We start from the raw sequence: 115,343 nt of genomic DNA, 5'->3' as shown, positions 1-115,343 counted from the left end.
ATGTAACCAAAGCTTTAGACATGATCGAAGCCGAATTTAAACCAACGGAAATCCGTGATGAAATTGTTGATTTTATCCGTAATTCTAACCGTGGGGTAATGAAGGGCTTTGGGATGGGGAGTTAAGCAGAAAGCTTAAAGACCAAAGCTAAAAGCTAAAATTTTGATTTTTCAATGAGTGAGTTAACGCTAATCAGAACGGATTCAGAAAATGCCGATTTTAGACAATTGGTTGCTTTGCTGGATCAGGATTTAGCCGTTAGAGATGGCGACGATCATGCTTTTTATGCGCAGTTTAATAAGGTTGATGCCATTAAAGAAGTGATTGTTGCCTACCAAGATGATGTACCAGTTGGTTGTGGTGCCATAAAACCTGTCTCTGCAACTGAAGCCGAAGTAAAAAGGATGTACGTTCATCCAGATTACCGGAAACAGGGCATAGCCGCTAAAATTGTAACCGCACTGGAAAACTGGGCAACTGAAATAGGTTTTTCTGCCACAGTGCTCGAAACAGGCAAAAAACAACCCGAAGCCATAGCGCTTTATCAAAAAATAGGTTATCAGATTACGCCAAATTATGGTCAATATATTGGCGTTGACAATAGCGTTTGCATGATTAAACCACTTAATGCCCATAACCAAACGCCAAACGCTTAAGCCAAATGAAGATCTCTTTACAGAAAGTTGGCAGAAGGTTTAACAAGGAATGGATTTTCAGGGATTTAAGCACCGAATTTTCATCAGGCAATAGCTATGCGATATTGGGACCGAATGGATCAGGTAAATCAACATTATTAAGTGTTTTAAACGGTAGCCTATCTCCTTCCGAGGGCGAAATTACATTTTCAGATACAGCAAAAATTCCTGTCGAAAATATCTATAGGCACATTAGTCTTGCTGCGCCTTATCTCGAACTGGTTGAAACCTTTACGCTAAAAGAGATCATTGATTTTCATTTTAAGTTTAAAAATTTTGCTGCTGGCCTCGATGCTAAAAAGCTGATCGGCGTATTGGGTTTAGAAAAAGCAGCAAATAAAGAAATTAAATACTTCTCATCGGGAATGAAGCAAAGAACCAAACTAGCTTTGGCCTGTTGCACCGATACACCAATTTTATTTTTAGACGAACCTACAAGCAATTTAGACGTCCAGGGAATAAATTGGTACCGCGAACTGATCGAAAATTTTGGAAAAGACCGGTTAACCATAATTGGCTCTAACCAAATACAGGAATACGACTTCTGCACAGATCATATACAAATATCAGATTATAAGTAGCTTAACCCCTATTCAGCCTACCATTTTCACACTTGCTTTGTCATACATTTGTACTAAAAATAAATTTTTAAAAAAATATTTTGCAATTAAGAAATAGTTTGTACCTTTGCACCACCAAAAAGAGAAACAATTATTTAATTTATCTCTTCCAGGAAACGATCACATTTTCCGCAGCGCGGAATTAAAAATATAGCCGTAAAAAGCAAAGAGTTTTTCATAGTTTAGTTTGAGGTTTAGGTTGATTATGCCTTTGGAGTGGTTCCCAAAGGCATTTCTTTTATACGGTGGTTTTTGTTGGTTAAGGCTCCATAAAAAAGAGCAAAACAAAAACTGAATTTCTTATCTATGCTTCCAACCAAATGAACTAATGAATCACAGATTTTGCTTTTCAAATCAGTATGCATTTTTTAACTTTGATTTTTAATCCTCAACAAAACAACATTTCATTTTAAAAATGGCAAAAGCATCAGAAATATGGACCGGAAGTGTTCTTCGTATTAACGGAGAGTTGGTATCAGTTGAAGAATACATCCACCGTACCCCAGGAAATTTAAGAGCCTTCTATCAGGCCCGTATGCGTAATATAAAAACAGGTAAGATAGTGGAATACCGGTTCCGCCCGGATGAAGAAGTTACCTTTGCCCGTGTAGAAACCAATGATTATCAATACCTTTATGAGGATGGCGATTATTTAGTGGTGATGGATAACGAAACTTTTGAGCAGCACAATATCCCTAAATTCCTTTTTGGAGATTCGATCAGGTTTTTAAATGAGAGTATGACCTTGACAGTGGCTTTTGAGAGCGACGAACCGATTATTGCCCGCCTGCCAAACAGTGTTGAGCTTATTGTAACCTATTCTGAGCCTGCAGTTAAAGGAGATACGGCCACAAGTGCGCTTAAGCAAGCAACTGTAGAAACCGGCGCCGAAATCAGAGTACCTTTATTTGTTAATGAAGGAGATAAAATCAAAATTGATACCCGTACCGGTGAGTATATGGAAAGGATAAGATAGCATAATTTAAGGTTTAAATTTTCTTAAACCCTAAGCCTTATGCCTTAAACCTTTATAGGTTTTTATTAAAATAATTTTACCTTTGCCGTCACGAAAAACTAAAATAAACCCCCAATTTGGGATAACACAATATGGCAAAAGCATCAGAAATTAAAACAGGCAACATCCTTCGTATCAATAACGAACTGGTTACTGTTGACGAATGGAATCACCGTACGCCAGGAAAAGGTGGCGCATTTTACACGGGTAAATTCCGTAACATTAAATCAGGCAGAATTGTTGAGGCACGTATGAATACCGACGAGGCTGTAGAAATATGCCGTGTAGAAACCAGCGATTACCAATATTTATATGAAGAAGGTGATTATTTGGTAGTAATGGACAATAACAGCTACGAGCAATTTAATGTTGAAAAAGCTTTATTTGGTTCGGCTATTAAATTCTTAAAAGAAGGCATGAACATCATCGTTTCTATGGAAAGCGACGAAGCCATTATGGCCCAGTTGCCTAACTTTGCAGAATTCGAAATTACTTATTCGGAGCCTGCTGTTAAAGGCGATACTTCTACCAATGCATTAAAAGCAGCAACATTAGAAAATGGTGTTGAGGTTAAAGTACCGATGTTCGTAAACCAAGGTGATAAAATTAAAATTGATACCCGTACCGGCGATTATGTTGAGCGTGTAAAATAATTTAAATAAAATATCTGAAGCCCCTAAAATTAATTTTAGGGGCTTTTTTGTTTATAGATTTACATTAAGAGATAAAATAATTTTCTAAGACTTTTATATTGCCATGATATAATTGTTAGAAAATTTGCATGATGAGCTGGTCGGGAACAGCAGTCCCGTTATTTGTTTCAATCTTTTTAAACAACACGCTGTCATGCTGAGGCACGAAGCATCTGCAGCCTATGAAACAGATGCTTCGTGCCTCAGCATGACAACACATTCAGGGTTACTGCAATTAAAAGGTATTTCCACTTCTTTTAAGACCTATAAGGTTTTTGAAACCTTATAGGTTTGTAAAATATTTATCTTTGTTATTATGCTAAAAGCCGCAATCAGAAAGCAAACGCTAAAAGAGAGGTTGTTATTAAACGACTCAACATACCAAGAGTTAAACAAATCGCTTTTAAAACAGTTTAAAACACTCGATTTTAGCCAAATTAAAACCCTGCATATCTTTTTACCCATTACCGAAAAAAAAGAGCCGAATACTTTTTTACTGATCGAATGGCTGAACAAAACCCATTCTGAAATTAAAATCATTGTACCTAAGGCAGATTTCGAAACGGCTTTAATGACCCACCACGAATATCTGGGCGAAGAAGACCTGCAAAAAAACCTCTACAACATTTTGGAGCCACAAAAAGGAAACCTGCACGAAGGCGAAATAGACATGGTCATTATTCCACTGTTAGCCTTTGATGAACAGGGTTACCGCGTAGGTTATGGCAAAGGTTTTTATGATCGTTTTCTCCAGAATATAAATGCTCAGAAAATAGGTTTATCTTTGCATCCTGCAATTGAAAAAATCGATGATGTAAATGAACACGACATCAAATTAGATTTTTGCATAACACCAACAGAAATTATAAAATTTTAAGCTTACCGGCATGCCACAGGAAATCGTTATCAAAACCGAAAAACAATACGAAGACAACATGATTGCGGTATTCGAATTACAGGAGAAAGAAGAGTTAACCCCTGAAGACCTGAAACAGATAGAGTTGATGCTGAAAGCTGGCGAGAAATACGAAGCGGAATATTTGTAAGAGGTTCATTAGTTCAGTGTCCATTGGTTCATTAGTTTGGGTGCTTCATAAAAAAGTCTTATCCATCTACGATTTTTCGACATCTCGACTGGAACGTATTGGATTGGAGAGATCTAAGTCAAATTACGCTCGAGATAGATTTTGCTTCGCAGAGCCTTCGGGTTCTCGGCTACGTTGCACTCCGCTCGAAATGACGACACAAGTAAAATACTCCGTATTTTCCGCGCATCCATGGCTCACTTTAAGAAATGCGCCCCTTCACGAAATCACTCACCAAATAAGCAATTAATTTGGATGTAAGCTTACTCACCCTGCCATCCAGCATCCTTGTGGCACCTTCACAAATGTGCAGGTAAGAAAATTTGTTAGCGTGTGTTAAAATTATTTTTCTTATATCATTAACCGCAAACCCAGACGGCGTTTCGGCACTCGAAAGTACATTTTGTATGCAATCCAGATCGATTTCTAAACCAGCAGTTGGTCCTAAATCCTTAATAAGATCATTATAATCCGCCCCGGTTAAAATATCTTCAAAAAATACAGCCTTTAGTTTGGGGTTGTTTTCAATCTGGGTCAAAATCGCCTCGTTATTGTAATTCTGATGCAGGCCATACATAAAATAATGATCAAGGTAATTTTCTTTCAGGGCATAAGAAAATCCGTTTCCGCTATGCCTGCCTTCTAATTCTCTTAAATCGGCATGTGCATCAATGTTTAACACATCAATCGGGGTTTTATTTGCTAAAGAAGTTCCTTTGATGATTGGATAGGCATTATTGTGCCCACCACCAATTACAATTGGGATTTTGCCTGCAGCTACAACTTTTTCAATGACCGGATAAAGCAATTCATCAATTTCTGCTACTTTATTCCTTAAAGCTTTAATAGAAGAATCTTCAGGTTCAGTAATTTCAAAGTGTCCCAAAACCAGGATTTCTTCGCCATTTAAAAAGCGGTTACTTTGGATATTCAGAAAAGCCGTTAAACTTGTGCGCCATGCCGATGCCGCACCCGCAATACCAGCGTTTGCCCTTACCCCGATATCTTCAGGGATACCCAGCAATACAAATTTTGAATTGTTCGCTTTTAAACCTTCTATCGAGATTGCTTCTTGCTGGTAGGTATTAACCCTTTGGCCAAGCTTGGTTTCGCCATCACGATGGATAATCAAATGCTCAATGTCGCTTTGCGAATATATTTTAAGGTTATCCATGATAAATCTCACCGTTTAAAATCACCGTATCAACCTGGCTTTCGCCAAAACTGTATGGCAAATAGGCTATTGAGGGCATTGGTTTTGTGATAAATAAATTTGCCTTTTTTCCAATGGCAATACTTCCATAATTTTCGCTGATCTCCATTGCTGCCGCACCGTTTAAAGTAGCTGCATTGATGGCCTGCTCTGGAAACATTTTCATTTTAATACAGCCCAGCGACACCACAAAATTCATATTCCCTGAAGGTGTTGATCCCGGATTATAATCGGTAGCCAAAGCCACAGGCAAATTGGCTTTAATAAAGCTTTTAGCATCTGCAAATGGAATACCTAAGTAAAACGAACAAGAAGGTAGTAATGTTACAATGGTATCGGCGTTTCTTAACGTTTCGATGGTTGATTCATTACTTTCTTCTAAATGATCGACAGAAATGGCTTTATTTTTAACCGCCACCTCAATAGCACCCGAAACGGAAAGCTGGTTAGCGTGTATTTTTGGTTTCAACCCATATTTTGCTCCTGCTTTGAGTATCTGATCGGTTTCTTCGACAGAGAAAAATCCTTTTTCGCAGAAAACATCAATATAGTCGGCCAGGTTTTCTGCAGCAACAAGCGGCAACATCTCATTGATAATCAAACTGATATAACCCTGGTGATCATTTTTAAATTCGGTAGGAAAGGCATGGGCAGCCAGAAAAGTCGCCTTTATTGGGATCGGAAACTGATCTTTTAACCTGCGGATTACCCGGAGCATTTTGATTTCACTTTCAATGGTTAAGCCATAACCACTTTTTATTTCAACCGCTCCTGTCCCTTGAAGAATCATCTGTTTTAACCTAATTGAAGCACTTTCAAACAATTCATCTTCTGTTGCTTTTTGAAGTTTATTGGCTGAATTTAAAATCCCCCCACCTGCCGCGGCAATTTCTTCATAACTTTTGCCCTGTATTTTCATGGCAAACTCCTCTTCACGTGAGGCCGCAAAAACAATATGGGTATGGCTGTCGCACCAGGATGGAAAAACATAGCGGCCGTCGGCCGAGATTTGAGATGGGTGATTTGAGATGTGAGAAGGGATTGAACTCATCTCGCCAAAATCTTTGATCAAACCATTTTCTACTAAAAGCCAGGCATTTTCAAGCAAAGGTAAAAGATCGAGTTCGCTGCCGCGTAACACTAACTTATCTTTAGGGTGCAGGCCTACCAGGCCTTTTATATTGGTGATTAGCATTTATTTGGCTGTTTAATTGTTGAAGCTGTATAAATTGGTTAATCGAAAATTGGGCTCAGTTAACCGATTTAAACAATTAACCAGTTAACCTAAAAACTATTCGATTTCTAAAAGAACCGGACAATGATCTGAATGTATGGCATCGGGTAAAATCCTTACATTTTTTAAGCGGCTTTCCATTGGTCTTGTAACCAGGTGGTAATCGATACGCCAACCCAGGTTCTTTCCCCTCGATCCGGCACGGTAGCTCCACCAGGTATAATGATGCGGATCTTTATTAAAATGGCGGAAAGTATCAATGAAACCATTATCCAAAAATAATTGCATCCACTCCCGTTCTTCGGGTAAAAACCCTGATGAATTGGCATTCGATTTTGGATTGTGAATGTCAATAGCGGTGTGGCAGATGTTATAATCGCCACTTACGATCAAATTTGGGATCTCTTTACGCAATTCTCCAATATACGTATCAAAAAATCGCATAAATTCGTACTTTTTCACCTGCCTTTCATCGCCGCTAGATCCGGATGGCATATATAAGCTCATTAAGGAGAAATTATCAAAATCAGCCCTTAAAATCCTTCCCTCTTTATCGATCCATTCTTCACCACAGCCAAATTCTACATGATTGGGTTTAATTTTTGATAAGATGGCTACCCCGCTATATCCTTTTTTCTCTGCCGGGAACCAATAATGGTGATACCCCAACTGCTCAATCAGTGCAATAATTTCAAGGATTTGTGAAGGCAAGGCCTTTACTTCCTGCAAACAGACCATATCAGCATCTGTAGCTTGTAACCAGCCAAAAAAGTTTTTGGTACTTGCCGCCCTAATCCCGTTTACGTTATAGGAAATAATCTTCATCCAGTAAATTTCAATTGTTGTGGGCGGTAAATTTAGAAATTAATTGAATAAATGCTTAGTAATTGAGAATTGCTTTCGTTAAATTTGTTTATGAGCATCGAGGAGTTAAAAATAGAGATTGCAAAAAAAGTGTTCGAAACGGATGATGAAAATCTTTTATCAGAGCTGGACATGCTTTTAAACTACAATGAAAAGGTTGTGTTGGAAGAATTGCCTAAACACGTTCAAGAGGGAATTAAAAGAGGACTACAACAAGCTAAAGAGGGCAAGCTAATTCCTTATGACGAAGTTAAAAAAAGACTTTCTGAAAAATGGCATTAACCGTTTCTTTTTCAGAAGAAGCATACGAAACACTGCTTGGAATTGGGATTTTTATTGAAGAAACCTGGGGATATTACCACGCTGACAAATTTATCCAAACCGTTTATAAAAAAATCGATTTGATTGCCATATTACCCTTTATCTATGAACCCATTTTATTAAATGGCCAGGTAAGAAAAGGTGTAATTTCAAAACATACTTCTTTTTATTATCAGGTCTATCAAGAAGAGATTAGAATTCTTTTCTTTTTCGACAATAGGCAAGAACCTCTGATTACATAACCCTCTTATCTTTTAGTGTAGTCTGCAATAGCTGTTTCTCCATTTTTTTTGCAGCTCTTCTTTTTAGAACGGTAACTTCCATTTTCACATCCTGTTTTGGGCGATTGTTTTTATCGGTTGCCAGAACTGCTATTTTATCTACCATATCCAGGCCAACTACAATTTCGCCGTAAACTGTATAATTTCGATCTAAATGCGGAGCACCTCCTATTGTTTTATAAACCTCACGCTGCCATTCAGGGATTTTAAATTTTAAACGTTTTTCTTCTACACTGTTTAACTGCTGATCGGTAAAAACCTTACCCTGAACCAGGTAAAACTGACTACCGCTTGATGCTTTGGCCGGATTTACATCATCACCTTCGCGTGCAGCCGCTAAAACACCCTTTTTATGAAACAAACTATCATTAAATTCTGCCGGAATGGTATATTTTGGTCCGCCATTACCCAGCAATGAGTCTGGTTTGGCATTTCTTGAATCCGGATCGCCACCCTGGATCATAAAATCTTTAATCACCCGATGAAATAAAAGATCATTGTAATACCCTTTTTTAACCAATTTCAAAAAGTTATCGCGGTGTAGTGGCGTTTGATTGTAAAGTTTAATAATACATTCGCCGAATTCGGTTTTAATGCGGACATATTGATTTTTAGGTTTCGCAGCAAAGGCAGAAAGGACTGAAAAAGCGCACAGGAACAATAATATTTTCTTCATTTAATTGGTGTTTGAGGCTAAAATAAGCTAAAAAATGAAATTCAATAAATAAATCCACGCATTATTCGATAATTTTTGCTTTACCTTTGTATTAATGAAGTTAAAACAAAAAATAGCACTTTCTTTGGCTGTATTCTATGCAGTTAGTGTTATGGGTTTGGCTTTAAGTCTCCATTTTTGTGGAGGCAAACTAGAAAACGTTAAACTTTTTAGCAATGAGGTTTCATGCAAATTCTGCAAAGATATTGCTGCTGAAAAAAAGGATGACGGTTGCTGCAAAAATACTCAGGTAACAGTTAAAGTAAAAGATAGTCACCAAACAGAGGCACAAGTACAAATGCCTAAATTATTTTCTATCCAGCTTTTTCTTCATCCTCCGGTTTTAGAATTTCTAAGCAACATCAGTCCAAAGTTTTTTAGTAAAATTTCGAACAAAGCACCGCCATTGTCCTCGCGGATTGCTTTGCATATTTTCAATTGCATTTTTAGGAATTAGAATTTAAACATCAGCTCGTTAATGCGAATTTCTTGCATTTATACGGGCTCAATGTCACATTTTCTTAAATTCTAATTCAAAAAAATCATGAAAGCAATAAAAATTTTCAGCATCATCATGCTATTCTTTGCCGTTAATGTTTCGGCACAACAAATATCCACTGCAGATTTACAGGTAACAGGTTTAACTTGTTCTATGTGCTCAAACGCAACACAAAAATCTTTAGAAACCCTGGGCTTTATCAGTAGCGTTAAACCTGATTTAAACAAAAACATATTTGTTTTAACCTTTAAAAAAGACGCGAATGTTAATCTTGATCTGGTTCGTAAAAAAGTTCAGGATGCAGGTTTTTCAGTGGGCGGCTTAACTGCAAACTTCAATTTTAATGATGTTAAGGTAGATGATAAAGGCCAGGCTGTTGTTGATGGCAATGTGTACCGTTTTGTAAATGTGAAAGGTAAAACGCTAAGCGGAACTGTTAAGGCCAGCGTAGTGGATAAAGATTTCATATCTGGTTCTGCATTTAAAAAACAGGCTGCAACGGCTAATTCTGATGCTTATGCAAATGGCACAGGGGTTGTAAACGGCAAAAAAACCCGTATTTACCATTTAGTTCTTTCATAAGATGAAGCGGATACTCTTACTGGCGCTGATGATGACCGGCGTTTATACCAGTGTTTCGGCACAAGAACTATATGTATTTACGGAGCCTGCAAGTAACATGCCTAAGAAATCAATTGGTGTAAGGATTACTAACGAAGGAATGTTCAACTATCCGGGTTATGTAAGCCGCACCATTCCGGAAGTGATGATTGGGTTCAACAAAAACCTGATGATGCATGCCCAGGCTTTTTTTTCGGATATGGACGGCAAATACCGGTTAGAAGGTGGAAGTTTATATGCCAAATACCGGTTTTTATCATTTGATGAAGCACATAGCCATTTCAGGGCATCGGCTTTTGGAAGGGTAAGCACCAGCAAACGACCAACATATACCCGTGATATTAACCTCGAAGGAGACAATAGCGGCGTACAGGGTGGATTAATTTTTACGCAATTGCTGCATAAACTGGCACTATCATCAACATTGGGTTATGCACATGCCTTCGAAAACAATGATAGACAAATTGCGGGAATGCCGCAGCCAAAAAACATGCTATCGTATAGCTTATCGTCGGGTTATTTGGTTTTACCGGTGGTTTATAAGGATTACAAACAGCCTAACTTTAATGTATATTTAGAGTTGTTGGGCAAAACTGATCCAAGCAGTGGTCAATCTTATTTGGATATAGCCCCCGCCCTACAGATGGTTTTAAACAGTACAACCCGTATCGATTTTGGCTATCGTTTTCAGGCTACTGGGAATATGGATAACCGCTACACCAAAAACATGTACCTGCTTCGGGCAGAATTTAACTTCTTTAACGTTTTAAAATAAAAAATAATCACATGAAAAAAATATTTGGATTAGTTGCCATCATCACGATCGCAACCACAGCATTCACTTATGCACAAAGCAAAACAGATGTAGCCTTAAATCAGGTATTAACGGCATACTACGATGTAAAAAATGCATTGGCAACCGATAAAAAAGACTTAGCCATTGAAAAAGTGAAAGTTTTATCGGCAAAAGTAAATGCTGTTAACCATAAAGATTTACCAGCCGATCAGCATAAAATATTTATGGAACAGGCTGCTATTATCAAAAGCAAAGCTGCTCAGATTGCGGGTTCGAACGACATCAAAACACAAAGAAAGGCTTTTGAAGGGATTTCTTATGCAATGATCAAAACGTTGAAAGGCCTGAAATTTAACAGTCAAACCGTTTATGTTCAACATTGCCCAATGGCGAAAGCGAGCTGGTTAAACGAAAAAGAAAACATCGAAAATCCATATTATGGAAGCATGATGTTTGATTGTGGCGACGTTTCTGAAACCATAAAATCGAACTAATGAACCTGCATATCAAAAATATGGTATGCAACCGTTGTAAAATGGTGGTTAAGGCCGAGCTGGAAAAGCTTGGCTTTAAACCGCTATTGGTTGAGCTTGGCGAGGTTACCCTGGCTGAGAATATCACTTCAGAAGATAAAGTCAGGATTTCAGATCGCCTTATCCATTTCGGATTCGAATTATTAGAAGATAAGAAAACCCAGGTAGCCGAACAGGTTAAAACGGCTATTGTTAATTTGGTACATTACACCAAAGAGCCCTTAAAAATCAATCTTTCTGCCTACCTCAGCGAGCAGTTAAAACAGGAATATACGAGTTTAAGCAGCATTTTTTCTGAGGTCGAAAATCAGACGATTGAGAAATATTTCATTGCACAGAAAATAGAAAAAGCAAAAGAAATGCTCACTTATGGCGAACTCACACTGAGCGAAATTGCCTATCAACTGAATTACAGCAGTGTAGCTCACCTATCGGCACAGTTTAAAAAAGTGACTGGCATTACGCCTTCGGTTTATAAAGCAGCTTCGGCAGATAGCAGGAAAACACTGGATGAGGTGTGATGGGAGGAAATAGTTAATGGTTAGATAGATCATGGTTGATGGCCAATGGGCCCATCGTCTATGAACTATGAACCAAAAAACCATTAACCATTTAGCTATTCATCAATTAACCAATTTAAACAGTTAACCGATTAACCCCCTTCTCCAATTTCTTATCATACGTTAAGATTGATCTGCTGATACTCAACTACCTTTGTACCAAAATAAAATCACCAGGTATGAAAAAATTATTCTTATTTCTGATCGCTACCTCAATCAGTGTGGCATCATTTGCACAAACCAGCTGGAAAATAGATCCAATGCACTCGTTTGTTAACTTTTCGGTTAAACACATGGGCATTTCTTTTGTTGATGGCTCATTCAAAAAATTCGACGGGACGGTTACCGCTTCTAAGCCAGATTTAACTGATGCTAAAATCGCCTTTACTGTTGATGTAAACAGCATCACTACTGGTGTTGATATGAGAGATGGCCATTTAAAAACAGATGATTTCTTTAATGCAGAGAAATTCCCGACCATGAAATTCGAAAGTACTTCTTTCAAAAAATTAAGCGGAAACAATTATGAATTAAGTGGTAAATTAACCATCCGCGATGTAACCAAAGATGTAAAATTTGCTGTAGTTTATGGGGGCACGGCTAAAGATCAGCAAGGTAATACCAAAGCTGGTTTTGGCGCTACTACAACCATTAACCGTTTAGATTATAATATTAAATATGATCCAACCGGTGCAGGTGTTGCAAAAGATGTTGCCATTAAATTAAATCTGGAATTTGTTCAGGGAAAATAATATAGGATCATTATTTCTTCATATTGATGATCTGGTAAAAATTTAAATAAATCTGTCACATTGAGCTTGTCGAAATGCATGTAGGTGCTTCGACAGGCTCAGCATGACAAACCCGATATTATGTCTGCATTATCCCAATTCAAAAACTTTACTCAACGTTTGCCTCAAACGGATTTAATGCCAACGCTTTTTATTGGCCATGGCTCTCCAATGAACGGGATTGAAAATAATGAGTTTAGTGATAGTTGGGTAGATTTGGCCAAACATATACCTGTTCCAAAAGCAGTTTTGGTGGTATCAGCACACTGGTACACCCACGGCACGTTTGTAACTTCAATGGATTTTCCAGGTACCATCCACGATTTTGGTGGTTTTCCTCAGGCACTTTTTGATGTGCAGTATCCTGCACCCGGCGATCCGAAGCTGGCGGCAGAAATACCTGGCTTAATCCACTCTACCCCTGTTGGTTTAGACCACGATTGGGGTTTGGATCATGGCACCTGGACTGTGGTAAGGCACATGTATCCAAATGCAGATATTCCTGTTTTGCAACTGAGTATCGATTATACCAAATCACCGGCGCAACATTATGAAATTGCTAAAGAAATTTATGCGCTCCGTAAAAAAGGTGTGTTGGTTATCGGCAGTGGCAATATGGTGCATAACCTGCGTATGCTAAGCTGGGAAATGATTAACGGGGGCGGTTATGATTGGGCAATTGAAATGAACGATAAATTCAAAAATTTAATTGCAAACGGCGATTATCAACCTTTAATCAATTACCGCAACCTTGGCAGCGATGCCATGCTGGCCATCCCTACTCCGGAACATTATTTGCCACTTATTTACACCCTCGGAATGAAAAACGATAAGGAAGAGGTTTCGTTTTTTAATGATAAAGCAGTGGGCGGTTCGTTAACCATGACTTCAGTTTTGGTAGGGTAAAAACTACTGTCATGCTAAGGTACGAAGCATCTGCAACCGATGAAAACCCCCTTCTCAAAAATTAAAGATTCTTCATTGCGTTCAGAATGACAGAAAACTAAAATTCTATAAAACTTTATGATTATTCTGTAACGCTTATCGCTCATTGAAGCGGTAAATTTGTAGAAATAATTTAATCATGACACATACCTATCAACTCACAGGCATGACCTGTGGCGGTTGCGAAAATAAAGTGAAAAGTAACCTGCTTGTTTTACCAGATGTAACCTCGGTTGAGGTCTCAAAGGACACGAATACCGCTACCATTAGTATGGATAAGCATATCGGTTTAGATACCTTGCAACAAGCTCTGGGCGGTAACGACAGCAAATATCAAATTGCTGCTGCGCATCACAATGAAACGCTTGAAGAAGCAAAATCGTGGGCCGAAACCTACAAACCCATCCTATTGATATTCGGATATGTTACAGCAATATCGTTATTGGTTTCGTGGCAGAACAATGCGATCAATTTTATGGCGTTTATGCGCATTTTTATGGCGGGTTTCTTCCTAACCTTTTCTTTCTTTAAAATGCTCAACTTAAAAGCCTTTGCCGAAAGTTATGCCATGTACGATATCGTGGCTAAAAAATTTAGCGCATGGGGTTATATCTATGCTTTTATCGAATTAGGTTTAGGCTTATCCTTTGCATTAAACCTATCGCCTGTTATTGTGAATTGGGTCACCCTCATTGTAATGACCATCAGTATCCTTGGTGTTTTGGAAAGCGTTTTAAACAAAAAGAAAATTCAATGTGCTTGCCTGGGGGCGGTGTTTAACTTACCCATGAGTACCGTAACCATTGTTGAAGATGCGATTATGATTGCCATGAGCGCAGCCATGTTGATTTTGATGTAGTTAAATTTTAGTCAAAAGCCCATCAGGTGGAAAAGCTGGGATTTCTGAATCTTTGAAATCTTTAATATTTCTGGTAACAATGTAATCCAGCTTTTCTATCTTATAAGCACAAAGTATTTGCAAGGCATCTTCGAAGTCTTTATGTTTAGATTTTAATCCTTTTTTAATAATATCCTGATCTATTGCAATAACTTTAATATATTCAAGTACATTATAAATAACCTCCCTTAAAGTCCGTTCCTCAAGATATTTTTTTAATAAATAATGCGTTGTCGCTATTGAATGCGAAGAGGTATACAATTGAACCTCTTTACGTTCCGCTTTTTCGAAAAGTTCTATAGCAAATTTGCTGAAAGGTCTTCTATCTGCGATTAAATCAACAATAATATTCGTATCAACAAAAATCCTTTTCATAGATGCTTATTTTCAAAATAATCATGAAGTTCAGCAGCATCATCAAAATCATCTGGGAGTTTCACCGCTCCCACAATACTTCTTAACTTTGACGAAACAGTAGTTACCTCATTAAGCGTAATGGTTTCTAAATACTTTTCAACCAATTCAGATAAGCTACGCCCAGTTTGCTTTGCATAAGATTTTGCTTTTTCAATGGTCGATTTCTGTACAGTCAATGTTAACTTAGTTGTCATAACACGTGTGATTTATTCAAATATACGTATAACAGTTTAAACCAACAAGAAGCAACTTTGTTATAGATCCTATTTATATAAAAATTAGATTATTGCCGCTTATACCTAAATTCCGACTTTCGGCTTTTTTCATTAAGCTCGCCTTCAATCCAGGCGAGCATTTCATTTTTACCCAGGTTCTGGTAAACTATTCTCTGTGGGAAATCGTGTGCCGCATTTTCGAAAATATAAACCTGATCTTTTATGGAAATAAGCTTAAAACATACTTCTTTCCCCTCATTCTGATTGGCAACAGTTGAACAATAGAAAACATCTTTTCCTATTTTTCTGATCTGTAATGTTTCAGTTAGAACGCTATCTCCTTTTGTATTGATGCGATAACTCTTGCCTTTCAGTATTTTATCGGCACCATGGCTCCATTGTTCCACAATTTTACCTTTGGGCGTTTGCATTTCCCATGAGCCTAACACAAAAGAAAAGGTTTTTAATGAATCTTTTTGCGCTTTAACATTGCTGTACGAACCAACAAGAAATAAAATCAAGAAGTATAAATAGATTCTTTTCATTTTGTTCTGGTATTGGTAATGTGTGCCAGGTGATGTTTTCCGTGCCAGGCATACATGCCCAGCATATTTGCTAAAGTGAGTTCTTTATTGTGTGCCGGATGAATGTATTTTCTTTGGTAATCTCCTACTTTTAATGTTTTTAAAAAAACAACCCAACGCTGATGCAAACCAGTTAACAAATCAACAGATAACTTAATATCACCATTTTTTGCTTCTTCGGTTTCTGCCCAGCGTTCCTCATAATATGGCCTGATTACCGGAATGTCTTCAGTAACGGCTTGCTTAAACCGGATATAGGCATTGATATGGCTATCCGGTATATGGTGAACAACCTGCCTTAATGTCCAGCCTCCGGGCCGATAGGTTTGGTTTAGCTCTTCATTTGTCAGATTCTCTGTAGCCGTTTTAATTTGGCCTGGTAAAGCCTCTATTTCAGAAATCCAGGTATCAATCTGTTTTTGATCGAAAATATCAGGCATAGCAAATTGACCAATTGGGTACTTAAGCTGTTCTAAATCCATGGAACCAAAATAAGGAGAATTATTGGAAAAGTTGAAATGTTGGATGTTGGAAGGTTGAAATGTTGTGACTTAACCTTCAAACATTACAACCTTTCAACATTAAAATAACCCAATTACATCAATTTCTTCAACCATTTTAACAAACCCATTTTTTTGCCATAGGGAGGATAAATCATGCTGGTTAAACCTAACTTAGACTGGAAAACAACCGCCCTCTCGTGCGAAAAGGTTTTGAAGCCAAAAACACCGTGGCAACTTCCCATTCCACTGCTGTTAACACCACCAAAAGGCAAATTAGGATTACTGATATGAACCAATACATCATTTATGCAGGTTCCGCCAGCACTGGTTTCGTTGATGATTTTATGCTGATGCTGTTTGTTATCTGAAAAGATATAAAGTGCCAAAGGTTTATTTTTGCTGTTCACTAAATCAATCGCCTCCTGCAAACTTTTAAAGGTAATAACAGGCAAAATGGGACCAAATATTTCCTCTTGCATGATGGCGCTTTTTTCGTTTACCGAAGTTAAAAGCGTGGGCATCAGGGTTAAACTTTTCTCATCTGTTTCGCCACCAAAAGTTAGTACTGCTCCATCGGCAATTGCATCTTCCTTTAATTTATTTAACCGCTTAAACTGTTTATCGTTAATGATTTTGGCATAATCTTTTTTATTAATTCCGGCACCTTCACCGAACATTTTTCCGACCGCGATTTTATAATGTTCGATAAAATCATTCCGCTTATTCTCTTCGATCAGCACATAATCCGGTGCAATACAGGTCTGCCCTGCGTTAACCAATTTGCCCCATGCGATTTTTTCAGCAGCCTTTTTAATATCACAGGTTCCATCTACAATAGCTGGCGATTTTCCACCAAGCTCCAAAGTAACCGAGGTCAGGTTTTTCGCTGCTGCTTCCATCACCACTTTACCAATTGTAGTACTTCCGGTAAAAAAGATATGGTCGAACGGGAGCTTTAATAGTTCGGTAGAAACATCGGCATCACCTTCAAAACAGGCAATTTCTTTCGGATCAAAGGTAGACGCAATTAATTTACTAATTAGTCCAGCTGTTGCTCCGCTTAATTCGGACGGTTTAAGGATCACACAATTCCCTGCCGCTATTGCCGAAACCAATGGACTCATCATCAATTGTAATGGGTAATTCCATGGGGCAATAATCAAACAAACACCCTTGGGTTCATAATAAATTTTATTACCCGCAAAAAAATTACTCATGGTTTTGCCTGCCGACTTGGGTCTCATCCACCCTTTCAACTTTTTGATGGCAAAATCGATTTCAGCGTAGGTAAAATACAGTTCAGTTACCGCACTTTCAAAACGGTTTTTACGCAGATCCTTTTCTAAAGCGGCAAATATTTCCTCTTCGGCCTTTTCTAAAGCCTGCTTAAGTAATTTTAGCTTTCCGATACGGGTTTTAGCATCTGTTCCGCGTAAATCGAATTTATATTTTTGCTGTAAATCGAAAACCGACTTTATCTGTTGTTCCATAATTACCTAATTACTTGCTTTTACACTAATCGATTTTCCTGAAATTACGAGTTAAATTTAGTTAAAATGCGACCTTTTCATTAAAAATTCATTCATTTAAAGCATATTGCAGCAAATTTTAATAATAAAAGATGAAAAGATTGTTTTTTGTTTTCGCATTCATAATTCCCCTGGTTATCCATGCTCAAACCATAAAAACAGATGTACTGGTTATCGGTAACGGCGATGCTGCTTATGCCGCATCTTTTCAGTCTTTTAAATCGGGCGTAAAAACCATCCTGCTTACCCAAAAAGAACAGTTGGATTTAAATAAAATTGCTCAAACTAAAAGGGTACGAATGCCTTTTTACCAAAGTTTTTTAAAGCGGGAAACTGAAAATGCGAAAAGCTTAGAAACCCCAAAACCAAAACCGGATAAAAAAAACCGGGCGAAAGTAATTGTGGTAGATAGCACGCTACTTTTAAACGTCATCAATAATACTGCTTACACAGAAATTAAACGCTCTGGCAGTGGTTGGGAAGCGAAATTGACCAAAGATAAAAGCATTAAAGCCAAAATTCTTGTGCTGGCCGATAACCCTGAAAAATTGCTTGCTGAATTAAAAATCTCTGCTTTAAATCCAGCATCTTCAAGTCCGTTAAACTATAACGAAAATACTTACCGGACAACGGTATCCAGGATTTCTTCAGGAGCCAGCTTTTTATCATTATACAGCTTATTGATCCCAGATCAGGAAAACCTCCTTTATATCTCTAAAGATCAATTTGAAATTGGACAAGCAGCTGGGGCAACCGCAGCTTATGCCGCATTTTTTAACACCAAAACCAGTTTGTCAAATTTAAAAAGAATCCAGGGTGAGTTATTGGCCTACAAACATGCATTAATGCCCTTTGAGGATGTTAAAATAACGGACTCCAACTGGTTAGCGATTCAAAAAGTGGGTATCACAGGGATTATTAAAGCAGAAATCACGCAGGGTAAAGCATATTTCGTGCCTGAAAAAGAAGTTACTTATAAAGAAATTAAAGAACCGATCAAAGCATATTATTACAAAGCGCAGATCTGGTTCGATGATCATCAGAATATTCCTATTAACCTGGAAAATACGATTTCTATGGTTTGTTATGTGGGTAATAAATCAATTGAAGCCACAAAAGATGAACTGCAGAAAAAATGGAATAAAAGTTATAGGTTTAGCAGTAATTACGATCTTAAAAAATTATTGACCAGGCGTGAGTTTGCAGTCATCATAAACGAGTATTTAAAGCCTTTCGATGTGGTGAACGTAGATAAAACCGGCAGGGTGATCCGCTAACCTCACCCTATCAAAGTTAGTTTTTCTACTTCTGTCCATCATTTCCCTCTCCTTGAGGAGAGGGACTGCAGGGCTTTCACGTAACACCTCACACCCCTAATAGGGTGAGGTTGTAACATTTCCATTTCCTTTTAAAATTAGGTAGCACTTTACCTAAATTGCATCCAAACCTAAAATTCATGAAGAAATATTTACTTTTCCTTTTGCTTTGCACAGGCGAATATGCTTTTGCGCAAGAATTGGCCCCTTTAACTGTCGAAAAAATTATGCGCGATCCAAAATGGATGGGTACTTCGCCAACTAATTTCCGCTGGACGGCAGATAGCAAAACCCTATATTTTAACTGGAACCCTGAAAATAAAGCCAAAGAAGAATTATTCAAAGTTTCGGCAACTTCTTCTAAACCTGTTAAAGCAGCAGAAAAGGAAGATGAAAAACTTTTAAGTTTAAATTACACCTACAATGCCGATCGCTCCCTTGGTTTAGTAGAAAAAAGCGGAGATATTTATTTACAGAACTTCAAAACGAATAAGGAAACGCGCTTAACCAGTACACAGGAAAGGGAAAGCAGTCCGGTTTTTTTAACCAATGGTAATGTTGTTTACCAATTGGGCGATAATCTTTTCGTGGTTGATTTAAAATCAGCAGAAACCAAACAGCTTACCAATTTTGTTAAAGGTAAAAAAGCTGGAAGAGCAGAAAGCAAACCGGCTACCGAACAGGATAAATGGTTAAAAGCACAACAAACCGAACTCTTCGATATTATTAAAAAACGAAACGCCGAGGCCAAAAACGGTTCACGCGGGGGAAGAGGCCGCTTTGGGAGTACCGCTGCAGATACAAAACCGTTAAAAGAATTATATACTGAAGATAAGTTTTTGAATGGCGTAATCATTAGCCCGGACGGGCACTTTATTACCTACAAACTCACTACGCCTGCGCAGAATAACCATAATACCTTTGTTCCAAACTATATTACTTCATCAGGTTATACCGAAGATATCCCTGGCAGAACCAAGGTTGGAGAAAACGAAAATACCTCGCAGGGTTTTATTTATGATACGCAACGCGATACCGTTTACGCGATCCAGACTTCGACTATTACGGGTATAAAAGATCTGCCTGATTACCTTAAAGATTATCCAAAAGAACTGGACACGTTAAAAAAGAAAAATGCCGACAGGCCTGTAAATTTATTTGGTCCGCTTTGGAATGATAATGGAAGTTCTGCAATTGTTGTGGCTACTTCTACCGATAATAAAGACCGCTGGATTTTAAAACTAGATGCTTTAACGGGTAAATTTACTTTGATCGACCGCCAGCGCGATGAAGCATGGATCGGCGGTCCCGGCATTAGCGGTTTTTACCAGGGCAACACAGGCTGGATCGATAATAACCGCTTTTATTATCAAAGCGAAGCTACCGGATATTCGCACCTTTATGTGGTAAATTTTGCTACAGGTGATAAAAAACAACTCACTGCCGGCAAATGGGAAGTTCAATCAGTACAGCTCTCAAAAGATAGAAATACGTTTTATATCAAAGCGAATAAGGAACATCCCGGGATTACCAATTTCTTTAAAATTGGGGTAAATGGCGGTGAACTCGTTCAAATTACCACCATGAAAGGTTTGAATGACATTACCCTGTCTCCTGATGAGAAATACCTTGCCATTAATTATTCTTATCTGGATAAACCGGGGGAATTATATCTCCAGCCAAATAAAGCCGGAGCTAAAGCCATAAAGGTTACGCAATCTACTTCTGCCGAATTTAATTCTTACAAATGGCGTCAACCGGATATGGTTACTTTTAAAAACCGTTATGGTGCTGATGTTTATGCAAGAGTTTATAAATCAGAAAATCCACATCCAAACCACCCTGCGGTAGTTTTTGTGCATGGTGCAGGTTATTTACAGAATGTACACTTCGGCTGGAGTACCTACTTCCGCGAATTTATGTTCAATAATTTACTGGCCGACAATGGTTACACAGTAATCGATATCGATTATACCGGGAGTTCTGGTTATGGCCGCGATCACCGTACAGGTATTTATCGCCACATGGGTGGAAAAGATTTAACCGACCAGGCCGATGGTGTTAAGTTTTTGGTAGAGAAATATGGCGTTAATCCGCAGCACGTTGGTTTATACGGCGGCTCTTATGGTGGTTTTATTACGCTGATGGCCATGTTCAACGAGTCGGATGTTTTTGCCAGCGGCGCTGCTTTGCGTTCGGTTACCGATTGGGCACATTATAACCATGGCTATACCTCAAATATTTTAAACGAACCTTATAACGACCCGATTGCCTATAAAAGAAGTTCGCCTATTTATTTCGCCGACAAATTAAAAGGTAACCTTTTAATGGCACATGGCATGGTGGATGTAAATGTGCATTTTCAGGATATTGTGCGCATTACACAGCGTTTTATAGAGCTGGGCAAAAATAATTGGGAACTTGCGGTTTACCCGGTAGAAGACCATGGTTTTATTGAGCCAAGCAGCTGGACCGATGAGTATAAAAGGATATTTAAACTGTATGAGAATACGTTGAAAAAGTAACCTAATCTCTTTCTGATTTTAGCAAAAACGGGTTAATTTGCCGCAACCCTGAATGTACCGTCATACTGAGGCACGAAGCATCTGCAGCCTATGAAACAGATGCTTCGTGCCTCAGCACGACAGCAAAGAACTGAAATAGAACTCCGCTATACTTCATATAAACAATATAGTTTTCATCTATATCGTTATCAATAAATACAATTAACAATTGGTGGCTCGGGGTTGATTGACTCCTCTTTTAGCATTACCTTTGTGCCAACAAAATTAAAGACAAAAAATTATGGCAATAGTAGGTAAAAAATTCCCGAGTGTTAGTATTGATGCAATGTCAGACATGGGTGATGACTTGAAAATCAACGTATTTGAAGAAGCTGTAAACAAAAATAGCAAAGTGTTATTATTCTGGTATCCAAAAGATTTTACTTTCGTTTGCCCTACAGAATTGCACGCTTTCCAAGCGGCTTTACCTGAGTTTGAAAAAAGAAATACAATTGTAATCGGTGCATCTTGCGATACCAACGAAGTTCACTTCGCATGGTTAAATACGCCAAAAGATAACGGCGGTATTGAAGGTGTTACTTACCCAATTTTAGCTGATACCCACAGACAATTATCTGGTATCCTTGATATTTTAGATCAGGAAGTTAACTACGATGAAGAAGGAAACGAATCTTTTTCAGGTTCAAATGTTTCTTTCAGAGCTACTTACCTAATCGACGAAACTGGTAAAGTTTTCCACGAAAGCGTTAACGATATGCCATTAGGTAGAAACGTTAAAGAATATTTACGTTTAATTGATGCTTATGCTCACGTTCAAAAACATGGCGAAGTTTGTCCTGCAAACTGGGAAGAAGGAAAAGAAGCAATGAACGCAAACAGAACTGGCGTAGCTGAATATTTAGCCGCTAACTAATTAAACAAAACGTTATGTTTTTAGAATTAACAGAAGATAATCTTCAACAATATTTAGCCGATAACTCAAAGGTGATGGTTCAGTATGCTGCATCATGGTGCGGAAATTGCAGAATCATGAAACCTAAGTTTAAAAAACTGGCTTCAGAAAATGAAGATGTGGCTTTCTTGATTGTTGATGCCGAAAAACTTCCAAACTCACGCAAATTTGCTAATGTTGATAATTTACCAACTTTTGCAGCTTTTGAAGGCGGTAGCTTGGTAGATCAGGTGCAAACCAACAAAGCAGAAGGTTTAATTGAACTATTTAACAAGATAAAGTAATGAAGATTCCGGTTATAAGACAGTTATTTCAAAACACCACTCCGGCACAACTGGAGACCACTTTGGAGGTTTTAGAGGCTTTCTGCGAGTTTAGAGGCGTTAGTGAGCACGAGGTTGATGTTGCAGGCGAAATGATTACCAATATCTGTGGTGCGTTAGAAGTACACCAGATGGTAAGCGAAGGTGCTGCCGAAAAAGATGCACTAAATGCTTTCGGCCAAAAAGTGATGGGTTCGATTGATCGATAATCGTTTTAAACTTTAATTTCGCTTTTTCGAAATATAAAATCCCCTGAAGATTTACATCTGCAGGGGATTTTTTTTTCGTCATTGCGAGGAGGAACGACGAAGCAATCTTTTATGCTATTATCAATTCTTGTTTTTTTGGAAAGCAAGGTTCCGTTTTCCATCGGTTGCTACAGCCCTGCTTTCCCTCCTGCCGATAGAAAACCTGTGAAACAAGCAAACATGCCATAAGTAAATAAAAACAGATGCTTAAATCGGCATCCGTCCAATCAGGTTTAGATGGCTGGGTTTTGTAATTCTGAACGAACTAAAACCCAATGAAATGAGCATAAGTGTGATTATTAAAATATTTTGATTCCGAAAGCTTAGAAATTTCTTAAGAGTTTAACTTCAACATGTGCTACTATACATGCAGATTCTTTCAGTCTATAATAGCAGATCCAAATAGTAAGGTCGTCATTTCGACTGAAGCACAGCGAAATGGAGAAATCTTTGAACTATGGTTAAAAGATTTCTCCACTACGGTCGAAATGACGACCGTTTGTGAGAACAGGGGAATTAAAAAAGGTCTATGGGGACACAGGACTTGGTACTTAACTTTACATTAAAGAAAATAATTGCCAAAAAGCTAAAGTAAAGCTTAAACAAAATCCAACTGTAGACACGGTTTGAAGTTTATTTCCTTTTCTTGTTTGAACAAAGAATATTCCTGAAATAACTAGGATGGCAATGGCAATACCCGTTAATAACAACGTATTCTGCAAGAAAGCAGGAAACGCCGCTAAGTAATTATTTTTCGCGATTTCAAAGGAGCTATTGCTATCTGAAACACGAAACCACCAAATCATATCTACTATAAAAATGGCCAGTAATAGTGTGGCTATAATAAATTTTGTTTTCAATTTCATTTTTATTACTTCATATCAATTTTAAATATAACTAATAATCAGCACAATATAAAAAACCGAATGCCTATGCAATTATGCCGGAGATTCTTCACTGCGTTCAGAATGACAAATTGGACGTAAAAAAGGTTTGTGGGGACACAGACCTTGGATATGTTTTTTTTAACCCTCGCAGGTTTCGGAAACCTGCGAGGGTTGGCAGAAAGCACTAAGCTAAATTCCTACCGGCATTTACAATACCAAAAACTGTTCTTACCGCAAGCTTTTCTAAAGCATGCTGGTCTTTCTCGTTCTGATCGTGCTGCAATTTCTCTAAAGCAAAATGCTGAATCAATACGAGTGGTAGAATAATTCTCTCACGCGTAGCGATCGATTTTTTATCTACAGGATAATTAGCCATTAGAGTTGGCTGTCCTGAGAGTTTTAAAAGCATCTCTTTGGTTAATTTAAACTCTTCATATAATTGAGTCCAAAAGGCGCCAAACTCTTTGTCGTTGGCTAAATGGGCCGTAATTACAAAGTCCGATTTGCTCATGCTCATCATACAGTTATCTACAATGGTTTTCAGGTAATCAGAATCCTGATAAACCTTAACCACTTTATCCCAATTACCTGCCTTTTCCTGAGTGCTCAAGGCCGTTCCCATCCCATAAAAACCGGGAACATTTTGTTTCAGCATACTCCAGGCCGTTACAAAACTAATGGCCCTCAAATCTTCGAGTTTCATTTCGCCGCCGCCATTTCTTTTCACCGGGCGACTGCTGATATTGGCCTGCGACAACAGTTTTAAAGGAGATAATTTCTCTAAATAACTTACAAATAATGGGTGCTCACGCAAATCCACAAAAGCTTTATAACTTTCTTCTGCCATTTCATCAAGCAGGGCTTTATTTTCAGGATCTAAAAGAATATTATGTTTTTCTTTTAGTCCGGAGGTTAGGCCGGCGTTGATTAATTGCTCAATATTAAATTCAGCACTTTCTACTGAACCATATTGAGAACTAATGGTCTGCCCTTGGACGGTTAGCTGCATGTTTTTATTCGCAATTTCCTTACCCATCGAAGCATAGAAACGGTGTGTTTTACCACCACCACGCGCAGGGGGTCCGCCACGGCCATCGAAAAATGCCAGTTGGATGTTGTGTTTTGCAGAAATAGCGGATAATGACGTTTTACCATTAAAGATAGACCAGTTAGCCATCAAATAGCCACCATCTTTAGTGCTATCAGAATAACCAAGCATAATATCCTGCTTATTGCCACGGCTCGCCAAATGTGCTTTATAAAATGGATTGCTGTACAAGGTATCCATAATGGCAGCAGCGCCTTTTAAATCGTTTACGGTTTCAAAAAGCGGCACAAAATCAATCGTCAATGATTCTTTGCTCCAACCATTCCAAAGGAAAAGTTCGATCAACTGTAAAATATCGCTGGCCTGCTGGCAATTGCTGATAATAAAACGGTGGCAGGCTTTTTCGCCGTTACGTTTCTGAATTCCTTTAATTTCTTTAATTACCTCAATGGTATCCTCAATTAAGGCATCAGGCTCGCTTGCGTAAACAATGGTTGCCTCTTTAAACGAAATCAGGTTTAGTTTTTCAGCTTCTGATAATTTATCGTAATCAACAGGATATAATGAAGAGATCGGTTTATTTTCGCGGCAGTAAGCATGTACGCTTCTCAGCACGCGGCTATCCTGACGGATATCCAAAGAAGCAAAATAGTTACCGTATAGATCTATCTTGCGGATCAGGTCGTTAACCAGGTCAACAAATAAACCTTCGTGTTCTGCCAACAGGGTTTCTTTAATTTTATTCAGGTTGTCCCTTAATTCATCAGAAATATCATGAAGCTCGCAGGTTTGATCGAAGGCATTTTGATAAAGCACATCATGCAGTTTTGCAATATTTTCTTCAACACCTCTAAAGGTAATTCGACGTTTAATTACCCTGAAATCACGGTAGTAACAGCGGAAAAGAATCTGTCGCAACATTTTAGAAACTTCTAAAGTGGTATCCGCATGAATGTTCGGATTTCCGTCCCTATCACCCCCCGGCCAGAAACCGAGCTCTAAAATTTTCTTGGTTTCGAGGTTATACTCATCCAGATTCTGATCTATTTCTTCCTGAATGTTTGCCGCAGCAAAATAAAAAGTATTTTCGAGGAACCAGGCCAGGTTTAAAGCTTCATCAACAGGTGTTGGCGATTTTTTATTAAAAAACGGCGTTTTACCTAACTGCTGTAAAAGGGAATTCATCGAGGTGATGTCGTTATCCCTGATCGCTTTGGTTAAATCGGTAATAATGGCCAAAACACTGCCCGGATAAAACTGGGTGGGGTGCGCGGTTAAAACCAAACGCAGCGAAAGCTCGTCAATCAGTTTTTCAATTTTGGCCAGTACAGGTTTGTTATCGGCATTCTTCTTTAAAATAAACGCCAGTGTACTCTGCTCATCAGTGGTATTTAGCTTCGTAAAAGAAGCATCTTCAACCGCATCGAAAAGCACCACCTGACGCTCGATATATTGTATAAAACGGAAAAGAAGGTCAACAATATCCTTGCGCTCGGTATAGCTGGTGTACTTGGCAAAAAATTCTTCAATAATCTGTGCAGGTTTCTCTCCGTTTGCAATACCTTCTTCACAGCTTTTAAAGAAAAGGGGAAGCAGTGTTCCGGTATCTTTAATTTTGTAAAAAGGCAAGGTGAGAAATAAACTGTTAAAGAGTTCGAATTTTGAGATTACCTCATTATTAAAAATAGATTCACGTTGCGTTGTTAAACGAAGTTTGGGCATAGCTTAGGCAATAGTTTTGTATACCGTAATACTACAAAAAATGCATAAGGTATTAAAATTCTAAGGCTTACAATTTGGAAAATTGTAGAATAAATTTTAATTTTAGAATCTTATTTGGCCACTATGTGGTTAAGTAAGAACATTTGCAATGTTTAAGGGCATTGCATTGATTGTTAATTTTTTGGGTTAAAACAGCCGATGTAATAAAATACACCGGCTGTTTTTGTTTTTTGCCATTATTTATGGCATTTCTTTGCAAATTTTAATGCACATCGGCAGGAATGTTTGCATTTTTCTTAAACTTTTGAAGATAGAGTAATGGGATCGAGAATAACATGATCAACCCGGCTACCCAATACGCATCGTCGTAAGTGAGCAACATGGTCTGTCTGGTTACAATTCCTTCCATTGCTTTTGCCGCCATAATTTTGGCGTCGAACAAAGTTTGTCCTTTCGCCATAAAGCCTTTAATCAAAATATTAAAACGCTCTACAAATGGCTGGTTATAATCATTCACATTCGACAACAAAACGCTTCTGTGGAAACCTGAACGGATATGTATCAAAGTGGTTAAAGCGGCAATACCGAATGAACCGCCCAACTGACGCATCATGTTGTTTAAACCAGAACCCTGACCAATTTCCGGTCCTTTAAGGTCCTGGATAGCCAGTGTAGTTAAAGGCACAAACAATAAGGCCATACCCACACCCCTGATAACCAAAGGCCAGAAGAAATCGCCGGTTCCTGACTGAAGCGTCGAATTGCTCAACATCCAACAGAAAACAAAGAAGGCAAACATCCCGAAAGTGGCCATAATCTGCGCAGGAACACCTTTTTTAAGCATAATACCGATAAAAGGCATCATTACAATGGTACATAAACCACCTGGGAACAAGATTTCTCCTGTTTGCAATGGCGAAAATCCTAACAGATTCTGACAGAATACCGGAAATACGAATACCGAACCGTATAAACCGAAACCTAAAATAAAGGAGGTAAACATACCTACAGAAAAACTTCTGTGCCTCATAATTTTAAAATTCACAATCGGGTGGTCGGTGGTCATCTCCCGCCAGATAAACAACAGCAAGCCAAATACCGAAGCAACGGCCAATGCAGTGATATATGGTGTAGAGAACCAATCTTCGCTTTCTCCTTTTTCTAACAATGTTTGTAAACTACCTACTGCAATAGCCAATAACGCGATACCCCACCAATCGACAGGTTGACCCTGCCCTTCTTTAGGGGTTGCCCGAACAAAGGTATACGTACAGTAGGCCGCGAGTATTCCGACGGGAATATTCACATAAAAGATCCAAGGCCAGGAACTGATTTCCAGGATATATCCACCAATGGTTGGTCCTACTGTTGGTCCAACTACCGCGCCTAAACCAAAAAGGGCTGTTGCGATACCCACATCTTCACGTGGCCAGGTTTCGATAAGGATAGCTTGCGCCGTTGATATTAAACCACCACCGGCCAATCCCTGAATAATCCTGAATAAAATAAGCTCATTTAATGAAGTGGCGTTTCCGCATAAAAAGGAAACGAGTGTAAAAACGATGATGGAGGTAAGAAAATAATTTTTCCTGCCAAACCGGTTACCCAACCAGCCCGACATTGGCAATACGATAACGTTTGCTACCGCATAGCCTGTAGAAAGCCAGGCCACATCCTCCAGGGTGGCGCCCAGGTTTCCCTGTATCTGTGGAATTGCCACGTTTACGATAGTTGTATCAATCAGCTCCAACAAAGAAGCTGTGATTACCGTAAATGTAATAATCCACTTTTTTAAACCTACTTCGGCCATTTTTAATATTATTTAGTAGATACTGAAGCTTTAACGCTCATTCCTGGACGTAATTTAGCCAACAGTTCTTTTGATGGATGGATTTTGATTTTTACCGGAACACGTTGAACAACCTTAACGAAGTTACCAGTAGCATTATCAGGAGGCAATAAAGATCCTTTTGCACCAGTAATCGGAGAGAAATTATATACTTCACCTTCAATTTTTTCGTCTGGATAAGCATCAACTTCGATTTCTACTTTAGAACCTTCTTTAATTTTTTCCAATTGGGTTTCTTTAAAGTTTGCGGTTACATAAATACTTCCGTCGTTCACTACAGAGAATAAAGACTGACCAGCCTGAACCAATTGTCCTTTTTGAACATTCTTTTTAGAAACAATACCAGTTGCCGGCGCTTTGATATCGGTATATGATAATTGAAGTTTAGCAAAATCGATATCACTTTGGCGTTGGCTGATTACATTGCTGCTTACTGCCAATTGCGATTGTGTCGTACCAACCTGTTTAACCGCAGCATTGTACTGATCTTGCGCTGCCTGATATGCTGCCAGAGCAGATTGTCTTGCCGCTTCTGCAGATTCTTTATTAGCCTTTGCCTGATCGAAAGCCTGTTGTGTTATTGAACCGTCTTTAACCAGGTTTTCATAACGGTTATAATCTTTCTGTGCTAAATTTACTTTTACGTTTGCAGCCGCAACATTTGATTTCGCTGCGTCAACGTTTGCTTTTGCAGTACCTGTGTTGGCTTGGGTAGCCGCAATTTGCGATTCTGCCACACCAACACCTGCGCTTGCACCTTTTTGGCCTGATTGCGCTTGTTCTAATTTCACTTTGTAATCGTTGTCATCAAGCTTCACCAAGATCTGTCCTTCAGTTACATGTGTATTTTCTTCAAAATTAATATCCTTAACATAACCACCAACGCGGGCAACAACAGGACTGATATCGCCATCAATCTGAGCATCATCCGTATCTACGTGTTTGCTATAATAACTCCATTCGGTAATCCCGAAGATTATACCGATTACTAGTAAAACACCTAAAATGATGGGTACTACTATGTTCTTTTTTTTCTTTTCAGTTGTCATTGCTGTATTTATTGCGTTATTTTTCCTGTTGATTTTAATAGTGTATAGTAAGCCAAACCTGCGTCTGCCTTTGCTATTTCTAAGTTTATTTTTGCCTGGTATAATAAAGTTTCTGCATCAATCCGATCGGTAACAGAAGCCACATTGTTTTTATATTTAGATGCCAATAACTTATCGTTCTCTGTTGCCTGTGCAATTGAAGTTTCCAAAACCTGGATTTTGTTCATGGCCACCTGATAACTTTGAAAGTTTTTATTGATATCAGTTTTTACCTGATCAGAAAATATATCTTTCTGAATGGTAATTTCGCTCTGCTGAATTTTTGCTTCACTTACTTTGTTTTTGTTTGTCCAAAGGTTCCCGAAATTCCACGAAACCGTTGCACCTAATGTAACTGGCATTAAGTATTGGTTTGTAGGTGGAATAAATTTGCCACTTGGGTTAATGTAGTAAAGGTTTGCACCAACACCAACGGTAGGTAAAGTATTTGCCTTAACAGTTTTGATGTTAAAATCGGCTACTTTGTTCTGTATATCAAACTGTTTCAGCTCCTGGCGGTTAGCAAATGCCTGACCGATATATTCGTTTAACGAACCTGGGGTTTTTAGGCCAAGGGTTGGATCAACAATTTTAACCTCTGTATCTTCAGGTAAGCCCAAAAGGATGTCTAAGTTGTAATTGATTACTTTGCGGTTGCTCTCGATATCCATTTGAGTTAACGTAACGTTTGCCTGTTGCAATTGGAAACGCAACACATCGTTTTTGGTTACAATGCCCTGTTCGAAGAAACGTTGTGCCTGTTTAATTTGCGCAGCAATCGACTCTAAATTCTGATCAACTACTTTTCTGCTCTGTAGAACCTTGTATAAAGAATAATAAGTATTGATTACCGCGTAAGTAATTTCTTCTTTGCTCTTATCGCCATCCAAACGTGCAACCTCGGCCAATAATTTAGTCGATTCTTTTGCATATTTTAATTTACCGCCACCATACACCAACTCCTGTACAGCTGCTGTACCTACAAAAGCATCAGCTCTTTTTGGCAGGTTAAATGATGATTCGCTACCCGGTAACGTAAAAGTAGTGGTAGGAATTTCAGCGTGGTTATACATAAAACTTGCAGTACCGGTAGGTAAAGCGTTGTCTTTAACAACCGCTAGCTGAGCCACAGCCTGATCAATTTTGTTTTGGGAGAGTTTTAAGTTTTTACTATTGGCTATGCCAAGTTCTATTGCCTGATTGATATTTAATTCCTTACTGCTCTGTGCAAATAAAGCCGCCGGAACTAATGATGCCACAAGCATTAATCTAATTGATTTGGGTATCATCTTTTTGTTGTTAAATAAACTGTTGTTAGATCTTGTAAGTGGGCAACCGCCCTGTCTTTAATAATTTTTTTATCCTTCGGATTACTCAGGTCGAAGTTGGAGCATGATATAACCTTGTGGGGGGCAATAACTATATTGGTTATGGTACCCATAATGGTAGCAATTACCATCCGTACGTCTACCTTGTTGAAGCTGCCGTCTTCTATCCCATCGGTAATAATACGATCGATAAGCTGCATGTTATGACTCATGGCATCCTTAATTTTATCATACATTTCGGGCCTTTGGGTTAAAGACAGTTCTCTGTGCATCATTTTATGAAATGCTGTGTTATTCAGAATTCTGTTTACATAACCCTCAATAACCTTATGCAATTTTTCCAATGCCGAGATCTTATCTTCATTGATGATTTTTAACTGAGAAGCAAAACCAGCAATACGCTCATTCATGATCTCTATAAAAACGCCTTCTTTCGAACCGAAATAATAATTTATCATTGCCATATTTGCTCCAGATTCTTTGGCAATCTGGCGGGTAGAAGTTCCCTCATACCCCGTTTCGCAAAACAGCTTTTCAGCTGCGTCGAGAATGGCCTGTTTTTTATCTACTTTTTCTGTTTTCATTTCTTTTTGACAGCACAAAATTAATCAATCGTTTGATTAATTTCCAAATGTTTGTATACTTCTTTTACATTATCTTGATAAAAGATGCCGATTTATTAACTTCTACCGATGAAATTTATCTCCGGCCGTGATGCAGAATTTATTTCTGCATCTTTTTACTATGATAAACCCTGTCCCGAGAAAGAAAATAAGGACAGGCCGACAACTATGGTATACATAAGGAATATTAATTATAAATTAGCCTGAATTGATAATTAATTGGATAATTGGGGTGATTGGCAAATTAAAATTTAAAATAAATATTAACTTTGCCTCCAAATAACAAAAAACATGAGTGTACAAGAAAACAGCAGCAATAATTTCAACTGGTTATATTATGCTTTAGGTTTATTCTTCGGAGTTTTAACTGGAGCAATCATTACGCAAAACTATATTTTCGCTTTATTAGGCGGTGTTTTAGGTTTGTTAACTGCAGGCTTATTTTTAAACGCTATTGTAAAAGGAAGAAAATACTAGTTTCTTTTTGCATTTGCGTCCCTAAAAGGACTATAAAATTTAATTTCAAGGCAATTGAGAACATTGTGCTTTTACCAATATTGTAAAATCATAATTGCATCATCGCTGCAGAAAACAAACTACACCTAAATGAAAAATATCTTCATTGTTGTTTTCGCTCTTATATGCTTTAGCGCAAAGGCTCAACAGGCCAGTACCGCTGAGGTAAAATTCCCTGCTGCAGACCCAAGTCCTGCAGATATTGTTTATTTCCCGCTTAATGCCCCAAAGGTTAAAGCCGGCGATCCGACCAAACCGGTTATCAAGATCATTTATTCACGTCCACAGAAAAAAGGCCGTGATATTTTTGGGGTTTTAGAGCAATATGGAACGGTTTGGCGTTTCGGTGCCAACGAAAGTACAGAAATTCATTTCTTTAAAAAGGTGAACATTGGTGGCAAAAAAATTAAAGCAGGTACTTACAGCTTATTTGCCATCCCGAACAAAGATACCTGGACCATTATTGTAAATGGCGAAACCGATAAATGGGGTGCTTTTACGTATAATCAATCAAAAGATATGGTGCGCGTAAATGTTCCGGTTAAAACATTGGTTAAACCGATAGAATATTTCTCGTTAACCTTTACACCCGCTACGGAAGGTGCGAACCTGATTATAGGCTGGGACAGAACGCAGGTAGAATTACCGATCAGTTTTTAAGAATAGAAATAAAGAAAACAAGAAAATCCCGGTTTATGGCCGGGATTTTCTTGTTTAACGTGAATTTGAAACCAGTTTTCTGGCTTCACTTTCACTGGAAATAAATACTTTATACACCTGGCTGATTTTCCACTCGCCATCTTTATTTTTTTCGATGATGACAAAGTTTTGCTGTGCACCATCAAATAGTTCGTAATTAATATCTATCCGGGCAATTACCAGGGCGTCGCTTTCTGAAACAATAGTAGAACTGATATTGCAATCGCGTTGTACCACACCCTCGTTTTTTTTCATCTCACTCAATACCTCACTTGCTTTATGTTTAATTACCCTTACATCTCTATTTGAGGTAAAAACAGCATCCTCGCTTAAAACAGCTTTCAGCTTCTTGTAATCAGAATTCATATAGCTGTCCATATAATAATTGATCACTGATTTATGGCTTGCGGTTGGCTTTTCGGTAGCCAAAACATGATTGGTGATTGTAATACCTAGTAATAAAATCACTAAAGCTTTTAGTTTCATAACTATTGGTGTTTTTTTCTTAAAGTTCGGTCAGATTACAGCAAAATAATATGCCGATAACACCTTAATGATGAGGTAACTAAAATGTGATGTAAAACAAAAAAGCCCCGCTCAAAATAAATTGAGGGGGCCTGGATTTATTAATTTTTCATGGTATTAATAGCCTGGGTTTTGTTGTGGTTTTAATACCGGATTGGCATCTAATTCTGATTGAGGAATTGGCGAAACCAATCTGTTATCACCAGATGGGAAGTTTACAATTTTCCAGTGTACGGTAGAACCTGTTCTGTTAACGCCTTTTTTGGTACGCAATAAATCAAAAAATTTATGCCCTTCGCCATATAATTCTTTGTTACGCTCTAACAGGATTTCTTCTATCAGTGCATCGCCGGTGTTTGATGAAACAGCGGTTGCTACTCCTGCCCTTTGCTGTACTGCTAAAAGCGCTTGTTTAGCTGCAGGCTCATTGCTAAGCCTTGCTTCTGCCTCCGCTTCGATCAGATACATCTCTGCAGAACGCATTAATACCTGGTTATTGGCCGTTGTGGTAGTAAAATCGAACTTATTAATCAGATAGCCCTCACCTCTTCTTCTGTAAGCACCGGTGCTAGGATCGGCTGTTGTGCTGCTTTTAACCAAAAACTGCTTTTTACGCTCATCGTTTGCAGCAAAAGAGTTAAAAAAGTCGTCAGTAACCCTAAAACTAGAATATCCAGAATCATAAGGGTCATAAAAAGATGATACGGCTAAGAACCCTTGATTATCATCTGTACGAACATTGATGCCATAAATCCATTCGGTGGTAGCCGTATTAAAACCGGTTAACAATGCCGCAGCAGTACTTAATGGTTTTCCTGTACGCGCCAGTTTTGCGTAACGGCTTGCCTCTGCCCAGTTGCCCATGTTTAAATATACCCTGGCCAATGTGCCTTGAATGGCAGCTTTAGTCATCCTGTAAACACTTGTTCTACCAGTAGGCAAATTTGTTTCTGCATATTTTAAATCATCAATAATAAAAGCATAAACATCTTTTACTTTATCCCTGCCTGGTGTAGGATCGTTAGGGCCAAGCGGACCTCTCACAATAGGTACACCCAATGCTTCGGGATTAACGGTATATGGCTGTGCAAACCAACGGATTAACCAAAAATAAGTGTAAGCCCTCAAAGCCCTGGCTTCAGCCAGAAACTCGGTTTTCTGTGCGTCGGTTATCGGCGCAGTAGGGATATTGGCAACAAATTGATTCGCGTTAGCAATCACTTTTCCACTGTATTCCCACCAGGCACCAACATCACCGTTGCTAGAGGTTTCGATAAACTGATATTGTGCTACAAAACGGTTATAATTTGCGGCACCACTTACAATCATTACATCATTCCCTTTTACATCGGCACTTAAAATCATATTGTTAGTGTAGCCGGAGAATGTTGTTAAATCGTAAATACCCGTCATAGCCGCCTGAATTTTAGCCAGCGATGAAAATGCCTCTTTTGAGTTGATTTGTTGGGTAGGGCTTACCTCAAGAAATTCCTTTTTACAAGCAGTTAGATTTACCAATAACAGTAATGTACCGATGTAAATGGTGGTTTTATATATTTTTATATTTTTCATTTTTCTCTAAATTAAAATCCAACATTAAGGCCCAACGTAAACGTTTTAACATTCGGAATATCATTATTGGTTAAGCCGGTAAGTGCCGATTCAGGATCCATACCTTTATGCTTAGCAAGCGTGAAAGGGTTTTCTGCAGTTGCATAAATCCTAAGCGTTGATAAATGAATGGCTTCTAACCAGTTTTTCTTTAATGTATATCCTAAAGCAATGTTTTTTACACGTAAGAAAGACCCATCGTATAGGAAACGGGTAGATGTGCTGTTCCCCAAATCGGTATTGTTGATTACAAAACGAGGTACATCTGTTACGTCACCTGGTTTTTGCCAGCTATTGAAATTATCAACCGATAATTGTTTACCCACATTGGCACCTCCATGCATTAAATTTCCATAAAGGGTATCATAAATTTTTCCACCTGTTGAGAAATAAGTGAATACACTTAAATCGAACTGCTGGTACCTAAAGGTATTGTTAAAACCACCAGTAAATTTAGGCAATGATGAACCGAAATTATTGTACCTGGTAGCTGTTGACCAGTTTTTAGTGGTGATTCTGTTGCCTGTTGATTGACCGTTCACCACTTCATCCATATACCACATTGGTTTCCCATCAGCTGCGTCTACTCCTGCGTACTCGCGTAAATACCAGTCGTATCTGCTACCTCCAACAGTCCATCTTTTGGTCGCATCATCGGCATCAATAACCTCAGCCTGAGTCATTTTTTTGATCTTGTTTTTGTTAGAAGTAATGTTGAATGAAATGTTCCAGTCGAAATCTTTGGTTTTAACCGGATTTGCATTTAATAATACCTCCACACCATAATTATCCATCGAGGCTAAATTGGTGGTTAGCGTACGGAAGCCGGTTAACTGCGAAACGGGCTGGCCAAATAGTAATCCTTTAGAGCCACGTTTATAGTAAGAAACCTCTCCACTTAATTTTCCTTTAAAAATGGCAAATTCTAATCCTAGATCGAAAGTTGAATTTTGCTCCCAGCGTAAATCAGGGTTTGGTAATTGGAAATAATTGATACCTGATTGGCCTTCATAGTTTTTACCCAATGCATATAAGCCCTGTGCAGCATAACGTTCGATCCTGTCGTTACCAGATGTACCATAACTTCCTCTTAATTTCAACTCGTCAAGCCAGCTTACATTTTTAAGGAAATCTTCTCTTCCAATACGCCAGGCACCACCCACAGAGTAAAATGTTCCGTATTTATGGTCATCACCAAAAACAGAAGAACCATCTCTTCTTACGCTTCCAGATAAATAATATTTGGTATCGTAATTATAGGTTAACCTGGAGAAATACGATGCAAATCTTTTCTGGGTATAATAAGATTGGGTAGTATTTGGGGTTGAAGCAGAAATTAACTCATTGGTACCCGGAAAAGGAAAACCTGTAGCCTGGGCATAAATGTAATCCTGTTTGGTGCGGTAAGACTCCTGACCCAATAATACGTTAAAACTGTGCAGATTAAAAGTTTTATCGTAGGTTAAGGTGTTTTGGAAAGTAACCGTAACATCTTCTTTAGTATAACGGTATGCCCTGCCTTTAACACTTACCCCATCGCCATGTTCCATATTATAAAACTGACGTTCGCGGTTATTGATGTAATCAACAGCCACCATGGTTTTAGCTGTAAAATCTTTTAAAAATTTAATTTCGGCATAAGGACTCGTGATCACCCTGTTGGTGATGGTATTGTATTCGTTTAATTTTGATAAGCCAACCGGGTTAAAATCAGGTGTAACCGGATTGATGTAGTTATAAACCGGACTGCCAGTGGCATCATATACCACATTTCCGTTTGCATCCCTTACATATAAAGGATAAATATTTGCGGTTTGATCGGCAAAGTTTACCGGGTTATCAGAACCTGTGCTTCCTGCCGGGGTATTTTGCTCGGTACGGGCCAAACTATTGTTGATCCCTATTTTTAAGAAATCGGTCACATCAGAATTCATGTTAAACTTACCCGAATAACGTTTAAAATCTGAACGGATTACGATACCATTCTGCTCAAAATATCCGCCAGAAACAAAGAATTTAGTTTTCTCGTTACCTCCACTTGCCGATAAGTCGATATTTTTGGTAACACCTCTGCGCAATACTTCATCGCGCCAATTAGTATCGTAAAGCAATGCTGCACCATTGGCCAATACACCGTTTGCGCCATAAGGATTAGCGGTATTATATGGGTTTACAACCAATTTACCATTGGTTAATCCATTTGCGGCTGTAGCTGCAGCAGCTGGCGTTAAACCTGCGGCCAGGCGTTGTGCATAATACACATCCCAATAGGTTTTGTAATATTGGGTGGCATCCATTACCTCTGGTTTATCTACTGCCTGATAAGAGTAACCGGTATAGGCGCTCAGGTTTAATTTGGTCTGCCCCGCTTTACCTTGTTTGGTGGTAATCAATACTACGCCATTTGCTGCCCTTGAACCATAAATGGCTGCTGCTGTTGCATCCTTTAGTACTGTTAACGAAGCAATATCATTCGGATTAAGTGTAGATAATACATCAGAAGTTTGCGCTACGTTACTTAAATCGCCATTGGTAATCGGAATACCATCTACTACATAAAGAGGCGTGCTAGAGGCAGAAAAAGAGCCTACACCGCGAATACGCACAGTAGAGGTTGCTCCTGGCTGACCAGACACACTGGTTACCTGCACACCTGCTGCTGCCCCTTGCAATGCTTTTTCGAAAGAGGTAACCGGACGGTCCTTTAAAACATCGCTATCAACTACTGCTGCCGATCCGGTAAAGTTTTCTTTCTTTATCGTTCCGTAACCAATAATCATTACGTCCTGCAGGTTTTTAGAAGACGAAACCAATCGTACAGTTAGTGTTTCGCCCGTTATTTTTACTTCCTGTTCAGTATAGCCTACGTAACTGAGTACCAAAGTCTGTGCATCTGCAGGTACCGAGATCGAAAATGTTCCCTGCCCTGTAGTTTGGGTTAATTGTGATGTTCCTTTTATTTTTATTGATACACCAGGCAACGGCAAGCCATCGTCTGCATCAACCACTTTTCCGGTGATTGTTTTATTTTGCGCCAGGGCGTTGAAATAAGACAAAACGGTCACCATTAAAATCAATAGTAATTTTTGTTTCATGTTGAGAAATAAATAGTTAGTAATTAGTTTATAGTTTAGTTTTTAGCCGGGGTGCATGAAACCAAATCAATAAGCAATTTAGGGGCTATCAAAATCTCAAAATGTGCGAAAATCACCGTTTTTGATAAAGGGGCCATAAACGCAAAAAAGCAAACTCCAATCCTGGCAGTTTGCTTTTTTAATCATTATTAACCTAAACAGGAAAAAACTTCTACAAATTGTCCTGCAAGAGCTTCAAAAATAGTTTCATCCTGATATACAAAATATGCAGAAATCACTATTTATATTTTAATTCAACCTACTCTTCTTATACTTTAAAGGAGTAATATTGAACGTATTTTTAAATAACCTGATGAATGAGCTTGGGCATTCAAAACCCACTAACCCCACAATTTCATTTAAAGAATAAGTGGTGGTCTGTAATAATCTTTTGGCCCGGTTTAATCTCAGTTGCATCAAAAACTGGTAAGGACTGATCTCGTAAGCCTCTTTAAATGTCCTGAGCAAATGGTTAACCGATAAACAGGCCTGCTCTGCAATAGCCTCCAGAGTGATATTCTGGTTGTAATTACTGCTAATGTATTCTTTGGCTAGTGTTAATCTTTTTAAAACCTCCTCGCGGGTTTTGGTTTTGATAAAGCTGAGTTTATCCAGTTTCTGCACCACTTCGCGATCATAAATTTTATAATAGTTTAAAAGGCAGTGGTGCATATATTCATTGATCAGCATTTCGTCTTTTAAACCCTTATCGAGCTGGTTTTTAAGGTGCTGTACGTTAAAGCGCATATCGCCGGTAAAAGGATATAAAGATTCGATAAATGACGGCCTGCTTTTAGCCTCTTTCCCATCCAGTAAACTTTCGTTGCTGCCGGAGAGGCTATGATGAAAATCAGTAAAAAAATGCTCTCCGAAAGAAACTGAAAATGTATTTACAGGGCTTATCGAATCTATTTTACTGCAAAAGTTCGTTCCGGCGTTTACCACCGCAAAAGTATCAGGGTAAATACTGAATTTTCGTTTATTGATTTCGCAATCTTCGGCGCCGTTAAAAACAAATTTAATGGTATAAGCATCGTTCTGTTGCTCATAAACGGCTTCGCAAGTGCTTTCGCTTACAATTCTGTTTCTGTTGCTCAATTCTTTAACGTACCTCATGCCATTAATCTTCATTATAGTTACGCTGTTCTAAAATGATAAATTCGTTACCATAGGGATCAGAAAATGCAGCACTTAAACCCTCGCTTAAATAAGATGGTGTTTTTTTAAAAACAACTCCTCTCGATTTTAACCTGCAATAATCCTCCAGGCAATCATCACTTTGCAATACAATTTTATTGGTCTGGTTTTGATGCCGATGTTCCGAAAGAAAAATATTAGTTTCGCCGTCTGCCTTAACCAATATTCCTTTTTCCTGGCCGGGAAGCGTGGTTGCTTCCGTAGGCATCCCTAAACAATTGGCATAAAAGGCCCCCGCATCATTTAGTTGCTTCACTTGCACATAAAAGAATTTAGCAGAGGGACTCATTATTCCGTTTAATTGTATGGTGTAAAATTAAAGCGGAATTGAAAAGGAAGGATCACCCAAAAAGGGTGATTTTAGCATTATTTTTTAAAGGCAGATTCTTATAACTTAAATAAAACGCTTTTCTTTTGCGGTTTTAATGGCTTCGGCCTTTGAGTTTACATCGAGTTTGATGTAGATATTTTTTACATGGCTCCTTACCGTTTCCTGGTCGATAAAAAGATCATTGGCAATTTGAGGTTTGGTTTGTCCATTGGCTATCCTGTCCAATATCTCTGTTTCTCTTTTGGTTAATGGAGAGTTCAGGTTCTTTTGAAAAGAATGCATCACAATCCGCGCTACATTAGTGCTCATGGCACCGCCGCCTGTACTTACTTCCCTAACGGCATCGATAATTTTTGCCGCGCTCGAATTTTTGGTGAGGTAACCGCCCGCCCCCATGGTTAAAGCTTCGAATACGAGTTCGGGCGAATCGAATACGGTTAAAATGATGATATGGGCATTTGGCAAAGTTTTTTTGATAAAGGGCAATGCCTGTAAACCATTTGTACCTGGCATCTGGATATCAAGCAGGATTACATCCGGCTGATCGGCATCTAAATGTTTCCTGGCCAAATCGTATGATGCGTAAGAATTTACAACGGTAAAATCTTCTATATCAGTTAATAGCGACTCATAGCCCATTCTTAAAATATCATCGTCTTCTATTAAAACAATTCGTATAGTATGGTTCATTTTGGGTGTGTTTAATGATTAGACGGCTTTTATGCTATTTTGTGACAGGAATCCGGGTAGAAATTGTGGTTGTGGTCCCTTTTCCTTTAATAGAAGAAATCTGGAAAGTAGATTTTATCCTTTTACAACGTGTTTGAATATTGTTTAAACCTCTTCCCCTTTCAACGGATTCGAGATCGAAACCCTGGCCATCATCCGTGGTTAAAATATTGATGGTATGGTGATCCGTTTCGATAACCATAATGAGCACCTGTGTGGCTTTTGCATGTTTTAATACATTATTAAGCATTTCCTTAAAAATAAGCGTCAGGTTGCGGTTAAACTCCATTGATAGGTGCAGCTTTTGGTACTTAGGCAATACCCCTTCCATTTTAAAATCAACGCCTGTATTCTGGAATAAATCAATGCCAAAGTTTTTAATGTGTACCAAAATTTCGAAAAGATTATCACTGTGCGGATCCAGGGCCCAAAGGATATCTTTTGTACCGGTATAAAGCAAGCCTGCATTTTCCCTGATCAAGCGGATCAGTTCTTTCTGGTCTTTCTCCGCCCCATCTACTTTTTTATCTAAAAGCTCCGATAAAACATTAATCCGGGTTAATTTATTGCCGATATCGTCATGAAAATCTTCTGCCGTCTGCTTCCTGATTTTTTCCTGCTCTTTTAATTTTAATTTTTCGAACTGGTATTTTTTCCTTTCACGGGTTTTAAAAATGAGGTAGAAAATAAGCCAGATCAAAAAGATCATCACCAGAAAAGCAATAATCTTGAACAAAACAGTATCGTAATAAGGCGGTACAATGGTAAAACTAAACTGTTCGATATTGGATTGTTGACCGTTTGCAATGGCATATACCTGAAAAGTATAACTTCCTGGCCTGATGGCAGAATATTCAATTTCTGTATTGGGTACAGGTTTACTAAAATCGTTATCTATTCCAACCAGCTTATAACGGTAAAGCACACTTTCGGGGTTTGTGAGGTACACGCCTTTAAAACTGATTGAAATGTGGTTCTGACTATAGTTTAACTTGTAAAAGCTATCGTTTCTGCGGTTTAAATCAATAGAAAGATCTTTCGACCTGTCATTTTTATGAAAAACACTGACCTGCTGAATATGGATAAAAGGGCTTTTTTTGTTCTGGCTTTGGGGTACAATTTTGCATTGGATCAGCCCGTTGATGGTCCCCACCAAAATATTGTTTTTGTAATTGATAATCGCGTTTTGATTACACTCTACAATTAACGCATGATCTCTAAAAACATCGTAGCGTTGCTCCTGTTTATTAAAGGTTAACTTATTGATTCCACGCCCCGTTCCCGCCCATAAATTTCCACCATTATCAGTGGCCAGGCTATAAATATCATTAGAGTTAAGTCCGTTGGCAACTACATAACGTTTAATTTCTTTTGTTTTGAGGTTCCAGGTGATGATGCCATCTCCCAGCGTTGCAAAAATCAGGTTATCACCATGTTTAAGGATGCTTAATATATGTATGTGGCTAAGTGCTTTAATCTGGAATGTACGGTCGATTTTTTTATTTCTGATGAGCGTAACGCCATTAGAGGTTCCCAGCAGCACACTATCTTTACTTAAGGGATAGGGAAAAATGCAGGAGGAATAGCCTTCAAAGCCAGTTATTTTTTCAATTTTCCCATCTTTTAAATAAGTGGATGATTTTAATCCGTTTATCCAGATGCCGCCTTCACTATCCTCTCCAATACAACTGTTATCAAAACGTTCGGGCTTTAGTACCTGCGAAAATTTTTGACCATCGTATTTCCAAACGCCGTTACCATAAGTTGATATCCAGATATTTTTTGCTCTATCAGCATAAACGAAATAGATTTTTTTATCCTTGAAAACCGGATTATCGATCTGTACTACTTTTTTGCCGTCGTACTTAAAAACCCCTTTATTATAGGTGCCAAACCATAGGTTGTCGTTTTTATCTGCAGCAATCCCACTTATGGGGTAAGCTATGTTCTGACCTTTAAATTTATTATAGCGAATAAAAGCATCACCCTCATACTTATAAATCCCATCACTGAAACAAGAAATCCAGACGTTGTTTTCTGCATCGCTAAAAATCTCGTTTACCTGATTATCGCTCAGCCCGTTTTCGGCATTAAAATAAATAAAAGAACCGTTTTTATGGATAAGGTATGCTCCTTTTTCAGAACCTACCCACATGTTGCCTTTATTATCCTGTGCTAAAGCGTAATAGGTATCAATAGCTGGGTTTTTAAAAAAAGGTTTGGTTATTCCGTTTTCGAACACATAAATACCGCTACGGTAGGTTAACAGGTAAACTTTGTTCCTGTTTTTCTGGTCGAAAAGGATTTTTCTGATGGATAGCGCACTAATTTCGGCGGGCAATTCCTGATAAATGACCCATTTGTTATTTTTGAGCTGATAAATCCCTTTTTCTGCAACAACCGCATAAAGATTACCATATTGATCGGCATTAATGGCATTTACATATAATCCTCCTAAAGGATAGAAAGCAAGCTTGCCTTTTTCAATTTTAAAAAGTTTACGTTCGGTTATTCCCCAAATTGTACCCTGCTTATCTTTTAACAGATGGCTTACGTTTTTCCCTGAAAATATGGTGCTTATTTTTCCCTTTTTTAGCACATTGATCCCCACCTCGGTTCCAAAATAAATCTGCCTCTGGTTATCTTCAAGGATGCAGTTTACCGAATTTGAGCTCAAGCCATCGGCTTTGCTGTAAGAAGTAAATACTTTTCCGTCGAAATTGCTTACGCCCCCAAAAGTACCCAACCAGAGCGTTCTGTCTTTTGCCTGGTAAATAACCATTACCTGCGATTGTGGCAGGCCATCTTTTAAACTGTAATTGGTAAAGTTATAGCTTTGGGCCGATAGCTGAAGGCTACAAACCAAAATGAAAGAAATTATGAGATTTATCTTGACTATAGACAGTTTACTGCACATACAATACAAAATAAGTATAATTTCTTTCAAAAGCCATCCCCCTTTTTGGGGGATATTTTATGCGTTACCCATATATGGATCGGTTTGGGTAATTTCTCCGGTTTCTATTTTACCTGCATAACGTTGCTTAAAAACAGTATTGCCTGTTTGTACAATACTGAAATCGTACCAATTGGCATTTTTTGCGAGGTTAAACACGGCACTGGCACTCGATTTCGCCTTTATGCTTACTGTTTTAATACCTGTTTTATATTTGTTATCTATTATTTGCAGGGTAATTAAAACAGCACTTTTGTTCTCTATGGCAAAAACAAGGTTTCCGTTAAGTTTTTTACTTACCAAACCACTTTGTTCTGGATAGGCTTTTATCGAAACAGCAGGATTCTTTTTACTTCCGGAAAAATTCCTGTAGAAACCATTAGGCCCGCTGATGGCAAGGTCGTAAGCTTCGTTATCGAAATCATCTATTTTGATATTGTCTTTCAGCATATCGCCAGCCTTTACTGCATAAGCCCAGGTTTTACCTGCCACCCCTTTAAATTTGGCGATGGTATTCATATTGAACGGTGCGCCAATACTTTCAGTTTCACTGCCGAATAAGGTTTTAGCCGATTGGAAAGTAAGCTCGATTTCGTTGTTCACCACATTTGCATCTACCATTAAGTGGTAAGGCAGTGCGCAGGCATGTTTGGTTCCATTCTCCTGTTTAGGCGCATGGATTGATGTTTCACGTGAAAAGGATTCGAATTTATTGATTTTAGCTACCTCGGTTTTATTCAGGGCCGTTGGACCAACCTGTGCGGGTTTGTTTTTAGCATTTCCGATATTGGTTACCACCACATCGCGTTTTAAGGGCTCAGGAGATTTAATCTCTTCACCGTTGTAGGGTCTGAATACGGAAGTTAAATCGCCGGAAATATTTCTGCGCCAATCGCTGATGTTGTTACTTTTAACAGCTTTCCCTGTTTTTTTGGCCAGCCATTTTTCCATAAACATCAATGAAGAGGTATGGTCGAAAACCTGCGAATTTACAAAACCGCCCTTACTCCATGGCGAGGCAATAACCAAAGGTACACGGTAACCCAAACCAATCGGACTTCCCTTCCTTGCCTCGAAATCTGTTGCATAATTGATTCCGCTTGATACTTTTCCACTGCCCGGATCATCAGGATTCGGAACTACAAAAGGCGGCTGGTGATCGAAATAACCATCATTTTCATCGTAGGTTAAAACGAAGATTGTTTTTTTCCAAACCTCAGGGTTTTTCGTTAGGATATCCAAAGCCTCACTTACATACCACGTTCCATATAATGGCGAACTGGTATGGTCTGAAAAACGCTGTGGAGCCACTAACCAGGAAACGGTTGGCAGTTTTCCGCTGTCTACATCTTTTCTAAACTGGTGGAAAATATCCCCTTTTGGAACATTGATGGTTTCTGATTGGCCCTGATCATTTTTAAAGGTAAAAGGCTCAAGTTCCAGGTAATCTTTTTGAGAAATATTGGTGGTAAAGGCTTTATCAACCAGATTTTTCTCCTTTTGCGACAATTTATCGTATTTCTCCTGAACTTCTTTAGCTGTTAAGGCAGGTTTAACGGTATTATCGCCGTTTTTTCTGAAATAAGCTGATAATTTAACATTGTGTCTGCTGATGTATTCAACAGGATTATCACCGTAATTTCCCAACCAATCGTCTATTTCACCTTCAGGAAGTTTTGATGTCCAAAGTTCGTTTTGGTAAATGCGCCAGTCGATGCCATTATCTTCCAACGTTTCCTGAAAAGTTGGCCAGTCTACAAATACATTGTTCTGCGATTCCGCCTGATCATTGTTCACTACCGCCACACGGTTTGCGCTTTTCTCTCCACGAATGGTTCCGGTGAAAAAGAAGAGGCGGTTTGGTGTTGTTCCGGTTAATGAAGAACAAAAATGCTGATCACATATCGTAAAGGCATCGGCCATGGCATAATAGAAAGGAATATCATTCCGATCATAATAGGCCAAAGTCATCGGTGTTTTTACGGGTAGCCATTTATCATAACGACCGCCATTACGCGCGGCAACCTGATCATTCCACGAGTGTGGCAAACCACCTTGCCAGGTAATTTTCGTTTTGTTAATGTCGACATGAAAAGGTGCATAGGTATAACCCTGACCATCTTTTTGCAGCCAAACTTTGTTACCATCCGGCTGTATGTGCGGATGTGGATCATTAAAGCCACGAACGCCTTTCATTTTACCGAACATATGATCGAACGACCTGTTTTCCTGCATCAAAAAAACAATGTGTTCTGCATCATAAAAGGTGCTGCCTGGCTCTGGGTTAATCGACATGGCTTTTAGCACCGAACTGGGCAAAGTATTGGCCATGCCCGTGGCCCCGGCAAACAAGGCCGCTTTTTTTAAAAATTCTCTACGTGAGTCCATAAATTATACAATATAGCTTAGATACCGCAAGTTATAGTTTTCAGTTAGCATTTTTCAGTTGACAGTTAAATTTATAGTTCAAATTAGTCCGAAGTCCTTAGTCTGGAGCCCAAAGTCGATTAAGCAATCTATCCCAACAATAAAACAATCCAGCAATGAAACATTCCCCTGTTTTCAATTGGAAGTTTGCAATTTTCAGTTAACCTTTTAAACGAACCCACGTTACTTCTGAAACACCCTTACATAATCAACCTTCATGGTTGCCGGGAAAATAGCATCATCAACACCTTTTTTTCCACCCCAGCCGCCACCCACAGCTACATTTAAAATCACGTGGAAATTCTGATCGAAAGGCCAATCGCCCGATCCTTTTTTGGTATTGTTAAAAGTGAGGTATTTTTGATCGTCGATAAAGAAATCAATGCGATCGGCAAACCATTCTATGGCATAAACATGGTACTCGGTATAAGGATTATTAACCTTTAAGGCTTTACCTACCTGAGTTTTGATGACGTGGTTAAATTTTTCGGTATGTACGGTTCCATGCACACTGTCAGGATCGTAGCCCACATGTTCCATAATATCAATTTCGCCGCTTTTTGGCCAGTTACCATATTTCCAATCAGTTGGTAATGCCCAAATTGCAGGCCACAAACCCCTGCCTTTTGGCAACATAGCGCGCACTTCTACTCTGCCGTATTTAAAGTCGAATTTGTTTTTGGTTACCAGCCTGGCCGAGGTATAATGGTTGGCCTCTTTATCAGCCTTTATCGCAGTAATATTCAGGTTTCCTTTTTTTACCACGGCGTTTGCACTATCGGCATCAGTGTAATATTGAAGCTCGTTATTTCCCCAGCCTTTTCCGCCCACGTCATAACTCCAGTTTTTGGCTAAAGGCAATCCGGCATCATCAAATTCATCTGCCCATTTTAATTTCCACCCTTGCACAACCGGCGTTTTTTTAATTTCTTCGAAAAGCAATTCAGGCTCGTTAGTGGTAATATAATCTACTTTATGTGCCAAAAGCCACTGCATCTCCGGTGCCGTATTTACCGTCCAGGCATTTACAGTTAAACCCAGTTTTTGCGCGTTTTCGATCCAGTTATCTTTTTGGTAAACACTATAATGATAATCAACACCCGTTAATTTATCTGCTTTCATCTGCTCGGCACTGATTTCACCTCTTAAATAAGCCACTTTTGCTTTTGGCAATAAAGCTAAAACACGTTTGCAGTAATCGTAATCAAAACTGATGTACTCTACCCAGTCCGTTACTTTTAACTTCTGCACCATTTCTACGGATTTATTGGTGACGTCAATACCGCGTTCTTTACTGATGAGTGATGGTTTGATCTCCAAAATCAGTTTCGTACTTTTCTGTTTTTTTCCTTCGAGCAAATAAGCCTCTAAAGTTGGGATCTTCTCCCCATTGCTCATGGTTTTAGTCAATAACTCATTATAGCTAACTTTTTCGATGGTTAAACCCTGAAATTCCGGATCGTGGTTAATCACCAAAACACCGTCTGCCGTCATCCATACGTCGAACTCTGAGCCATAACAGCCTAGTTTTACAGCTTCATTTAGAGAAGCGATGGAATTTTGAGGGAAATTGTTTTTCTTCCAGGCGCCACGGTGCGCGATTACCTGGTTTTTGTTCCAGTTAAATTTTTGGGCAAAAGAAGCAGTAAAAATGAACAACATCAGTGCAGAAATAAGTACTCGTTTCATGTTTTGGTTTTATTTATGAAGCCATCATAATCAATCATTCTATAGAGATCTTAAAGTCATGCTGGCCTTGTTATGCGGATGAAAATTCAAAAGTAGATTTTTAGCCCGAAAACAAAATAAAGTTAATGTAACCATTATATGAACAAAAACAAAAAGCTTACCCATCCGGATAAGCTACTTTGATCATTAACTATTCAATATTCCACCACTTCTACATGATGTAATTTCTTATTTATTTCGAGCCCATCGGTTCTATCAGTTCTGCTTTCATTTTATACCTGCTGCTATATGTGGCAGCCATTTTTATAAATTTGTTATAACCACCCTCATCGTGCGCTTTTTTATGTATTGCCGCAGCAGTTTTCATAAACTCAAGACCGCTATCTTCTGTAACAATGGCATCAGCCCATTGACAAAAGAGTTTGGTAATTTCTGGTGTAAAACCATTTTTAACCAGTAGCGTACTGTAAAGCGCATTGAAGTGATATTGATATAAAACCGGATTTTTGATTGAGAATTTCAGAAAACATGCAGTATCTTTTTTTATACTCAAAAAGTATTTGTTGCCTAAAGTTTGAAGGCATATTTTCCAGCTTTTATCTGAAAAATATTTTTTCTGGCTTGCCAAAAATCTTTCAAAAGCAAGATCATTCAAATCTGTTTTTAATGTTTTGACCAACTTTTGCGTTAATCCATAATCTATTACAGGCTGCAATACATCCTCGCCATAAAGAGATGCGAAACCATTATAATCAGAAAAAATAGTTGCAATTGCCTTTTCATCAGCCGATCTCGAAACCAAATAAGGCAACAAGGCATTCTCGGCCTTAAAGTTTTTTACCGTATCACTATAAGCAGCCAAAGTACTGCCTGATAGCCCTTTCCTTGTTTTACAGAATTCTATATAAAAGGCCGGGTATTTCTTTTCTTCGTATTTTGTCGAAAAACCAGATAAAAACTGATGTTCGCTTGCCTTCTGGCGTGCGCTGGTAAACAATGCGATTAAATTTCCAGGATCTTTATATCCCGATGATGAGCTGATTAACTTTCCATCTCCATTTAAAATTAAAAAAGTTGGGAAACCATTTAAAATGTGCTGCACTTTTAGGGTATCGCCTAGTTTATCTTTAAAAATATCGACTTTAAGCATCAGGAAATTTTTATCCATTTCTGATTTTACTACAGCATTTGGAAAAACATTTTCATCCATTTGAGCACATGGAATGCATCCTGTGAAGTAACAGTCGACAAAAATGAGTTTGTTCTCTTTCTTGGCTTGCTGCAATACGCTATTTAACGATTGGCTTTGCGCAAAGCAACCAAAAGCAACCAGCCATAAACAAAGTGTATGGAGTAATTTTTTCATCTGTGTAATTATTTTTTGGTTATGGATATATTTTGTTTTTCACCGTTTACGGTATAAGAAATTTTAAATGTTTTACCCGATGGGGCTTCTAAAACCAAAAGCATTTTCTTGCTGTTTTTAAGTAGAACTGATGTGGCAACTCCATCAATATCTTCAATCACCTGTCCCGCTTTTATCGTTTCACCTTCCACCGGAGCCACTATGCTTAATAATTTTAATTTTCCATCCTGATCGAAGCCGAATAAATACGCACCCAAAACAAAATCGTTGGGGAAATTTAAGGTATGGTTCGGTACAAAATGAATTTCCTTTTTCTGCATGTTGATGGTAAAATTATACCTGCCGATGGTGCGTATCCCGATAGAGCCATCAAAACCAGGATTCCAGTTTTCGCTCTGACCACCTCCCGCCATTAGGGTAACCGGGAAATTTGAAAGCTTGGGCATGTTGGCAAAAGAGAATGCCGCCGCTTTTCCACTGTACGTAGGCGTGCTTATGCCCATACTGGTGGTTGTACCATTGTATTCGGGCTTAAAACCGCTTACCAGCAATTTATTTTTTTTGACAAAGGGCCTGAAACAGATGAGGTTGTACGATGCGCCGGTATCAAACACAAATTCTCCGGCATTTGCCTGCCCTGGCATAATGCTTACCTCGCCAGGGATGATAAACAAACCGGCTGGCAAACTAACCGGAACAGAAGTCCCTTGATCATTGTACTGGTAATCGCCGAAATTGTACAGGTAAAGTTCTTTCTTATCGAAATCGACTTTGGTAATGTAGTTTTTGGCAATGCTGTTCCCGATGATACCATCGCTGCCTTTATGCATTTCAGGGAAAATTGCGAAACTCTGGTTTTTCAACACAAAAGTATCGAGCTGAATGGTATTACCTTCTGAAACGGATATCTGCATGTTGCCACCCACCACCGAAGTGCTTTGCTGACGAGTAGCTTTAATTCCTACCGAATCGGCAAGTGATTTTGTAATGGCCATTCCATCGGCACCGGTATCAAAAAGCAACTTTAAAGGCCGTTGGCTGTTATTTACCTTAACGGTTAAAATAATCGATCCATCTTGAACTTCAAAAGGAATTTTAGCCACCAAAAGGGATTTTTTATAGCGGTTCATGCCATAAAGCTGGTCGAATATATCAATGTAACGCAACTTGTAATTAGAATCTACATAAACCCCGCTTTCCTTCCCTGCTTTACCTTTATTGAAAGGTATGATGGTAAGTTGGATTCCGTCAACGGTTTTTGTTTCGTTTTTAAGTTGAACGGAATCGCAGGCATAACGCTGCAAAATGGTTTTTAGCATTCCTTCTGCGGATGGTCTGGTATATGCTGCAATAGAGAAACCGACGCTTAAATCATCTTTTATGGTTTCAGCAGATTTTGTGTGGAAAAGCACATTCAAATGGCTGATAAGTGCTTGGGCATTATTCTGTGCCTGTGCAATTATTGGGCAAAAGAACAGGACCATGATGGTTAGAATTTTAAATTTCATTATTGGGTAGATGGTTAACTGCCTTTTTTTGTATAGGAGATTTTTGCCGAGGGCAGATCCGAAATTTCGCCCCATACCCTGATGTTCTGGTTATTGATGAGCAGCATCAACGTTGATTTAACATTTGCCGAAGAAATATTCAGGTTGGCCGAAATTAACTTTCGCTGTTTAGGAACTTTTAAGGTGAAAAAATCGTTACTGCCATTGGTTTTATAGCTTCGAGAAATGCCACTATCATCCGAAAATGAAATCCATACCGATTTGTTCTTAAGGCCTCTCAATGTCCCGCTGATCTGTATGGTATCTTTTTGCAGGCTTAACTCAGGGATAAAAAGGAACAAAAGCGTTGCCAGCAATAAGTTTTTTATTGTAATCATGGAATAATTGAAAATATATAAAAAAGCCCTGCCACCGGTATTGCGGCAAAGGCTTAAGCACTAATTAGCGAGTGTTTTTTGAAGCAAGGCTTTAAGTTCTGGCTGCGATGGTCGCGGAGAATCGACCGTTACAATTTTGCCCTGTTTATCGAAAACTAAAAAGCGCGGAATGGTATTGATTTTATAATATTTGGAAAACTCATTTCCCGGACCTCCGGCAAAAAGCTGTAAACCACCCAAATTCTCATCTTTGATCATTTTAAGCCATTTTTCTTTGTCTTTTTCGGCATCGGTAGATAAGCTGATGATCTGCACATCTGTGCCTTTCATTTCTTCTTCTAATTTTTTAAGATATGGGATTTCGGCTTTGCAGGGGCCGCACCAGGTTGCCCAGGTATCAACCAACACCACTTTTCCTTTAAAATCTTTCATGCTGTACATTTTACCAGTGTTATCAGCATAAGAAAACTCGTAAGCATCGGTTCCCGGTTTGTAGGTTAACAAAGGGTTCATGATGTTGCTGCTACGCTCTTTTTGTGATTTGGTAATTACATACTTATCGTATTTTTCCATTAAGGTTTGATAATCACCTATTGTTTTATATCCTGCTGCATTATCTAAAGCCAGATCGCCTTTCAATGTATCGTTCGGAACGAACGAAGCAAAAAGATCAACCCCTTCAACGCCTCTTTTATAGGCTTTTCCTTGTTGACGCATGTTTACGCTGATGATTGCAGATAGTGTACGGAATCCCCACGGATAACTATATACCTTATTGGTTGTTTTGGCAAAATCCTCTGCTTTTATCGTGCTATAAAAATTGCTATACTCTTCTACTGAAGGGTGTGCCGAGCGGGGAGTATTTAAAAAATTGGTTGCATAACTTGCCAAATCCCAGGCCATTATAGTCTTGATCTCTTTATCAAACCTGGCATTTCCGGTTGTTTTTCCATTTAAGAAAGTTTTGGTTTTGGCCACAACTTCTTCCTGCTCAGGGAAATAATCTACAAAGGTGCTCTGTACCTTCATAAAGTTGATCGCTTTTTGTTCCAATGGGAAAGTTAGGTCGTGCCATTGCGTTAATACCACATTTTCTTTTGAATTTAGTTTACCCGTTAACACATAACTCGAATCGAGCAGGTTAACCGATAACTGTTCGCCACCCTTAAAGTAAAATTTGTAGTTATCGTTAGGGCCATTCTCATTTCCAGTACCGATTACGTATAAGCCTTCGTACTCGGGATAGAATAAGAAGCCAAACTGACCATTCGCGCTTGGATTGGCATTGGCAATTTCTACTGTCTTACCATCTTTTACTTTAAACAGTTTTACGGCAGAGATCCTTTTTTTCTTGAACAACCCCTTAACTTCAATGGGCAGTTGCGCCATTGCAGCAATGCTTGTGATGCACAAAAGTGCACTTAATAGTGTTTTAATTTTCATTGGTTTAATTATATGTTTTGTTTGAAGAATTGATTAACGCTCTCGGTAGGTTAAGCTTTTGATTTTTCCGAAACCCGTATAATTTTTATAGAGTATCAGATCTCCATTTACCGGCGGCACAGTATAAATGCCTAGGCTTCCATTCTGGCCTTCGGGCAATGCGGCATCGTAAGCACCAACCATTAGTTTGTTCGAATCTTTATATTTCGTGGTATTTTTAAACTCGTAAAACTGTAGGAAAGAGACTTTTTTAGTTCCCAGATCCAACATGAGCTTTGTTGTTTTTAACGACATATCGTACTCATAAACCTTTCCGCCCACGCTGTAGAAAATGTAACCTAAATCAGGACTAACGGCATAAAATTCTGCATTGGCAAAATCTGTTGCCAAAATTTCTGCATAATAAGATTGTGCATTATTACCGCTGTTAAACCTGGCCAGCAATCTTTTTGAAGAGTTGGGATCTTTAAGCACGCTAAAAACTTCCCCTCCGTTAAAGCCTACCCATTGCATGTAAATTAAATCCATGCCAGTGGTAAAACTGAATAGTTTTTGGGCATCAGCTGGATCAGGAATCGTGGAACAGGTAGCCGCACTGCCCGCGTGCTTTACAAACCTGCGGTTGGTGGTATCATAAAATACGGCATGGGCACTGGCAACAATCAGGTGGTTGCCCGCAATAAAAGGTGCCACTTTAAATTCCTTCTGTTCGGAGGCAATGTAATTTATCGGGGCTGAATAGTAAATATTCTGTACCCGCTCATAATAATAGGCATTTCCCTTACCAATCATATAAGATGCCCCACTGGCACGCTGCTTAATTACATCGGCATAAAATGCTTCGGGTACATTTCCGAACATTTCGTAAGTGAGCCCCATGGTTTTTGTCCATTTAAAGGTATTTGGATCGACTTTTTGAGTGCTTTTATCAGTGCCAAAATATAAACCATAACTAATCTGATCCGGGCCAACCAATAAACCCGTGCTATAGGTGTAAGCCAGAACAGGTTTTCCTTCCAGTTTTAATTCAGATCCTGTTGTAGCCAATAAATCTGTTATCAGGTCGAACTCCCCGGCAGTATTGAGCGAAAGCATATCTACTCTTGCTTTGCCCGATACATCACACATCATCATCCAGCCTTCGTTAATTTCATTTACTACTTTTAGCGTAAATGGATACCTGAATTTAATACCCGAATTTTTATCGGTTACCGAATAATAAAACTGGTAAGTTCCGGCAATAACCGTCATTTTTACATCGAGATTTTTCGAGGTGGCCAAAACAAAAAGTTTACTTCCACCTAATCCATTTGGTCCGATGTAAGACCATTCGTAAGTATACCGTGATTCGTCGGCACCGGCATCTTCTGTAAATTTTAAATCGGGTTTTAAAACAAATTGCTTACCATATACAGCAGTTAAATCGGTAGCGATGCCACCAACGGTTGACAGCTCGTTTATTTCGTTGTAATTGTAATTTCCCAGATCCTTTTTGCAGGCACTAAAAATGGCTACAATGCAAAGTGCTGCGATTATCATGTATTTTTTGAAAATCATAATCATTAATTTTAGAGTAGAATTATTGAACCGATACACCCATGATCATTTCCGACCCATCATCTTCATAAATGGTATTTCCTGCGGCCTTTTGCTCATTCAGGTACCTTTGCATAAATTTCCCAAAAGCAGTCATTTCGGCAACTGATATGCTGGTATCGATGTACGATGGCTCCACACCAAGTACCTGAGCGATTAAACTGAGTTTTTTTCGGGTAAAAGTGCCAAAGTAACCATCCAGCCAACGCGCAGGTTTTTTTATGATGTCATTTATAAACCACCTGTATTTAATAAAACTCAGCTTTTGCCCGGTAGTGGTATTAATCACCTTATCCCTCATTTCTGTGGCAAAATTTTCATTTGCTTCCAGATTAAAAAACAGGGTAAAATTCTGAAGCTGCATATCAGCAGTTCGGCGGAACCTGATTTTTACCGTATCCTGAAGTTTATTTTTCTTGATACTGAAAGTTGTTGGAAGGAAATCAAAATGTTTTCCGGCAACAGCTGTTGAAGCAGGATCGATAGCCAATTTATACAACCTGTCCTGGTCTGAAACAGTTCCTGTGGTTTTAATGATCATATTTACTATCGAATCGGTATTTTTTGCTAACGAAAACGACATGATCGTAGAATCTTTGATCGCATCGCCAGAAAAGGCTGGTAATCTGGCTGCATCATTAAAATAGATGTCGTTTTTACCCAGATAGCTTTCTAATTTTTTCTCGCAGGCATTGGCCAATATCATCAGGAGCAAACCTGCTGCATAAAATTTAATTTTTTTCATTGCTTTATTTTTTGAGCTTAACGATATTGACTTTCTGATAATGGTAGCGGCACAACCGGGATGATGGTAATATTTCCACTGCCGGTACCATTTCCTACCGAGCTTACATTTCTGCGTTTGTAGTAATAAAAAAGCTGCCCCTCGCCAAAAAATTCTTTTTGATATTCTTTCTGTAATTCGGTGTTTACATTTACCGTTACAGCCAGGTTGGTAAGACCACGGTTAAAACGGACGACATTTAACTGATTAATCCCATCGGCTGCAAGGGGCTCGCATTCGGCAGCGATGTAATACATTTCGCTGATTTTTAACAATGGAATGGTAAACCTGAAGTTTTTGGTTTTATCTACTATATCAGCATATTTATAAAAAGTGCGATAGCTCTTTATTCCTGTAGCCGGAATCTGCCAGTTTAAATTGTACCTGTAATCACTTTCGTTTGACTCAAAAACGGCGGTTAATCTTGCTGCAGCTGGCGCCAGAATATTTGCATCGCTAACGGCCGGATCAAATATGCTAAGGTAATTGTTGTACAATTGGGTATTCATAATGCCAAAAATCATTTCGGTAGAAAATACCCTGTCAGGGTTAACTTTCTCACTTAAGGCATTGGTGGTGGTGGTCCATTTAAATTTATCAGACTGCTGAATAACCAATTTGGCTGCTGCAAGCGCCGAAACCTTATCTCCCTTGTACAGATATGTTCTGGCCTCGAGGCCTTTAACTGCATAATAATTTAGGCGATAGTTTCTGCTGTTTTTCACAAAGTCTATATCTGCGTTTGCAGCAGGCAGGTTTACACCAGATGTGATAATGGGATCATCTTTAAGCAGTATTTCGGCACGCAAAAGATCGTTCAATATTTTCTGCATGACCTGGTTTGCAGGTAAAAGTGGATTAATCTTCGTTTGACTATTTTCGTAATAAGGGATCGATTGTTTGGTGGAGTCGGCAGAAGAGTATTTTGGCCCAAAAAGGCGAAGAAGGTCCAGATGTAATAAGGCCCTCATTGCCATGGCTTCACCCTTAAATTGGGCCTCTGTTTTAGTATCCAGCACGCCACTGTATTTCTCCATGTTCTCTAAAAATGTATTAACGTTTAGAATATTGGAATAAGCCTGTGTCCAGATGGCATCGAATGCTGTTGTTGCAGGTGCATCAGTATAGGCGTAAGATGCAATTTTATATAAGCGATGTGTAGAAGGCACATTATAGCGCTGTGCCAATATATCAACGGTTGATAAAGTAAGGTTTTCTCCATAAAGATCGGCTTTTGCCAAATTAATGTACAAACCATTTAATGCCGTTTGAATCCCCGTTTTACTGGTAAAAACCTGATTTTCCAAAACCTTATCTTCAGGTTGAACATCAAGGAATTTCTTGCAGGAGCTGAACAACATCATAGTCGTGACTCCGAATGCTAATATTTTTTTATAATTCTTTTTCATTTATATAGTGGTTAAAATGAAGCCCTGAAACTAAATGCTACTGTTTTAGCGTACGGATAATCTATTCCGCGCTCACGCCTTACCGTTGATGCCGTGAAAATATCATTGGCTAATGCGTTGATATTAAATGACCTTAAACCCAGTTTTTTAAGCCATATCTTGCCATCGAAGGTGTATCCAATGTTAATCGACTCGCCCGTTATGGTATTTTCTTTTTGTACAAAGCGCGATGAAATGGGTGTGGTAGAAGTTTGTGAAATGGATTTGAACTGTGCCACATCACCCGGTTTTTGCCACCTGTCGTAAAGGGCTCTTTTATCCTGATTGAGGGTAATGCTCGAAAAACTGATATTTTCTACTTTATCGAATAAGGCCTGATTAAATATATCGCCCCCTAACTTATAGCGCAGGTTTATACCCAGGTTAAATCCTTTAAACATAAAATTAGTGGTAATCACCCCTTCAACAGTTGGCGTAGTGTTTCCAACCGGAGATATATTTGCCGCACTATAATCAAATGTATACTGGCCACCGGGCGTTAAAAAGATTTCCCGCCCTGTGGCAGGATCAATCCCTAATGATTTGATGGCCCAAATGGTTTCAGCACTATATCCATCCGTAAATCTTAGAGTCGATTTATTTAATTCCTGTTGTTTGTTTAAAGAGTTGAGTGTATTTCCAAATCCGCTGTATTTGCTTTTGTACATCGATCCGGTTAAGCCAAACATCAATACAATTCTTTTTGCCGTATTATATATGGGCGAATAGTTTAATTTAGCTTCTATCCCCCTATAGGTTAAAGCACCTGCATTAAACGGATAGCTGAACACACCTGTTGATGATGGCAGATCGACTGCAACTACCAAAGGATCGGTTTTTTTGCGGTAAGCGTTGATATAACCCGTAAATCGGTTATTAAAAAGCATAAAATCAAGGCCTGTACTAATCTGTGTAGTTTTTTGAGGAGCAAGATCGGGATTGCCCAGTGTGGTTAAACTGATGCCCTGCCCAAATTGGTTATAATTGGTATTGCTGTTATAATTGTAAACCGATACCGAGGTTACCGTTCCGTAATTCTGGTTACCAGTTACACCCATATTACCGTAAAGTTTTAGCCTGTTTATCCAGCTGCTTCCTTTAAAAAAACTTTCATTATGAATATTCCAACCCAAACCCACTGAGTAGTAAGGAGAAAATTGTTTGTTCGATCCAAAAGCTGTTGAGCCATCTAAACGGTAAGAAGCATCGGCCAGGTACCTGTTATCATAGGCATAGTTGCCAGAAAATGTACCATTTACGGTTCTGTATACCGAAGATTCTGCCGATGGCGCTCCGTTTTCGGCATACCCATAAGCAAAGCGGGGGTTGCCTGTGCTTCCCTGAGGGAAACCCTCCGAAACCGTAATAAAACTATTGTTATTGATTTCATTTACTGAAGCCCTGAAATTCGCATTTATTACATGTTTTTCTGCAATAGCCTTGTAATAGGTTAACAGCACATTGGCCTGATAAGATAAATTGCTTAAGCGCCGATCGCGATAAGTACCTTTCTTCAATAGCGGTGTATCTTCAAAATCGCTGCTCTCAGGGGCTCTGAACATTTCGCCATTGGTATTTCCCTTGGTAATCTGAAGTGCACCGTTCAACCTTAAATCTTTGGTAAGATCATAGTTAATGTTTAAATTATTTTGGATTTCCAGGTTTTTAATGAGGTCTTTTTGTGGCAAAGTGCCATCGTAAAGTGGGTTGTTCACTTTTATCTCGGTACCATTTGTTTGTCTTGTAACTTCCAGATAACGCTCGGTGTAATTTTTTTCATAATAAGGATTGGCATTCACATAATTAGAAAATGATCCATAAGGAGAATTTGTTGCTGTATATCCCCTGATGTAAGTCACATTATTTACATTCAGCCGGTTTTTTCTATAGGTAAGATTGATGCTGCCACTATAACTATCCCTACCCGATCCTTTCATTGCCCCGGTTTGGGTTTTGTAGTTCATCCCCACCCCGTAGGTAAAAGCATTATCTCCACCCTGAACAAAAATTGATGAGTTATTCGTATAACCTGTTTGCAGCGGTTCACTAAGCCAGTAACTGTCAACCCCTCTTTTTACATTGGCCAGATGAGAATTATAAAGCTGATCTAAAAAAACCTGTTGTGAAGGATTGGCATCAGCAGTAATGTACCTGCCAGACAAACGTTCAAATTCCAGTTTTTCAGTAGCATTCATCATGTTATAGGCCGATAAATCAGGATTTTCTATCCTAAAATCATTTGAATAAGTAAACTGAAGTTCACCCGCTTTTGGCCTGATGGTTTCGATAACCACTACCCCATTTGATGCTTTTGCACCATAAAGTGCTGTAGAAGCGGCATCTTTTAATATCGTCACTGAGCCAACCCTGTTCATATCCAGATCTACTATTGTCTGTAAGTTGGCCTCAAAACCATCCAGAATAAATAGCGGCTGGTTAGGATCCGATCCAAACTGATCTTTTAAACTCGCACTGGGTACGCTGCTTTTGCCCCTTACCTCAATAACCGGCAAAACATTTGGGTTTGATCCGGCCTGATTATTTTCCATTAAAAGAAAGGAAGGATCCAAAGTTCTTAAACTCTGAATAATGTTGTTGTTTCCAACCATTTTAAGATCATCACCAGAAAAGGTGGCCGTACTTCCGGTAAAGGTATTTTTATTCCGGTTAATACCTGTTCCTGTTACAACAACCTCTTTATCCAGGCTGGTGCTACTTTCGCTTAAAACCACCGAAAGTGAAAAAGTACCCCCATCATTAACCACCCCATTCACGGTTTTAGATTCGTAACCAATAAAATTAATCGTGAATTTGTAATTCCCTGCCCCCAATTTGTAAAAACTGAAAACGCCGTTTTTATCAGACGATGTAATTGTCTTTACTCCTGTTTGAACATTTTGAGCAATAATGGTGGCACCAACAATAGTTTCCTTTGCATCTTTAACAAGTCCCTTAACCGCCGGTGTTTGCGCATAGGCGCTAAAGCCATAACAAAGGCAAAGCAGTAGCAGCAAGGCCCGTTTTGGAACGTTCCTTTTAGTAAAAATTTTAATCATGAAGTTAGTTAGTTTGGTTTGTTTAGGTTTTTTGTTTACTTCTTCTTTATCGTATATCCCTCTTCTGTTTTTTCTGCAGTTAAACTGTTCAGCGAACAAAGCATATTTAAGAAGGAATCAATGTCATCGCGTCCGAATTCATATTGCCCCGTAAATACCTTTCTGTTTAATTGCCCTGCAGTATATTTTATTTTAATACTCAATTTATTTTCTAATGCGTCGAAAACACCAGCCAGCGGTTCATTATCGAAAATAATGGCACTTTCGGTAATAATGGCCTTATCCTGATCCAGCGTTTCCAATTTCTTCGGCGGCTCAATATTAAATACCTTAACATTTGCGGCATAAGTTTGCATGTTAACCGAAAATTCTTTACCCGGTAATAAATACACTGCTTTAACACCTGCAGATAACAGTTTGTGTTGCGGTTTAACCACCACCTTTCCTTCTATTAACTTCACGCGTGTATAAAGATCCTTTTTAAAAGCAGTAATTTTAAAAACTGTTCCCAAAGCGGTAGTGGCCAAATTATTAGCGTAAACTGTAAATGGTTTACTTTTATCTTTATGTACCCTGAATAACGCCTGACCAATTAAAATTACATCTCTTTTCCCCTGATCAAAAGGGAAATAACTTACCTCGCTGTTCGGATCAAGTTCAACAATAGACCCATCTGGCAAAGTGTAAACTTGTTTTATCTTTGATGTATTGGTTAGAAATTTTGCAACCCTTGTAGAAATTTCCGGTATTTTTAAAATCGCAACATTTGATCTAGAAATCTGGCTACCGCTAAATTTATAAACTAACATTCCAACTGTAAAAATCAATGCCAATGAGGCAGCATAAGCCAGATAACGCAGGCGCGTCCGTTTGGTTTCTACTGCACTGTGGATATGATCCAGCACATTTACATATATCCGATCTGATACTGCGCCATCAACCTTTTCTATTGGCTCAAAATGCTCCCATTCCTCACTGTTTAAATAAATTTCCCTGTTTTCTTCTTCGGATAAAAATTTACTCACCATGCGGGCTTCTTCGGCAGTACACTGGCCGGCAAAAAACTTCTCAACTAGCTTTTGGTTGATTTGCATAACTACATTACGTTTTTGAAAGCGCTTTACCCCTAGTGCCGTTAAATTATTTTATTATAATTATCAAAATGCGCCTTAAATTGATGGTAAGGAGAAAATATTGGATGGATAAAGCTAAAAAAGCAATAATTACTTATGGATAATGGCCGACATGATAACCGCAAGGGAAATAATAGAAGAAAATGCCGCTCTTAGCTGTTTTAAGGCTTGTGAAATATGGTTTTCGACCGTTTTCGGGGAAATAGAAAGCATTTCTGCGATTTCTTTGTAAGAATAACCTTCGATCTTACTTAGCTTAAAAACTTTTTTCCTTACCGGAGCCATTTGTTCAATAGCCTGTTCAAGCGCGTGGAGCATTTCAGGTTGATCGACTTCATTTCGTAAAGCATAATCATTTTCCACTACCGATAAATGTTTTTTCCCAACCGCATCTTTTCTAAGCTGATCAATCAATATCGTCCCCCCAATGCGGAAAATCTGTGCCGATAAACTGTGTTCCGAAGATAAATTCTCCTTCTTTTCCCAAAGCCTGATAAAAGTTAGCTGCACCACCTCTTCTGCCATGTAAACTGAACCGGTCTTTTTCAGTACATAAGCATAAAGTTTTTGGTTGTACAAACCGTAAACAGTTTGAAAAGTTTGTAAGCAACCCGACGCTAAATCAGCTACATAGTCCATTTAATAGGGATTCCTGAGAAAATAAAAAGGGTGATTTTATTAGTAATTCGGAGCGGATGATAGGCCAAAGATATTTTTTCATTAAATAAGAATCAACCCGATATTAAATTTTTAACATAATTTTGGCCAAAAACCAAGTTCATCCTTTTAAACAAACGTTTGTCTTATTTTCACCAAAATCGCTGTTTTTACACTTTTTTGGTTAAAAACCCTTAAAAAATCCAAACTGATAACCAATTTGTAATAAACACGTTATCCAATTACCGGTTTCCTTTTAATTGACTGGAACAATTTTTACATTTACGGTGATATGGTGAGCAATAACTATAGTGAATTATTACGGAAGATTGATGAGTTTATTCGCAAATTTTACCTCAATAAAATTTTGCGGGGCAGTATTTATGCCGCTGCGATACTTCTCGCCCTGTATTTAATTGTTTTTTTAAGCCTGTATTACCTCAACCCTACCGCAGGTTTGAAAACCTTTGTATTTTTCGCTTATCTCCTGATCGCGATCCTGCTGGTGGGCTTTCTCATCGTAAAACCACTGCTCTCGATGTTAAAATTGGGTAAACACCTTACTTTCGATGAAGCATCGGTTATCATCGGAAACCACTTTTCCGATATTAAGGATAAATTACTCAATACCCTGCAACTCCACCGCTTGTCAGAAAACCAGCCAAATAACAATCACCTTATCATTGCCAGTATCGATCAAAAAATATTAGAACTTAAACCCGTACCTTTTTATACCGCTGTAAGCATTAACGATAACAGAAAGTATCTAAAATACCTTTTTATTCCGCTTTCTATCATTTTATTAATTGCCATCATTGCCCCTGCTATTTTACGTGAGGGCACCAACAGTTTTTTCAAATACGATGAGTACATGGCACCGAAGGCTCCTTTTAGTTTTGCGGTTTTAAATAAAAGTTTAACCGTAACACAGGGTGATGATGTAACAATAAACCTAAAACTATCAGGTGATCAGCTCCCAGCTGAGGTTTATGTAGAAGATGGTAAAAACACCTACAAACTACAAAAAGAGAATATCAGCAAGTTTAATTACAGCATTAAAAATATTCAAAGCGATAAAAAACTGATTTTTAAAGGCGGTGGTTTCAGTTCTTCAGTATTTACCCTTATCGTTAAACCACGCCCGGAATTGCTTAATGCAACGGCAACTTTAAATTTTCCTGCTTACCTCGGCAAAAAAACCGAACAGATAGCCAATGTTGGCGATATACTCCTACCAGAAGGAACAAAGGTTACATGGAATTTTAAAACCGGAAAAAGCAATTCAATTTTATTTGTTCTTAACGGTACCGAAAATGTTTTAAAAGTTGAAGACAATGAATCGATTTTCTATGCCACCATCAAAAATAATTCTAAATATAGCATCACCCCTAAAAATCAATATGTTACGCTTCGGGATTCTTTATCACATCAAATCACCGTGATCAAAGATCAGGCTCCGGGCATTACCGTAGAAGAAAAGGCAGATTCAGTAAGTAACAAAGCACTGTATTTTAATGGTCAGGTTACCGATGACTATGGTTTTAGTCGTTTAAGTTTTAAATATAATATCAAAGAAAACAACCGGATTATTGGTTCTTTTACTAAAAATATCGCCATTAAAAGCAATGTCACAGAGAATACTTTCTTCTATTTCTGGGATTTAAAAACTGCTTCAGCCAAACCCGGACAGGAAATTGAATATTATTTCGAAGTAGCCGATAATGATGGGGTTAACGGAGCAAAAGTTACCCGGTCGGAAATCAAAACCTTCAAACAGCCCACCAAAAAAGAAACAGCCGAGCAAGTAAATGCCAGCAACCAGGCCTTAAAACAAAAAGTGCAGTCGGCTATCCGTTTGGCCAATACCATCGAAAAGGAAAGTAAAAAAGTGGCTGAAAGCCTGATTGATAAAAAACAGATCTCTTTCGAAGATAAAAAGCAGATTGAAGCCCTTTTGGATAAGCAGAAACAACTTGATGAAGCTGTAAAGGAAATTAAGGAGCATAATGATAAAAATATCCAGCAACAGGAAGACCAAAAACAAACCGAGGAGCTTTTAGAAAAACAAAAGCAGATTAAAGACCTTTTTGATAACGTTCTTGATGAAAAAACCAAAGAGCTATTGCAAAAGCTGCAGAACCTGATGAACGAGAAAAATAAAGATCAAATACAGAATGAGCTTTCCAAAATGCAATTAGATAATAAAACGCTAAAAAATGAGCTGGACCGCATTTTAGAACTCTATAAACAGTTAGAATTTGAGCAAAACCTTCAAACTGATATTGATCGTCTGAATGAACTGGCTAAAGAACAAAAAGAGCTTGCAGAACAAACAAAAGATAAAAAACAGGATAACGAAGCCTTAAAGCAAAAACAAGATGCATTGAATAAGGAGATGAAAGACCTGAAAGATGACCTTAAAAAACTGGAAGAAAAAAACAAGTCATTAGAAAGGCCAAATCCTTTCGAAAACCCAGAGAAAGATGTTCAGGATATACAAAAAGAACAGCAAGACAGTAAAGATGCTTTAGATAAAAAAGATGCTAAAAATGCAAGCCAGAAACAGCAAAAAGCAGGCGAGCAGATGGAAAAACTATCTAAAAAAATGAGCGATATGCAACAACAAGGCGAAGAAATGGAAAATAACCTAAATGCCAAAGAGTTACGTCGTTTATTAGAAAATCTTTTAACCACTTCTTTTGATCAGGAAAAGGTAATGCTTGCTTTAAAAAAAATGACAGCCACTGATCCATCATACATCAGCAATGTCCAAAAGCAACGCAGCATTAAAGATAATCTTAAAACCATTGCCGATAGTTTGTACAGCTTGAGCAAACGTGTGCCACAAATAGAATCAACCGTTAACGAGGAAATGAATAAAATTAATTTTAACCTCGATAAAAGTTTGGAAAGTTTAGGCGATAGAAGAACACCAGAAGCTAACCGTTTTCAGCAATTTACCATGACTTCTATCAATAACCTCACCCTGATGTTAAGCGAAGCACTAAGTCAGTTGCAAAACATGCAGAAAAATGGCAAAGGTGGCAGCGGAAAGAAACAAAAGCAAGGCATGAAACAGCTTTCGCAAATGCAGGACCAACTGAATAAAAGCATGCAAAAGGCCAGGGAACAGATGCAGAAATCAGGAGGTAATCAAGGCACTGTGGGTAAAGGACAAATGAGCCAGGAGTTTGGTAAAATGGCACAGCAACAGCAAATGATTCGTCAGGCGTTGGAAAAAATCAACCGCGAAGAAAATAAAGATGGGACCGGTAAAATGGGTAACCTGAACGAAGCCATCAAGGAAATGAAACAGACCGAGAGCGACCTGGTTAACAAGCGTTTACAACAGGAAACCTTAAACAGACAGAAAGACTTGTTAACCAAACTGTTAGAAGCTGAAAAAGCAGAACGCGATCAGGAAGAAGATTCTAAACGCGAAAGTAAAGCAGCTAAGGAGTTCCCGCCATCTTACCAGAAAATGGTCGATCAGTTTAAAAAACAGCAACAGAACGGTAATGATATGCTGCAAAAAATGCCTCCTAGCTTAAATTATTACTATAAAAATAAAATTGCAGAGTATTTAAAATCGTTGAACATTACTCAATAAATCAATTCGTCAACTCGACCGAAACGCAGTGCGGCGGAGAGATCTAAAAAAAAGTCATCATTGCGAGGAGGCACCACGAAGCAATCTTACTACTATCGATATAATTTATTATTTAAGATTGCTTCGTTGGCTGGAAAAGCCTTTCCCGTAATGACGACCTTTTGCGGGCTTAGGGAACGCTCCAAAAATACTTTTCCATTAATTATATTTCCTAAATTTGCAGCAAAACAATAACAATATGCCTGCAATATCCTTTTTCACTGAATCAATTAGCTATAACCTTCCACAAAAACTTAAAATCAAGAAGTGGATAAAAGCTACTATTGAAAAAGAAGGCTTTAAATTGCAGGAACTCAATTTCATTTTCTGCAGTGATGACTACCTCCTGGATATTAACCAGCAGTATTTAAATCACGATACTTATACCGATATCATTACCTTCGACAATTCAGAAGAAGAAAAACAGATTGTGAGCGATATATTTATCAGCATTGAACGCGTAAAAGAAAACGCCAAAACCTTTAAAACTTTAGAATTTGATGAGGTTTGCCGCATTATGATCCACGGAACCCTGCACCTATTGGGTTACAAAGACAAAGGAAAAGCCGCCAAAACCCTGATGACCCAAAAAGAAGATGAATATTTAGGATATAGACCTGAATTTGGGTTAGCTTAAATTCTTTGTCATTCTGAGCGCAGCAAAGAATCTGTTACCTATTGTCACAGAACCCACTTTCATACTCGCTACCATTATCTCAACCAAATCACATCTTTCTAATTAGATTTCCCGGCTCTGTTGCACATTGCCAGAATGATGAGCCTTTATGTCATGTTAACTCGTGTAAATACCTCCTACTCCTTCTATTTTTTCCTGGCGTTTGTCTAAATGTTACTGGCGTTCGTCGACAATTAAGCTCTACTGGTATAATACACCAAATCTTATTGCAACTTTTCCTGCCTTCTGCAGTCTTATATTCAAAAAACAACAATTACATAACGAGTTTGAATTCATATTCTAGCCATTATACAAGATAAAAGTTTAGTTTTAGTTAATGATTGAAGCAGCGGTGGAGCGAGTCCAACCGCTGTTTTGTTTTTACAGTGTTGCATTACCAATGGCGAATGAACCAGTGAACAATTGAACCAATAACATCAAGTTTCTGCCATTTTTACCTGATACAGAAGTCCTTTGCAATTTGAATATGCCGTTGCAAGTATTTTATCCTTACCTTTGCACTAATTTTCCTTTATAAATCCGAAATACAAAAAAATTGAGCACACTAATTGCGGCAGAAGGCTTAGGACATGGTTACCATGACGAATGGCTATTTAAGAATTTAACCTTGGGTATTAACACAGGTCAGCGCGTAGCGTTGGTTGGTATTAATGGTGCGGGTAAGAGCACACTTTTGAAATTACTAGCAGAAAGGTTCCCTCCGCTTGAAGGTAAAATTGTAAAAAATAAAGCTGTTAAAATTGGCTTTTTAGATCAGGAACCCCAATTTACCGAAGGTTATTCCATTAGTGATCATATTTTTTCTTTGGAGAATAAGCAACAACAGTTGATCAAGGAATATGAGGAGTTAATTGAAGATCCAAATCCCGATGAGAAAACACTTAACCGTTTATATGAAGAGTTAAGTGAGCATAATGCCTGGGAATATGAGCATGAGATCAAGACCATTTTAAACAGAATGGGTATCACTCATCTTCAGCAGAAAATTGCTACCCTATCCGGTGGACAAAAGAAACGTTTAGCCCTGGCCAAACTCTTAATTGAAGATCCCGAAATTTTAGTGCTTGATGAGCCAACCAACCACTTGGATATTGATACCATAGAGTGGCTTGAAAAATTATTAACTACCGGACAAAAAACAATATTACTGGTTACCCATGATAGATACTTTTTGGATAATGTGTGTAATACCATTGTGGAACTGGATAGAGGCAAGATTTTCAATTATAACGGAAACTATGCTTATTACTTAGAGAAGAAATCGGAAAGAGAAGCATTAGATGCAACGGTTCAGCACAAGAACCAACAGCTATTAAAGAAAGAATTGGAGTGGATGAGGCGCATGCCACAGGCTCGTGGAACTAAATCTAATGCCAGAATCAATGCTTTTTATGATTTAGAAGAAAAAACGAAGAAAAAGTCTGACAATCAGAGTATTAGCCTTCAAATGAAGATGTCTCGACAAGGAGGAAAAATTATTGAAGTAGAACACATTGCAAAAGCATTTGATGGCCGACCAATCATTAACGATTTCAGCTATACCTTTAAAAAAGGAGATAGAATTGGTTTAGCAGGAAAAAATGGAACTGGAAAATCCACCCTTTTAAATATCATTACCAGTCAACTGAAACCAGATGCCGGAACAGTCGATACAGGTGAAACAACAGTTTTTGGTTATTACAAACAAGGCGGTTTAACTTTCGATCCTAAGGAAAGGGTAATTGATATTGTAAAGTCAGATGCCGAATATATTAAAATGGCTGATGGTTCAGTCATCACTGCCTCTGCCCTATTAACATTATTTCTCTTCCCACCGAAGAAACAACATGGCATGGTTGAGAAGTTAAGTGGTGGTGAAAAGAAACGTTTGAACCTGATGAAGGTGTTGATGCAAAATCCTAATTTTCTAATTTTAGATGAGCCAACAAATGACCTGGATATAGACACTTTAAATGTACTCGAAGAATTTTTAGAAAACTTCCCAGGTATTTTAATGCTGGTTTCTCACGACAGGTACTTGCTCGACAAGATGAGCGATCAACTATTTATCATGGAAGGTGAAGGCGTTGTTAAAATTTATAACGGTAATTATTCAGAGTATCGATTAAGTTTAGAACAGCCAAAAGCTAAAATTGAAAATAAGAAAACCCCTACTCCCGTTGTAGAAGCTACACCTGTTAAAGCAGTAAAAAAATTAAGTTTCAAAGAGCAAAAAGAACTGGATGATAGTGAAAGAGCAATGGAAGAGACAGAAGCTAAAATAGCTTCGTTGAATGAAAGTTTGATTAAAGTTGATGCAACTGACTATGTTAAAATTCAGGAAATTTCAAGTGAGATTGAAATCCTGCAAGCTAAGCTGGATGAATATACCATGCGTTGGTTAGAGCTTTCAGAATAAATTAAAAACAATTCTATTCTGTTTTCCGCGTTATGTTTCACGTGGAACATAAGTAAAATCAAAGAATACTGTCACCCTGAGCCTAGTCGAAGGGCTATATATTTATATTAAAATAGTGAGCATCCTAATATGGCCCTGTTGACTATAATAAGCAAATTAATAAAATTGTTCCACGTGGAACATTAAAGAAATATACAATAAAATGTTTTCAAAATACGATTTGATTGTGGTTGGTGCTGGTCATGCAGGCTGTGAAGCTGCTGCTGCTGCTGCCAACTTAGGATCATCTGTTTTACTAATCACCATGAATATGGGCACCATTGCCCAAATGAGCTGTAACCCTGCTATGGGTGGCGTAGCTAAAGGACAGATTGTTCGTGAGGTTGATGCGCTCGGTGGATATTCTGGTATTATATCAGATAAATCAACCATTCAGTTTAGAATGCTAAACAAATCTAAAGGACCTGCTATGTGGAGTCCGAGGGCTCAAATAGACAGGATGCGCTTTGCTGAAGAATGGAGATTGGCCTTAGAAAATACACCAAACGTTGACATGTGGCAGGATAACGTTGTAGGTTTATTGGTTAAAGATAATACCGTTTATGGTGTAAAAACTTCACTAGGCATTGAAATAGAAAGCACAGCAGTAGTGCTCACTAACGGTACCTTTTTAAATGGAATTATCCATATTGGAGAAAAGAAATTTGGTGGAGGCAGAACGGCAGAGCGATCATCTACAGGAATTACGGAGCAGTTGGTAGAATTGGGTATGGAATCAGGGAGGATGAAAACAGGTACTCCCCCACGTGTTGATGGAAGAAGTTTAGATTATTCTAAAATGGAAGAACAATGGGGCGATGATGACAGAAGTAAATTTTCTTTCACCGATACTCCTGTTACCACCGATCAACGTTGCTGCTGGATTACCTATACAAATAACGAAGTACACGAAACTTTAAAAGAAGGTTTCGAAAAATCGCCAATGTTTACAGGCCGTATTAAAGGTTTAGGCCCGAGATACTGCCCTTCTATTGAAGATAAAATTAACCGTTTTGCTGAGCGAGACAGGCACCAGATTTTTGTTGAACCAGAAGGATGGAATACCTGCGAAATTTATGTAAATGGATTTTCAACTTCGCTTCCGGAGGATGTGCAATTTAAAGCACTTAGATTAATACCAGGTTTTGAGCAGGCAAAAATGTTCAGACCGGGTTATGCCATAGAATACGATTTCTTTCCACCTACCCAATTATCTTTAACATTAGAAACTAAATTGATCAGCAATTTATTTTTAGCAGGACAGATTAATGGAACTACAGGTTATGAAGAAGCAGCTTGTCAGGGTTTCATGGCGGGGATAAATGCACATCAAAAAATTCATGATAAACATGAGTTGATCATGAAAAGATCTGATAGTTATATTGGTGTTTTGATTGACGACCTGGTTACCAAAGGAACTGAAGAACCATATCGCATGTTCACCTCAAGAGCAGAACATCGTTTATTATTAAGACAAGATAATGCTGATATTCGTCTCTCCCCTATTGGTCATGAATTAGGATTAATATCTGATGAACGTTTAGAAAAGGTAAATCAAAAGATTGCAAATGCTGAAGCATTGGTAAAATTCACCAGGAATCAAGGTATAGAAATGGCCGATGCAAATCCGATGCTCGAAAGTTTAGGATCAAGCGCTTTAAATCAAAACGTAAAAATCCATAGCTTAGTTGGAAGACCTCACGTTGGATTACAAGATCTGATTAAGGTTAGTAAACCTCTTGCTGAAGCAACCAAAAATTTAGATAATGAAACGATAGAGCAAGCCGAAATCAAAATTAAATACGAAAGTTATTTTGAGAAGGAAAATGAAATTGTAGCCAAAATGCTAAAAATGGAAGACAAAGAAATTAAGCCAGATTTTGATTATAACAAAATTGTTTCCATTTCTAAAGAGGCACGAGAAAAATTATTTAAGATCAAACCACGCACTTTAGGTCAGGCATCTAGAATTTCAGGTGTTTCTCCTTCAGATATATCAGTTTTGATGGTTTATATTAATAAGTAATTGATAATCAATACTTTAAATAATTTAAAAACGACTTTAAATAAAGCGATATAAGCTTATAAAAAGATTTTTTAATATTGCAGTTCCAAAAAGTATAAAAATTCGTCAGAACATTTAAAATATGCCAAATTTGAAAGATAAATATTTTAACCTTAAAAATTTATTGGTTGTAGTAACCCTACTCCTATTTTTTGGTTGTGCAAGTATCCAAACCCCACAAGGTGGACCGAAAGATACCAAACCACCAAAGGTTTTGAGTATGACACCAAAAAATCAAACCAGGAATTTTAATGCTAAAAAAATCATTATTGAGTTTGATGAATATTTTAACATCAAAGATGAGTTTAAAGAATTTTCTATTTCTCCTGATCAGGAAAAACTTCCGGTTTTAAAAAAGAGATCAAAAAGATTAGAAATTGCCCTTCAGGACTCTTTGGAAAAAAATACAACCTATACTTTAAATTTTGGAAAATCCATAGCTGATGTAAACGAAGGTAATGTCGTCAAAAATTTATCTTATGTTTTTTCAACCGGTCCGGATATAGATTCTTTATCCATCAGTGGTAAAGTCATCAATTCGCTAAGTGATGAACCAGAAAAAGATGCTACCGTATTTATTCTTCCTTTAGAACGGGATACCATTTTTGGAAAAAAGCGTCCATCTATATACACTACTACAGATAGCGCGGGAACCTATAAATTAAACAACTTAAGAAAAGGTACCTATAAAGTTTACGCCATTAAGGAAAGTAGCGGCGGTGGTGATAAAATTTATCAGCAGATTTCGGATGAAGTAGGTTTTATTAAAGAACCTGTGGTGATCGATAAAAACCTGGATAATATTAACCTTCAAATTTTTAAGGAATTAGCGCCAGAATTTCGCGTGGTAGACCGAAAACTGAATAATGATGGAAGTATATTAATTATCTTCAATCAGCAGCTTAAAAGCCCTAAAATTACGATTATGGATCCACCAGCTGTTGATGTTGGAAAGTACGTTCACTTTACCAAAAATAATGATACAGCAAAAATATGGTTGAAAGACCTGAGTTTCGATTCGGTTAAAGTGGCTATCCAGGATCAGGGTAAAGTATTACAAACACTAAACTTTACCCGTGGTAAAAAAGATACTTATACCCGTGACGTAACTATAGCAGATAACCTGTCTGGAGGTAAGTTAAATCCGTTTCAAAATTTAACACTAACCTTTCCATTTCCAATGACTGGTGCAGATCCTTCCAAGATCACGCTATTAGAAGATTCTGTAAAACGTACCAATTTCGAACTGATAAAAGACAGTGTAGATCAACAGAAATACTACATCAAATATCCCTGGAAAACCAAAAGAACTTATGATTTAAAACTTGGGGCAGGTGCATTTACAGCTATATTTAATGCAAAAAACAAAGATGTACCCAAGAAATTTACACTGGAGAGTTCTGATGCCTACACTACATTGGCCTTAAATGTTACTGTACCAGATACCGCAAAAAATTATATTGTACAATTTCTAAACGAGAAAAAAGACGTCATTAAATCTTATCCAATAAGCAAAAATTCAAAGATTCTATTTTCTAAATATCCTGCCGGAAAATACATGCTCAGGGTAGTGTACGACGATAATAAAAACGGAGTATGGGATACTGGAAGCGTTAAAGGCGGTTACCAGCCCGAAAAAGTTTGGTACTTAAAAGCTTTAATGGATTTAAAACCCAACTGGGAACGGGAAGATCCATTGGTGATACCACCTCCTAAAAGTGATTAAAAATAAGCCTTCACCCTGAACCGAGCCTTAGCGAGCTCACCGGAGGTAATTTATTTCAGGGTCTTAATAGCAACAAAGATGCTGAAACAAGTTCAGCATGACGGAAACTATTGGGCGAACCAGCCCGAATACATAATATAATTATCAGGTAACTTATTTAATAAAGCCCTTTGCTCTTCAGTAATGGGCTTTATTTTTTTTGCAGGTGTGCCGGCATATAAATAACCAGTTTCGCAAATGGTATTCTCTAATACAACTGAACCCGCCGCAATAATACAATACTCTTCTATGATGGCGTGATCCATTACAATAGCACCCATACCTATTAAAACATTATCTTGTACAGTACAACCATGTACAATAGCATTGTGCCCTACAGATACGCGATTACCGATGTGTGTTGAGGCTTTTAAGTACGTAGCGTGGATTACCGCTCCATCCTGTATATTTGATTCATTTCCAATCGTAATGGCATTTACATCGCCTCTAATGACGGCATTAAACCATACCGAGCATTTATCACCAATCACCACATCACCAACAATGGTGGCATTTTCGGCAATGAAATTATCTTTTCCTATTTCAGGGTATTTATTTTTTACGGGCAGTATTAAAGGCATAATATAATATAAGATGGTTGATGGATAACGGATGATGTGGTAAAATTATCTTGTCATGCTGAGCTTGTCGAAGCATATATTAACAGATCTTCGACAACCTCAGACTGACAGGGGCTAAAAAACAGTATCTACCAGTTCTTTAGCATGTTCCGGATAATCGGTAGTATAATGTAATCCCCTACTCTCTTTTCTTTGCATCGCCGATTTAATCACCAGGTAAGCCGTTTGGATGACATTACGCAATTCGCAAAGTTTAACCGAAACCTTATTCTTTTTATAAAATTCTTCTGTTTCCTGGTAAATTAAAAACAGACGACGATGTGCCCTTTCTAAACGGAAATCAGAACGTACAATACCTACATAATCACCCATAACTTTTTGCAGCTCTCTCAGATTATGTGTTACCAATATATCTTCATTACTTTGAGTAACGCCTTTCGAGTCCCACTCCGGAATATGATCAGGAATCACATTATTTTTAAAGTTTTCAATGGCATCCTGATAAATGCGATGCGCAAAAACAGTAGCTTCGAGTAAAGAATTGGAAGCCAGACGGTTAGCTCCATGCAAACCCGTTGAAGAACATTCTCCACAGGCATATAGATTTTTGATTGAAGAACGGCCATATTCATCAACCAGGATACCACCACACATATAATGGGATGCTGGCGTAACCGGGATATAATCTTTCGTCATATCGATCCCAATTGACAAACATTTCGCATATATATTAGGAAAATGCTTTAATATATCTGCTTTACTACGCATGGTAATGTCCAGATACACAAAGTCATCGCCTGATTTTTTCATTTCATTATCCACTGCACGGGCTACAATGTCACGCGGGGCCAACGATTTACGCTCATCATACTCTTGCATAAATTCTTCACCATTTTTACGCCTTAAAACGCCACCAAAACCCCTCACCGCTTCCGAAATTAAGAATGAAGGATACTCTCCAGGATGATATAAAGCGGTTGGATGGAACTGTATAAACTCCATATTCCTCACTTTTCCTTTAGCACGGTAAACCATCGCCATACCATCGCCTGTTGCAATAACCGGATTTGTTGTGGCCGAATACACATGTCCGGCACCACCCGATGCCATCACAGTCACATTTGCCACAATCTTTTCCACATCGTTAAGCTCTGTGTTAAAGGCATATATCCCATAACAGTTAATATCTTCGGTACGTTTATCCACAAATTCACCCAGGTGATGCTGTGTGATCAACTCCAATGCAAAGTAATGTGTTAATATCTCTATGTTGTTATTCTCATGTATTTCATTTAGCAACACCCGCTCAATCTCATATCCGGTAATATCTTTATAGTGTAAAACACGGTGTTCGGAGTGACCACCCTCCTTGGCCAGATCATAAAAACCAGAGTTGTCCTTATCGAAATTTATACCATAGTCAATGATCTCCTGAATACGCTGAGGACCCTCTTTTACAACGATTTCCACAATTTTTTCATCGCATAATCCATCGCCTGCAATCAGTGTATCTTCGATATGTTTTTCAAAAGAATCACCTTTATCCACCACAACTGCAACACCACCCTGGGCGTATTTTGTATTCGATTCGTCTTCGTTAGACTTCGTAACAATTAAAACCTTACCAAACTTTGCAGCTTTAAGTGCAAAACTCAAACCCGCTATACCTGAACCGATTACCAGAAAATCTACTTTCCTCATTAATAAAAACATTTACTTTATCCACGATGTTAACAACTAGTTAATAAATGTTAACTCCATGTCTAAATTATCCTAACAAATAAATTTGAATGTTTAAAGCTACTCTAAAAACACAATTTGCCACAATCTTTTGCGCAATTTTTAAGCAGCTTTATACAAGTAATTAACTTTTTACCCACTTATAAACAATTAACATTCCAGTATTGATAAAAATTGAACCGATTTTCGATAAGCCTGAAAATCAAACTTATGATATTACAAAAATGTAATCTAAATGTTAGTAAACGATTAACAACTTATATTAAAGAAAGAATTTTCTGAACTTGCCAACATTATTAACACACTAATAAACAAACAAGATTTATTTATTTAAAATAACTTATTAATTATTGAGACGTGGAAAGCTTTATCTTTGACCAACGTCAAAATTCAAAAAAGGAAAATTTTAAAATGAACATAGATGTCTTAGAAGAAATCAACAAAAAAGGTTTCGCAGAAGAAGAAATTGATCCTACGCTCGATCTTTTTGCAGAGATTGAGAAATTAAAAAAGGAAAAGAATGCCATTATCCTAGCTCATTATTACCAAGAACCTGATATACAAGATATTGCGGATTATATTGGTGATAGTTTGGGGTTATCGCAGGAAGCTGCAAAAACGGATGCTGATGTAATTGTGTTTGCTGGCGTGCATTTTATGGCCGAAACGGCTAAGATTTTATCGCCTAATAAAACGGTTTTATTGCCTGATGTAAAGGCAGGATGCTCATTAGCAGATAGTTGTCCACCGCATTTATTTAGAAAGTTTAAGGAAAAATATCCGGATCACCTGGTAATCACCTACGTAAACTGCACGGCCGAATTAAAAGCTTTAAGTGACATTGTTTGTACAAGTACCAATGCGGTGCAGATTGTAGAGAGTTTGCCAAAAGATCAAAAAATAATTTTTGGTCCTGATCGTAACCTGGGTGCTTACGTTGCGAAAAAAACAGGTAGGGATTTGGTATTGTGGAATGGTGCCTGTATGGTACACGAAATTTTTTCGCAGGAGAAAATTACAAAACTGAAAGAGCGCCATCCGAATGCCAAATTTATTGCACACCCGGAATGTGAAGAAGTGGTTTTAAAAATGGCTGATTATATTGGTTCTACCACCGGTTTGCTAAAGTACACCATCACCAACCCGGCTACCGAATTTATTGTGGCTACCGAAAGTGGAATTATCCACCAGATGGAAAAAGCGAATCCGACAAAAACGTTTATACCGGCACCACCGAATAACAGCTGTGCCTGCAACGATTGTCCGTATATGAAAAGAAATACTTTAGAAAAACTATATTTATGTATTAAAAATGGTTTGCCTGAAGTAACTGTTCCTGAGCATATTATTGAACTGGCCCGAAAACCGATTCAACGGATGCTGGATATTTCTGCGGAACTGGGGTTGTAAAATCTATCAAACCTTACAGGTTTTTAAAACCTGTAAGGTTTATTTAAATTATTTATGGAAAAAAACAACATCCTTAAAAATTATTCAGGCTTATTATGGCTTTTGGCAGGTATAACTGTAGGAAGTATAGTAGGCTTAATTTTTGGAAAAAGTGTTGAAAGTATAAAACCCCTGGGTGATATATTTTTAAATCTGTTGTTTACTGCCGTTATTCCATTGGTATTTTTTGCAGTTTCATCTGCCATTGCAAATATAGATCGGAGTAAAAAATTAGGAAGATTATTAACCGTTATGGTTCTAGTATTTCTTTCAACTATTCTAATTTCTGCTGTTTTAACATTGGTTGCTACATGGATTTTTCCGATTCATCAACAATTGGGAAATGCAACAATACCGTTAGAACCAGAAAAAATTCAATCATTTGGCGAACAAATGACCCAACTTTTAACCGTTGGAGAGTTTTTTGAGATAGGAAGTAGAAAAAATATGCTGGCGCTGATTATTTTTTCAGTTTTAGTGGGATTTTCTACGCTATATGCAGAAAAAGAAGGCGAAGGATTTAAAAAGTTCCTCGTTTCTGGTAATGAAGTGATGAAAAAACTCATCATTTTAATCATGAAACTGGGTCCGATAGGTTTGGGTGCCTATTTTGCCTATCAGGTTGGCGTATTTGGTCCACAGCTTTTTGGTACCTATGCAAAAGCTTTAGGTTTGTATTACGGTGTTGGGGCATTTTATTTTATTGTTTTTTTTACTTTATATGCTTTTGTAGCAGGTGGATTTAAAGCCATAAAAGTGTTTTGGAAAAATAATATTGTACCTTCTTTAACCTCTATCGGAACCTGTAGCAGCATTGCCACTATTCCGGCAAATTTGGAAGGGACTACAAAAATGGGGGTACCGGCTTACATCACCAATGTAACCATTCCATTGGGTTCAACGCTGCATAAAGATGGCTCTAGCATTAGTTCCATTATAAAAATAGCTGTTGTTTTTGCCATTTTTGGTAAAGATTTGGTACATGTTGATACCATTATTTTGGCATTGGGTATTACGGTTTTGGTGAGTATAGTAGAGGGTGGAATACCAAATGGAGGATATATTGGCGAACTATTAATGATTTCGGCTTACCAACTGCCACCAGAAGCTTTGCCACCGGCCATGATTATCGGAACTTTAGTTGATCCGATGGCTACTTTGTTAAATGCCACAGGTGATAATGTTGCGGCCATGTTGATTGCCAGGTTTACCGAAGGTAAAAATTGGATGGAAAATAAAGATTTATCATCCTGAGCATTCTGTCATCTTGACGAAGGAAGGATCTGTTTGCTAAGAAGCACTGGCTAGAAGTCGGGCAATGATTCTTCGCTATGCTCAGCATGACAAATAATTTTAAAAATAAAAAATAAGGGCTTTGCCTTTAGAAATGTATAATTAATTAATAAAAGCCCCTTAAGGGGTTTGGGGTGAATATGTTTGAAAATAAAGAGCGTACAGATATTAATGAATTAGGGGAATTTGGGTTAATTAAACACCTGACTACTAATTTCAAAATTAAAAACGATTATTCGGTAAAAGGTGTGGGCGATGATGCAGCTGTTTTGGATGCAAAAGGGAAACAAACCTTAATTTCGACCGACTTATTGTTGGAAGGAATCCACTTCGATTTGGCTTATGTACCTTTAATGCACCTGGGGTATAAAGCAGTACAGGTAAACCTAAGTGATATTTATGCGATGAATGGAAAAGCTAGCCAAATTACAGTTTCGCTGGGTTTATCGAGTAAATTCCCATTAGAGGCTGTTGAAGAAATTTATAAAGGAATTGAACTGGCTTGCAATAAATACAATATTGATTTAATTGGTGGCGATACTTCTTCAAGTAAACAAGGTTTAGTGATCAGTATTACCAGTATTGGTTATGCTGATGCGGATAAAGTGGTGTACAGAAATGGTGCTCAGGAGCATGATCTGCTTTGTGTTTCTGGTGATTTGGGTGGTGCTTATTTAGGCCTGCAGATTTTGGAAAGAGAGAAATTGATTTACCTGGAAAATCCTGAAATTCAGCCTGATCTGGAAGGAAAAGATTACATCATCGAAAGGCAATTGAAACCTGAAGCCAGGATGGATATTGTAGCACTTTTGGATGACCTGAATATCAAACCAACTTCCATGATCGATGTTTCGGACGGTTTAGCTTCAGAAATTTTGCATTTGGCAGAACAATCTGATAAAGGGATTACTATTTATGAAGAGAAAATTCCTTTAGATCCGATGACTTACGAAACAGCCCGTGAGTTAGGCTTAGACCCGACAGTTTGTGCCTTAAGTGGTGGTGAGGATTATGAATTGTTATTTACCATCAGTCAGGAAGATTATAAAAAGCTGAAACATGATGTAGATATCACTGTGATTGGCCATGTTACCGATAAAAATTCTGGCTGTAAAATGGTTTCTAAATCAGAAAAAGTACACGAGCTGAAAGCCCAGGGCTGGAATGCTTTTAATAAATAGACTTTAGTTAAAAACGATACGTCGTCATCTCGACTGTAGCGTAGCGAAATGGAGAGATCTGCTGCATAGATTTCTCGATTCGTTGCACTTCGCTCGAAATGACGACTTTTTAGTTTTTAGTCAGCTGTATAAGTATTAGAAAGATATAAAAACAACTACTCTATTCACTAAAAATAACAAAAAAATCGTCCTAAGGTTATCAATAAAAATCACTAACTTTATAAGTTTTGACTTTTATTTTTTTAATTATAAATTTCCGAAAAATCGGGAAGCTTCGCCTCATAACTATGAAAGTTATAAATCTTGACTTTCATTTAAATCCAGGTACTTCGTATCAATCTGTTTAGTAGCTTTCGCACCAAGTTTCTTAATCTTTTCTGAGGTGTTAGTTAAATTTCCGGCACCGACTGATAATTTGTTAATGGCTTTATCGTACGCATCCTGGCCATTTTTAATGTATTTGCCAATATTTTCCATGTCGGCCACAAAACCCACAAACTTATCGTACATACTGCCGCTTAAACGGGCAATTTCCATTACATTACGGTTTTGGCGTTCCTGTTTCCACATGCTGGCAATGGTGCGCAAAGTTGCCAGCAAAGTTGACGGACTTACAATCACCACCCTCCTGTCCCAGGCAAAATTGAAGAGTTCGGCATCTTTTTGAACTGCTATGCTAAAAGAGGATTCGATGGGAATAAACAATAAAACAAAATCCGGAGAATTGATTTTATATAAATCCTGATAATTTTTTGATGATAGCTCCTGGATGTGATTCTTAATGGAGGCTAAATGCTGTTTTACATAGCCTTCACGCTCTTCATCTGTATCTGCTGATACAGAACGTTCATAAGCAACCAAACTTACCTTAGCATCAACAACGAGGTGTTTGTCATCAGGAAGGTCGATCACCACATCGGGCTGGTAGCGACTACCTTCTGCGGAAGTATGCGAGGCTTGAATGCGGTATTCCTGATCCCTAACTAAACCAGAGCGTTCCAAAACCTTATCTAGAATGATCTCTCCCCAGTTTCCCTGTTTTTTACTGTCACCTTTTAAAGCTTTGGTTAAATTATTGGCATCTTCCTGGATGAGTTTGCTTTGAATTTGTAATTCTGAAATCACACCCTTCAAAATATTCCTTTCGTCTGATTCTGCTTTATAAACCTTTTCTACCTTATCTTCAAATGCTTTGATATTTTCTTTTAATGGATTTAATATAATATCCAGATTGGTACGGTTTTGCTCAATAAATTTGGTCGATTTCTCCTCCAGTATTTTATTGGCAATTAATTCGAAATCTTTATTTAGCTTTTGTTGCGACTGCTCGTAACTTAATTTTTGTTCGGCCAGTTTTTCTTTTTCGGCCAGGTAGAACGATCTTGTACTTTCCAGCTCACGGTTTGCATCTGCAAGCCGATCGCGTTCGGCCTGTAATTCATCAATCAAACGTTGCTGCTCTTGTTTAAGGAGGATGGTAATATGTTCTTTTTCTACCGATAAGTTAGATACACGTTCATCGGCTTTGGCTAAACTGATTTTTAAAACTTCATTTTCGCTTTTCATCCGCTCAAAGTCTTCTACTGAGACAATCGATAACGCAGCCTGCGGTTTCTTTAGCAATAAAATGACCAGAACAATTAAAATAACAATTAGTAAAGCAATGCCGACGATCTCCATAATGATAAAAATTTTAGCAAAAATGAAGATTTAAAATAGATATACCAAAAAAAATTAGTCAAAATGAAGCAGAAAAAACCGTAAAAATTTTCTATAATTGGGCATTACTATTTTATAAATGAACGCATTAACAGTCCTTATTTCCTGCCCTGATCAGGTGGGTTTGGTTACAAATATTACCCGTGTACTGGCTGCGCATCAACTCAATATTATCGCCATGCGCGAGTTTGTAGATGAAGCCAATAAAGCCTTTTTTACAAGGATTGCCTGTACCGGAAATCTGGAGGATGCAGAAAAATTGAAGGAAAAACTCTTGGAAAACCTTCCTAATGCTGCCGACGTAAATTTAATTACGGAACAGGAGAAGCAGATTGCCGTTTTGGTAACTAAAGAATACCACTGTTTAGCAGAAATATTGATCAAAAACCAATTTAAAACTTTAGGTGCCAATGTTAAATGCGTCATCGGCAATTATGAAAGCCTGAGGGATTTTACCGAAAAATTGGGTATTCCTTATTTTTATGTAGATCATGCAAACAAAGATAAAAGCGTATTTGAGGCTGAAATAAAGGAAATTATTAATCAATTTAAGGTAGATTACCTGGTATTGGCAAAATTTATGCGGATTTTATCTGCTGATTTTGTAAAAGATTATGCAGGTAGAATAATTAATATCCACCATTCTTTTTTACCGGCATTTATAGGTGCCAACCCCTATAGACAGGCTTTTGAGCGTGGTGTAAAAATTATTGGTGCTACGGCCCATTTTGTTACCGATAACCTGGATGAAGGCCCGATTATTACCCAGCATACCAATCATGTTGACCACAACTTTGGCGTGAAAGAAATGGTAAGGGCCGGGAAGGAAATTGAGAAAAAAGTATTATTAGAAGCATTGGAACTTATTTTCGAAGACCGTGTTTTTGTGAGTGGGAATAAAACGGTGGTGTTTAAATAAAAGGGGTAAGCGTTGGGCGGATTGCGAAGCCGCAAAGAGTCGTCATTGTGAGAAGACTTTTTCAGCCGACGAAGCAATCTTACAACGATTGCTACCAGTGTACGCATTAAGATTGCTTCTTGCCTAGCAATGACGATCATTCTATTTGAGTTTATCAAAGGTATCGGAGTATAAGGATGCCATACAATTTTAAAGACAAAAAAAATAATTTGCGCCTCACTTCGCGTCCTTTGCGGTTAAAAAATTACAAACTTTTCAATAACAGCTCTGCTACATCTTCTCCTGTTTGCGAGCCTATGGCAATGCCCATACCGTTACACCTCGTTGCACAAAACACATTTGGACGGATTTCTTCAATTAAAGGTTCGAGTATTTTTCCAAAGGCCATAATGCCGCTCCAACGGTAATCTATTTCGAAAGTGGTTTTGGGTAAGATTACGTTTTTTAGTAAATTTTCTAACGCAAGTTGTACGGGTTCAGTTTGCCCAAATGCAGTAGTTTCTTCGGCCTTAAAATCAATGTTGCGGCCACCGCCCAATAAAATCCGCCCGTTTATATTTCTGAAATAATAATAACCCTTATCGTAATGGAATGTGCCTGCTACTGTTAAATTTTTAATGGGTTTGGTAATTAAAACCTGACCGCGACCGGGGTTAATATCAATATCAGGATAAAGATCTTTAATGAAGGCATTGGTTGTAACGATCAACCGTTGACCAAAAAAGTTTCCGTTTTTGGTGATCAGGCGGGAACCTTTTGAGTCTTCTTCAATCCGATCTACCCTACAATTGTTAAAAATGCTGATGCCGAGCTGCTGCGCGTATTGAATTAAAGCAGACATCATTTTGCCGCTATCAATCTGTGCTTCATAACGGTTTTCGATTAAAGTACTTACACCTTCAAAACCGAAAGAACTTATTTTTTTATTGTTCAGGCTAAAGGCATTCGTTCCAACAACACCGTTAACAAGACGGTTAAAATGTTCAATTTTGGATACACTTATATCGGCCAGTAAATTGTCATCATTTTTAAATAATTCGTAGCCACCAAAACATTGATAATCGATGACATTATCACTCAATAACTTGCGGAGTTTTAGTAAGCCCTTCCAACGTTTTTCTATAAGTGTTGTAAGCCGGTCAGTGCCAATCATTTCTTCTTGCCCAATCAGTTCAGAAATGCTTCCAAAACAAGCAAAGCCCGCATTTTTGGTGCTTGCACCTGTCGGTATAAATTCCTTTTCGAGTATAGTTATTTTTAATGATGGAGACGATTTTTTAAGATGGATAGCCGCGTTTAAACCTACAATACCACTACCGATAATAATGGCATCATAGTTACAAAAAAATGATTCTTTTTCCCAGTATGAAAGCTCGGTTGGCATAGCATAAATGTACTATTTTTTAACACTTAAATAATATGGGAACGCTTTTTGATATATGCTCAGTGAAAAACATACATAAGAAAATGGGAGTTTATTTAATATTAATCATCCCGGTATTATTGTTGAGCATGTTTGTACAATGGCGCTTTAGGAATAAATTTTCCAAGTATGCCGAAATGCAATTAAGCTCAGGTTTATCGGGCAAGGAGGTGGCAGAAAGAATGCTGCATGATAATGGGATATTCGACGTGAAAGTGATGAGTACCGAAGGGCAATTAACAGATCATTACAATCCAACAGATAAAACCGTTAATTTAAGTACTGATGTTTATTACAGCCGTAGCGTTGCGGCAGCTGCAGTGGCTGCACACGAATGTGGGCATGCTGTGCAACACGCAAAATCGTACAGCTGGCTCAATTTAAGGAGTACAATGGTTCCTGTAGTAAGTATATCATCGAATCTTTTACAATGGGTATTATTGCTTGGCGTAATGTTGCTGGCATTTTCTGTTACGCCGATTGTTTTAGCCATCGGCGTGGTGGGATTGGCACTTGTAACGGTATTTAGTATTATTACGCTGCCTGTAGAGTTTGATGCGAGTAACCGTGCGCTTACCTGGCTAAAAAACAATAATGGCGTAATGCAAATGGGAGAGGAAAACAACCAGGCCAAAGATGCGCTATGGTGGGCAGCAATGACTTATGTTGTAGCAGCTGTAGGAGCCCTGGCGAATTTACTTTATTATGCATCGATGCTTTTTGGAAGAATCAGGGATTAAAGAAAGATATCGAATTATGAAAAACACAGAGCGGCCGGGATGTATTTCCTGGCCGTTTTTGGTTTAAAAGTTTTTTTGAAAATAATAAATTAGTTTTTGGAAAGCAGTTGTTGTGAGAATAGGAAAGCTTCGGTCCCGCTCCCGCTTCTGCCGATGAAAAATCGGCATCTCGCTTTGATCGGGTTTAGGTGGCAAGGTAAGTTGTACTATTTGGGGTTGGAGGGTGCAGAAAAAGGATTTATACGCAATGCTGTTAAACCTTTGATATTAGCAGAGGCACTGCAGCTTAAACCTGATTGACGTGAAAAGCCCACAGCGATGGACTTGAAACAAAAGCAGGACTAACATTAAAAATGAAATGCTGAAATTGCTTTTCTAATATTCTTTATGTTAAAAAGTTTCGTTATCTCGACTGAAGTGCAACGAAATGGAGAGATCTTTGAATTAAACAATACAGATTTCTCCACTACGGTCGAAATGACGATTTGTGGCAGAATAGCATTATGAATTAATTCAATTTATAAGGGGCCACCAATTGAAATTCAGGAATATCAACATCAAATTCTGAGCCATCAATATCGCGTTTCATCAGATAAGTACCCTTCATGCTGCCCATATCGGTTTTTAGGTTACAGCCCGAAACGTACACATGGGTTTCGCCGGGTTGAATAATCGGCTGCAAACCCACAACACCCTCTCCTTCTACCTCTCTGCGGCTACTGTTAGAATCGAAAATTAACCACTGGCGGCGCATTAACTGTACAGCATAATCAGAAAGATTAGAAATTTCTACGCGATAAGCGAACATAAAATGTTCGTTGGCCGGATTTGAATATTCTGGCTGGTAAACTGTTTCAACTGAAACTTTAACCCCGTCTGTAATAGCTGTAACCATGATAATAACGAATGTATGAAAAAAGCTTTCAAAAATCAAGCCAGTACCTTAGTAGCATCGTAGTTGGCAAATTTTTCTGCCACTTCTTCTAAAATGCTGTAAATGTTATTGATATCGGGCTCTGCCACTAAGCGCATGCGGTATGGTTTAAAATCAGGCAAACCTTTAAAATAATTAGCATAATGGCGTCGCATTTCGAAAATTCCGGTTTTGGGACCTTTCCATTCCAGTGATTTATCTAAATGTGTACGGCAAACTTCAATGCGTTCTTCAATGGTTGGTCCGGCAAGGTGTTCGCCGGTTTTGAAAAAGTGTTTTACCTCGCGGAAAATCCAGGGGTAACCAATGGCTGCCCGACCGATCATAATGCCGTCTACTTCATATTCCATGCGCCAGTTAGCCGCTTTTTCGGGGCTATCTACATCACCATTTCCAAAAATTGGAATTTTGATGCGTGGATTGCGTTTAATTTCGCGGATAAGCGCCCAATCTGCATCGCCTTTATATAATTGTGCCCTTGTCCGGCCATGTATGGTAAGTGCCTGGATGCCTACATCCTGTAGTCGCTCGGCAACTTCGTAAACATTTTTAGTATTGTCGTCCCAGCCTAAGCGGGTTTTTACGGTAACGGGCAAATGCGAAGCTTTAACTACAGCTTCGGTCATTTTTACCATTTTATCAATATCCTGAAGTAAACTAGAGCCCGCACCTTTACAAACCACATTTTTTACAGGGCAGCCATAATTAATGTCTACTAAATCTGGTCCGGCGGCAGAAGCAATTTCAGAAGCTTCGCGCATGTGTTCGATATCGCCACCAAAAATCTGGATGCCTATGGGTCTTTCGTATTCGAAAATATCAAGTTTTTGTATGCTCTTTGCTGCATCACGGATCAGGCCCTCCGATGAAATAAACTCGGTGTACATCATATCAGCCCCGTTTTTTTTGCACACATAACGGAATGGTGGATCGCTTACGTCTTCCATCGGAGCCAGTAATAACGGGAACTCACCTAAATCTATATTTCCTATCTTAACAGACATTTTCTATCTTCAACGATTAATAAAACATACAAAGGTACAAATAATGAATTTTGTAACACCCATCCGTAAGGGCAGCCACCCACTTTTACAGATATTTTTACTTTGCGTTTACTGGGCAGTTGGTGCGGTAATATGCACATTATTAGGCTTTATAGTGGTTGCAATTGTTTATGGCACCTCTATATTTGGTGAATTTGGTGCCATTATGAGTGGCGACCCTAAATTTATCACAGCCTTAAAAATAATCCAGATTTCGAGTTCGATAGGGATGTTTATATTGCCTCCTATCGTTTTAGCTTATACCGAAGGGCAGAAACCAAATACTTTTTACGGGTTTAATAGGCCTTCTTTTCTTCCATTTATTTTAGTTTTTGCCATTATGATTGTTAGCATGCCAGTTATGGAATGGGTAGCCGTACTTAATCAAAAAATGGTATTACCCGAGTTTTTGAAAGGACTGGAAAACTGGATGAAAATGAAGGAACAGGAAGCCATGAAAATGACTATTCAACTGATTACGGTGAGGAGTAACTGGGATTTTGTGGTCAATTTGATCATGATCGCTGTATTGCCCGCTATTGGCGAAGAACTCTTTTTCAGGGCAGGGCTGCAAGGCTCGTTACAAAAAATGTTGGGCAATCATCACATTGCCATTTGGAGTGCGGCCATTATTTTTAGTGCGATCCATTTCCAGTTTTATGGATTTTTGCCTCGTATGTTATTGGGTGCAGGTTTTGGTTATTTGTATTATTACAGCGGAAGCATCTGGTATGCTATGCTGGCGCACTTTTTAAACAATGCTTATGCAGTTTGTGCTGCTTTTTATATGCAAAAACATCATATGCCACTGGATAAAGCTGATGAACCTATTGGTTTTCCATGGTATGGCTATTTAATTAGTGCAATAATTACCATAGCTTTGTTTAAATTTTTTAAAGATAGCGCAACACGTGAGCGAAAATTGGGTTAAAGTATATACCACCAGCGATGCCTTTGCGGCCGAGGTATTAAAACAGGGATTAACAGAGGCCGGCATACCAGCGGTGACGATGAATAAACAGCTATCGGCATATAATATTGGCGAAATAAATGTTTTGGTGAATAAGATCGATTTCGATAAGGCCATAGAATATATCGTTGAAAACGAAATTGAATAGTGATAATGACCTTAAACCTTACACCCTTTACCTCTTATCTTAAATGAAAACCAGGGCAATAACCGCTTTCTTTTTTACCATTGTAATGCTTGGCTCTATCTTTTTAGGGAGTTATACATTTTCCATATTTTATCTTGTTTTAAGCGTTTTATCTTTATTTGAGTTTTATAAACTGATTAAAAATTCCGGGATCAGGCCACACCGAAATATTGGTTTGGTTGCCGGATCTTTAATCTTTTTAATGGCTGCAGGCTTACATTACCTTAAATATGATATTAAGTATTTGTTGTTATGTATTCCTTTGATTTTTTCAGTTTTTATTACCGAACTGTATAAGAAAAATAAAATTCCTTTTGCCAACATCTCTTACACCTTTGTAGGCTTTGTTTACGTAACCATTCCATTTTGTTTTTTTCATGCTTTGGGGTTTTTAAAAAACTGGAATGAATATAACTTTCATTTTCCGCTGGCATTTTTGCTGATGCTTTGGGCAAATGATACTGGTGCTTATCTTTTTGGTGTAAAGTATGGTAAAAGCAAATTATTTGAACGTCACTCTCCAAAAAAAAGCTGGGAAGGCTTTTTCGGAGGAATGTTTACGAGTGTTTTAGTTGCTTTTGGTTTATCGTTCATATTTACTGAAAGTCCAGCTTGGGTTTGGGCCGGCATGGCAGTATTAATTGCAAGTTTCGGTACACTGGGCGATCTGGTAGAATCGATGCTTAAACGCAGCCTTGATACTAAAGATAGCGGTGGTTTATTGCCGGGGCACGGTGGTTTATTGGATCGTTTCGATGGATTATTATTAGCTGCACCAGTGGTTTATGCCTATTTGTATCTGATTTTATATTAGATTAACCACAAAAACTCGGAGGTACAAGAAATGTTCGCGATTTATTGTGAAGCACTAGCAGAGGTGACAACATAATATTCTCTTTCTACCTGCTCGCCCGTTTTGCTTTTCACCTGCTCTGTTTTTTTAAGGGTATTTTTAATTTTGAAGCCTCCACTTTCTAATAATCTTTGTACTTTTTCTACTTCATAAAGCGTAAAGCCATAAGGAGTAAAAGGAAGGTTTTGCATAAAGGTTTTATCGGCAAAGCATATAGCTAAAACACCATTTGGTTTTAAAACCCGCTTAATTTCTTTGAGGTATTCGCTAGGATTGGACCAGAAATAGATGGTATTGACTGTAAAAATTTTATTAAACTGATTATCTTCAAAAGGTAGGTTACTGCCATCTGTTAGTTTGAAATGAACAATACCTTTATCAACTAAATCCTGATTGATTTTTTCTGCTTCCGCAATAATCGTTTCTGAAATATCGGCTCCATAATACTTTAGATTTTCTGCTTTTGATAATAGTTGGGCAATGTGCCCACCGTTACCATGACCGATTTCTAAAACAATATCGTGGTTTTGAAGATTTAATGCATCAATGGCTGAGCTGGTCATTCCAAGATTACTGGCATGCATCATCTCTCCTGTTTTAATGCCATGTTCGCCTTCCGGGCAGCTTAATTGTTTTGCAATATTTTTTAAATCTTCTTCAGAATGTTGATGCTCCATGATCAAATTTAAAGATTTAAACCTGATGATTTTTATACCATTTTAGCTAAAATTTATAACATTATTTGATAACCTGTACCGGCTTTTTGTTTTCATCAATGGCTACAAAAGTAAAATCGCCGTGTACGGCCAGTTCTCTTCCTTCGGCATACATTTGCTCAATATAAATTTCTACGTTAACCTTTAAACTGGTATTTCCTACATGATTTACTTTGCCAATAAGCTCCACAATGGTGCCTGCTGGGATTGGTTTTTTAAAATCGATCCGATCACTGCTTACCGTTACCATAATCTGCCTGCTAAAACGCGTTGCCGTAATAAAGGCAACCTCGTCCATTAAATGCATGGCTGTACCACCAAAAAGGGTATCGTAATGATTGGTTGTATTTGGGAAAACGGCTTTAAAAATACTGGTTTTTGAATTTTCTATTCTTTCTTCTAAGGTCATGGGGGTAAATATATGATGAGTAAAAAGCTTTGACAACTTTCTGATCAGAAAGTTGTCAAAGCTGGGGGCATAAAAATAATAAACTAAAAGATGTCATCCTGAGCCTGTCGAAGGATAATCTATTTCAATTATTTCATAACGAGGGTCTTCGACAAGCTCAGACTGACAACGAGTGAATTTTAATATCATAGCATTAGTACATCTGAGGCAAAAATTAAATTAATTTGCCTGAAGATCTGCCGATGGTACTTCTTCAGTTTTGCGCATCTCTTTTGCTGCTTCAACCATTTCGATTAACGCTTTTTTGGTTTCGTCCCATCCCCGGGTTTTTAAGCCACAATCAGGGTTTACCCAAAGTTGATCTGAAGGAATAACGGATTTTGCTTTTTTCAATAATTGAATCATTTCTTCCCGCCTCGGAACCCTTGGAGAGTGGATGTCATACACACCCGGACCAATTTCGTTTGGATATTTAAAGTCGGCAAAGGCATCCAATAACTCCATTTGCGAACGTGAAGTTTCAATTGTGATCACATCCGCGTCCATATCGGCAATATTCTGGATGATATCGTTAAATTCCGAGTAGCACATGTGCGTATGGATCTGTGTATCATCTTTTACGCCGCTGGACGAAATTTTAAAAGCTTTAACAGCCCAGTTCAGGTAGTCTTGCCAGTCTGCTTTACGTAAAGGTAAGCCCTCTCTAATGGCTGGCTCATCAATCTGAATGATTTTTATCCCGGCATTCTCCAGGTCACAAACTTCATCACGGATGGCCAAAGCGATCTGTGTACAGGTTTCTGATCGTGGCTGATCGTTACGTACAAACGACCATTGTAAAATAGTAACCGGACCGGTTAACATACCTTTCATATATTTTGAGGTGAGCGATTGCGCGTAAGCTGTCCACTTCACCGTCATAGGTTCAGGTCGCGAAACATCACCAAAAATGATTGGCGGTTTTACACAGCGCGAGCCATAGCTTTGTACCCATCCATTTTTAGAGAAAGCGAAACCATCCAGTTGTTCACCAAAGTATTCAACCATATCGTTACGTTCAAATTCCCCATGTACGAGTACATCCAGATCGATCTCTTCCTGCCATTTTACCGCTTTCTCGGTTTCCTGGGCAATCAGATTATCGTATTCTTCAACAGTAAAAGTTCCGTTTTTAAGCTTGGCCCTCCAGCTTCTCACTTCTGCTGTTTGTGGGAAAGATCCGATGGTGGTGGTAGCATAAATGGGTAGATTAAGCTCCTGTTGTTTGATTTTTCTGCTCGAAAATGGACTCAAACGTTCGGCATCCTGCTCTTTTAAAGCCAAAACACGCTGTTTTACTGCCGGATTATGAATGATTTTAGAAACTTTACGGTTACCGATTGCAATTTTGTTTTCCTCCAGTTTTTGTAGGGTAGATGCAGGGTTTTCGTTTGTAATCAGTTTTTTTAAAGTAGCCAGCTCCGCAATTTTTTGCTTGGCATAGGCCAGCCACTGTTTAATTTCGGCTGATAAGTTTTTTTCGTTGGTTTCATTGTCTAAATCAACGGGTGAGTGGATTAACGAGCAGGATGGTGCAATCCATACTTTATCGAGACCAAGTTTTTCAATGGCTTGATTAAGGATAGAAACAGATTTTTCGAAATCATTTTTCCAGATATTCCGTCCGTCTACCAGACCTAACGAAAGGATGGTTTCTTCTTTTAACGAAGCTAAAACATCATTTAACTGATCTTCTGCACGTACCAGATCGATATGTAAAACATTTACAGGCAATGAAGTTGTTAAGGTAAGATTGTTACCTAAACCATCGAAATAAGTCGCTAAAATGATCTTTAACCCTGGGAAAGCTTTTCTAATTTCCTTATAAGTATATTCGTAAGCTTTTTTGTCTTTTTCGGTTAAATCCAAGGTCAAAAATGGCTCATCAAACTGTACATGTTCTACATCCAAAGCATCTAGACGAGATAAAATCTCGATATAAACCGGAAGAAGGTTTTTGATCAGGTCTATTTTTTCAAAACCAGCTTCTTTTTCCTTGCCCAATAAAAGATAGGAAACAGGGCCGATTAGAACGGGTTTGGTGGTAATCCCCAATTGTTTGGCCTCGTAAAACTCATCGATGATTTTAGTTGAGAAAAGTTTAAAAGGCTGGTCTTTGTAAAACTCTGGCACAATGTAGTGGTAATTGGTATCGAACCATTTGGTCATTTCCATCGCTACCACATCCAGTCCTTCTTTTTGGTAACCTCTTGCCATGGCAAAATAAAGATCAAGTTCTTCGTTTCCTTTTTTCAGGATCACCTCGTTATACCTTTTCGGGATTGCCCCGAAAGTTAAGGAATGATCGAGTACATGGTCGTAAAAAGAAAAATCGTTTGATGGAATCACATCAATGCCTGCTTCTTTTTGAAGTTTCCAGTTTTCGTGGCGAATGTTTTTGCCCACCTGAAGTACATTTTTGTACCCCGTTTTATCTGCCCAGTAATTTTCGCAGATTTTCTTTAATTCCCTTTGACTACCTATTCGCGGGTAGCCCAGATTTTGCGTTAGCATCTCTTTTAAAGATTAAGTAAATAAATCGTTTAAAAGCTCAAAACCGTATTTTTTAATAATTTCTGTTTAAAATAAAAAGGAAAGGTTATGGCACAGCCTGCCCGCTTATCAGCAAAAAGCTTAAAGCAAGCATATAAAATTTTAATTTTATTGTGTACAATCAGACCTGACCAATTACTTTATAACGCGAAAGTACTGTCAATTCAATATAGGCAGGTCTCCTGACTTATTCCCGATCTTATCGCCTTCCCATACCTAAACGGCACAGTGGCATGAATGATAAGACCGTTGTCTTTTTGGTAAAAGACAGAATTTACAGTTGCGCGACAGCTCGTGATTTGCACACGATTCCCTATTAATCCCGGGTGTAATTCCGGGAACCTGTATCGGTTGATGAAAAATAAAGTTAAGAACTTACATCAACGCAAATGTATGGATTAGGATTTAAAGATTAAGGTATTTTTGTAAGCATTGATTTCGCCGGCTTCCAATCAATGGTATTTAGTTTCTTTAACCACAGATGCACACGGATAAACACGGATTTTTTATCTGTGTGCATCCTTTTTATCTGTGGTTTATTATATTAAGCTCATAACATCTTAAATCACTTGTAACAAATTTACAGCAAGCTGTTTTTGGTGCTGATTCTCTATTATATTTGGTTACCTAACTAAACTCCTTATTATGATAAAAAACTACTTTAAAGGGCTTTGCATTGCTTTTTTAATGGTAAACAGCTATGCAGTGCTGGCGCAGGAGGTACCAACGCCAAAATCTCATTTCGGTTTTGATATCGGCGACGATTATCAATTGGCCAATTATACCCAAACAGAAGCGTACTTTAAAAAGCTTGCAGCAACTTCTAACCGTGTTAAACTGGTTGATATCGGGAAAACCGAAGAAGGAAGAAGTCAATATATGCTGATTGTTTCTTCACCTGAAAACCTAAAAAAACTGGACCGCTATAAAGAAATTTCACAACAACTGGCCCATGCTGAAATTACGCCTGAACAAGCCAAAGCATTGGCGCAGGAAGGTAAAGCAGTAGTTTGGATTGATGGAGGTTTACATGCAAATGAAGTTGTTGGCGCCCATCAACTGATTGAAACTGTATATGAGTTTGCTTCCAGAACTGATGCTGAAACCTTACGCATTTTAGATAATGTAATCATCTTGTTTACACATGCCAATCCTGATGGGCAAGAATTAGTGAGCAATTGGTACATGAGAGAAAAGGATCAGAAAAAAAGAACAACCTCCGGACTGCCAGTTTTGTACGAGAAATATGCCGGACATGATAATAACCGCGACTTCTTTATGTTAAACCTTAAAGAAACACAAAATATCGGCCGTCAGCTTTTTGTAGAGTGGATCCCGCAGATTATGTATAACCACCATCAGGCTGGTCCGGCGGGAACGGTTGTGGCTGGTCCGCCCTACCGCGACCCTTTTAATTATGTTTTCGACCCAACAATATTAACCAGCCTAGATGCTGTAGGTGCTGCCATGCACAACAGAATGAATGTAGAAAACAAGCCTGGTTATACGCAGCGTGGCGGCTCGGTTTATTCTACCTGGTACAATGGTGGATTAAGAACCACAACCTATTTTCATAATATGGTTGGGCTGTTGACGGAAATTATTGGAAATCCTACCCCTTCTGAAATTCCGTTGGTTCCTTCGCGTTTATTGCCGAGTGGCGATTCGCCAAATCCGATTACACCTAGAAAATGGTATTTTAAAAACTCGATCGAATATTCAGTTTCGTTAAACTATGCGGTTTTAGGTTATGCACAGCGCTACCGCGACGAATTATTGTACAACATTTATCAAATGGGCAGAAATTCGATCGAAAGAGGCAAAAAAGATACCTGGTCTTTCTCTCCAAAGAAAATTGAGGCCATTAATAATGCTGCAAAGGGCGAAAAAGGTGCCCCCATTGCTGGTGGAGATGCTGATTTTGGACCAAGGAGACAGATCAGCATGAAAGCTTTTGATACGGTGATGAAAGCTTCTGCAAACCGTGATCCACGGGGTTATATTTTATCTGCAGATCAGCCCGATTTTAACTCTGCCATTAAGTTTTTAAATGCATTGATCAGAACGGGAATTGTGGTACAAAAAGCAACCGCTTCATTTGCCGTTGCAGGGAAAAATTATCCTGCCGGAAGTTACGTGGTAAAAACTGATCAGGCTTTCCGTCCACATGTGTTGGATATGTTTGAGCCTCAGGATCATCCAAACGATTTTAAATACGAAGGAGGTGCGCCAATTCCGCCTTATGATGCCGCAGGTTGGACATTAGCCTATTTGATGGACGTGAAATTCGACCGTATTCTGGACGACTTTTCAGGTCCGTTTGAAAAAAATCCTTCTGGCGAACTCTTAAAACCAGAGAATAAACTGCAAAATGGATCAGGCTATGTTTTAAGTGCTGCACAAAACGATTCTTATACCGCAGTTAATGATCTCTTAAAGAACAAAATTGAGGTTTACCGCTCAACCGAAAATGGTGATTTTTATGTTTCTTCAGCAGGAAAATCGGTGTTGGAAAAAGCAAATATTAAAGTAAAAACCGCACCTGCCCCTAAAAATAAAATTAAGGTTTCAACAGCCAGAATTGCCCTTTGGGATACCTACGGAGGTTCTATGGCTTCAGGTTGGGTGCGGTTTTTAATGGAACAGTATCATTATAATGCTACGGTGATTTATCCGCAGGATATTGATGCCGGAAACTTAAAATCTAAATATGACATAATTGTTTTTGTGGGAGGCGCAATTCCATCGGTTCAGGGCGGAGGTGCTGGAAACAGATCTTTCGGGCCAAAGGCAGATGAAATCCCACAGGAATTTAGAAGCCGACTGGGCAGAATTACCGCTGATAAATCGATCCCTGAGTTGAAGAAATTTTTAGAAGCTGGTGGCAACATTGTAACCATTGGCAGCAGTACCAATCTGGCTTATCACTTAAACCTTCCGATACGTAATGCGATGGTAGAAATTGTAAACGGAGAAGAAAAAAGATTGCCTGCTGAAAAATATTACGTTCCTGGAAGTGTATTAAATGTTGGCGTAGACACCTCTTTGCCTACCAATTGGGGCATGGAAAAGGAGGCCGATGTATATTTTGACAATAGTCCTGTTTTTAAACTCACTGGCGATGCCATTGCTTCCGGAAAGATTAAACCTTTAATGTGGTTCGAAACAGCTACGCCACTGCGCAGCGGCTGGGCCTGGGGGCAAGCCTATCTTCAAGATGGTGTAACGGCTTTTGAAGCAAAGGTTGGCAAAGGAAAACTGCTAGCATTCGGTCCGGAAATTGCTTTCAGGGCGCAAACACATGGAACTTTTAAACTGATATTTAACCAATTGTATAAGTAATCCGATCTATAATTACTCAAATTTGTCACGTTGAGCTTGTCGAAACGCTTAAAAATTCATTATTTCTATCCTTCGACAGGCTCAGGATGACAATTCTATGTTAATATAAGAAGCCACTATCCCAAACGATAGTGGCTTTTTACTTTTGCCTTACTATAGCCAACTATAATCGACTTAATTTTGTGTTATGAAAGTAGAAATCTGGTCGGATGTAATGTGTCCGTTTTGCTATATCGGGAAAAGACATTTTGAACAGGCAATAGAAAAATTGCCTTTCAAAAATGAAATTGAAATAGATTGGAAGAGTTTTCAGCTCAATCCGGAGTATCACAATACCAATAATGAAACGGTGTACGATTACATTTCGAGAAGTAAAGGAATGCCGGTTGAGCAGGCTAAACAGATGACGAAACAGGTTGTTGATATGGCGGCAAATGCAGGTTTAAGCATCGATTTCGATACCAATATTCCAGCAAATACTTTTAACGCACATCGTTTAATCCATTTGGCCGCCAAACATAATCTTCAGGATTTAGCTGAAGAAAAATTATTCGAAGCTCATTTTGTAAATAGTAAAAATATTGGGGAAACCGATGTTTTAGTTGATGTTGCTGTAGCAATTGGTTTGGATAAAGATGAAGCTATTGCAGTTTTAAATGGAGACGAATTTGCGGAAGCTGTTCGTTATGATATTTATGAAAGCCAGAATTTAGGCATTAGAGGCGTACCCTATTTTGTAATGGATCGCAAATATGGTGTTTCGGGCGCTCAACCTGTTCAGGCTTTTACCGATGCGCTTACCCAAAGTTTTAGCGAGTGGAAAGAAACTCAGCCTAAAACCACACTTACCTCATTAAACAAAAATGATGATGCGGTTTGTGATGAGAATGGTTGTGAAATATAGGTTGGTTTCCCGCAGATTGCGCTGGTCTCCTCAGATTTTTTTTCTGAGAAATCAATAGAAAAATCGTCATCTCGACTGGAGCGCAGCGCAATGGAGAGATCTGTCTAGATAGATTTCTCGGCTTCGTTGCACTTCGCTCGAAATGACGTTATCTAGAGGTTATCTCCATTAGCGATCCATCACCGCTGATTCTTCAACGGAGTTAATAAATACTCCAAACCATTCACCCGAATTTCGAACATCGTAGCCATTAAATCGCCCAATTTACCTTTCGGGAAACCCTTATCCTTATACCAAAGCAAATAACTTTCAGGGATATTGCAGATCAGGTAACCTTTATACTTTCCGTAAGGCATTTGCATTTTCACTAAATCGAGTAACAAGGTTGGGTCTAACATTTATAATATAAAATCTAAATAATTTTCTTTGTTAATTATAGAAAAGGTGGCTTGAGGATAGTTTTTAGCAAAAAAACCAGGTATCTTTTTCTTTTGGTTTCCCCATTTAAAATCAGCAGCTAAAATTTCTCCGTTGTTAATTTCAATAAGGTCTATTTCCTGCTGATCATAAGTTCTCCAAAAGTAATATGTGGAATTTTGTTGTTCGTACTCCATTTTTTTGATCCGCTCACTAAAACAGTAATTTTCCCATAAAATACCCTGATCATTCCGTAAGGCTAATAACCTGAAATCATTAACGATTGCATTCCGGACCCCATTGTCGTAAAAATACCATTTAGATGATTTTGTAACCTCTTTCCGTAAATTATTACTGTAACCACCAACTTTATAAATGATAAAAACCTTCGAAAGTAAATCAAGATAACGGTCTACTGTATTTTTGCTAATGCCTAAAGTACGGGAAATTTCATCAATCGAAACTTCCGATCCTACCTGATAAGCAATAAGCTTTAATAATTCCAGAAGTTTAGCACTATTTTGGATGTTCTCGTACATCAAAATGTCTTTTAGCAGGTATGATTTAACCAGTTCAGTCAAATATTGCGCTTTTTCAGCCAATGAGCTCAAATGAAACAACTCCGGATAAGAACCGTAAATTAATCTTTCTTCCAGGTTTTGGGTGGTTTGCAAGGCATTTTCCTTTTTATCCAGTTCAACCTGTGCTATCGGGTAGAGATAATAGGTTAAACTTCTTCCGGTTAAAGGTTCACCGGTTTGATTCGACAGATCAAAAGTAGATGACCCACTTGCAATAATGGTGAGGTCTTTGAAAGAATCGATAAGCAGTTTCAATATTTTTCCGATTTCGGGTATAACCTGGGCTTCATCAATAATGAGCAGTTTGGCATCACCCAAAACTCTTTTATAATTTGCCGCTGTACGGGTTGATAGCAACAGCTGTACATCCTGATCTTCTCCATTTAAAGAAAGATGGTTGATATTGGCATCTTTAATAATGCTTTCTACTAACCAGGTTTTGCCTACCCTCCTTGTGCCGAAAATTAAGATGACCTTATTTTTCCCAATTTTATTGAAGATAATTGGCTTCAAAGATCTAACAATTTGACTTTCCATTTAAGTCAAATGTAGTAAAAAACGTTAATTCAGTCAATAGACTGACTCAATTAACGTTAATTCAGTCAATGAACTGACTGAATTAACGTTTTTTAATCAATTAGTTCTAAAGTTTCTATTGCTTCCTCAACGGTTTTTACATTATCAAAAGCAATCCTGAGTGTATTTTTTACTTCTTTTAAATTGCACATCCGTGGATGGTTCTGTGCAAAAGTTAAAATCCTGGTAAAGGTATTCGAGTCGAAATACGCCGATTGTTTATCGCTTAAGAAATAGCCGCGTAAACTATTTTTCTTGAAACTAATTTTTTCAAAGCCTAATTTCTTGCCCAGCCACTGCAAACGCACCACACTCAACATGGTTTTAACCTGTGGTGGAACTGGTCCGAAACGATCGGCCAGATGTTTTTCAAAAATGGCGAGTTCTGCTTCATTATCAAGTTTAGAAAGCTCGGTATATAAATTGTACCGCTCTGTGATATTGGTGATGTAGGCATCCGGAATGTACAATTCAAGGTCAGTATCTACCTGGGTAAAGCCCACAAATGGGCGGGCAGGTTCATTTTCGAACAGACCTTTAAATTCAGCTTCTTTCAATTCCTGAATCGCTTCGTCCAATATTTTATGGTACATTTCAAAACCGATTTCGGCAATGAAACCACTTTGCTCGGCACCCAATAAATTTCCACTTCCACGGATATCTAAATCGCGCATGGCCACGTTAAAACCACTGCCAAGATCAGAAAACTCTTCGATAGCGCTTAAGCGCTTACGGGCTTCGGAGGTTAAAGTTGATAAAGGAGGTGAAAGTAAATAACAGAAAGCTTTTTTGTTGCTCCGGCCTACCCTGCCACGCATCTGGTGCAAATCGCTCAAACCAAACATGTGTGCATGGTTGATGATGATGGTATTGGCATTGGGGATATCTAGACCCGCTTCAATAATGGTAGTGGCTACTAAAACATCTTTTTCACCATTAATGAAATCGAGCATAACATCTTCCAGTTGATCGCCATCTAATTGCCCGTGCGCAATACCAATCCTTGCTTTGGGAACCAGTTTTTGGATCATTCCGCCCAACTGCATCAGATCGTTAACCCGGTTATGGATAAAAAATACCTGTCCGCCGCGGTCTAATTCGAATTGAACGGCTTCCTGGATCAATTTATCATTAAAAACATGCAATTCGGTACTTACCGGCTGGCGGTTTGGTGGAGGTGTGCTGATGATCGATAAATCCCTTGCTCCCATTAAAGAGAAATGTAATGTTCTCGGTATTGGAGTTGCGGTAAGTGTCAACGTATCAACATTTACCCGAACGGCTTTTAACCTTTCTTTTGCGGTAACGCCAAATTTCTGCTCTTCATCAATGATCATGATGCCGAGATCTTTAAATTTAACATCCTTGCTCAATAAACGGTGCGTTCCAATCAGGATATCAACCTTACCTGCTGCCGCTTCGGCCAAAGTATCTTTAATCTGTTTACTGGTTTTAAAACGGTTAATGTAATCGACCGTAACCGGGAAATCTTTTAAACGTGAAGAGAAAGTTTTAAAATGCTGTAGGGCTAAAATGGTAGTCGGCACCAATATCGCTGCCTGCTTGCCCTCTGCTACCGCTTTAAATGCCGCACGGACGGCGATCTCTGTTTTTCCAAAGCCTACATCACCGCACACCAAACGGTCCATTGGATGTGGCGATTCCATGTCCTTTTTCACATCCTGAGTCGCCTTTAACTGATCGGGGGTATCCTCGTAAATAAAAGAAGCTTCCAGTTCAGTTTGTAAATAGCTATCTGGAGAAAATGCCGTTCCGGCCTGGGTTTTGCGCAAAGCATAAAGCTTGATCAAATCCCGGGCGATATCTTTAACTTTTTTTTTAGTAGTTTTTTTTAGCTTGTCCCATGCATCCGTACCCAGTTTATTCATCTTGGGTACACCGCTTTCCTTGCCGCTGTATTTGGCGATGCGGTTTAGCGAGTTGATGTTTACATAAAGCAGATCATTATCAGCATAAATTAAGCGGATCATTTCCTGCGTTTTGCCATTTACCTCAACCTTTTCCAATCCGGCGTATTTGCCGATCCCGTGATCGATGTGCGTAACATAATCGCCGGACTTTAATTCCCTTAAATCTTTGAGGGTAATGGCCTGGCTTTTCTGATAGCCTTTTTTAAGCTTATATTTATAGTAACGGTCAAAAATCTGGTGATCGGTGTAAAATGCCGTCTGGATCTGCGGATCAACAAAACCCTCGCGCAACATGCTATTGATCGGCGTAAACTTGGCCGTTTTATCAATATCCTCTAAAATGGCATATAAGCGCTCAATCTGTTTTGGCGAATCGGTAAAAATAAAATTAACAATGCCCTCTTTTTCATTTTCCTTAAGATTGTGAATCAGCAGGTTGAAATCTTTATTGAAGGATGGCTGGGGTTTGGTTTCAAACTCGAAACGGTTATCGGTTTTATAAAAAAACTGTTTTCCGAATTCTACCAAAGGGAAATCCTGAAGGTGATCGCCCAATAATCTCTCGTCGCTAAAAGCAAATTTAGGATCGATCCACTCAGGGTTCTGTGTTTTATCTGCAGCAGGCAAAGCTTTCCAAAGCTCAACCGCTTTCTTAAACCCTGCTTTAACAATGTCTAAGGTAAACTCTACATCTTTAAACCAGAGTTGGGTATCCTGATCGATATAATCGAGGATGCTGATATTACTTTCCGTTAAAAACTTAGCCTGTACATTTGGTACAATCGTTAACGATTTAACATCGGCTACTGAAAGCTGACTTTCGATTTCAAAACTTCTGATGCTTTCTACCTCGTCGCCAAAAAATTCGATACGGAAAGGCAGGTCGGAGGAGAATGAAAATATATCTACAATACCACCGCGGATGGAAAACTGGCCGGGCTCGTAAACAAAATCCCTGCGGTCGAAATCGTAATCAATTAAAAATTCATTGATAAAATCGATACCCAATTTCGCTCCAAGGCTGATTTCTAAGGTGTTTTTTTCTAAAGCAGAACGGTCAATTACCTTTTCGGCAATGGCTTCAGGGTACGAAACCACAATTTTTCCATATTCCGAATCATGGTTCAATTCGTTCAAAACCTCTGCACGGGCCAATACATTGGCCGTATCTACCTGCGTAAAATCGAAAGATTTCCGGTAAGAAGAAGGAAACAATAAAACCTGTTTATCGAGTACGCTTTCAAGGTCGGACTGGAAATAAGCAGCCTCTTCCCGATCGGGTAAAACGAATAATATGGGTTTGTGTAATAGAAAATAAGAAGAAAGTGCAACAATAGCGTCGGCCGAACCCACCAATCCCTTTAATTGTATCTTTGGGTTTTTGGTAGCGTTCAACGCTTTGGTAAATTGTGTTACCCTATCGTCGGTTTTGTATCTGTTTATTAAATCGCGGATGTTCAAGGCACAAAAATAAGCTTATCTTTTAATATTAACCCGCAATTTGTGTAAAGGTTTTTTTAACTATTTTTGGCTGGGTTACAATTTGAGATTCAGATACGGGAAGAGATGAAAACTTATTCTTAGATGCGATCGCTTATTTGGTCGAAATATATCCCCCTTTCGTCGATTAAGGGCAAATCGGTGTAACAAAGGTAGTTCTATAGCCTCTAAATTGTATAAAAAGTGAAACAATGAAATACATTAAAAGCTTTCCACTAGAACTTTTTTTCTGGTTAACAGCTTTAGTATTACTGGCAACAGCGAATGGCCACGAGCATCATTTTACACTTTGTCCTTTAGCTAATTTGGGTTTTAAGGATTGGTGTCCGGGATGTGGTATAGGCAGGTCAATCGGTCATATTTTACATGGCCAGTTTACCGAAAGCTTTTCCGAACACTGGTTTGGGTTTCCGGCACTTTTAATAATAGTTTATAGAATTTACACATTGATAATAAATAAAAAAAAGTTTAAAATTTCACCAGCAAATACATAGAAACCATGGATATATTTCAATCACCTCTAATGTCGTTACCAGGTATAACGCCAGAGGAATACTCATACTTACAACAGGCAACAACAGGTTTAACCGAAGAGCAATTGCGTAATTTCTTAATGATTTACAGCAGTAAAAGGAAAAATCCGTCAGATATGTTGATTTTCTGCTTAATCGGATTGTTTGCTGTTCCAGGTTTGCAAAGGTTTATCATCGGCCAGATCGGCATGGGTATTTTGTATCTTTTAACAGCAGGTTTATGCCTAATCGGATCAATTATCGATGTAGTAAACCACAAAACCCTTGCTTTTGAGCACAACCAAAAAATGGTTTTCGAAAGCCTGCAAATGGTAAGAATGAGTGGCGGATTTCAACAGCCAGGAAAGTTCTAAAATAATATAAATTTGATATTTAAACCTCGCAGGTTTTCTTAACCTGCGAGGTTTTGTGTTTTATAAAACCCAGTTTCTGAAAATCATTTAACCACCTAAGTCACCTGAGCGCATCTAAGTAGAATGCTGCCTGATTATTGCGGTTGGTTTGCGACCTAAGATCGAATTAACTATGTTAAATAAACCCGGTAGCAGCGAAAAAGCCGAAGGTGAGGAACGAGCCAAGGCTTTGCAGCGTATAACGGGGCTTTCTTAACCAAAATGCACCGAACCCTGCTTTCCAAAATAATGTTGACCACTTAATTCACCTCAATGAAATTTGTTTCGCTGTTGGTTTACCTAAGAAAGTTTTCGAAACATGCGCGCTTTATTTATATTTATCGAATGAAATTAGCTGAAATTACCAATTATTTAGAAAGCATTGCGCCGCTTAATTATCAGGAGGATTATGATAACTCGGGCTTAATTGTAGGCGATCCGAATATGGAAATCCGCGCTGCTTTGGTGGCTTTAGATTGCGTAGAGAAAATTGTAGATGAAGCCATTTCTACAGGCTGCAACCTGATTATTACCCATCACCCCATTGTTTTTAAAGGGCTAAAAAAGCTGAACGGCAAAAATTACGTAGAACGCGTGGTATTAAAAGCCATCAAAAACAACATTGCGCTTTATGCCATTCATACTAATCTTGATAGCATTCATACCGGTGTAAATGCGAGAATCTGCGAACGTTTGGGTTTAACAGGCACCAAGGTACTTTCGCCAAAAGCCGGATTGTTAAAAAAACTGGTTACCTATTGTCCGCAGGCACAGGCGGAACAATTGCGGTCAGCATTGTTTTATGCAGGTGCAGGGAACATTGGCAATTATAGCGAATGCAGTTTTAATGCCGATGGTTTTGGAACATTTAAGGGAAATGAAGATTCGGATCCTTTTGTGGGCGAAAAAGGTATCCGCCACCGCGAAGCCGAAGTAAGGCTCGAAATGGTGTATCCTACGCAGGCTGAGCGCAAAATTTTAGTTGCTTTGTTCGAAAACCACCCTTACGAAGAAGTAGCATATGATATTTATAAAATCGAAAACAAACACCAGCTGGTTGGTTCGGGCATGGTGGGCTGGTTGGAATACGATATGGATGCCTACGATTTCTTACATCTGGTAAAAGACAGGATGCAGGCCAAAGTGGTTAGGCACACCGATGTAATTGGCAAAAGGATTAAAAAAGTTGCGGTTTGCGGAGGTTCGGGCAGTTTCCTATTAAAAGAGGCCATTGCCGCCGGAGCAGATGCATTTATCACCGCAGATTTTAAATATCACGAGTTTTTTGATGCAGAGGAAAAATTGATCATTGCCGACATCGGACACTTTGAAACTGAACAATTTACCTCAAATTTATTGCTTGAAATTATTCAGAAAAAATTTACTAACTTTGCAATCCGTTTAACGGAGCAAAATACAAACCCCATAAATTACTTGTTTTAATGGAACAAACCGTAGAACAAAAGCTAAAGGCTTTATACGAATTACAAAATATCCACACAAAAATTGATAAGATCCGCCAGGTACGTGGCGAATTACCAATGGAAGTTGCCGATCTTGAGGATGACGTTTTAGGATTAGAAACTAGAATTGCAAAAATCAAAGGCGAACTTGATGATCTTGAGGATTCGATCGTAACCCGTAAAAATACAATTAAAGATGCGCAAGCGGCCATCAAAAGATACGATACTCAATTAAAAGAAGTTAAAAATAACCGTGAATACGATGCTTTAACTAAAGAAATTGAGATTCAAGGTTTAGATATTCAGGTTTCTGAAAAGAAAATTAAAGAACATGGTTTCGAAATCAATTCTAAAACTGAAATCTACGAAGCTGCAAAAGCGGAACTGGATGGCAGAAAGAAAGATTTAGAAATTAAAAAAGGCGAATTGGATGTAATTACTGCAGAAACTGAAAAAGAAGAGCAGGATTTACAAAAGAAAGCTGATAAAGCTGAGCCTCAAATTGATGAGCGTTTATTGGTTGCTTACAAACGTTTGCGCAAAAACGCTATTAACGGTTTAGCTGTAGTAACTATCGACCGCGATTCTTGTTCAGGTTGTTTCAACCAGATTCCACCTCAACGCCAGTTAGATATCCGTCAACGTAAAAAAATTATCGTTTGCGAACATTGTGGTCGTATTTTGGTTGATGAAGCTTTAACCCACGAGGTAGCTGAAGGTTAATCAATAATATTAAAATGAATTAAACGTCCCGATCAAATCGGGACGTTTTTTTTTAGGCCTGTTTTTTGCTCACACAAAACAAGAATAAGATTTTAGCGTTTAGAGTAGATATTTGTTAACATGCAGACTGCTATTGAAGCAGCGCAGAACCAAACCGAATAAATCCCGAATGAATAAAAGTTTCCGTTTTTTTATAACCTCTGCCCTGCTCATCTCTCCGCTGTTTTCGTTTGCAAACTTCGATTTTAATAACAATTGTTTAAACGCTTATAAGAGCATTTTCGAACTTAAACTTGGTAATGCAAGGGCATATATTTCTACAGAAAAGAAACAACATCCCAATAATTCCATTATTCCGCTTCTCGAAAATTACGTCGATTATTTTACCGTACTTACCTCAGAAAGCAAAGCTGATTTCGACCGCCTAAAAGGAAATAAATCGGCCCGGCTGGATCAGATCAGCGATGACGATAAAAATTCACCTTATTATCTGTATGCACAAGCAGAGATTAATTTACAATGGGCCCTTATTCGTGGCCGTTTTGGCGAGTATTTCAACGCGGCTATGGAAGTTAAAAGAGCGAATAGCCTTTTACAGGAAAACAATAAAAAATTCCCAAATTTTCACCTAAATTTAAAAGGTTTAGGCCTGATTAATGCGGTTTTAGGTAATTTACCTGATGGTGCGCTAAAAACAGCGCTTTCGACCTTTGGCATTAAAGGAAATCTTCAAAGTGGATTAAATATGTTCGAAAAGCTGGCCGATAACCTGCCAAAATCGACATATGAGCCGTTTTATGAAGAAGTGGTGTTTTATTACGCCTACGTATTAACCGACGTGGCACATAGTCCGCTGGCCTATGCCAAAACCATGAAATATACCGAAAGGATTGCCGATACCAGTTTGCTTAAAAGTTATCTGCAAAGTTATGTGTGCATTAAAAATTCGCATAGCGATGAGGCAATAGCCATTTTAGCCAGGCGACCCGAAGGTGGCGTTTATCAGCCTTTCCCTTATCTGGATTATTTAGAAGGGATTGCTCACCTAAATAAACTCGACCTTAATGCCAGCACCTATTTTAACCGCTTTTTGCAGGCCACAAAGGGTGTAAACTTTGTAAAGGATGCCTATCTTCATTTGGGCTGGATCTCGCTGCTTAAAGGAGATAAAGCAGGTTATACAGCATTTGCAGCTAAAGCGGTTAAGAACGGCTATACCTATATGGAAAAAGATAAACAGGCTAAAGGCGAAGCCGCTGCCGGAACACCTGCTATTGATCTTTTAAAAGCCAGGCTTTTGTTTGATGGTGGTTATTTAAACAGGGCCCTACAGCTACTGGATGATAAGAAAGCCGCAGACTATACCAATGATAAGGATAAAACGGAGTTTAATTACCGTTTAGGAAGGGTATACGATGATTTAGGTAAAGATGAACAAGCCTTAGCTGCTTATCAGGAAACGATTAACGAAGGCCGAAACCTGAAATATTATTTTGCGGCCAATGCTGCTTTGCAAATGGGAAAACTTTACGAGAGAAAGAAAAATGAGGCTAAAGCTAAAGAGGCTTTCAATACTGCTATTGCCATGAAAAATCATGAGTTTGAAAGCAGCATCGAAAGCCAGGCCAAAGCAGGATTAAGGAGATTAGCGAATTAAAAACGGTGTACAAAGGCATTAATGTGCATGCCAGCCCCTACCGAGGCAAAAACAGCCACATCACCAGCTTTAACTTTATAACCTTTAACTTCTCCTTTTAGTACCAGATCCAATAAGGTTGGTACGGTAGCGACTGAACTGTTACCCAACCAGGAAATCGTCATCGGTACTAAATTCTCAGGTACTGTGTCTTTATCGTAAAGTTTAAATAAACGTTTCATGATAGCGGTATCCATTTTACCATTAGCCTGATGTACAAACACAATGTTAATGTCTTCTACGCTTAAACCAGCTTTATCAATGGCTTTTTTAATCACCTGTGGTACTTGAATTACCGCAAATTCATATAGCTTACGCCCGTTCATTTTTAGATAGAAATTTCCACTGGTCTCATCAGGATGTGACCCCTTACCCATGGTTAACAGGTTGCCATGATTAACCGCATGGGTTTCTGTTTTATGGGCCAGTATCCCTTTTTTTTCTGTTGATTCTTCTGCTTCGAAAATCACCGCTCCGGCACCATCTGAAAAAATCATGCTGTCGCGGTCGTGCGGGTCGATAATACGGCTTAAGGTTTCTGCACCAATTACCATTACGCGTTTGGCATCGCCACTTTTGATGTAATAATCAGCCTGTATTGCCCCTTGAACCCATCCCGGGCAACCAAAAATAAGATCATAAGCTACGCAATCAGGGTTGTTAATACCCAGTTGTTGTTTTACTTTTGATGCCAGCGATGGTAAAATATCGCTTCGGTTACTATCTAGGGGAATATCGCCAAAATTATGGCAGAAAATAATATAGTCTAAAGTTTCTTTATCTATGCCAGCGTTTTCTATGGCTATTTCTGCAGCCTTTGCGCCGATATGATTACTTAACTGTTCGGGGCAGACATAACGCCTTTCTACAATCTCAGTAATTTCAGAGAATTTATGAATAATCTCCGAGTTCTCTTTCTCCAACCGTGCTCCATTCTCAAAAAATGTCGAATTTAAGAATTCGTTACCAGAAATAACATTCTTTGGAATATAACTTCCAGTACCGGCAATTACCGTATTTATCACTTTGCTCATAATTATAATACCGCATACTAAAACGGTATGTAGTATAAAAATATCAATTATATTCGGTAATCGAAAATATATTTGTTTTTAGCAAAGCATATTTTCAATTTCTAATTTTAATAATCCTGTGTTTCCGTTTACATTAAGCAGCTGTGTCCTACTTCTCCGGGGCATATCAACAATGTTAAAGCTATAAATAATTTTTGGACAATTTGCTGAGAAAAGCGGTGCGAGGCTTTAATTTTTAGGTAGAAACAGCAATGCTCTAACTAAAATCGTCAATCAAAAAAACAAACAGTTCTTTAGGACCGTGTGCCCCTAAAACCAGTGTTTTTTCGATATCGGCGGTTCTGCTCGGCCCTGTAATGTTGCTGATCATGGATGGGATCTGGTTACCGTATTTATTCTTTAATAATCGAAAGGCATCCTTTAGATCCAAAACCAATTGGCTAGTTCTGGCAATAACGATATGGTGATGTGGGAAAATACTCAACCGTCTACCGGCAGCACCCTGATTGGTTACCATTACACTTCCATTACGTGCAATTAATGCCTCACAAAGGGTAATGCCAACTTCGGCTTGCTCAAAATCTTTATCCGTTTGGTAAAATGGGAATTCGTATTTGCTTAAAAACTGTTGTAATTCGGGTTCCCAGCAGTATATTTTACGCCACTTAAACTTATCAGCCAGCTGTAACATGTTTTCAAAAAAGTCGATACCATCTTCGCAGAATATAAAATTACCCGATATGGCAGTGAGTTGCTCGGCAAATAATACCTCTAGCTCGTCTGTATTTTTTTTATACAATACGCTTTCCTCTAAATTTGGATAAGGATTTTCGCGCTTTTCTAAGAGTGCTTTCCGAATCTTTTTTAGTATTTGTTCTTTCGCTGTCGTATTATCCTTCATATAAAAAAAAGCTACCCTAATGATTAACTAGGGTAGCAAATGTAATTAATAGAAATTATTTATTTAAGCCTCAACCGGAGTAATATGTCCAGGTGTTCCGCTTTCGCCTTGATTTTCGAATAAACGTTTTCCGAAAATCTCCTCTAAATCGTCTTTAAATAAAACTTCTTTTTCGATTAAAATATCAGCCAATTGGATCAGTTTATCTTTGTTTTCCTCCAATAAATTGATTGCTCTTTGGTATTGACCTTCAATTAATGCTGAAATCTCTTTATCGATGGTTAAAGCGGTATCTTCTGAATATGGTTTAGAGAAATTATACTCGTTCTGACCAGATGAATCATAATAAGTAATGTTTCCTAATTTCTCGTTCAAGCCGTAAATGGTAACCATTGCCCTGGCCTGTTTGTTCACTTTTTCTAAATCGCTTAGTGCACCTGTAGAAATGGTATCGAACATTACTTTTTCAGCTGCCCTACCACCCATGGTTGCACACATTTCATCAAGCATTTGATGAGGACGAACAATTAAACGTTCTTCTGGTAAATACCAGGCAGCACCTAAACTTTGTCCGCGTGGCACTATGGTCACTTTAACCAATGGTGCTGCGTGTTCTAATAACCAGCTTACCGTAGCGTGACCAGCTTCGTGGATGGCAATAGCACGTTTTTCACTTGGTGTGATAATTTTGTTTTTCTTTTCTAAACCACCAACAATTCTATCTACAGCGTCTAAGAAATCCTGTTTATCAACTGCTGATTTATTTTTACGTGCTGCAATTAGAGCGGCTTCGTTACATACGTTGGCAATATCAGCTCCAGAGAAACCAGGAGTTTGTTTTGCTAAAAATTCGGTATCTAGCTCTTCTGATTTTTTCAGTGGGGTGATGTGTACTTCGAAAATCTGTTTACGTTCGATAACATCCGGTAAATCAACATAAATCTGTCTGTCGAACCTTCCTGCCCTTAATAATGCTTTATCTAAAACATCAGCACGGTTGGTGGCAGCTAAAATGATTACATGGGTATTGGTTCCAAAACCATCCATTTCAACCAGTAATTGGTTCAATGTATTTTCGCGCTCATCGTTTCCGCCCATTACACCGTTTTTACCACGTGCACGGCCAATGGCATCAATCTCATCAATAAAGATAATACAAGGCGATTTATCTTTAGCTTGTTTAAACAGGTCACGAACACGTGATGCTCCTACCCCAACAAACATCTCTACAAAATCAGATCCTGATAAAGAAAAGAAAGGAACCTGAGCCTCACCCGCCACGGCTTTGGCCAATAAAGTTTTACCTGTACCCGGCGAACCTACCAATAAGGCGCCTTTCGGGATTTTTCCACCCAGATCGGTATATTTTTTAGGGTTTTTAAGGAAATCTACAATTTCCATTACCTCTGTTTTGGCTTCTTCTAAACCTGCAACATCGTTAAAAGTAATGTTTACCTGGCTTTCTTTATCAAATAATGTAGCTTTCGATTTTCCAATGCTGAAAATCTGACCGCCACCGCCGGCACCACCGCCCATTCTGCGCATCATAAAAATCCAGAAACCGATTAAAAGCAATACTGGTAAAATGATGCTTAAAAACCAGCTCGCCAATGGATTGCTGCGGTTTTCTGATTGAAATGAAATTGGTTTTCTGCCAGCTGGTAATGCTTTTTGCGATTCGGCCAAAGCAGCCCTTAAATCAGCAAATTTGCCTCCATATGTAAAAAAAACAGTCGGCCCGTTTGATACATTAAAAGAACTGGTGCTTTTAAATGCTTTATACTGAGGTTTGTTTAAACTATCTTTTTTAATATATACCTCAGCTTTTACTAAATCTTCTGTCTGATAAGCTACAATCCTGTCAACATCACCTGTTAACAACATTTTGCTTTCGAAAGTATCGTATTTAACTTCTTTACCGCTATCTCCGGTAAATAAAAACTGCGCGGCTATAATAGCGATGATGATGGCAGCATAAACCCAGAAAATATTAAATTTTGATCCTTTTTGAGGTTTTTTCGGGATGTTAGGTATTCTTTTCCCTTGTTTTTCGATATTTGGATTGTCGTTCATTTGTCTTTGTCAAAATGGTTCTACAGGTTATGCGCTTTGATAATTTGTGCTTTCGGCATCCCCCCAAAGTTCTTCTATGCCATAAAAGTGGCGCTTTTCGGTTTTAAAAATGTGCACAACCACATCGAAATAATCAAGAATAATCCAATCTGCAGATTCGAAACCTTCTTTGTGTCTTGGATCGGCCTGCGTGGCCTTATATATTTCTTTTTCTACACTGTCGGCAATAGCCTTTACCTGGGTGCCAGAGTTGGCACTCGCAATAATAAAGTAATCAGCAACTGAAGTATGAATATTTCTTAGATCTAACCGCACTATATCTTCTCCTTTTTTTTCCTGGATGCCTTGTACAGCTAACTCAGAAAGGTATGTAGAAAGGGCTACTATTTTCTTTTTTACCATTAAAATGCTTTAATTTTGGAATTACAATTATATAAATTCAACACTTGCAAAATAACACTTTTTCGACACTATTTGTTGGTCAAAATTTAATCAAATTAAAAGAAGTTGATTCTACCAATAACTTTTTGAAAGATTTGGTGTCAAAATCCGAGCCATTAGCCGAAGGGACTGTAATTATGGCAGATAATCAGTTTGCAGGCAGAGGACAGCAGGAAAGCGTTTGGCAAACCCAGGCAGGCAAAAACATCAGCACCAGTATATATTTAAAGCCGTCTTTTCTGCCACTGAATAAGCAGTTTTACCTCAATATTGCCGTTAGTTTAGCTGTTAGTGACGCTTTATCCAGTTTTATACCTGAGGGCATAAAAGTGAAATGGCCAAATGATATGTACTATCTTAACAAGAAATTAGGGGGCATACTAATCGAAAATACACTGACAGGTACTTCTATTAAATCGTCGGTAATTGGCATTGGCTTAAATGTAAATCAATCAGAATTTTCTGAAAGTATCAGTGAGCGTGCCACTTCCGTGATTCAAATTTTACAAAGAAATGTTCCTTTAATGGATATTATGGAGAAAATATTCATATTTATGGAAAAATACTACTTAATTTTGAGAGCAGGGAAATACAGTATTTTACAAAATGATTACCTTGCAAAGCTTTATAACTACAATGTTTCTGCGTTATATAAACAGAACGACGAAATTTTTGAAGGTATAATTAAAGGAGTTGAAGATGGTGGTAGGTTAATGGTTGATACAAAAGATGGCTTGAAAAGCTTTAACTTTAAAGAAATAGAATTCACACACACAAAATAAACACATAATGAAAAAAATCACCTTAGTGCTTTCAATGGTACTTTTTACCATTGCCGGTGCATTTGCACAGATCGAAAAACCAGTAACATGGGCTTACTCAGCAAAAAAAATAAGTAAAACAGAAGCCGTAATCTATTTAAAAGCAACTATTGATGACAGATGGCATATTTATTCGCAGAATGTTAAAGATGGCGGACCTGTAAAAACCACCTTTACTTTTACTCCCTCTAAAGATTTTAGCCTTGTTGGTAAAACAGTTGAGCCTAAAGCCATTGTTAAATATGAAAGCACTTTTAAAATGAACGTAAGTTATTTTGAAAAAGCAGTAATTTTCCAACAGAAAATAAAATTAAATAAAGCAACGACAGTTGTTAAAGGTAAGGTAGAGTTTATGGTTTGTAACGATAAACAATGTCTTCCGCCAGAAGAAGTTGAATTTAGCGTACCCGTTAAATAGTTGATCTCAAAATATTTACAAACAGTCCCGGATTTTCGGGACTGTTTCTTTTTAAAGTAAAATCTACGAAGCTTACCGCTTTATGAAGAACCGTTTATAAAATTATTCTTAATTTCACAGGTTCAAACACACACACAAAACACACAAATGAAAAAGGTTTTATTATTGTTACTAATGGCTAGTATGTTTATCGCATTGCCGGCTGTTAAAAGTTATGCTATTGTAACGCAAGATACCACGGCAACCGCCCCTCCTGATGATATTGTTTTTACCGAAGTAGGTTCTGCACAGGATAGTGCAGCAAATAGCCAGGTAAAAACGGAAAAAGATACCCTTAAAAAGGATACAGCCAAAGTAGAAAAAGCTACTGTAGCTGGTAAAGATGCTCCAAAACAATCACTTTGGGTAACTTTTGGCTTAGGCCTGTTGGCCGGTATTGCCGCTTTTTTTCTTCCATGTATTTTTCCGATGGTTCCGCTTACTGTTGGTTTTTTTACCAAAAGGGCCGAAAGCAGGGCAAAAGGAATCAGAAGTGCCATTATTTATGGTTTATCCATCATTGTAATTTATGTTGGTTTGGGTGTAATTATTACCTTGATCTGGGGAGCAAGTGCATTAAACGAAATCTCAACAGATGGATTTTTTAATATTTTCATCTTCCTTATACTAATTGTTTTCGGCGTATCGTTTTTAGGTGCTTTCGAAATTACCCTGCCAAGCTCGTTTGTAAATAAACTCGATGCAAAATCGGATGCGAAAGGCTTAAGTGGTATCTTTTTTATGGCTGCAACTTTAGCGGTTGTTTCTTTCTCTTGTACAGGCCCGCTAATTGGAACTTCATTGGTTGCCATTAATACTGATCTGCTAACCCCTGTTGTAGTGATGTTTGGGTTTTCATTGTCACTGGCGGTAATATTTACCATGTTTGCTATTTTCCCAAGTTTAATGACGGGATTGCCAAAATCAGGTGGTTGGTTAAACTCGATTAAAGTTTTCCTGGGTTTCTTAGAACTGGGTTTATCATTAAAATTCCTTTCAACAGCCGATTTGGCTTACCATTGGGGAATATTGGATCGTGAGGTTTTCTTAGCAATCTGGATTGTGCTTGCCATAATCTTAGGTGTATATTTACTAGGAAAAATCAAGTTCTCCCATGATAGCGACCTTCCTTATGTCTCAGTACCAAGGTTATTCATTGCAACCGCAACATTCGTGTTCGCTGTCTATTTAATCCCTGGCTTGTGGGGAGCCCCTTTAAAAGCGGTTAGTGCATTGGTACCTCCACTTTCTACGCAAGACTTTATAATCGGACAAGATAATGGCGGAGGATCAAGCCAGGTAGCAGCACCTACTCACGCTAAAAGAAAATATTCAGAATTTTTGCATATTCCGCATAACATTGATGGTTTTTTTGATTATCAGGAAGCACTTGCCTATGCCAAACAAGTAAAAAAGCCGTTATTTCTTGATTTTACAGGACACGGTTGTGTAAATTGCCGCGAAATGGAAGCACGTGTTTGGTCTGACCCCAGAGTACTTAAAAAATTAAAAGAAGATTATATTGTTGTATCACTTTACACTGATGATAAAACAGATTTGCCAGTAGCGGAACAATTTGAGTCTAAAATTTTGGGTACAAAAGTGAATACAGTTGGTAAAAAATTTAAGCATTTGCAGGCCGAAAGATTTAACACCATTTCGCAACCATATTATGTACTTTTGGGTACTGATGAAAAAGAATTAGTTTCCCCTCCTATCGGAGTAGAATTTAATATAGACAAATATTTGCAATATCTGGATAAGGGGCTTTCGGAATTTGCCAAGAAACAAACAAATGAATAAGATTAAGAACATTGGCGTTTTAACCTCTGGTGGCGATTCGCCAGGCATGAACGCTGCAATTAGGGCCGTAGTAAGGGCATCTATTTATTATGATATTGAAGTAACCGGATTTATCCGTGGCTACGAAGGGCTGATTAACAATGATTTTATCCCTATGGATAGAAAATCTGTAGCCAATATCATTCAGCGTGGAGGCACTGTTTTAAAAACCGCACGTAGCGAAGCTTTCAGAACTGTTGAAGGTAGAAAAACAGCCTACGAAAACCTAAAAGCACAAAATATTGATGCCTTGGTTGTAATTGGTGGCGATGGAACATTTACCGGAGCCAATATTTTTTCTAAAGAATTTGATTTCCCTATTGTAGGCCTGCCTGGCACTATTGATAACGATTTGGCAGGTACTGATTTTACTATCGGGTACGATTCTGCCATTAATACGGTTATTGATGCTGTAGACAGGATCAGGGATACAGCCGAATCGCATGATCGACTTTTTATTGTGGAAGTTATGGGTCGTGATTCCGGCTTAATTGCTTTACGAAGTGGAATTGGCGTAGGCGCAGAAGCCATTATGATCCCCGAGGCAAACATGAATGCAGATGATATTTTACATAAATTAGAGCATAGCCGAAAAGATAAAGCCTCGAAAATTATTATTGTTGCCGAAGGTGATGATACAGGAGGTGCATTTAAAGTTGGCGAAATTTTGCAGGAAAAATACCCGCACTACGATACAAAGGTTTCGGTTTTGGGCCACATTCAGCGCGGTGGTAAACCAACCTGTATGGACCGTGTATTGGCGAGCCGTTTAGGCGTTGCTGCGGTGGAAGGGCTAATCAGTGGAGAAAGTGGCGTAATGGCCGGGCAGGTAAACCGTGAAATTATTTTTACCCCTTTCGATCATGCCATTAAACACATTAATGCTGAAAAAGTGAGTGCCAAATGGCTCAAACTAATCGATATACTTTCGTTTTAAAACGAAATATGATATAAAAAGAAAAGTCTTTCCCGCACCGGAAAGACTTTCTTGTTTTTGCTTAGTTTTCGCAATAAGCAATCTCTTAATCTTCTAAAATTACCGCAGTGCCATTGGCGCTTACCATAAGCATGCTGCCACCGCTGCCAACGGTTTCGTAATCTAAATCTACACCAACAATTGCATTGGCACCCAAAGCAGCTGCGTATTGTTGCATCTCATTAACAGCTGTATCTTTTCCTTCGCGTAAAACGCGTTCGTAAGAACTCGATCTACCCCCTACTATATCCGTTATTCCGGCGAATAAATCCTTAAAAATATTTGCACCAATAATCGTTTCCCCGGTAACTAAACCGATATATTTTACAATTTTTCTGCCCTCAACCGTAGGCGTTGTGGTTACTAACATAGTTTCAGTTTTTATCATTAGAACAAAATTTTTAAAAAATGTTACATTTTTCAGAAAGCTTTTTTAAGCAATTCTAAAGCGGTTTTGTGGGGCTAAATCTAAGGGCGCTAAGCGCTTCTAAAAAATAAATTTATGAAATCGCCAATGCTTTTGCATCACTATTAAAAATCATTGCTATGAGCACATCTAAAACCTTACTCCTCCTCCCCTTATTATTAATTGCTTTTTTTGCTGACGCACAAATGCCAGTGTTAAAGGTACAACAGGCCGAAACTGTAGAACAGAAAGAGGCCGTTAAACTAAAAAAACTGAATATTGATGTACAGATAACGGGGAATATTGCCACAACGGTGATGACAATGACCTTTCACAACAGCAGTAACCGCATTTTAGAGGGAGAACTTACCTTTCCGATGCCGGAGGGAGTGAGCATTAGCCGTTATGCTTTAGATATCAATGGAAAAATGCGCGAAGCCGTACCCGTAGAAAAGGCTAAAGCAACCGAGGTTTTCGAAAGTATTGAGCGCCGACGGGTCGATCCGGGGCTGCTGGAGAAAGTTGAAGGGAATAATTTCCGTACCAGGATTTATCCTTTGCCTGCAAATGGTAGCAGAACCATTATTGTGGGTTACGAAGAAGAATTAAGTTTTAATAACGCAAATGTTTTAAGGTATCACCTTCCCTTAGATTATAATCAGGCGATTGGAAATTTCAGTTTAAAAACAACTGTTTTCGAAAGCATCATTAAACCAGAACTTGGCGAACAGCCTGATGGCAGTTTTGATTTAAAAGCCAACGGGAATACTTATGTTGGCGAAATTAATAAAACCAATTACCAGCCCAAAAACGGTCTGACTATTAATCTGCCAAAGCGAAATAACCTGCCCGAGGTACAAATGCAAAATGCATCATCGGGCTATTATTTTCTGGTGAATGTTTTTCCTAAAACCCAGAGCAGGGAGCGTAAGTGGGCCGACCATATCGGTTTGATCTGGGATGTATCGTTAAGCGGCCTTCAGCGCAATACTGATAAAGAGATAGAATTGCTGGATTTAATCATCAAACAAAAACAAAATTTAACCATACAATTGGGTTTAGTAAACAACGGTTTTAAAAATGCCGGAACTTTCGTGATCTCGAATGGTAACTGGACAACATTAAAAGATAGATTGAAGAACCTGGTTTACGATGGAGGCACAAATTTCAGTGCGATAAATGCAAAGGCAATTCAGGCAGATGAATATCTTTTGTTTACTGATGGGCTATCAACCTTCGGAAAAAGTACCGTTAATTTAAATAAACCCGTTCATTGTATCAATACAGCGCTAAAGGCAGATTACAGTACCTTGAAATACATTACCTTAAAAACAGGCGGACAATTTGTAAACCTTAATTCGATTGCTGTTAACGCTGCTTTTAAACAATTAAATCAACAGAACCTCCAGTTTTTAGGAATCAAAAATGGAAACAGCATCCGGCAAACCTACCCTTCAATGAAGGTGAATATTAACGGACATTTTTCATTAGCAGGTATTATGAACGATTTTAATACCGAATTTACGTTACAATTTGGCTTTGGAAATACAGTAGTTTCCGAGCAGGTAGTTCGCTTAAATGCAACCGAACACACCTTGAGCAGTATCGATGTTAGCCGGGTTTGGGCACAGAAAAAAATTGCCGAAATGGATATCCAGTATGAAGAAAACAAAGATGATATCAGTGTTTTAAGCAAACAATTTGGTATCGTTACACGCAATACCAGTTTAATCGTATTAGAAAATTTAGATGATTATCTGCGTTATGATATTGTACCTCCTGTTGAATTGCAAAAAGCTTATAATGCCGTTCTAAAACAGCGCAGGGTCGATCTTTTAGAACACAAGCAAGATCTGATTAATGCTGCGGTAGCCATGACTAAGGAGTTAAAAATCTGGTGGAATACCAATTTTTACTATAAAGAACCTGAAAAGAAAAAGGAAGGCTATCCTGATCCTGGACAAAGGGATGTAAAAGGAGATCCAACGGCTGATATGGTAATGCGAGAACCTGTTGGTGAAGGACCAAGGAGAGAGATGCTCAGAGCAGCCGAAGTAATCGTTCCTCCCGTTCCGCAAGCTGTAGCTGCTGCCCCGTCTACCGGAGCTGCAAGTAGAGATAAAGAAACGAATCAATTAAATGAAGTGGTGGTTGTTGGATACGCCACACAGCGAAAAGCTTCTGTAACTGGATCGGTAACAACCATTAGGGGAACTGCCTCAAGTGGATTTCTTGAGGGCAGGGTTGCAGGTGTA

General features: G+C 38.4%; 100 protein-coding genes and 1 riboswitch (2 of these 101 cut by a window edge). Of the genes, 49 read left to right on the top strand and 51 right to left on the bottom strand.

What is annotated here, in order from left to right; all coding sequences use genetic code 11:
• The 7 genes from lpxA to U859_RS31900 form a co-directional block, all read left to right on the top strand.
• Nucleotides 1–125, top strand: the end of a protein-coding gene (gene lpxA / locus U859_RS0101795) for an acyl-ACP--UDP-N-acetylglucosamine O-acyltransferase (RefSeq protein WP_025141731.1). The gene continues 661 nt to the left of window position 1, outside the view; the window shows 125 of its 786 coding nt (coding positions 662–786); the start codon falls outside the window, past its left edge; it ends in the stop codon at nt 123–125.
• A 48-nt stretch (nt 126–173) separates the two neighbouring features.
• On the top strand, nt 174–656 hold the full coding sequence (locus U859_RS0101790) for a GNAT family N-acetyltransferase (RefSeq protein ID WP_025141730.1): 483 nt from the start codon (nt 174–176) through the stop codon (nt 654–656).
• Between the two features lie 5 nt (nt 657–661).
• Complete coding sequence (locus tag U859_RS0101785) at nt 662–1,276, top strand: ATP-binding cassette domain-containing protein (RefSeq protein WP_025141729.1); 615 nt, start codon at nt 662–664, stop codon at nt 1,274–1,276.
• Between the two features lie 454 nt (nt 1,277–1,730).
• On the top strand, nt 1,731–2,291 hold the full coding sequence (gene efp / locus U859_RS0101775; RefSeq protein WP_025141728.1) for an elongation factor P: 561 nt from the start codon (nt 1,731–1,733) through the stop codon (nt 2,289–2,291).
• 131 nt (nt 2,292–2,422) lie between these two features.
• Entirely contained in the window at nt 2,423–2,983 is a 561-nt protein-coding gene (efp, locus tag U859_RS0101770; protein ID WP_025141727.1) for an elongation factor P, read from the top strand.
• Nucleotides 2,984–3,338: 355 nt separating this feature from the next.
• Nucleotides 3,339–3,899, top strand: a complete 561-nt coding sequence (locus U859_RS0101760; RefSeq protein ID WP_025141726.1) for a 5-formyltetrahydrofolate cyclo-ligase — start codon at nt 3,339–3,341, stop codon at nt 3,897–3,899.
• 10 nt (nt 3,900–3,909) lie between these two features.
• Nucleotides 3,910–4,068: a hypothetical protein gene (locus U859_RS31900; protein WP_162799836.1), complete on the top strand. Its 159-nt coding sequence runs from the start codon at nt 3,910–3,912 to the stop codon at nt 4,066–4,068.
• Between the two features lie 241 nt (nt 4,069–4,309).
• Here the strand turns inward: U859_RS31900 and U859_RS0101750 are convergent, their stop codons facing one another.
• The 3 genes from U859_RS0101750 to U859_RS0101740 all read right to left on the bottom strand — a co-directional run bounded on the left by U859_RS0101750 (nt 4,310) and on the right by U859_RS0101740 (nt 7,379).
• Nucleotides 4,310–5,281 carry a formimidoylglutamase gene (locus U859_RS0101750; RefSeq protein ID WP_025141725.1) on the bottom strand — a complete coding sequence of 324 codons (972 nt, stop codon included), beginning with the start codon at nt 5,279–5,281 and terminating at the stop codon, nt 4,310–4,312.
• Nucleotides 5,274–6,515, bottom strand: a complete 1,242-nt coding sequence (gene hutI / locus U859_RS0101745) for an imidazolonepropionase (RefSeq protein WP_025141724.1) — start codon at nt 6,513–6,515, stop codon at nt 5,274–5,276. The genes U859_RS0101750 and hutI overlap by 8 nt, the downstream gene beginning before the upstream one ends.
• Nucleotides 6,516–6,611: 96 nt before the next feature.
• Nucleotides 6,612–7,379 carry an exodeoxyribonuclease III gene (locus U859_RS0101740; RefSeq protein WP_025141723.1) on the bottom strand — a complete coding sequence of 256 codons (768 nt, stop codon included), beginning with the start codon at nt 7,377–7,379 and terminating at the stop codon, nt 6,612–6,614.
• A gap of 90 nt (nt 7,380–7,469) precedes the next feature.
• Here U859_RS0101740 and U859_RS0101735 point away from each other — a divergent pair, with 90 nt between their 5' ends.
• A complete protein-coding gene (locus tag U859_RS0101735; protein WP_025141722.1) occupies nt 7,470–7,700 on the top strand; it encodes a hypothetical protein in 231 nt (76 codons plus the stop codon).
• On the top strand, nt 7,691–7,981 hold the full coding sequence (locus tag U859_RS0101730; RefSeq protein WP_025141721.1) for a type II toxin-antitoxin system RelE/ParE family toxin: 291 nt from the start codon (nt 7,691–7,693) through the stop codon (nt 7,979–7,981). Before U859_RS0101735 ends, U859_RS0101730 begins: the two co-directional genes overlap by 10 nt.
• Here U859_RS0101730 and U859_RS0101725 read toward each other — a convergent pair.
• A complete protein-coding gene (locus U859_RS0101725; RefSeq protein WP_025141720.1) occupies nt 7,974–8,696 on the bottom strand; it encodes a peptidylprolyl isomerase in 723 nt (240 codons plus the stop codon). The genes U859_RS0101730 and U859_RS0101725 overlap by 8 nt on opposite strands.
• A gap of 94 nt (nt 8,697–8,790) precedes the next feature.
• Between U859_RS0101725 and U859_RS0101720 the strand changes: the two genes are divergently transcribed.
• The 8 genes from U859_RS0101720 to U859_RS0101685 all read left to right on the top strand — a co-directional run bounded on the left by U859_RS0101720 (nt 8,791) and on the right by U859_RS0101685 (nt 14,339).
• Nucleotides 8,791–9,192, top strand: coding sequence for an HYC_CC_PP family protein (locus tag U859_RS0101720; protein WP_025141719.1), 402 nt, complete (start codon nt 8,791–8,793; stop codon nt 9,190–9,192).
• A gap of 87 nt (nt 9,193–9,279) precedes the next feature.
• A complete protein-coding gene (locus tag U859_RS30840; RefSeq protein WP_025141718.1) occupies nt 9,280–9,816 on the top strand; it encodes a heavy-metal-associated domain-containing protein in 537 nt (178 codons plus the stop codon).
• A 1-nt stretch (nt 9,817) separates the two neighbouring features.
• Complete coding sequence (locus U859_RS0101710; protein WP_025141717.1) at nt 9,818–10,630, top strand: hypothetical protein; 813 nt, start codon at nt 9,818–9,820, stop codon at nt 10,628–10,630.
• Between the two features lie 11 nt (nt 10,631–10,641).
• Nucleotides 10,642–11,145 carry a DUF3347 domain-containing protein gene (locus U859_RS0101705; protein WP_025141716.1) on the top strand — a complete coding sequence of 168 codons (504 nt, stop codon included), beginning with the start codon at nt 10,642–10,644 and terminating at the stop codon, nt 11,143–11,145.
• Complete coding sequence (locus U859_RS0101700; RefSeq protein WP_025141715.1) at nt 11,145–11,705, top strand: AraC family transcriptional regulator; 561 nt, start codon at nt 11,145–11,147, stop codon at nt 11,703–11,705. Before U859_RS0101705 ends, U859_RS0101700 begins: the two co-directional genes overlap by 1 nt.
• A 218-nt stretch (nt 11,706–11,923) precedes the next feature.
• Nucleotides 11,924–12,496: a YceI family protein gene (locus tag U859_RS0101695; RefSeq protein WP_025141714.1), complete on the top strand. Its 573-nt coding sequence runs from the start codon at nt 11,924–11,926 to the stop codon at nt 12,494–12,496.
• A gap of 120 nt (nt 12,497–12,616) precedes the next feature.
• The gene (ygiD, locus tag U859_RS0101690; RefSeq protein ID WP_025141713.1) at nt 12,617–13,441 is read left to right on the top strand and encodes a 4,5-DOPA dioxygenase extradiol; all 825 of its coding nucleotides are present in this window, start codon (nt 12,617–12,619) and stop codon (nt 13,439–13,441) included.
• A gap of 178 nt (nt 13,442–13,619) precedes the next feature.
• Nucleotides 13,620–14,339 carry a heavy-metal-associated domain-containing protein gene (locus U859_RS0101685; protein ID WP_025141712.1) on the top strand — a complete coding sequence of 240 codons (720 nt, stop codon included), beginning with the start codon at nt 13,620–13,622 and terminating at the stop codon, nt 14,337–14,339.
• Here U859_RS0101685 and U859_RS0101680 read toward each other — a convergent pair whose 3' ends face one another.
• The 5 genes from U859_RS0101680 to U859_RS0101660 all read right to left on the bottom strand — a co-directional run bounded on the left by U859_RS0101680 (nt 14,340) and on the right by U859_RS0101660 (nt 17,587).
• Entirely contained in the window at nt 14,340–14,753 is a 414-nt protein-coding gene (locus tag U859_RS0101680) for a type II toxin-antitoxin system VapC family toxin (protein ID WP_025141711.1), read from the bottom strand.
• Nucleotides 14,750–14,989 (bottom strand): DUF6364 family protein, encoded by a 240-nt coding sequence (locus U859_RS0101675; RefSeq protein WP_025141710.1) that lies wholly within the window; start codon nt 14,987–14,989, stop codon nt 14,750–14,752. The genes U859_RS0101680 and U859_RS0101675 overlap by 4 nt, the downstream gene beginning before the upstream one ends.
• A gap of 89 nt (nt 14,990–15,078) precedes the next feature.
• Complete coding sequence (locus tag U859_RS0101670; RefSeq protein WP_025141709.1) at nt 15,079–15,555, bottom strand: DUF6265 family protein; 477 nt, start codon at nt 15,553–15,555, stop codon at nt 15,079–15,081.
• Nucleotides 15,552–16,076: a YfiT family bacillithiol transferase gene (locus tag U859_RS0101665; protein WP_025141708.1), complete on the bottom strand. Its 525-nt coding sequence runs from the start codon at nt 16,074–16,076 to the stop codon at nt 15,552–15,554. The genes U859_RS0101670 and U859_RS0101665 overlap by 4 nt, the downstream gene beginning before the upstream one ends.
• 113 nt (nt 16,077–16,189) lie before the next feature.
• Entirely contained in the window at nt 16,190–17,587 is a 1,398-nt protein-coding gene (locus tag U859_RS0101660; protein WP_025141707.1) for an aldehyde dehydrogenase family protein, read from the bottom strand.
• 131 nt (nt 17,588–17,718) lie between these two features.
• On the opposite strand from U859_RS0101660, the gene U859_RS0101655 reads away from it, so the two are divergent.
• From U859_RS0101655 to U859_RS0101635, 5 genes are all read left to right on the top strand, one after another.
• A complete protein-coding gene (locus U859_RS0101655) occupies nt 17,719–18,903 on the top strand; it encodes a hypothetical protein (protein ID WP_025141706.1) in 1,185 nt (394 codons plus the stop codon).
• Nucleotides 18,904–19,082: 179 nt separating this feature from the next.
• Nucleotides 19,083–21,467, top strand: coding sequence for a S9 family peptidase (locus U859_RS0101650; RefSeq protein WP_025141705.1), 2,385 nt, complete (start codon nt 19,083–19,085; stop codon nt 21,465–21,467).
• Nucleotides 21,468–21,747: 280 nt separating this feature from the next.
• Entirely contained in the window at nt 21,748–22,380 is a 633-nt protein-coding gene (locus tag U859_RS0101645; RefSeq protein ID WP_025141704.1) for a peroxiredoxin, read from the top strand.
• A 14-nt stretch (nt 22,381–22,394) separates the two neighbouring features.
• The gene (locus U859_RS0101640; protein WP_025141703.1) at nt 22,395–22,703 is read left to right on the top strand and encodes a thioredoxin family protein; all 309 of its coding nucleotides are present in this window, start codon (nt 22,395–22,397) and stop codon (nt 22,701–22,703) included.
• Nucleotides 22,703–22,951 carry a DUF6952 family protein gene (locus tag U859_RS0101635; protein WP_010599336.1) on the top strand — a complete coding sequence of 83 codons (249 nt, stop codon included), beginning with the start codon at nt 22,703–22,705 and terminating at the stop codon, nt 22,949–22,951. Before U859_RS0101640 ends, U859_RS0101635 begins: the two co-directional genes overlap by 1 nt.
• A gap of 596 nt (nt 22,952–23,547) precedes the next feature.
• Here U859_RS0101635 and U859_RS0101630 read toward each other — a convergent pair.
• The 6 genes from U859_RS0101630 to U859_RS0101605 form a co-directional block, all read right to left on the bottom strand.
• Nucleotides 23,548–23,856, bottom strand: a complete 309-nt coding sequence (locus tag U859_RS0101630; protein ID WP_025141702.1) for a hypothetical protein — start codon at nt 23,854–23,856, stop codon at nt 23,548–23,550.
• A gap of 205 nt (nt 23,857–24,061) precedes the next feature.
• On the bottom strand, nt 24,062–26,647 hold the full coding sequence (locus U859_RS0101625; protein ID WP_025141701.1) for a phosphoenolpyruvate carboxylase: 2,586 nt from the start codon (nt 26,645–26,647) through the stop codon (nt 24,062–24,064).
• Nucleotides 26,648–26,909: 262 nt separating this feature from the next.
• Complete coding sequence (locus U859_RS0101620; RefSeq protein ID WP_025141700.1) at nt 26,910–28,457, bottom strand: DHA2 family efflux MFS transporter permease subunit; 1,548 nt, start codon at nt 28,455–28,457, stop codon at nt 26,910–26,912.
• Nucleotides 28,458–28,465: 8 nt separating this feature from the next.
• Nucleotides 28,466–29,545, bottom strand: a complete 1,080-nt coding sequence (locus tag U859_RS0101615) for an HlyD family secretion protein (protein WP_025141699.1) — start codon at nt 29,543–29,545, stop codon at nt 28,466–28,468.
• A gap of 8 nt (nt 29,546–29,553) precedes the next feature.
• Entirely contained in the window at nt 29,554–30,873 is a 1,320-nt protein-coding gene (locus U859_RS0101610) for a TolC family protein (protein ID WP_025141698.1), read from the bottom strand.
• Complete coding sequence (locus U859_RS0101605) at nt 30,870–31,496, bottom strand: TetR/AcrR family transcriptional regulator (RefSeq protein WP_025141697.1); 627 nt, start codon at nt 31,494–31,496, stop codon at nt 30,870–30,872. Before U859_RS0101605 ends, U859_RS0101610 begins: the two co-directional genes overlap by 4 nt.
• Before the next feature lie 330 nt (nt 31,497–31,826).
• Between U859_RS0101605 and U859_RS0101595 the strand changes: the two genes are divergently transcribed.
• Together U859_RS0101595 and U859_RS0101590 are read left to right on the top strand one after the other, a co-directional pair.
• Complete coding sequence (locus U859_RS0101595; protein WP_025141696.1) at nt 31,827–32,012, top strand: hypothetical protein; 186 nt, start codon at nt 31,827–31,829, stop codon at nt 32,010–32,012.
• 129 nt (nt 32,013–32,141) lie between these two features.
• Nucleotides 32,142–32,711, top strand: a complete 570-nt coding sequence (locus U859_RS0101590) for a DUF2911 domain-containing protein (protein ID WP_025141695.1) — start codon at nt 32,142–32,144, stop codon at nt 32,709–32,711.
• A gap of 54 nt (nt 32,712–32,765) precedes the next feature.
• Here U859_RS0101590 and U859_RS0101585 read toward each other — a convergent pair whose 3' ends face one another.
• The 19 genes from U859_RS0101585 to U859_RS0101490 form a co-directional block, all read right to left on the bottom strand.
• Nucleotides 32,766–33,236, bottom strand: a complete 471-nt coding sequence (locus U859_RS0101585; RefSeq protein WP_025141694.1) for a nuclear transport factor 2 family protein — start codon at nt 33,234–33,236, stop codon at nt 32,766–32,768.
• 156 nt (nt 33,237–33,392) lie between these two features.
• A complete protein-coding gene (locus tag U859_RS0101580; protein WP_025141693.1) occupies nt 33,393–34,847 on the bottom strand; it encodes a RagB/SusD family nutrient uptake outer membrane protein in 1,455 nt (484 codons plus the stop codon).
• An 11-nt stretch (nt 34,848–34,858) separates the two neighbouring features.
• The gene (locus tag U859_RS0101575; protein ID WP_025141692.1) at nt 34,859–37,981 is read right to left on the bottom strand and encodes a SusC/RagA family TonB-linked outer membrane protein; all 3,123 of its coding nucleotides are present in this window, start codon (nt 37,979–37,981) and stop codon (nt 34,859–34,861) included.
• Between the two features lie 288 nt (nt 37,982–38,269).
• Nucleotides 38,270–39,136, bottom strand: coding sequence for an AraC family transcriptional regulator (locus U859_RS0101565; RefSeq protein ID WP_029985350.1), 867 nt, complete (start codon nt 39,134–39,136; stop codon nt 38,270–38,272).
• Between the two features lie 4 nt (nt 39,137–39,140).
• Nucleotides 39,141–39,506: a VOC family protein gene (locus U859_RS0101560; protein ID WP_025141690.1), complete on the bottom strand. Its 366-nt coding sequence runs from the start codon at nt 39,504–39,506 to the stop codon at nt 39,141–39,143.
• A gap of 105 nt (nt 39,507–39,611) precedes the next feature.
• The gene (locus tag U859_RS0101555; protein ID WP_025141689.1) at nt 39,612–40,238 is read right to left on the bottom strand and encodes a response regulator transcription factor; all 627 of its coding nucleotides are present in this window, start codon (nt 40,236–40,238) and stop codon (nt 39,612–39,614) included.
• 34 nt (nt 40,239–40,272) lie between these two features.
• The gene (locus U859_RS0101550; RefSeq protein ID WP_162799835.1) at nt 40,273–43,143 is read right to left on the bottom strand and encodes a two-component regulator propeller domain-containing protein; all 2,871 of its coding nucleotides are present in this window, start codon (nt 43,141–43,143) and stop codon (nt 40,273–40,275) included.
• Between the two features lie 108 nt (nt 43,144–43,251).
• Nucleotides 43,252–45,621 (bottom strand): phosphocholine-specific phospholipase C, encoded by a 2,370-nt coding sequence (locus U859_RS0101545; protein ID WP_025141687.1) that lies wholly within the window; start codon nt 45,619–45,621, stop codon nt 43,252–43,254.
• 222 nt (nt 45,622–45,843) lie between these two features.
• Nucleotides 45,844–47,349, bottom strand: a complete 1,506-nt coding sequence (locus U859_RS0101540) for a glycerophosphodiester phosphodiesterase family protein (RefSeq protein ID WP_025141686.1) — start codon at nt 47,347–47,349, stop codon at nt 45,844–45,846.
• 232 nt (nt 47,350–47,581) lie between these two features.
• A complete protein-coding gene (locus U859_RS30835; protein WP_025141685.1) occupies nt 47,582–48,715 on the bottom strand; it encodes a thioredoxin family protein in 1,134 nt (377 codons plus the stop codon).
• 8 nt (nt 48,716–48,723) lie between these two features.
• Nucleotides 48,724–50,223, bottom strand: a complete 1,500-nt coding sequence (locus U859_RS0101530) for a retropepsin-like aspartic protease (RefSeq protein WP_025141684.1) — start codon at nt 50,221–50,223, stop codon at nt 48,724–48,726.
• A 14-nt stretch (nt 50,224–50,237) separates the two neighbouring features.
• Nucleotides 50,238–50,600 carry a hypothetical protein gene (locus tag U859_RS0101525; protein WP_025141683.1) on the bottom strand — a complete coding sequence of 121 codons (363 nt, stop codon included), beginning with the start codon at nt 50,598–50,600 and terminating at the stop codon, nt 50,238–50,240.
• 60 nt (nt 50,601–50,660) lie between these two features.
• Nucleotides 50,661–52,043 (bottom strand): TlpA family protein disulfide reductase, encoded by a 1,383-nt coding sequence (locus U859_RS0101520; protein ID WP_025141682.1) that lies wholly within the window; start codon nt 52,041–52,043, stop codon nt 50,661–50,663.
• A 33-nt stretch (nt 52,044–52,076) separates the two neighbouring features.
• Entirely contained in the window at nt 52,077–53,600 is a 1,524-nt protein-coding gene (locus U859_RS0101515; RefSeq protein ID WP_162799834.1) for a PKD-like family lipoprotein, read from the bottom strand.
• Between the two features lie 22 nt (nt 53,601–53,622).
• Complete coding sequence (locus tag U859_RS30830) at nt 53,623–54,384, bottom strand: DUF4843 domain-containing protein (protein ID WP_025141680.1); 762 nt, start codon at nt 54,382–54,384, stop codon at nt 53,623–53,625.
• Nucleotides 54,385–54,401: 17 nt separating this feature from the next.
• The gene (locus U859_RS0101505; protein WP_084152997.1) at nt 54,402–55,832 is read right to left on the bottom strand and encodes a RagB/SusD family nutrient uptake outer membrane protein; all 1,431 of its coding nucleotides are present in this window, start codon (nt 55,830–55,832) and stop codon (nt 54,402–54,404) included.
• 11 nt (nt 55,833–55,843) lie between these two features.
• Complete coding sequence (locus tag U859_RS0101500) at nt 55,844–58,927, bottom strand: SusC/RagA family TonB-linked outer membrane protein (RefSeq protein WP_162799833.1); 3,084 nt, start codon at nt 58,925–58,927, stop codon at nt 55,844–55,846.
• 35 nt (nt 58,928–58,962) lie between these two features.
• A complete protein-coding gene (locus U859_RS0101495; RefSeq protein ID WP_025141677.1) occupies nt 58,963–60,021 on the bottom strand; it encodes a FecR family protein in 1,059 nt (352 codons plus the stop codon).
• 129 nt (nt 60,022–60,150) lie between these two features.
• On the bottom strand, nt 60,151–60,699 hold the full coding sequence (locus U859_RS0101490) for a sigma-70 family RNA polymerase sigma factor (RefSeq protein ID WP_025141676.1): 549 nt from the start codon (nt 60,697–60,699) through the stop codon (nt 60,151–60,153).
• Nucleotides 60,700–61,009: 310 nt separating this feature from the next.
• Here U859_RS0101490 and U859_RS0101485 point away from each other — a divergent pair, with 310 nt between their 5' ends.
• The 5 genes from U859_RS0101485 (at nt 61,010) to U859_RS0101465 (ending at nt 71,291) form a co-directional block, all read left to right on the top strand.
• Nucleotides 61,010–64,327 (top strand): DUF4175 family protein, encoded by a 3,318-nt coding sequence (locus U859_RS0101485; RefSeq protein ID WP_037505125.1) that lies wholly within the window; start codon nt 61,010–61,012, stop codon nt 64,325–64,327.
• 238 nt (nt 64,328–64,565) lie between these two features.
• The gene (ybeY, locus tag U859_RS0101480; protein WP_025141674.1) at nt 64,566–65,003 is read left to right on the top strand and encodes an rRNA maturation RNase YbeY; all 438 of its coding nucleotides are present in this window, start codon (nt 64,566–64,568) and stop codon (nt 65,001–65,003) included.
• A gap of 595 nt (nt 65,004–65,598) precedes the next feature.
• Nucleotides 65,599–67,461 (top strand): ABC-F family ATP-binding cassette domain-containing protein, encoded by a 1,863-nt coding sequence (locus U859_RS0101475; RefSeq protein ID WP_025141673.1) that lies wholly within the window; start codon nt 65,599–65,601, stop codon nt 67,459–67,461.
• A 202-nt stretch (nt 67,462–67,663) separates the two neighbouring features.
• A complete protein-coding gene (gene mnmG, locus U859_RS0101470) occupies nt 67,664–69,526 on the top strand; it encodes a tRNA uridine-5-carboxymethylaminomethyl(34) synthesis enzyme MnmG (protein ID WP_025141672.1) in 1,863 nt (620 codons plus the stop codon).
• 121 nt (nt 69,527–69,647) lie between these two features.
• Nucleotides 69,648–71,291, top strand: a complete 1,644-nt coding sequence (locus U859_RS0101465; protein WP_025141671.1) for an Ig-like domain-containing protein — start codon at nt 69,648–69,650, stop codon at nt 71,289–71,291.
• Between the two features lie 107 nt (nt 71,292–71,398).
• On the opposite strand, the gene U859_RS0101460 is transcribed toward U859_RS0101465, so the two are convergent.
• Together U859_RS0101460 and nadB are read right to left on the bottom strand one after the other, a co-directional pair.
• The gene (locus U859_RS0101460; protein WP_025141670.1) at nt 71,399–71,911 is read right to left on the bottom strand and encodes a gamma carbonic anhydrase family protein; all 513 of its coding nucleotides are present in this window, start codon (nt 71,909–71,911) and stop codon (nt 71,399–71,401) included.
• A 114-nt stretch (nt 71,912–72,025) separates the two neighbouring features.
• Nucleotides 72,026–73,612: an L-aspartate oxidase gene (nadB, locus tag U859_RS0101455; protein WP_025141669.1), complete on the bottom strand. Its 1,587-nt coding sequence runs from the start codon at nt 73,610–73,612 to the stop codon at nt 72,026–72,028.
• Between the two features lie 408 nt (nt 73,613–74,020).
• On the opposite strand from nadB, the gene nadA reads away from it, so the two are divergent.
• The 3 genes from nadA to thiL all read left to right on the top strand — a co-directional run bounded on the left by nadA (nt 74,021) and on the right by thiL (nt 77,574).
• Entirely contained in the window at nt 74,021–75,061 is a 1,041-nt protein-coding gene (nadA, locus tag U859_RS0101450) for a quinolinate synthase NadA (protein ID WP_394341713.1), read from the top strand.
• Nucleotides 75,062–75,115: 54 nt separating this feature from the next.
• Nucleotides 75,116–76,354, top strand: a complete 1,239-nt coding sequence (locus tag U859_RS0101445; protein ID WP_025141667.1) for a dicarboxylate/amino acid:cation symporter — start codon at nt 75,116–75,118, stop codon at nt 76,352–76,354.
• Nucleotides 76,355–76,533: 179 nt separating this feature from the next.
• The gene (thiL, locus tag U859_RS0101440; RefSeq protein ID WP_025141666.1) at nt 76,534–77,574 is read left to right on the top strand and encodes a thiamine-phosphate kinase; all 1,041 of its coding nucleotides are present in this window, start codon (nt 76,534–76,536) and stop codon (nt 77,572–77,574) included.
• Between the two features lie 294 nt (nt 77,575–77,868).
• On the opposite strand, the gene U859_RS0101435 is transcribed toward thiL, so the two are convergent.
• The gene (locus tag U859_RS0101435; protein ID WP_025141665.1) at nt 77,869–79,254 is read right to left on the bottom strand and encodes a DNA recombination protein RmuC; all 1,386 of its coding nucleotides are present in this window, start codon (nt 79,252–79,254) and stop codon (nt 77,869–77,871) included.
• 118 nt (nt 79,255–79,372) lie between these two features.
• Between U859_RS0101435 and purU the strand changes: the two genes are divergently transcribed.
• Nucleotides 79,373–80,212 carry a formyltetrahydrofolate deformylase gene (gene purU, locus U859_RS0101430; RefSeq protein ID WP_025141664.1) on the top strand — a complete coding sequence of 280 codons (840 nt, stop codon included), beginning with the start codon at nt 79,373–79,375 and terminating at the stop codon, nt 80,210–80,212.
• Nucleotides 80,213–80,456: 244 nt separating this feature from the next.
• Here purU and U859_RS0101425 read toward each other — a convergent pair whose 3' ends face one another.
• Nucleotides 80,457–81,596, bottom strand: coding sequence for an NAD(P)/FAD-dependent oxidoreductase (locus U859_RS0101425; RefSeq protein ID WP_025141663.1), 1,140 nt, complete (start codon nt 81,594–81,596; stop codon nt 80,457–80,459).
• An 83-nt stretch (nt 81,597–81,679) separates the two neighbouring features.
• Between U859_RS0101425 and U859_RS0101420 the strand changes: the two genes are divergently transcribed.
• A complete protein-coding gene (locus U859_RS0101420) occupies nt 81,680–82,375 on the top strand; it encodes a zinc metallopeptidase (RefSeq protein WP_025141662.1) in 696 nt (231 codons plus the stop codon).
• Between the two features lie 508 nt (nt 82,376–82,883).
• Here the strand turns inward: U859_RS0101420 and apaG are convergent.
• Both apaG and dusB read right to left on the bottom strand, forming a co-directional pair.
• On the bottom strand, nt 82,884–83,270 hold the full coding sequence (gene apaG, locus U859_RS0101410) for a Co2+/Mg2+ efflux protein ApaG (protein WP_025141661.1): 387 nt from the start codon (nt 83,268–83,270) through the stop codon (nt 82,884–82,886).
• A gap of 35 nt (nt 83,271–83,305) precedes the next feature.
• Entirely contained in the window at nt 83,306–84,313 is a 1,008-nt protein-coding gene (gene dusB, locus U859_RS0101405; protein ID WP_025141660.1) for a tRNA dihydrouridine synthase DusB, read from the bottom strand.
• A 43-nt stretch (nt 84,314–84,356) separates the two neighbouring features.
• Between dusB and U859_RS0101400 the strand changes: the two genes are divergently transcribed.
• From U859_RS0101400 to U859_RS0101390, 3 genes are read left to right on the top strand one after another with little or no spacing between them, the layout of a single operon-like run.
• On the top strand, nt 84,357–85,283 hold the full coding sequence (locus tag U859_RS0101400) for a CPBP family intramembrane glutamic endopeptidase (RefSeq protein ID WP_025141659.1): 927 nt from the start codon (nt 84,357–84,359) through the stop codon (nt 85,281–85,283).
• Nucleotides 85,264–85,470 carry a putative signal transducing protein gene (locus tag U859_RS0101395; protein ID WP_025141658.1) on the top strand — a complete coding sequence of 69 codons (207 nt, stop codon included), beginning with the start codon at nt 85,264–85,266 and terminating at the stop codon, nt 85,468–85,470. Before U859_RS0101400 ends, U859_RS0101395 begins: the two co-directional genes overlap by 20 nt.
• A gap of 43 nt (nt 85,471–85,513) precedes the next feature.
• Nucleotides 85,514–86,323 carry a phosphatidate cytidylyltransferase gene (locus tag U859_RS0101390; protein ID WP_025141657.1) on the top strand — a complete coding sequence of 270 codons (810 nt, stop codon included), beginning with the start codon at nt 85,514–85,516 and terminating at the stop codon, nt 86,321–86,323.
• A gap of 41 nt (nt 86,324–86,364) precedes the next feature.
• Here the strand turns inward: U859_RS0101390 and U859_RS0101385 are convergent, their stop codons facing one another.
• The 3 genes from U859_RS0101385 to metE form a co-directional block, all read right to left on the bottom strand.
• A complete protein-coding gene (locus U859_RS0101385) occupies nt 86,365–87,039 on the bottom strand; it encodes a class I SAM-dependent methyltransferase (RefSeq protein WP_025141656.1) in 675 nt (224 codons plus the stop codon).
• Between the two features lie 61 nt (nt 87,040–87,100).
• On the bottom strand, nt 87,101–87,487 hold the full coding sequence (locus tag U859_RS0101380) for an acyl-CoA thioesterase (protein ID WP_025141655.1): 387 nt from the start codon (nt 87,485–87,487) through the stop codon (nt 87,101–87,103).
• A gap of 219 nt (nt 87,488–87,706) precedes the next feature.
• Nucleotides 87,707–90,040, bottom strand: coding sequence for a 5-methyltetrahydropteroyltriglutamate--homocysteine S-methyltransferase (metE, locus tag U859_RS0101375; protein ID WP_025141654.1), 2,334 nt, complete (start codon nt 90,038–90,040; stop codon nt 87,707–87,709).
• A 193-nt stretch (nt 90,041–90,233) separates the two neighbouring features.
• A riboswitch (cobalamin riboswitch) is annotated at nt 90,234–90,440 on the bottom strand.
• 284 nt (nt 90,441–90,724) lie between these two features.
• Here metE and U859_RS0101370 point away from each other — a divergent pair.
• Nucleotides 90,725–93,421 (top strand): M14 metallopeptidase family protein, encoded by a 2,697-nt coding sequence (locus tag U859_RS0101370; RefSeq protein WP_025141653.1) that lies wholly within the window; start codon nt 90,725–90,727, stop codon nt 93,419–93,421.
• 187 nt (nt 93,422–93,608) lie between these two features.
• Nucleotides 93,609–94,325, top strand: a complete 717-nt coding sequence (locus U859_RS0101365) for a DsbA family protein (RefSeq protein ID WP_025141652.1) — start codon at nt 93,609–93,611, stop codon at nt 94,323–94,325.
• Between the two features lie 179 nt (nt 94,326–94,504).
• On the opposite strand, the gene U859_RS0101360 is transcribed toward U859_RS0101365, so the two are convergent.
• The 3 genes from U859_RS0101360 to mfd all read right to left on the bottom strand — a co-directional run bounded on the left by U859_RS0101360 (nt 94,505) and on the right by mfd (nt 99,291).
• The gene (locus U859_RS0101360; protein ID WP_025141651.1) at nt 94,505–94,723 is read right to left on the bottom strand and encodes a DUF3820 family protein; all 219 of its coding nucleotides are present in this window, start codon (nt 94,721–94,723) and stop codon (nt 94,505–94,507) included.
• Nucleotides 94,724–95,836, bottom strand: a complete 1,113-nt coding sequence (locus U859_RS0101355) for an ATP-binding protein (protein ID WP_240182998.1) — start codon at nt 95,834–95,836, stop codon at nt 94,724–94,726. It abuts the gene before it with no gap.
• A 116-nt stretch (nt 95,837–95,952) separates the two neighbouring features.
• Entirely contained in the window at nt 95,953–99,291 is a 3,339-nt protein-coding gene (mfd, locus tag U859_RS0101350) for a transcription-repair coupling factor (RefSeq protein ID WP_025141649.1), read from the bottom strand.
• A gap of 230 nt (nt 99,292–99,521) precedes the next feature.
• Here mfd and U859_RS0101345 point away from each other — a divergent pair, with 230 nt between their 5' ends.
• The 5 genes from U859_RS0101345 (at nt 99,522) to U859_RS0101320 (ending at nt 104,098) form a co-directional block, all read left to right on the top strand.
• Nucleotides 99,522–99,824, top strand: coding sequence for a DUF2752 domain-containing protein (locus U859_RS0101345; protein WP_025141648.1), 303 nt, complete (start codon nt 99,522–99,524; stop codon nt 99,822–99,824).
• Nucleotides 99,825–99,829: 5 nt separating this feature from the next.
• Complete coding sequence (locus U859_RS0101340) at nt 99,830–100,216, top strand: TM2 domain-containing protein (RefSeq protein WP_029985343.1); 387 nt, start codon at nt 99,830–99,832, stop codon at nt 100,214–100,216.
• Between the two features lie 384 nt (nt 100,217–100,600).
• Nucleotides 100,601–101,698, top strand: a complete 1,098-nt coding sequence (locus U859_RS0101330; protein ID WP_025141646.1) for a Nif3-like dinuclear metal center hexameric protein — start codon at nt 100,601–100,603, stop codon at nt 101,696–101,698.
• Nucleotides 101,698–102,441, top strand: coding sequence for a zinc ribbon domain-containing protein (locus tag U859_RS0101325; RefSeq protein WP_025141645.1), 744 nt, complete (start codon nt 101,698–101,700; stop codon nt 102,439–102,441). The genes U859_RS0101330 and U859_RS0101325 overlap by 1 nt, the downstream gene beginning before the upstream one ends.
• Nucleotides 102,442–102,610: 169 nt before the next feature.
• Nucleotides 102,611–104,098 carry a tetratricopeptide repeat protein gene (locus tag U859_RS0101320; protein ID WP_025141644.1) on the top strand — a complete coding sequence of 496 codons (1,488 nt, stop codon included), beginning with the start codon at nt 102,611–102,613 and terminating at the stop codon, nt 104,096–104,098.
• Here U859_RS0101320 and U859_RS0101315 read toward each other — a convergent pair.
• From U859_RS0101315 to rsfS, 4 genes are all read right to left on the bottom strand, one after another.
• Entirely contained in the window at nt 104,095–105,171 is a 1,077-nt protein-coding gene (locus tag U859_RS0101315; protein WP_025141643.1) for a 3-oxoacyl-ACP synthase III family protein, read from the bottom strand. The two genes, U859_RS0101320 and U859_RS0101315, sit on opposite strands and share 4 nt — an antisense overlap.
• Nucleotides 105,172–105,427: 256 nt before the next feature.
• A complete protein-coding gene (locus U859_RS0101310) occupies nt 105,428–106,072 on the bottom strand; it encodes a lactate utilization protein C (RefSeq protein WP_025141642.1) in 645 nt (214 codons plus the stop codon).
• A gap of 63 nt (nt 106,073–106,135) precedes the next feature.
• The gene (ftsH, locus tag U859_RS0101305) at nt 106,136–108,145 is read right to left on the bottom strand and encodes an ATP-dependent zinc metalloprotease FtsH (protein ID WP_025141641.1); all 2,010 of its coding nucleotides are present in this window, start codon (nt 108,143–108,145) and stop codon (nt 106,136–106,138) included.
• A 27-nt stretch (nt 108,146–108,172) separates the two neighbouring features.
• Nucleotides 108,173–108,547 carry a ribosome silencing factor gene (gene rsfS, locus U859_RS0101300; protein ID WP_025141640.1) on the bottom strand — a complete coding sequence of 125 codons (375 nt, stop codon included), beginning with the start codon at nt 108,545–108,547 and terminating at the stop codon, nt 108,173–108,175.
• A 44-nt stretch (nt 108,548–108,591) separates the two neighbouring features.
• Here rsfS and U859_RS0101295 point away from each other — a divergent pair, with 44 nt between their 5' ends.
• The 4 genes from U859_RS0101295 (at nt 108,592) to pfkA (ending at nt 112,643) form a co-directional block, all read left to right on the top strand.
• Nucleotides 108,592–109,368 carry a biotin--[acetyl-CoA-carboxylase] ligase gene (locus U859_RS0101295; protein WP_025141639.1) on the top strand — a complete coding sequence of 259 codons (777 nt, stop codon included), beginning with the start codon at nt 108,592–108,594 and terminating at the stop codon, nt 109,366–109,368.
• Between the two features lie 7 nt (nt 109,369–109,375).
• A complete protein-coding gene (locus U859_RS0101290; protein WP_025141638.1) occupies nt 109,376–109,825 on the top strand; it encodes a protein-disulfide reductase DsbD domain-containing protein in 450 nt (149 codons plus the stop codon).
• Between the two features lie 147 nt (nt 109,826–109,972).
• Nucleotides 109,973–111,667, top strand: coding sequence for a protein-disulfide reductase DsbD family protein (locus U859_RS0101285; RefSeq protein ID WP_025141637.1), 1,695 nt, complete (start codon nt 109,973–109,975; stop codon nt 111,665–111,667).
• Complete coding sequence (pfkA, locus tag U859_RS0101280) at nt 111,660–112,643, top strand: 6-phosphofructokinase (protein WP_025141636.1); 984 nt, start codon at nt 111,660–111,662, stop codon at nt 112,641–112,643. The genes U859_RS0101285 and pfkA overlap by 8 nt, the downstream gene beginning before the upstream one ends.
• A gap of 85 nt (nt 112,644–112,728) precedes the next feature.
• On the opposite strand, the gene U859_RS0101275 is transcribed toward pfkA, so the two are convergent.
• The gene (locus U859_RS0101275; protein WP_025141635.1) at nt 112,729–113,052 is read right to left on the bottom strand and encodes a heavy metal-binding domain-containing protein; all 324 of its coding nucleotides are present in this window, start codon (nt 113,050–113,052) and stop codon (nt 112,729–112,731) included.
• A 176-nt stretch (nt 113,053–113,228) separates the two neighbouring features.
• On the opposite strand from U859_RS0101275, the gene U859_RS0101270 reads away from it, so the two are divergent.
• A protein-coding gene (locus U859_RS0101270; RefSeq protein WP_025141634.1) for a VIT domain-containing protein crosses the window boundary here: on the top strand, nt 113,229–115,343 show its 5' portion. It continues 969 nt past the right edge of the window; only the first 2,115 of its 3,084 coding nucleotides appear in the window; its start codon is at nt 113,229–113,231; its stop codon lies off the right edge, out of view.

The sequence above is a fragment of the Pedobacter jeongneungensis genome (genome assembly GCF_000633455.1).
In the GTDB taxonomy this organism is placed as follows: domain Bacteria; phylum Bacteroidota; class Bacteroidia; order Sphingobacteriales; family Sphingobacteriaceae; genus Pedobacter; species Pedobacter jeongneungensis_A.
Note: the sequence above shows the minus strand (reverse complement) of the source record. Positions and strands in the feature narration are given on the sequence as shown.

Bases quoted from the DNA above. Each gene is read 5' to 3' on its own strand.
- U859_RS0101790 (WP_025141730.1), top strand. From the start codon at position 174: ATGAGTGAGTTAACGCTAATCAGAACGGATTCAGAAAATGCCGATTTT.
- U859_RS0101785 (WP_025141729.1), top strand. From the start codon at position 662: ATGAAGATCTCTTTACAGAAAGTTGGCAGAAGGTTTAACAAGGAATGG.
- efp (WP_025141728.1), top strand. From the start codon at position 1,731: ATGGCAAAAGCATCAGAAATATGGACCGGAAGTGTTCTTCGTATTAAC.
- efp (WP_025141727.1), top strand. From the start codon at position 2,423: ATGGCAAAAGCATCAGAAATTAAAACAGGCAACATCCTTCGTATCAAT.
- U859_RS0101760 (WP_025141726.1), top strand. From the start codon at position 3,339: ATGCTAAAAGCCGCAATCAGAAAGCAAACGCTAAAAGAGAGGTTGTTA.
- U859_RS31900 (WP_162799836.1), top strand. From the start codon at position 3,910: ATGCCACAGGAAATCGTTATCAAAACCGAAAAACAATACGAAGACAAC.
- U859_RS0101750 (WP_025141725.1), bottom strand. From the start codon at position 5,281: ATGGATAACCTTAAAATATATTCGCAAAGCGACATTGAGCATTTGATT.
- hutI (WP_025141724.1), bottom strand. From the start codon at position 6,515: ATGCTAATCACCAATATAAAAGGCCTGGTAGGCCTGCACCCTAAAGAT.
- U859_RS0101740 (WP_025141723.1), bottom strand. From the start codon at position 7,379: ATGAAGATTATTTCCTATAACGTAAACGGGATTAGGGCGGCAAGTACC.
- U859_RS0101735 (WP_025141722.1), top strand. From the start codon at position 7,470: ATGAGCATCGAGGAGTTAAAAATAGAGATTGCAAAAAAAGTGTTCGAA.
- U859_RS0101730 (WP_025141721.1), top strand. From the start codon at position 7,691: ATGGCATTAACCGTTTCTTTTTCAGAAGAAGCATACGAAACACTGCTT.
- U859_RS0101725 (WP_025141720.1), bottom strand. From the start codon at position 8,696: ATGAAGAAAATATTATTGTTCCTGTGCGCTTTTTCAGTCCTTTCTGCC.
- U859_RS0101720 (WP_025141719.1), top strand. From the start codon at position 8,791: ATGAAGTTAAAACAAAAAATAGCACTTTCTTTGGCTGTATTCTATGCA.
- U859_RS30840 (WP_025141718.1), top strand. From the start codon at position 9,280: ATGAAAGCAATAAAAATTTTCAGCATCATCATGCTATTCTTTGCCGTT.
- U859_RS0101710 (WP_025141717.1), top strand. From the start codon at position 9,818: ATGAAGCGGATACTCTTACTGGCGCTGATGATGACCGGCGTTTATACC.
- U859_RS0101705 (WP_025141716.1), top strand. From the start codon at position 10,642: ATGAAAAAAATATTTGGATTAGTTGCCATCATCACGATCGCAACCACA.
- U859_RS0101700 (WP_025141715.1), top strand. From the start codon at position 11,145: ATGAACCTGCATATCAAAAATATGGTATGCAACCGTTGTAAAATGGTG.
- U859_RS0101695 (WP_025141714.1), top strand. From the start codon at position 11,924: ATGAAAAAATTATTCTTATTTCTGATCGCTACCTCAATCAGTGTGGCA.
- ygiD (WP_025141713.1), top strand. From the start codon at position 12,617: ATGTCTGCATTATCCCAATTCAAAAACTTTACTCAACGTTTGCCTCAA.
- U859_RS0101685 (WP_025141712.1), top strand. From the start codon at position 13,620: ATGACACATACCTATCAACTCACAGGCATGACCTGTGGCGGTTGCGAA.
- U859_RS0101680 (WP_025141711.1), bottom strand. From the start codon at position 14,753: ATGAAAAGGATTTTTGTTGATACGAATATTATTGTTGATTTAATCGCA.
- U859_RS0101675 (WP_025141710.1), bottom strand. From the start codon at position 14,989: ATGACAACTAAGTTAACATTGACTGTACAGAAATCGACCATTGAAAAA.
- U859_RS0101670 (WP_025141709.1), bottom strand. From the start codon at position 15,555: ATGAAAAGAATCTATTTATACTTCTTGATTTTATTTCTTGTTGGTTCG.
- U859_RS0101665 (WP_025141708.1), bottom strand. From the start codon at position 16,076: ATGGATTTAGAACAGCTTAAGTACCCAATTGGTCAATTTGCTATGCCT.
- U859_RS0101660 (WP_025141707.1), bottom strand. From the start codon at position 17,587: ATGGAACAACAGATAAAGTCGGTTTTCGATTTACAGCAAAAATATAAA.
- U859_RS0101655 (WP_025141706.1), top strand. From the start codon at position 17,719: ATGAAAAGATTGTTTTTTGTTTTCGCATTCATAATTCCCCTGGTTATC.
- U859_RS0101650 (WP_025141705.1), top strand. From the start codon at position 19,083: ATGAAGAAATATTTACTTTTCCTTTTGCTTTGCACAGGCGAATATGCT.
- U859_RS0101645 (WP_025141704.1), top strand. From the start codon at position 21,748: ATGGCAATAGTAGGTAAAAAATTCCCGAGTGTTAGTATTGATGCAATG.
- U859_RS0101640 (WP_025141703.1), top strand. From the start codon at position 22,395: ATGTTTTTAGAATTAACAGAAGATAATCTTCAACAATATTTAGCCGAT.
- U859_RS0101635 (WP_010599336.1), top strand. From the start codon at position 22,703: ATGAAGATTCCGGTTATAAGACAGTTATTTCAAAACACCACTCCGGCA.
- U859_RS0101630 (WP_025141702.1), bottom strand. From the start codon at position 23,856: ATGAAATTGAAAACAAAATTTATTATAGCCACACTATTACTGGCCATT.
- U859_RS0101625 (WP_025141701.1), bottom strand. From the start codon at position 26,647: ATGCCCAAACTTCGTTTAACAACGCAACGTGAATCTATTTTTAATAAT.
- U859_RS0101620 (WP_025141700.1), bottom strand. From the start codon at position 28,457: ATGGCCGAAGTAGGTTTAAAAAAGTGGATTATTACATTTACGGTAATC.
- U859_RS0101615 (WP_025141699.1), bottom strand. From the start codon at position 29,545: ATGACAACTGAAAAGAAAAAAAAGAACATAGTAGTACCCATCATTTTA.
- U859_RS0101610 (WP_025141698.1), bottom strand. From the start codon at position 30,873: ATGATACCCAAATCAATTAGATTAATGCTTGTGGCATCATTAGTTCCG.
- U859_RS0101605 (WP_025141697.1), bottom strand. From the start codon at position 31,496: ATGAAAACAGAAAAAGTAGATAAAAAACAGGCCATTCTCGACGCAGCT.
- U859_RS0101595 (WP_025141696.1), top strand. From the start codon at position 31,827: ATGAGTGTACAAGAAAACAGCAGCAATAATTTCAACTGGTTATATTAT.
- U859_RS0101590 (WP_025141695.1), top strand. From the start codon at position 32,142: ATGAAAAATATCTTCATTGTTGTTTTCGCTCTTATATGCTTTAGCGCA.
- U859_RS0101585 (WP_025141694.1), bottom strand. From the start codon at position 33,236: ATGAAACTAAAAGCTTTAGTGATTTTATTACTAGGTATTACAATCACC.
- U859_RS0101580 (WP_025141693.1), bottom strand. From the start codon at position 34,847: ATGAAAAATATAAAAATATATAAAACCACCATTTACATCGGTACATTA.
- U859_RS0101575 (WP_025141692.1), bottom strand. From the start codon at position 37,981: ATGAAACAAAAATTACTATTGATTTTAATGGTGACCGTTTTGTCTTAT.
- U859_RS0101565 (WP_029985350.1), bottom strand. From the start codon at position 39,136: ATGAGGTACGTTAAAGAATTGAGCAACAGAAACAGAATTGTAAGCGAA.
- U859_RS0101560 (WP_025141690.1), bottom strand. From the start codon at position 39,506: ATGAGTCCCTCTGCTAAATTCTTTTATGTGCAAGTGAAGCAACTAAAT.
- U859_RS0101555 (WP_025141689.1), bottom strand. From the start codon at position 40,238: ATGAACCATACTATACGAATTGTTTTAATAGAAGACGATGATATTTTA.
- U859_RS0101545 (WP_025141687.1), bottom strand. From the start codon at position 45,621: ATGGACTCACGTAGAGAATTTTTAAAAAAAGCGGCCTTGTTTGCCGGG.
- U859_RS0101540 (WP_025141686.1), bottom strand. From the start codon at position 47,349: ATGAAACGAGTACTTATTTCTGCACTGATGTTGTTCATTTTTACTGCT.
- U859_RS30835 (WP_025141685.1), bottom strand. From the start codon at position 48,715: ATGAAAAAATTACTCCATACACTTTGTTTATGGCTGGTTGCTTTTGGT.
- U859_RS0101530 (WP_025141684.1), bottom strand. From the start codon at position 50,223: ATGAAATTTAAAATTCTAACCATCATGGTCCTGTTCTTTTGCCCAATA.
- U859_RS0101525 (WP_025141683.1), bottom strand. From the start codon at position 50,600: ATGATTACAATAAAAAACTTATTGCTGGCAACGCTTTTGTTCCTTTTT.
- U859_RS0101520 (WP_025141682.1), bottom strand. From the start codon at position 52,043: ATGAAAATTAAAACACTATTAAGTGCACTTTTGTGCATCACAAGCATT.
- U859_RS0101515 (WP_162799834.1), bottom strand. From the start codon at position 53,600: ATGATTTTCAAAAAATACATGATAATCGCAGCACTTTGCATTGTAGCC.
- U859_RS30830 (WP_025141680.1), bottom strand. From the start codon at position 54,384: ATGAAAAAAATTAAATTTTATGCAGCAGGTTTGCTCCTGATGATATTG.
- U859_RS0101505 (WP_084152997.1), bottom strand. From the start codon at position 55,832: ATGAAAAAGAATTATAAAAAAATATTAGCATTCGGAGTCACGACTATG.
- U859_RS0101500 (WP_162799833.1), bottom strand. From the start codon at position 58,927: ATGATTAAAATTTTTACTAAAAGGAACGTTCCAAAACGGGCCTTGCTG.
- U859_RS0101495 (WP_025141677.1), bottom strand. From the start codon at position 60,021: ATGCAAATCAACCAAAAGCTAGTTGAGAAGTTTTTTGCCGGCCAGTGT.
- U859_RS0101490 (WP_025141676.1), bottom strand. From the start codon at position 60,699: ATGGACTATGTAGCTGATTTAGCGTCGGGTTGCTTACAAACTTTTCAA.
- U859_RS0101485 (WP_037505125.1), top strand. From the start codon at position 61,010: ATGGTGAGCAATAACTATAGTGAATTATTACGGAAGATTGATGAGTTT.
- ybeY (WP_025141674.1), top strand. From the start codon at position 64,566: ATGCCTGCAATATCCTTTTTCACTGAATCAATTAGCTATAACCTTCCA.
- mnmG (WP_025141672.1), top strand. From the start codon at position 67,664: ATGTTTTCAAAATACGATTTGATTGTGGTTGGTGCTGGTCATGCAGGC.
- U859_RS0101465 (WP_025141671.1), top strand. From the start codon at position 69,648: ATGCCAAATTTGAAAGATAAATATTTTAACCTTAAAAATTTATTGGTT.
- U859_RS0101460 (WP_025141670.1), bottom strand. From the start codon at position 71,911: ATGCCTTTAATACTGCCCGTAAAAAATAAATACCCTGAAATAGGAAAA.
- nadB (WP_025141669.1), bottom strand. From the start codon at position 73,612: ATGAGGAAAGTAGATTTTCTGGTAATCGGTTCAGGTATAGCGGGTTTG.
- U859_RS0101445 (WP_025141667.1), top strand. From the start codon at position 75,116: ATGGAAAAAAACAACATCCTTAAAAATTATTCAGGCTTATTATGGCTT.
- thiL (WP_025141666.1), top strand. From the start codon at position 76,534: ATGTTTGAAAATAAAGAGCGTACAGATATTAATGAATTAGGGGAATTT.
- U859_RS0101435 (WP_025141665.1), bottom strand. From the start codon at position 79,254: ATGGAGATCGTCGGCATTGCTTTACTAATTGTTATTTTAATTGTTCTG.
- purU (WP_025141664.1), top strand. From the start codon at position 79,373: ATGAACGCATTAACAGTCCTTATTTCCTGCCCTGATCAGGTGGGTTTG.
- U859_RS0101425 (WP_025141663.1), bottom strand. From the start codon at position 81,596: ATGCCAACCGAGCTTTCATACTGGGAAAAAGAATCATTTTTTTGTAAC.
- U859_RS0101420 (WP_025141662.1), top strand. From the start codon at position 81,680: ATGGGAGTTTATTTAATATTAATCATCCCGGTATTATTGTTGAGCATG.
- apaG (WP_025141661.1), bottom strand. From the start codon at position 83,270: ATGGTTACAGCTATTACAGACGGGGTTAAAGTTTCAGTTGAAACAGTT.
- dusB (WP_025141660.1), bottom strand. From the start codon at position 84,313: ATGTCTGTTAAGATAGGAAATATAGATTTAGGTGAGTTCCCGTTATTA.
- U859_RS0101400 (WP_025141659.1), top strand. From the start codon at position 84,357: ATGAATTTTGTAACACCCATCCGTAAGGGCAGCCACCCACTTTTACAG.
- U859_RS0101390 (WP_025141657.1), top strand. From the start codon at position 85,514: ATGAAAACCAGGGCAATAACCGCTTTCTTTTTTACCATTGTAATGCTT.
- U859_RS0101385 (WP_025141656.1), bottom strand. From the start codon at position 87,039: ATGGAGCATCAACATTCTGAAGAAGATTTAAAAAATATTGCAAAACAA.
- U859_RS0101380 (WP_025141655.1), bottom strand. From the start codon at position 87,487: ATGACCTTAGAAGAAAGAATAGAAAATTCAAAAACCAGTATTTTTAAA.
- metE (WP_025141654.1), bottom strand. From the start codon at position 90,040: ATGCTAACGCAAAATCTGGGCTACCCGCGAATAGGTAGTCAAAGGGAA.
- U859_RS0101370 (WP_025141653.1), top strand. From the start codon at position 90,725: ATGATAAAAAACTACTTTAAAGGGCTTTGCATTGCTTTTTTAATGGTA.
- U859_RS0101365 (WP_025141652.1), top strand. From the start codon at position 93,609: ATGAAAGTAGAAATCTGGTCGGATGTAATGTGTCCGTTTTGCTATATC.
- U859_RS0101360 (WP_025141651.1), bottom strand. From the start codon at position 94,723: ATGTTAGACCCAACCTTGTTACTCGATTTAGTGAAAATGCAAATGCCT.
- U859_RS0101345 (WP_025141648.1), top strand. From the start codon at position 99,522: ATGAAATACATTAAAAGCTTTCCACTAGAACTTTTTTTCTGGTTAACA.
- U859_RS0101340 (WP_029985343.1), top strand. From the start codon at position 99,830: ATGGATATATTTCAATCACCTCTAATGTCGTTACCAGGTATAACGCCA.
- U859_RS0101330 (WP_025141646.1), top strand. From the start codon at position 100,601: ATGAAATTAGCTGAAATTACCAATTATTTAGAAAGCATTGCGCCGCTT.
- U859_RS0101325 (WP_025141645.1), top strand. From the start codon at position 101,698: ATGGAACAAACCGTAGAACAAAAGCTAAAGGCTTTATACGAATTACAA.
- U859_RS0101320 (WP_025141644.1), top strand. From the start codon at position 102,611: ATGAATAAAAGTTTCCGTTTTTTTATAACCTCTGCCCTGCTCATCTCT.
- U859_RS0101315 (WP_025141643.1), bottom strand. From the start codon at position 105,171: ATGAGCAAAGTGATAAATACGGTAATTGCCGGTACTGGAAGTTATATT.
- U859_RS0101310 (WP_025141642.1), bottom strand. From the start codon at position 106,072: ATGAAGGATAATACGACAGCGAAAGAACAAATACTAAAAAAGATTCGG.
- ftsH (WP_025141641.1), bottom strand. From the start codon at position 108,145: ATGAACGACAATCCAAATATCGAAAAACAAGGGAAAAGAATACCTAAC.
- rsfS (WP_025141640.1), bottom strand. From the start codon at position 108,547: ATGGTAAAAAAGAAAATAGTAGCCCTTTCTACATACCTTTCTGAGTTA.
- U859_RS0101290 (WP_025141638.1), top strand. From the start codon at position 109,376: ATGAAAAAAATCACCTTAGTGCTTTCAATGGTACTTTTTACCATTGCC.
- U859_RS0101285 (WP_025141637.1), top strand. From the start codon at position 109,973: ATGAAAAAGGTTTTATTATTGTTACTAATGGCTAGTATGTTTATCGCA.
- pfkA (WP_025141636.1), top strand. From the start codon at position 111,660: ATGAATAAGATTAAGAACATTGGCGTTTTAACCTCTGGTGGCGATTCG.
- U859_RS0101275 (WP_025141635.1), bottom strand. From the start codon at position 113,052: ATGTTAGTAACCACAACGCCTACGGTTGAGGGCAGAAAAATTGTAAAA.